Raw genomic sequence first — 103,055 nt, forward strand, 5'->3', positions numbered from 1 at the left:
ATGTCCGGCGGCGAGGCGGGCGGCGAGCGGCTCGATGGTCCAGCGCAGCTCGTTCAGCTCACGGCGCTGGTCGTCGCGCTGCGGCCCGAAGGCCCGCCACTCGATGATGTCCGGGTCCAGCAGGTTCCAGTCACTGACCGGGCGCACGCGGGTGCCGACGTTCGGGCGGGCACTGACGAGGCCCTTGGCCTCGAGGACGCGAAGCGACTCGCGCACGACGGTGCGGGAGACCTCGAAGCGCTGGCCGATCTCTTCGGGTACGAGCGGACGGTCGGCGCCGAGGTCGCCCGAGACGATCATCTGGCCCAGCTGCTGGACGAGTTGGCCGTGCAGCCCGCGGCCGCGGCTGCCCGCCGCGCGCCGGCCCACGCGGCCCAACTCCACGTCCGCGCCGTCCCAGTGGGGGGCAGCGACGCGATCAGGTCCGGGCGCCTCTGCGAAGGGGTAGCGGTCGAGATCGCCCGGGCCGGCGAGGCCAGCGTCGGCGTGGCGGGCGGCGGTCATCATGGTGTGCGCAAGGGTACTCACGCATCCTTTGTCGGCGTGGCTCAGGCGCCTCTTGAGGTCTTTGGTGAAAAGCACACGAAAGGGTGATCGCAGCCACCCCCACAATTGACGCCTTATCGGAAAGAACCGGGCGCCCTCCGGGAGGTTGTGGCCAGTTCGGCACGGCGTGACCCCAAGTCGGTCACCAACGGGCCCTGGTGCGAAGCCTTGTGAACAGATACGCGCAAAGCAGGCCGGCCAGCGACAGAGTGAGCGCCGCACCCACCGGTTGTCCCATGACCCGCAGTGCCGCCATCAGCCAACGGTCCATGGCGTGCGGCCACTCCACCCACGCCAGTTCCCGCAGGCGGGCCGGAAACCCGACCGCCGATGAAGCGGACGGAGGCACGATCACCTTCTGTACGAGCGGGACGATCACCACCGGCACCGCGAGCACCGCGGCCAGCCCGGCCGCGGTCGCCCGGAAGACGCCCGCCGCGAGCAGGCCGGCCCAGGCGCAGCCGATGGTGAGCCCCGCCCAACTCGAGGCGAGGGAGGCCCAGTCGGAGGGGAGCGGCGTGTCCCCCCCGTACACGAGTCGTACCGCTGCCATCGCGGCGGCGACCGAGAGGCTGGCGAGCAGCAACGCGACACCGGCGGAAACGGTGAGCTTGGCCGTGAGCAGGCCGAGGCGACGGGGGACGGTGCCGCGGTCGGCGGCGAGGGCGGGATAGCGGAACTCCTCACCGAAGGCCAGTGCGCCCAGGAGACCCGCGCCGAGGGCGGCGGGCGGCAGCGGGAAGAACTCGGGCCAGGCGGCGAAGACCTGGGGCAGCGGAGCGTGCCCGGTGCTGGCGAGGACAACGGCGATGACGACGGAGGAGACGAGGACAGTCGCCGCCACCAGGAGCGCCGTCCTGACCCCGGCGATACGGCGCAGCTCGTAACGGAACGGGCGCAGCGGGCTGCGGACGGGATGCGGCAGGGCCGGAGGCGCGAGCGACTCCTCGGGAGCGGAGGAGTCGGAGGTCCCGGACGGACCGGGCGGGCCGGGCTCGGCGGGGGCAGCGGCCGAAGCGGCGGCAGGGGTGGCGGCCGAAGCTGCGCCCGGGCCGGCGGTCGGGCTGGCGGTCGGCCCGGAATCGCCGATCTCGTCGGCGAGTTGGTGGACGAGGATGCCGTGCCGGAACGCGGTTTCGCCGATGACCGCGCAGTTGCTGCCGTACACCGAGAGGCGGTTGCCGTCCTCGGCGACCACCTCGACGGAGCGCTGGGCCGCGCGCGCCTCCCTGGCGACGAGGTCGCCGAGCCGGGCGGCGTGCGGCGACCTGACGACGACGCGGGGGCGCAGCCGCGTGCGGGCAAAGTCGACCGCCTCCTGGTCGGCGACGAGCCGGCCGTGGTCGATGGTGACGACGCGGTCGGCCGTCCGCGCCGCCTCCTTGGGGTCGGAGGTGGTGAACAGCACGGTGCCACCGTGTGCGGCGTGGCCGCGTAGCAGCCCGTGCAGCCAGCTCTGCTCACGCAGCGAGAGCCCGTCGGCGGGTTCGTCCAGAAGGAGCGTGCACGGATCGCCCAACAGCGCGGCGGCAAGACCGAGTCGACGGTCCATGCCGAGCGAGAGGGTGCCCAGCCGCTGGTCCCGCAGCCCGGAGATGCCCACGACGTCCAGCATGTCGTCGGCCCGGGACGCCGGAACTCCCGCGGCGGCGCACAGCATGCGCAGCTGGCTGCGGACGGTACGGGCGGGGTGTCCCGGTACATCGCCGAGCAGCACTCCCACCTCGCGGGCGGGGTGGGCGACGCGGTGCAGGGGACGCCCGCGGAAGTACGTGACACCGCGGCCCGGTTCGAGTTCCAGCATCAACCGCAGCGCGGTTGTCTTGCCCGAATCCGGGGCACCGAGGAGGGCCGTGACCCGGCCGGGCCGTGCCTCGAAGGTGAGGTCGTCCACGGCGGGCGGGAGATCGCGGCGGGGGGCACTGGTAAGTCCGATGGCCTGGAGCATCGCTTCTCTCGCGGGAGGTGAGACCGCTCGGCGGCAGAGTGGTTACCGCAGCAAGATAACGCGACATTTCCGACTTTTCGGTACAGCAAGCCGACGGCGGGCGTCAGACCTCCGGACGGAGCATCGGCGGATTGAGCAAGGTCGCTCCCCCGGCCCTGAACAACTGTGCGGGCCGGCCGCCCTGACGGGTCGTGGTGCCCCCCGCCGGCACCAGGAACCCGGGAGTCCCGGTCACCTTGCGGTGAAAGTTCCGGGGGTCGAGCGCGACACCCCAGACCGCCTCGTACACCCGGCGCAACTCTCCCACGGTGAACTCAGGAGGGCAGAAGGCGGTGGCGAGCGAGGAGTACTCGATCTTGGATCGCGCGCGCTCCACACCGTCCCCGAGGATCCGGGCGTGATCGAAGGCGAGCGGGGCAGGCTGCTCTCCCTCCCGGCCGAAGCCGCCTTCCTGGTCGAGCAGCTCTTCGACGGGAGCCCAGCGCGCGCTGTTGGCGTCCCCGCCGGCCCGGGGCGCCGGGAGGTCCGGAGCGAGCACCAGATGCGCCACGCTGACCACCCGCATCCGCGGGTCGCGCTTCGGGTCGCCGTACGTGGCGAGCTGTTCGAGGTGGGCGCCATTGCCGGACACCGGGTCGGCGGGGTCGTGGGCGCACAGGCCGGTCTCCTCGGCGAGCTCACGCGCGGCCGCCGCCGACAGATCCTCGTCGCCCCGGACAAAGCCGCCAGGCAGCGCCCAGCGGCCCTGGAAGGGCGGCTCACCGCGACGCACCACGAGCGCGCAGAGCGCGTGGCGCCGCACGGTGAGCACGACCAGGTCGACGGTGACGGCGAAGGGCGGAAAGGCCGACGGGTCGTAGGGGGACATGCCGTGATCATAGTCGTCTGCCTGACGATAAACAGTCGTTTGGCGATCAGCTTCACTCCCCGTCGCACCGCTTCACACACTGAGCTGAAGCCCATCGGCTGCCTCCTCGACCATCGCGAGCCCGAGCCTGCTGACGCGTACGCCGAAGGGTTCTCCCGCGACCCTCAGTCCGGAGAGCTGCAAAGCCCCGAGCGGGGCGCTTCGCACCGGGGTGAGCGCGACCGCTCCCGCCGGTGCGTCCGGGCGGATCCCGGCGAGGGTGGAGAGCAGATGGACCCCGGCGGCTGCGGAGACGGCAGCGGGGCGACAGGCCGCCGGGTGCGGCAGTGGGGCGCTGCCGGCCGTGCGCTGCTCGCCCGCGTACATCTCGGGCAGCCGGTGTCCAAAGGCTTCGGCGGCGTCCAGCACGCCGCGCAGCAGGGCGCATGCCACCTTCTCGTACCCCGCGGCCGCGAGTCCCGCAACGGCGACAGCCGTCTCGTGCACCCGCACGGCGCCGCCGCGGTGACCGAACGGGTTGAAGCCGGCCTCTTTGCTGCCCAGGCTGCGCAGGCCCCAGCCGGAATCCACCGCCGGGCTGCCGAACAGCCTGGCCAGTTGCTCGGTTCGTGCACGGTCCAGCAGGCCGGGGGAGTGCCGTCCGGATCCGAGGAGCCCTGTGTCCAGCAGGTGTACCGCTCCGCTGCCGAGGTATGGCACGGGCCGGCCGTCGGGAGTGAGCGCGGCGGCCGGACGGCCACCCGCCCGATCGTCAAGCCAGAACTCGTCCCGGAACCTGTGCCGCAGCGCCGCGGCCCATTCGCGCAAGCCGTCGGCGCCCGCCCGGCCACACTCCACCAGCAGCTCGGCGCCGAGCAGCGCGGCCCGGTGGGCATGGGCCTGTGTCTCGCACCGTCGGGGACCGGCCGGAAGCGGCTCGGGGAGAAGTCCACTTTCGCCGACGGCGGAGCGCAGCCAGCCCAGGCAGCGTTCCGCCGCCGGGAGCAGTTCCTCGACGTCCTTCTCCGGGAGCCCCCAGCGCCTGGCCTCGGCAAGCACCACAGGAAAGGCGAGAGTCGCCTCGATCCCCGTACAGCTCGGCGGAAGATGAGGTCCCGCCGCTCTCAGCGGCCCGGGAATGCGTCCGCAATCCGGTCCCGGCCCGGTCAGTTGGGTACGGGCCAGTGTACGCAGCGTGTCCGCGGCCAGCCGGGTGCCGAGCGGCAGTGCCATCCGCGCAGCCCACAGTGCTTCGGCGGGCGCGAGCCCGCAGCGCCACGGAGCTCCGGCTGCCAGATGAGCGTCGGACGGGTGGGCGGGGTCCCGCAGCAGCAGGGCGCGCAGGTCGTCGATGCTGGCGCGGAGGAGTGCCTCGGCACGAGCATCGTCCGCCTCCGCCCGGGCGGATGCCAGGACGGTCGCGGCATGGCACCCGCCCGGGAGTCTGACCGCGCGGCCCTGGCCGGTCCGCAGTTCGATGGTCCGGCTCGCGCCGGGGGCCAGCTCCAGTTCCCAGCGCAGCAGTCCGGCCGAGGCCAGGGCGTCTTCGGGGGGCGGCTCCGCGGTGATCACGGACTGCGCACCCGGGGACGTCCAGCGCAGCCCCGCGCTATGGACGGTGGCGGGCAGTTCGGGGCCCGGCCGGCCCGCAGCGACCGCGCTCAGCTCCGCGAGATCGGTGCCCAGCGAGAGCTCCACCGGCAGACGCAGCGGACGACCCGCAGCGCTGCGCACCGTGATCCGCTCCGTGCCGTCCGCGTGCCGGAGCCGCTCCACGCTGATGTCGGGGTCGGGGCTGCCGTCCGCCGACGTACGCACGGTGGAGACGAACCGGGCCTGGTCGGCGGAGACCTGGCTGCCCTGCACCGCGACCGGTTCGCGGCCCCCCACCAGCAGGCGGCAGCGGGAGAGCAGCCGGCGGCCCGACCGGTAGACGCCCTCCAGGCCCTCGCCCGTCAACTGGCCGTGCTCCGCGGAGATCGCGAGGCAGGGCACCGCGACACAGATCAGAGAGGCGTGCACGGGCGGCAGCTCCCCCGGCCGACGGACCCCGGACGGAGGCAGCTGCCGGGCAGGGGCGGGAGTCGGGCCCGTGCCCGGCCGGCGGGCGGAGGGAACGGGGAGGGCCATGGGTCGCCTTGTCTGCACTGCGGACGGTTTCACCGGTCGGCGGCGCGGGTCGCCCCCTTCCACCACACAGCTGAACGGCGGTGCCGGTGAGCTGGTCACGGTCACCACGGGTTCGCCTCGGCTGCCCCGCGCACACGACCTCACTGCTCGCTCCTGGCGCCGCGCTGCCCGGTCCGGCGGCGTGCACGGGCGTGCGGCGGCGCACCTGTGGGCCGGCTCCTGGGCCTGGGGACACTCTTCTTCGCAGGTGGCCGCCTGCGTACGGGCTCGGCGTGTGCCGGGGCCTCCCGCTGGTCCCGCTCCCTGCGCAGACAGCGGCGCAAGGCCTCCGGGTCCAGGCCTTCGTTGCAGGCGTGGTGCAACAGCTGGGCGAAGTGGTAGTCGGGGTCGACGCGCAGCGCCACGCCCAAGGTGACGCGGGCGCCGGGTTCGTCGCCGGTCGACCAGGCGACCCAGCCGGCCAGCGCGAGCGGCGCCGCGCCGTGCTCCGCGTACGGACCCACACAGCGGCGGGCCAGTGCTCGCCAGAGCCGCAGCGCGGGCTGCGCCTCGGAGCCCTCCATCCATTCCGCGGCGATGTCACGGGTCACCCGGTCCTGGAGGCCGAGGATGACCGTCGCGGCCTCGTCATGGGTGAGCAGCGCGTCGTCCCAGCGGTCCGCATCCAGCCCGGCCGCCGGGGCTGGTGCCCCTTGGAACCTCCTCATCAGCTCCCGGGCCAGCCCGAGCGTCTCGGAGCCGACCTGTGCGCGGTCCGCCCCGTCGAGGATTCTGGGCACCAGGGCGGCCCCCGCGGCGTCCAGCGCGCACTCCTGCTCCACGGCCCCGGGGCCGTCCCAGGGCGCCAGCCGCTCTTCCATCTCCTTCAGCGACCCGCGCACCTGCATTCCGGCGTATGTGGCCGCCGCGGCCATGACCGACGTACCGGGGAGGGCCAGCGGGTTCCCCTCCGGCGGGCAGCACCGGGTGTCCGGACAGCAGAAGGACCAGTAGCGGCCGGCGGAGATGCAGAGAGCCTCCAGCACCGGCACCTCCAGCGCCCCGCACGCGGTGCGCAACTGCTGGGCGAGCGGCCGCAGCCGCTCCACGACCTGCCGGCCGGTTTCGCCCTCGGCCGGGTCCTGGCAGAGGAAGACGATGATGCCCTCGGGGCGCGCGCCGCGGCGTTCACTGCCGGTCACCAGGCAGTCGGCGAGCTGTTCGGCGGTCTGCGTCCACTCCCCGGGAGCGGTGGGGATGCCGAGCCGCAATCGCCCGCCGAAGCGGCCTCGGCTCCCGTGCAACGCGACCATCACGATCGATTCGGTCGGGTGGAAGCCCATCAAGTACGGCAGGGCGTCTGCGAGTTCGGCCGGGCTGCGCAGGGTGATCTGCTGCTCAGGGGACGGCCCGATGGATTCTTGGTGCTTGGTCATGGCACGACGGTCCCGCGCCAACCCGCGTCTCGCGACCCCTGTGGATAAAGTTATCCACAGGCTGTCGCTCTCATTGGGCATTGTCGGAGCCATCAGGTTGCATGGGGACATGAGCAACGCAGACCTCAGGTCCTCGGCCGATTCCGTTCTCGCCCGCCTCGTCGGTGACCCCACCGGCGGCGCCCGGCTGCGCGAGGACCAGTGGCGGGCGATCGAGGCGCTCGTCGCAGACAAACGCCGGGCCCTCGTCGTCCAGCGCACCGGCTGGGGCAAATCCGCGGTGTACTTCGTCGCCACCTCGCTGCTGCGCGAGCGGGGAAGCGGCCCGACGGTGATCGTCTCTCCCCTGCTCGCGCTCATGCGCAACCAGGTCGACGCCGCGGCACGGGCCGGGATCCGGGCCCGGACCATCAACTCCTCCAACCCGGAGGAGTGGGAGACGATCCAGGCCGAGGTCGCTGCGAGCGACGTGGATGTTCTGCTGGTCAGCCCCGAGCGACTGAACAATCCCGAGTTCCGTGACCAGGTGCTGCCCAAGCTGGCCGCCGCCACCGGCCTGCTGGTGGTCGACGAGGCGCACTGCATCTCCGACTGGGGCCACGACTTCCGCCCCGACTACCGACGGCTGCGCACCATGCTCGCCGATCTTCCGCCCGGGGTCCCCGTGCTCGCCACGACAGCGACCGCGAACGCCCGCGTCACCGCCGATGTCGCGGAACAGCTCGGTACCGGGGCGGGCACCGACGCTTTGGTGCTGCGCGGTCCGCTGGACCGCGAGAGCCTGAGTCTGGCCGTCCTCCGCCTCCCGGACGCCGCCCACCGGCTGGCCTGGCTCGCCGACCATCTCGGCGAGCTGCCGGGGTCCGGGATCATCTACACCCTCACGGTGGCCGCGGCCGAGGAGGTCACCGCGTATCTGCGCCAGTGCGGGCACACAGTCGCCTCGTACACGGGCCGGACGGAGAACGCGGAGCGGCAGCAGGCGGAGGAGGATCTGCTGGCCAACCGGGTCAAGGCGCTGGTCGCCACCTCCGCGCTGGGCATGGGATTCGACAAACCCGATCTCGGGTTCGTGGTCCACCTCGGTTCTCCGTCCTCACCCATCGCCTACTACCAGCAGGTCGGCCGGGCCGGGCGCGGTGTGGAGCACGCGGAAGTCCTGCTGCTGCCCGGCCAGGAGGACGAGGCGATCTGGAAGTACTTCGCCTCGGTCGCCTTCCCGCCGGAGCAGCTGGTGCGTCGCACCCTCGACGTGCTCGCGCAGGCCGGCAAGCCGGTCTCGCTGCCTGCCCTGGAGCCGCTGGTGGATCTGCGGCGCACGCGGCTGGAGACGATGCTCAAGGTCCTCGACGTGGACGGCGCGGTGCAGCGGGTGAAGGGCGGCTGGACGTCCACGGGCGAGCCGTGGGTGTACGACGCGGAGCGCTATGCGTGGGTCGCGCGGCAGCGGTCGGCCGAACAGCAGGCGATGCGGGACTACGTGGCGGCGACGGGCTGCCGGATGGAGTTCCTGCGCCGTCAGCTCGACGACGAGGAAGCGGCACCCTGCGGGCGCTGTGACAACTGCGCGGGCGCCCGGTTCACGGACGCGGTGTCCACGGCTGCCCTGGACACCGCGCGCGGGGAGCTCGGCAGGCCGGGTGTGGAGCTGGAGCCCCGGCGGATGTGGCCGACCGGTCTCGCCGCGGTGGGGGTGGACCTCAAGGGTCGTATCTCCGCAGGTGAGTTGGCCTCTCCCGGGCGCGCCCTGGGCCGGCTCTCCGACATCGGCTGGGGGAACCGGCTGCGCCCGATGCTCGCTCCGCAGGCCCCGGACAGGCCGGTTCCGGACGATGTCGCGCAAGCCGTCGTGAGTGTGCTCGCCGACTGGGCGAAGGGGCCCGGGGGCTGGGCGTCGGGAGCGGAGGACGCCCCGGCCCGGCCCGTCGGTGTGGTCACCGTGGCATCGCGCACCAGGCCCGAGCTGATCGGTTCTCTGGGCGAGCGGATCGCCACCATCGGCCGGATGCCGCTGCTCGGTTCCGTGGAGTACGCCCCCGGGTCCCCGGAGGGCCGGGTTCCGGCGTCCAACAGCGCGCAGCGGGTGCGGGCGCTGCATCAGGCACTCATAGTGCCGCCCGCACTGACCGACGCACTCGCCGCGGCCGGTGGCCCGGTCCTGCTGGTCGACGACCTCTCGGAGAGCGGCTGGACCCTCGCGGTGGCGGCCCGGCTGCTGCGCAGGGCCGGTGCGGAGGAGGTGTTTCCGCTGGTCCTCGCCGTTCAGGGATAGGGTCTGTCCGGCCCTGATCCGCCGGACAGTCCCTAGGCGATGCGTCGACGGTGGCAGAGTGGGGCAGGGATATGAGAGGCATACCGACTGAATCCGGTCGGTCGTTCCAATTGCTCGTTGCCGCAGACTACCGGGCCCGCAAGAATTGGAAGCGCTCCCCGCACGGCCGGTTCCCGGTTCGCCAGGGCTGTGCCGCGGTGCGCCCCCTCACTCAACCCTGCCCGCATTGTGGGCGCGTAGCCGAAGGGAGGACCGTGACCTTCGGATTCGCTCCGTCCGCAGCAGCGTCGATGCCCGCGTCCGCCGATGCCGCCAACCGCCTCGGCCGGATGCTCGAGCCCGCCGAATGGGCCGGCGCAGGCATCCCGTTGCTGCGCAATCCGCGTGAAGTCGTCAGCGGCCTCCACGCTCGGCACCGTCCGACCCCGTCGACCGCGGTGATCGCCGTCCTCGGACCGGAGGAACGACTCGCGGCCAGCGCCTCGTTCACCCGGCGCGCGATCGCGGCCGACGGATGGGAGTACCGCAACGCACTGCTGGCGCAGCTCCGCCGGGTCATCCCGCACGACCTGCGCCGCCGCACGCCCGTACGGACGGCCGTGCTGCTCTACTGCCGCGACGGGGACGAGCGCTGGACCGAGGAGGACGGTGCGTGGATGTGGGGGCTGCGGGACGCCTGCACCCTGCACGGGCTGCGCTGCGGCGCGTACATCACGCTCACGCGCGGCGGCTGGCAGGTACTCGGCGAGGGCCGCGGCGGCCGCCATCCGAGCTCTGAATCGCGCCCCGGCCGACTGGCGGACACGGGTGGGGAAAGAGACCCCGCCCCGCTGCGTACGGGCGGAGGTTCGGCCGAGGCGCTGCGGCGTACCGCTGCCCGCTGACCGCGCGGCAGACCTACGCGTCGCCACCCGGCGAGCGCGCCGGCGGCGAGTACCGCACACGCACCACCGCCCGGCCGCCCTCACAGCGATGAAGGGCCACCGGGCGGCGCAGGCTCCGCCGGAAGGGGCAGGCGTCAGACGCCCGCGCCGAGCACCGCGTTGATCTGCTTCGGGTCACCGCAGACGACCAGCAGCGCGCCGGCGCGGCCCAGGGCGACGGGCAGCGCACGCGCGGCCTCCTCGTCGAGGCCGCCGTTGGCGGCGAAGACCACCACGGGACGGGCGGCGGCGCGGCCGGCGACGGCGGCATCGGCGTAGAAGACGTCGTCACGGGCGTCGTGCTGGGCCCAGTAGGAGGCCTCTCCGAAGGACAGCTCGTGCGCTGCCCACGGGTGCGGCTCGCCTGTGGTCAGCACCAGGATGTCGCCCGGCGCACGACCGGTGTCGAGCAGCAGGTCGACGGCTTCCTCGGCAGCGTCGAGAGCGCCGTCCGGGGAGGCCGGGATCAGTTGGATCTGCGGCACGGCGCGGGCGGCCGGCGCGGCGGCCGGACCAGGCCTCACCGGCTCGCGCGGCGTGCGCTGCGCGGGCGGTGCGGGCCTGGCGGGGCCGGGGCGTCCCTGGCGCGGTACTGCGGCCGGACGCGGACCAGGTACGGGACGAGGGGTCGGCGCGGTGCGGCTTGCGGCCGGCGTGGCGCGGGGACCCTGGGCACTCTCGTGAATCTGAGGCTCCTCGGGGATGGGAGGCATGGGTGGATGTCTATCAAACGCCGGTACGAGGCGTATCGGCGGGTGGGTACATAAGTGCGATCAGAAGTCGAAGCCGAGTTGGCCCCCGGTTTCCAGTTCGCATGCTTCCGTACCCATGCGGACCTTCTTGAGGTGCCGCCACCGGGGCAGCGCGTCGAGATAGGACCACGAGAGCCGGTGGTACGGGGTCGGCCCCCACTCCTCCAGCGCGGCCCGGTGGACCGGCGACGGATAGCCGGCGTTGGCCGCGAAGGCGAAGTCTGCATGTTTCTTGCCCAGTTCGGCCATCATTTTGTCGCGGCGGACCTTGGCGATCACGGACGCGGCGGCCACAGCCACGCACGACTGGTCGCCCTTGATGACCGTACGGACCCGCCACGGCCCGCCCAGGTAGTCGTGCTTGCCGTCGAGTATCACCGCGTCCGGCCGCACCGGCAGCGCCTCCAGCGCCCGCACCGCGGCGAGCCGCAGCGCCGCGGTCATCCCCAGCTCGTCGATCTCCTCGGGAGAGGCGTGGCCGAGCGCGTGCGCGGTGACCCACTGCTCCAGGTGCAGGGCCATCTCGCCGCGCCGCTTCGGGCTGATGAGCTTGGAATCGGTGAGCCCTTCGGGTGGCCGGCGCAGGCCTGTGATCGCCGCGCAGACGGTGACCGGACCGGCCCAGGCCCCTCGCCCGACCTCGTCGACCCCGGCAATGATCTTGGCTCCGGTGGTGGCGCGAAGGGAGCGCTCGACGGTGTGGGTGGGTGCTTCGTACGGCATGGCGCCAGCAAGGTTACGCCGCCCGGGGCGGGCCGCGACACCCCGGGCGTCAGTCGGCCCGCGAGCGGAGCAGCGGCACCATCACCTGATCGATCAATCCGGCGATGTCCGCGTCGCCCCATTCGCTGCCGCACACCTTGGAGCGGTACATCATCATCGCGGGAATGACGTCGAAGACCAGGTCACCGGTGGCATCGGGACGGACGTCACCCCGCTCAACCCCGCGTCGCACCACCTCACGGAAGAGGCCGTTGGACGGTTCGATCACACCTCTGACGATCAGCCCGTGGAAGCGCTCGGCGCTCGCGCTGTCGCACTCGTGAAGCACCGCGCGGAGCGCGAAGCCGGGTCGCGAGAACATCGCGTCGCGCACCTTCCGGCACAGCTGATAGAGGTCCTCGCGGACGGAGCCGCAGTCGGGCGCCTGGTCGAGTCTCGGCAGCCCGGCCTCCAGGGCGTCGGCGACGAGGTCCTCCTTCGAGGGCCAGCGGCGGTAGATCGCGGCCTTGCCGGTCTGCGCGCCGGCGGCGACACCTTCCATCGTCAGACCGTTCCAGCCGACCGTGCTCAGCTGCTCGAGCGCGGCCTCGAGAATCGCGCGCTCCAGTACCGGACCGCGACGGCGCATGGAGGCCGGCTGGGCATGAGCGGTTGTCCAGCGCGAAGCAACCATCTGTATCTCCATCGGGAGCTCTAGTGAACGCTTGCGTTCACTGACGGGGACTCACTACCGTAGTTGACAGTGAACGCCACCGTTCACTAACTCACTTGTGGGGGAACCATAGTGACAACTTCTCAACTAGCGACACCACACAAGCCGGGCGCGGCCCGGCGGGAGGGGCGTCCCGGAGTCGCGCTCACCGTCATCGCCGCCTGCCAGCTGATGGTGGTGCTCGACGCGACGATCGTGAACATCGCCCTGCCGCACATTCAGGACGCGCTCAGCTTCTCCACCACCGATCTCTCCTGGGTCCTCAGCGCCTACACCCTCACTTTCGGTGGGCTGTTGCTCCTCGGCGGCCGGGCCGGCGACATTCTGGGCCGCCGCCGCGTCTTCCTGGCCGGCATCCTGATCTTCACCCTGGCCTCGCTGCTCGGCGGATTCGCGCAGGAGCCCTGGCAGTTGCTCGCGGCCCGGGCGCTGCAGGGCGTCGGCGGCGCCATCGCCTCCCCGACCTCGCTGGCACTGATTACGACCACTTTCCCCGAAGGCCCGGAGCGGAACCGGGCGTTCGGCGTGTTCGCCGCTGTCTCGGCGGGCGGCGGCGCGATAGGACTGCTCGCGGGCGGGATGCTCACCGAGTGGCTCGACTGGCGCTGGGTGCTCTTCGTGAACGTACCGATAGGCATCCTGATAGCAGTCCTCACTCCGCTCTACATCAGCGAGTCGGAGCGCCACCCCGGCCGGTTCGACGTCGCGGGGGCGTTGACCTCCACGGGCGGTATGGCCTCGCTGGTGTACGGATTCATCCGCGCGTCGGAGGAAGGCTGGCGGGACACGGTCACCCTGGCGTCCTTCGGAGCGGCGGTCGTGCTGCTGGTGGCATTCGCTCTGATCGAGTCGCGGGCGCGGGAGCCGATCACCCCGCTGAGGATGTTCGCCGACCGCAATCGCTCGGGCACGTACGTGATCATGCTGAGCCTCGCGGCGGCGATGTTCGGGATGTTCTTCTTCATCGTGCTCTTCGTGCAGAACGTGCTGGGCTACACACCCATCCAGGCGGGTCTCGCCTTCCTGCCGGTGACCGTGGCAATCGTGGCGGGCGCGGGGCTGTCGCAGCGTTTCCTGCCGGTGCTCGGGCCGAAGCCGTTCATGGTGACCGGTTCGGCACTGACCGGTCTGGGGCTGGCCTGGCTGACGCTCATCGACGACGGCAGTTCGTACGCGGGCGGGGTGCTCGGCCCCATGGTGCTGTTCGGCTTCGGCATGGGCCTGAACTTCGTCACGCTCACCCTGACCGCCGTCTCGGGGGTGGCGCAGCACGAGGCGGGGGCGGCCTCGGGGCTGCTCAACGCGACCCAGCAGGTCGGTGGCTCGCTTGGGCTCTCGATCCTGGTCACTGTCTTCGGTACGGCAAGCAGGAACGAGGCGGAGCAGCAGATTCCGGGGTTCATGGCACAAGCGACCCCGGAGCAGAAGGCGGAGTTCGCCAAGTCCCACGAGCTGCCGCCGCCGTGGGGGCACGAGATGCTCACGCAAGGCATATCCACCGCGTTCATGGCGGGTGTGGGCATGGTGGCACTGGCCCTGCTGACCGCGGTGCTGGTGATCCGGGTGCGCAAGAGCGACCTGGCGGCGCTGAACGGTACGGCGGCCGAGGCCGGGCCCATGGCGTGACGCGGCGGCGGCCGGGGCGTCCACCCGGACGGCCCGGCCGTGAACACCGGTCCGGTATCAGCGCGCGCCGCCGTTTCGGTACGTCATCGGGTCGGTACGCGTTGCGTCGTTACGCGTCGGGTCAGTACCCGTACCCGTCGGTGGAATCCCGGAACGTGCCCAGCTCACGGCAGGTTTCCCAGTCCGCCTTCAGGGGCCGCTCGTTGAGGATGACCCGGGCCCGGTACTCGCCCAGGCTGGTCGCGTACCAAGGCTCGTCACCGCTGGCGGCCAGGGCGTCGTTGATCCCGCGCAGAGCGCAGGAGCGCAGGGGCTCGGGCAGCTTGTCGAGAGCAGGCGCGGCGTCCGCGGAGAGGCTCTGGAGGTAGGCCAGATCAACGAGTTCGCCGTCCTCGGTCGCCTCCCGGCCGTCCGCGGTGTCCGGCCGGGTGTCGGAAGTGCCCTGCGGCGTGCCCTCCTGGCCGCCCGCCCGGCCCGCCACGAGACGCTCGTAGCGTGCGACGTTCTGGTCGGCGACCAGGGCGTCCGGGGAGACCAGACCGAACGCGAGCACCGCGGCGGCGCCACTCGCCGCGACCGCCCGCGGCAGCCAACGCGCCCCGAGCGGGCGCCCGGCGGCTCCGCCGCGCGCCCCGGCCGCCATGATCAGGACGATGACGAGGCCCAGCCACATTTCCATGGCGGCGACCGACACCCGCAGCCGGGTCAGCCCGTACTCATCGACATACAGGTCCATGCGGCGCAGGGCGGAGACGACCACCACCAGGGTGAGCAGGCAGAGCACACCGAGGACCGACCGCACCAGCGTGCGGTCGCGCGGTCGGCCGCGCGGCGCCCAGCGCAGGGCCCCCGCGATGACGGCAAGGGTGAGCAGCGTCGCCCAGAGCAGCTGCCAGAAGCCCTGTCGCGCGTATTCGGCGTAGGTCAGGCCGGTCTGGCTGAGCACCTTGTCGTATCCGCCGAACAGGACCGTCAGCTGCACGGCGATGAAGGCCGCGAACAGCACGTTGAGCACGATCAGCGGAAGCGCCCACTCCATCCGCCCGCGCGCCCGCCCCGGCTTGACCTCGATCCGGTCCCAGCGCAGCGGCGCGGCAGCGGTGTGCGCCGCGGCGAGAGCGCCGAGCAGACCGAGGAGGAACAGGAAGAACCGCCACGGGCCGTCCGCCACCGAGACGTCCGGGACGAGTCCGCCGAGCAGGCCGGCGAAGGCGGCGTCGGCTCCCGCGAACAGGGCGCCAAAGACGACCAGCAGCACTGCGGCCACCAGGGTCGTACGGACGATGGGCCCCCAGCGGTCCTTCGAGCCGGCCGCGCGGTCGCGCAGGCCCTGCCAGGCCCAGCCCATTCCGGAACCCAACGATCCGAGGATGCCGAGCGGGCCAATCAGGACACCCAGCCAGCTGCGGCTGCCGTGCAGGGCCAGGGAGCCGAGTGCCAGCGCCGATACGACGGCGAGGAACACCGGCCAGCCCGCGTCACGCAGCGCGGGCACCCAGAGCAGGGCGAGCCCGCCGAACGCCCAGACCGCCGTCCACGGGCGCAGCCGGCGGCCCGCTGCCTGTGCCGCGAAGAAAGCGGCCAGCGCGGCGGGCACAGCGACCAACACGATGCTGAGCCCCAGGCCGTCGCCCAGCAGCAACGCGCTGAGCAGGGCGGTGGCCAGCACCGACCACAGGGTGGCCGGACGGATTGCCGCGGGGTCGGCGGCACTCACGGCGGCGAGCCACTCGGGCGACTCCGTCCGCGGAGGCTGCCAGACCGCTTGCTGGCGCGGCCGGTAGGGATCCGCAGCGGAGGCCGGCTGAGACGCGGGCCCCGCCGCAGGTTCCGGCCCCGGCCCCGCCGCAGGCCCTGGCCCCGGTCCCGGGCCCGGCGTGGATTCCGGCCTCGGCGTCGGCACCGCGTCCTGCGGCTCATCACCGGGCGCAGCCCCTGCGGGTGATGTGGACGATGATTCGGTCACGGGACCCCCTCCCGACCAGGTCCCGCACCTCGGCAAGGCAGGCGTACGACCCGGTGTCTCGTCGGCGACCGCCCCTCAAGATCACGAAGCGGCGTGGCCGACAGGCTAGACCGGACAGCGCGGAACCCCCGGCTCCGGGCCAGGGCTGTGGCAGGACCGTGACAGTCGAAGCCGACCGCCGGACAGGCGGCCCCAGCACCCCCCGCGGGTTCAGACCGCCCCGACGGGCGTCCAGTCCGGCAGGTCCTCGGTCTGTTCCAGCCACTTCGCCGGCGGCGGCGCGCTCCGACCCGCCGCGACCACCCCGCCGACGATGGCACAGGTGGTGTCCACATCTCCGCCCACCTGGGCCGTGGTCCAGAACGCCTGCTCGAAGTCGTCGAGACTCCTCGCCGCGGACCACAGCGCGAACGGAACGGTGTCGTGCGCGCTGGTGCGCCGTCCACAGCCGAGGACCGCGGCGACCGTACCGGCATCGTCGTAGTCGAGCATGTCCCGGGCCCGGCGCAGCCCCGCCCCGACGGCGCTCCGCGGTACGAGCGCGATCACGCCGTCCAGGAGGTCCGCCGCGGCGGGCGGACCGGCCGGGGACGCGGCGAACGCGGCAGCAGCGGCCACGGCCATCGATCCCACCACCGCCTCTCGGTGCTGGTGGGTGGTGTAGGCCGAGATCTCCGCCTGGTGCGTGGCCTGCTCGGGATCGTCCGCGTACCAGGCACCGAGCGGAGCGATGCGCATCGCGGCGCCATTGCCCCAGGAACCCTGGCCCTTGAAGAGCGCGGAGGCGAGCTCACGCCAGTCGCCACCCTCCCGGATCAGCCGCAGCATCCGGTTGACCGCGGGGCCATAGCCGCGGTCGAAGTCGTGATGGTCGGCGAACGAACGCGCGAGCGCGTCCTGGTCGATACGGCCGTGCGAGACGAGCACCGCCAGCACGGAGCAGGCCATCTCGGTGTCGTCCGTCCACTGCCAGGGCGCGGGCGGCACATCGCGTCGCTTGAGGAGCGGATAGTTCGCGGGGACGAAGAACTGGGAACCCAGGGCGTCCCCCACTGCCAGTCCACGCAGGCTGGCCAGGGCGCGTTCGAAGCGTCGGTCGGGAGAGGAGTCAGCGGTCATCGCACAGCCACTCTAACCGGTGACGTCATACGGCTCCGGGGTGCACCAGCGTTCGAACGGACGGTCAAGGTAGTAGCGACCCCGCTGGTCCAGCAGGAGCATCCGGGACTCCCCGTTGCCGGGGTTGGACAAGGACTCGAACTCGGCGACCGACCAGTGGAACCAGCGCATGCAGAACAGCCGCATGGTCAGCCCATGAGTGACCAGCAGCACGTTCGGCGGGTGGTCGGGCGCCTCGAAGCTGCGGAAGAGGCTCTCGAGGAAGGCGCCCACCCTGTCGTACACATCGGCCCCCGACTCACCCTGGGCGAAGCGGTAGAAGAAGTGCCCGTAGGAGTCCCGGTACGCCTTCTGTCGCCGTACGTCCTCATGGTCCTGCCAGTTCCCCCAGTCCTGTTCGCGCAGCCTCGGCTCCTCCCGGACCCGGACCAGGGCGGGGTTGAGCCCGAAGGCACCGAAGGTCTCCAGCGTCCGCCGGTACGGGGAGACATAGGCGCTGACACGCTCCTCCCCGAACAGCTCCCGCAGCCGCTCCCCCGCCTCCTGCGCCTGCCGCCGCCCGGTCGCGGTCAGCCGAAGCGCGTGGTCCGGCACCCGCTCGTACACGGAGTCGTCGGCATTGCCCACCGACTCTCCGTGTCTGACGAGAACGATCCGCCGCGGTCGTGCCATGTCTCGACCCTAGAACGGACCCGGCCCGGCCGAGCAGCCGCCGGGCCCCCATCCGGCGTAGGGCGGCCACAGGCCCCGGGTCAGGAGGACGGTCACACCGTCCAGGACGGTTCGAGCTCCACCACGTCTCCGGCCAGCGCCGCGACATCGGCATCCGTCTGCGCGCGCAGTGAGAGCCGCTCCACCCGCTCCGCACGGTACTTGCCGTGCTCGGCCGCCGCCTTCCACATCGACAGCACCAGGAACTCATGACCCGGCGCCTCGCCGAACACGCCGCGCAGCATGCCCGGGGATCCGGCCATCGCCGGGTTCCAGACCTTCTCCTGCATCAGCGCGAAGTGCTCGACACGATGGGCGTGGACCCGGCAGTGCGCGACCCGCACCACGTCGGCGTCCGTGAACCGCGGCTCGAAACCGGTCTTTACATCGAAGCGGTAGTCGAACAGCTTGACTTGTATGTCCTTGTACGTCCCACTCTGCGCGGCGGCGAGCCGGTCGTGCGAGCGCGCCATGAAGGAGTCGTAGAACGCCCGGCTCTCCCAGAAGGCGAACACATGGGCCACCCCCTGCCGCCCCCTGCTCCACCCTCCGCCCTGTCCCCGGAATCCCGGCTCACCCAGCAGCCCCGCCCATTTCCGCTGCCCCCGCTCGAAACCTCGACGGTCCACCACGGTGCAGCGAATCCACTTGACCAGCACCGCGCCATCGTACGGCGCAGGGCATGACGCCGGTCACACTCCGGCGGACTCCACTTCGGTCCCGACGGGCAGCGGCGGCAGTGGATGCCAGCTCACCGGTACGTCGCGCATCAGCAGCGCCGAGTCGGGGTGCGCGCTGCCGGGCGGGAAGCGGTCCGGGTCCTCGAAGAACGACGAGCGCACCGAGCGGAGGTCCGCCGCCTCAACCTGCCAGGCGTCCGTGCGGATCTCCATGCCGTGGAGACGGAGTCCCGCGCGGGTGGGCGAGAACCCCTTCGGCCCGCGCCGGAAGAACTCGGAGGCCTCTTCGAGACTGCAGAACAGCTCGCTGCCGCGCAGCTCGTCCACCACCCGCGCCTCGGCGGCCACCCGCATCGCGCCGTCGCGCGTCTCGTACGCGATCCGGACCTCGTCCGGTGTTTCCCGTACGCCGAACACCGCCGCGCCATGCTCCCCGGGGAACACCCGGCCACCCGCGAGGACGTTGATCCGCGAGCCGCTGTCCCGCCGCGGGATGTAGACGCCGGTTTCCACGCCGTGCGGTCCGTCCCACTCGACGGCGATGCGGTGCGCCGCGTTCTCGCTGCGCAGGCCGGTACCGCCGGGCGCCCAGCGCGGCCGGGTGTCCCCCAGCCGCAGCAGACAGATCCCGGCGACCGCCCAGCCCCGCACCAACTGCGGCCGCAGTGGCCCGGGCAGCAGCGCCGCGGCCATACCCGGCTCGACGCGGTAGTTCACCAGCAGGCGCCTCTCGATGACGCCCGACAGCTTCGGAGCGATCATGCCTTGCCCTCCCCTTCGCTTCCCCTGCGCCGGCTGTGACGGAGAACGATCTGCTCGGGGCAGACCGCGCTCAGGAACCTGCCGACCGACGCGGCGAGCCGTTCCTCGACGAGCGAGTACAGGATCCGGTTGCCGTCGCGGCGTTCTCGTACCAGACCGGCGGCCTTGAGGACCCCCAGATGCCGCGAAACGGACGGCGCGCTGATCGGAAACCGGCCGGCGATGTCTCCGGCGGCCAGCTCTCCGGCGCGCAGGTCTTCCAGGATCTGCCGTCTCGTGGGGTCGGCGAGCGCCCTGAAAACACCGACCTCGTCGTCCCTGTCCTGTGTCATATTCAGTTTTTAGCACAATAGCTAAGTAGCTCACAACCGTGCGGTCGCTCGGGGCTAGCCTGGCCCCAAGACATCGGCCAGGAGGGGAAGTTCGTGAGCAGCGTCAGCAAGGGGATCCGCAAAGTCCAGGTAATGCTCAGGTGGGACCCGAGCCCTGTCGGCGCACCCGCCCATGACCTGGACATCATCGCCGCCACCTACCTCGCGGACGACCCGCGCGGACCGGCGGCCTACCTCGTGCACTTCGACAGCCGGTCGCCGGACGGCACGATCACCCTCGACAGGGACAGCAGGACCGGCCAGGGCTTCGGATACGACGAGGTCATGACCCTGGAGCTCGACCGGCTGTCCTCCGCCTACGCGCGGGTCGTGGTCGGCGTCGCCATCCAGCAGTCCGGCGGGCCGAAGACGTTCGGCGACATAGTGAACACCGGCGTCCGGCTCGTGGAAGGCCATACCGCACTCTTCGAGGACACCTTCGCCGACGTCGAGGCCGCCACGGCCGCGACCGTCGCCGAGTTCACCCGGGACAGCACGGGCAGCTGGGGCGTGGTCGCCGAGGTAAGGGGCTTCGACGGCGACCCGGACACGTTCGCCGCGACGATGGGCGCCAGCTAGGCCCGACGGACCCCGCCCGGAAAAAGCGGCCCGGGAAACGACTGAGGGGCGGTGAGCCGGCCGGCTCACCGCCCCTCAGGGCCTGACGTCAGGAACTACCGCCCCCGGTCAGCTGCAGCCGCTCGTTGAGCCGCAGCCCTCGCAGATGTAGCAGGAGCCCGCGCGCTGCATCTTCGTACCGCAGGAGAAGCACAGCGGCGCGTCGGCGCTGATGCCGAGCTGCATCTCGACCAGCTCCGCCGAGGTGTGCGCCTGCTTCGGGGCCTCGTCGACCACGACGGCCTCGGTCCTCGGCGCGGCGACCGCCTTCAGGGGCTCGGACTGCCGCGGGGCGGACTGGGCCAGACTCTCGACGTCGACCTCGACCTCCTCGTCGGACCGCTCGTACGAACCGGTCTCCAGGTGACGCTGACGCTCCTCGGCCGAGTGGATGCCGAGCGCCGAGCGGGTCTCGAACGGCAGGAAGTCCAGCGCGAGGCGGCGGAAGATGTAGTCGACGATCGACTGCGCCATCCGCACGTCCGGGTCGTCCGTCATACCGGCCGGCTCGAAGCGCATGTTGGTGAACTTCGAGACGTACGTCTCCAGCGGAACGCCGTACTGCAGACCGACCGAGACGGCGATCGAGAAGGCGTCCATCATGCCCGCGAGGGTGGAGCCCTGCTTGGACATCTTCAGGAAGACCTCGCCCAGACCGTCGTCCGGGTAGGAGTTGGCGGTCATGTAGCCCTCGGCGCCGCCCACCGTGAAGGAGGTGGTGATGCCGGGACGGCCCTTCGGGAGGCGCTTGCGCACCGGGCGGTACTCGACGACCTTCTGGACCGCGGCCCGGATCGTCTCCTCGGCCTTCTCGGTGACCTCGGCCTTCTCCTGCTCCTTCTTCTTGGCGGAGAGGGGCTGGCCGACCTTGCAGTTGTCGCGGTAGATGGCGAGCGCCTTGACGCCCATCTTCCACGCCTCGAAGTAGACCTCTTCGACGTCCTCGACGGTGGCGGTCTCCGGGAGGTTGACCGTCTTGGAGAGCGCGCCCGAGATCCACGGCTGGATGGCCGCCATCATGCGGACGTGGCCCATCGCGGAGATGGAGCGCTCACCCATGGCGCAGTCGAAGACCTCGTAGTGCTCGGCCTTCAGGCCGGGCGCGTCGATCACATTGCCGTGATCGGCGATGTGGGCGACGATCGCCTCGATCTGCTCTTCCTGGTAGCCCAGGCGGCGCAGGGCCTGCGGGACGGTGCCGTTGACGATCTGCATCGAGCCGCCGCCGACCAGCTTCTTGAACTTGACCAGGGCGAGGTCGGGCTCGAGGCCGGTGGTGTCGCAGGACATCGCGAGGCCGATGGTGCCGGTGGGCGCGATGACCGAGGCCTGGGCGTTGCGGAAGCCGTTCTTCGCGCCGAGGCGGACGACGTCCTGCCACGCCTCCGTGGCGGCGGCCCAGACGGGGTTGTCCAGGTCGTCCACGTGGACGGCCTTCGCGTTGGCGTCGGCGTGCTGCTTCATGACGCGCTGGTGCGGCTCGGCGTTGCGGGCGTAGCCGTCGTACGGGCCGACGACCGCGGCGAGCTCGGCGGAGCGGCGGTACGAAGTGCCGGTCATCAGCGAGGTGATGGCCCCGGCGAGCGCGCGGCCGCCATCGCTGTCGTACGCGTGGCCGGTCGCCATCAGCAGGGCGCCGAGGTTCGCGTAACCGATGCCCAGCTGACGGAAGGCGCGGGTGTTCTCGCCGATCTTCTGGGTCGGGAAGTCCGCGAAGCAGATGGAGATGTCCATCGCGGTGATGACCAGCTCGACGACCTTGGCGAAGCGCTCGGACTCGAAGGACTGGTTGCCCTTGCCGTCGTCCTTGAGGAACTTCATCAGGTTCAGCGAGGCCAGGTTGCACGAGGTGTTGTCCAGGTGCATGTACTCGCTGCACGGGTTCGACGCGGTGATCCGGCCCGACTCGGGGCAGGTGTGCCAGTTGTTGATCGTGTCGTCGTACTGGATGCCGGGGTCGGCGCAGGCCCACGCGGCCTCGGCCATCTTGCGGAAGAGCGACTTGGCGTCGACCTCCTCGATGACCTCGCCGGTCATGCGGGCGCGCAGCCCGAACTTGCCGCCCTTCTCGACGGCCTTCATGAACTCGTCGTTCACCCGGACGGAGTTGTTGGCGTTCTGGTACTGGACGGACGTGATGTCGTCGCCGCCCAGGTCCATGTCGAAGCCGGCGTCCCGCAGGGCGCGGATCTTCTCCTCTTCCTTCACCTTGGTCTGGATGAAGTCCTCGATGTCGGGGTGGTCGACGTCGAGTACGACCATCTTGGCCGCCCGGCGGGTGGCGCCGCCGGACTTGATCGTTCCTGCGGAGGCGTCGGCACCGCGCATGAAGGAGACCGGGCCGGAGGCGTTTCCGCCCGAGGACAGCAGTTCCTTGGAGGAGCGGATCCGGGAGAGGTTCAGGCCGGCACCGGAGCCGCCCTTGAAGATCATGCCCTCTTCCTTGTACCAGTCGAGGATCGACTCCATGGAGTCGTCGACGGCCAGGATGAAGCAGGCCGACACCTGCTGCGGCTGGGGCGTTCCGACGTTGAACCACACCGGCGAGTTGAAGCTGAAGATCTGGTGCAGCAGGGCGTACGCCAGCTCGTGCTCGAAGATCTCGGCGTCGGCGGGCGAGGCGAAGTACTGGTACTCCTCACCGGCCTTCCGGTACGTCTTCACGATCCGGTCGATCAGCTGCTTCAGGCCGGTCTCGCGCTGCGGGGTGCCGACGGCCCCCCGGAAGTACTTGCTGGTGACGATGTTGACCGCGTTCACCGACCAGAAGTCGGGGAACTCGACGCCACGCTGCTCGAAGTTGACCGAGCCGTCGCGCCAGTTGGTCATGACGACGTCGCGACGCTCCCAGACCACCTCGTCGTACGGATGCACGCCGGGGGTGGTGTGGATGCGCTCGATGCGCAGCCCCTGTCGGGCCGCGGCAGCCTTGGATCCCTTGGCGCGGGATCCTCGTGCCGGACCGCTCGTCGTCTCTGTCATGCCGCCTCCCATATACGGACGAAAACGTCCTGAAGTGCCCACATCTTCCCGTGGCACGGTGTCTGTCTCTGGTGCCCGAGGCGCGCGGAGCGCCGCGGGCAGGTCTGGTGTGCCGCCGCCCGGCCGAGCAGTCTCGGCCGGTCAGTCGGCGGCGGTGGCGGGCACGGGGCCCTCACGGGTCACGCCGTGCTCGCCGGACTCGCCGGGCTCGCAGTCATGGAGCGAGGGCCGCTGCTCCCGCAGCTCCGTGATGGCGGCCTCGAAGTCTTCGAGCGAGTCGAACGCTCGGTACACGGACGCGAAACGCAGGTACGCGACGAGGTCGAGCTCCTGCAACGGGCCGAGTATGGCCAGCCCCACGTCGTGGGTGGTCAGTTCGGCACTCCCGGTGGCGCGCACCGCCTCCTCGACCCGCTGGCCGAGCTGGGCGAGGGCGTCCTCGGTCACCGGCCGTCCCTGGCACGCCTTGCGCACGCCTGAGATGACCTTGGTACGGCTGAAGGGTTCCGTCACGCCGCTGCGCTTGATCACCATGAGTGACGCGGTCTCCACCGTGGTGAACCGGCGGGAGCAGTCGGGGCACTGCCGGCGGCGGCGGATCGACGTGCCGTCGTCGGTGGTGCGGCTGTCGACGACGCGGCTGTCGGGGTGCCTGCAGAAGGGGCAGTGCATGGATCCCAACCCTCCTTCTCGGCACGACTGAACAGCCTCAACAGGCCGGTGAGGGCCCCCCGAAGCAGCCACCAGCATAGGCGATGTCCGGGGCCTCGGCGGCCGCAGAACACAACTTCTGGGCGGCTGAAATCATCCAACCACTACATCTGGTGTCAGACCGAAATTCTGTCCCCGAGCGTGTCGCGCGGATCCGGCCCGGCACGAGGTTACGGGAAGGCGTGCAGTGCCCGGCTCCGGGGTCCCCGGATGCCACACTGGAGAGACCACCCGGCGACACAGCCACCGACAGCGGGCGGTACGGTAACAACCGAATTGATGTTCGGTTCGTCGCTTCGCTATACACCCGGACTTGTGATCACGTCTGGTGATCTGCAATTTTTCACTCGAACGTGTGTTTGGCGCAACCTTTCGAAAGCAACTACCGTTGTCCGACTAGGGAGAACATCTCGAGAGGGGCCTACGACGTGACCACCACCGCAGACAGTGCCACCATCACTGCCCAGGACCGCTCCCAGAGCCGACTCGAGCCGGTGCATGCAATGAATGACGCAGCCATGAACCCGGAGGGGCCCAAGCCCGCGCGCTCGCTGCCAGGGCGGCCCCCAGGGATCCGGGCGGACAGCTCCGGTCTCACAGACCGGCAGCGGCGGGTGATCGAGGTCATCCGGGATTCGGTGCAGCGGCGGGGATACCCGCCGTCGATGCGTGAGATCGGCCAGGCGGTGGGGCTGTCCAGCACGTCGTCCGTCGCCCACCAGCTGATGGCCCTGGAGCGCAAGGGATTCCTGCGCCGTGACCCGCACCGGCCCCGCGCCTACGAGGTGCGCGGCTCCGACCAGGCGAGCCCGCAGCCCACGGACACGGCGGGCAAGCCGGCCGCCTCCTATGTACCGCTGGTCGGCCGGATCGCGGCCGGTGGCCCGATCCTCGCCGAGGAGTCGGTCGAGGACGTCTTCCCGCTCCCGCGCCAGCTGGTCGGGGACGGCGAGCTCTTCGTCCTCAAGGTCGTGGGCGACTCGATGATCGAGGCAGCCATCTGCGACGGGGACTGGGTGACGGTGCGGCGCCAGCCGGTCGCGGAGAACGGCGACATCGTGGCCGCGATGCTGGACGGCGAGGCGACGGTCAAGCGGTTCAAGCGCGAGGACGGCCATGTCTGGCTGCTCCCCCACAACGCCGCCTACCAGCCGATCCCCGGCGACGAGGCGACCATCCTCGGCAAGGTCGTGGCGGTCCTGCGGCGGGTGTGACCACCCCGCCGGCAATGACCGGGCCCCGGGACCCACTGCGCCGGTCCCGGGGCCCTGCTTTTGCGGCGCCGCCGCCGCTTTCGCGGAGGTGGTTGCTCGCCGTGGAGGTTGCTCAATTACTGGTTGCGGTTATTACGCCTCGGTCGCCTTTGCTGACGCGTCGATGGCGGCCAGGGAGCGGCGCGCCTGGTTGCGGTCCGTGGTGTACCAGAAGTCGGGCAGTGAAGCCCGCAGATAGCTGCCGTAGCGTGCCGTGGCCAGTCGCGGATCGAGCACGGCGACCACGCCCCGGTCGCCCGACGCCCGTACGAGCCGGCCCGCGCCCTGCGCCATCAGCAGGGCGGCGTGTGTGGCGGCGACGGCCATGAATCCGTTGCCCCCGCCCTCCTCGACCGCCTTCTGCCGGGCACTCATCAGCGGGTCGTCTGGCCGGGGGAAGGGGATCCGGTCCATGATCACCAGCTGGCAGCTGGTGCCCGGCACGTCCACGCCCTGCCAGAGCGAGAGCGTGCCGAACAGGCACGTCTTCGGATCAGCGGCGAATCTCTTGATCAACTCGCCCAGTGTCTCCTCGCCCTGCAGCAGGATCGGCGCGTCGAGCCGCCCGCGCAGCTCCTCCGCCGCGGCCTGGGCCGCCCGCATCGAGGAGAAGAGGCCGAGGGTGCGGCCACCGGCCGCCTCGACCAGTTCGGTGAGCTCGTCGAGCATGTCACCGCGTGAGCCCTCGCGGCCCGGCGCCGCCAGGTGCCTGGCGACGTACAGGATGCCCTGCTTCGGATAGTCGAAGGGCGACCCGACATCGAGTCCCTTCCAGACCGGGAGGTCTTCTCCCTCCGTGCCCTGCGTGCCCTCCGGCGCGAGCCCGAGCGAGGCGCCGACGCCGTTGAAGTCACCGCCGAGCTTGAGCGTGGCGGAGGTGAGGACGACGGACCGCTCGGCGAAGAGCTTCTCGCGGAGCAGTCCGGACACCGACAGCGGGGCGACGCGCAGGGAGGCGCCGAACCGGTCGTGGCGCTCGTACCAGACGACGTCGTACTCCGATCCGTTGGTGATCCGCTCGGCGACGTCGTGGATGCTCTCGACGGAGGCGAGGGCCTGCTTGCGGACCGCGTCCTCGTCCTGGACCGACTTGTCCCGCGTACTGCCCAGGGCGGAGATGACCGTGCGGGAGGCATCGCGCAGCGACATCAGGGCGTACCCGAGGTCCTCGGGGATCTCTTCGAGGCGGCCGGGAAGCGCGAGTTCCATCAGGCGCTCGAAGGTCTCAGCGGCCGGCTGGAGCGCATCGGCCGCCTTCTCGTTGACGAGCTTGGCAGCGCGGCGCACCGCCCGGTTGACCTGGCCGGGGGTGAGTTCGCCGGTGGCGACCCCGGTGACCCGGGAGACCAGCTCGTGCGCCTCGTCGACGATCAGCACCTCGTGCTGCGGGAGCACCGGGGCGCCCTCGATCGCGTCGATGGCCAGCAGGGCGTGATTGGTGACGACGACGTCGGCGAGCTTGGCACGCTCCCTCGCCGCCTCGGCGAAGCACTCCGCCCCGTACGCGCACTTGGTCGCGCCCAGGCACTCGCGCGAGGAGACCGAGACCTGGGACCAGGCGCGGTCCGAGACGCCGGGCGTCAGGTCGTCGCGGTCGCCCGTTTCGGTCTCGTCCGCCCAGTCGCGCATGCGCAGCAGGTCCTGGCCCAGCCTGCTGGTGGGCGCGGCCGCCTCGAACTGGTCGAACAGCCCGTCCTCTTCCTCCTGTGGCACGCCCTCGTGGAGGCGGTGCAGGCACAGATAGTTGGAACGGCCCTTGAGCATGGCGAACTCGGGGCGGCGGCGCAGCAGCGGATGCAGCGCCTCCACCGTCCGCGGAAGATCACGCTCGACCAGCTGGCGCTGGAGCGCGAGCGTGGCCGTCGCGACGACGACCCGCTCTCCGTGCGCGAGGGCGGGCACGAGATAGCCCAGGGACTTGCCGGTGCCGGTGCCGGCCTGGACCAGCAGATGGGAGTTGTCGTCGATGGCTTCGGCGACGGATTCGGCCATGGAGACCTGGCCGGGGCGCTCCGTACCACCGACGGCGGTGACGGCGGCGTGCAGCAGGTCGGGGAGGGAGGGCTTCGTCATAGCGGGTCCACCCTACGGGGCGGCACTGACAACAGAGCTGTCACGCCTGGTGGAGGGGGTTGGGGACGGTTCCGTGCACGGCGGCGTGCGGCCTGGTCGGGCGGTCACGGTAGCCGTCGAGGTGGAGGCGGTTCCGGTTCAGGCAGAGCCGGTCGATGCGGGGAGTGAGCAGGTCGAAGATCTCGAACCGCTCCTTGAGCTCCGGGAAACGTGCCTGGTAGCGGAGGATCTCCGCCCGGACCAGGGACCAGAAAGCGGATTCCGGGACACCCATCTGTGCCTCGCAGAGGGGCGCCAGGTAGCGGAAGACGCCGACGAAGAGTCCCGAGTGGATGAACTGGGTGAGGAAGGACGGCGGCTCGGTGAGCAGGACCTCCCGCACGTCCTCCGGCATGGAGTCGTGTTCCGGCAGCGGCTCCGCGCTGACGTTCACGTCGTCCACGAAGTCCTTGACGGCCAGGCGTACCGGCACGTCCTGCTCGTCGAAGACGACGATGGCGTTCTCGCCGTGCGGGGAGAAGACCGTGCCGTAGCGGTACAGGAAGTGGAGCAGCGGGGGCAGCAGCGCGCCGAAGAGGTGGCGCAGCCAGACCTCGGGGGCGAGTCCCGAGCGGCCCACGAGCTCGGCGGTGAGAGCCCGGCCCCGGGGATCGCTGTGCAGCAGCGAGGCCAGCGTGCGGGCGCGCTCGCCGGCCGCCAGGCGTGCGGGGAGGGGTTCGCGCCAGATGGCGCCGAGGAGTTCCCTGTACTGGTACGGGACCTCGGGCAGCGCGTCGTAGACGGGGTGGGTGACGGTGACCGAGGCGATCTCGCCGAGCAGGATCACACCGCACCCGTCGCGGAGGTACGGATCGGCGTCGCGCAGCGCGTGCACCCAGGCGGTGACCGCGGGCGCGGCGACGGTGCGCTCGGTGGGCAGCCCACGCCATACGAGGGTGTTCAGTACCGAGAGCGGCAGCTTGACGGTGTGCCGGTCGGGCCGGCTGGTGTTGAGGAAGGTCCGGATCGACTGCTGGGGCAGCCGGAGATCGCCGTCGGCCGGCAGCGGGACGACGGCGTCGGAGGCCAGGGCCTCGGCGAACAGCGGCAGCACGATCTCGTCCCACTGCCAGGGATGCACGGGCAGGTAGAGGTACTCGCGAGGTTCCAGGCCGCGCGCCCGCAGGGTCTGGTCGAAGGCGGCGCGGACAGCAGGGTCGAGCTCCCGGGAGTAGAGCTGTTCCGCTTCGGCGAGGGCTCCGGTGCCACGGTAGGCGGCGATCGAGGTGTGGGCCGCGAGCCAGGGGAGGCGCTGGGGACTGCGGGCCTCGGGCGCCCAGCGGGCCGTGTCGGCGCCGGAGAAGCCGAGGCGGCCCTTGTTGAAGATCAGCCAGGGGTGGCCGGTCTGGTGGCCTTCGAGTTCCGCGTAGTCGAGGTCGGCCAGCCGCTCGGCGGTCAGGGCGGTGTGGTCGAGCCGGGTATCGGCGCTGAGGGTGACGGTCAGTTCGCGGATCAGGTGGCCGAGGGTGGCTCCGTCCAGGCCGAGCAGCCGGCGGGCGAGGACGAGGAACCGGAGCGGGTCGCCGAACTGTTGGACGTCGCTGCCGGAGTCCTGCTGCAGGGTGATGCTCCGCGCGTCGGCGAGCCAGCTGCCGTAGGCACCCCGGCGGGCCTGGAAGCCCAGGGTCCCGCCGTCGTCGAGGGTGAGGTTCCACCGGTCACCTCCGGATGACCGGACCGGCTCGATGATCTCCTCGTACGCGAACTCCCCCAGCATCTTGGCGAGCAGCCGCCGTGACGCCCGGTCCCAGGCGGCCCGGTTGAACTCGGGCGGTGACTGGGGCGCGATGGGGTCTTCGGAGTCGGGGGTGGCAAGTGGATTCGGCACGGGGACTCCTCGGGTGAAACCGATCGGGCGCGAGCGGTGTATCTCAGGCAGCAAGCAGCTGTGCGTACAGCGACAGGTCAGAGCAGATTGCGCAGGGCGCGGTCGCGGACCATGAGTGCGGCCCGCTTGTCGGGAAGGTCCACTTCGGCGGAGAAGCGGAAGCCGGAGCCCAGGAAGGCGGAGATGGAGGGGGTGTTGCGGAGGTCCGGTTCGGCGACGACGCGCGCGCAGCGGGGGCGGTTGGCCAGGACGAGGTCGGCGACGGCGCGCAGCAGGGTCGTCCCGAGACCGCGCCCGCGGTCGGCGACATTGCCGATGAGGAGGTGGAGTCCGGTGTCGTGAGGACGGGCGGGGTAGTGGCGGGCGAGGGGGTCGAGATCCGCTCGGTAGATCTCCCAGTAGCTCATGGGAGTGCCGCCGAGCACGCCGAGGCAGGGAATGCTGCGGCCGTCACCGTCGAGTTGGGCGCGCAGGTGCGCGGCGGTGACGGAGTCCGGGCCCGACAGTTCCCAGAAGGCGGCGACCGCGGGGTCGTTCATCCAGCGGCAGATGATCGGCAGATCGCGGTCGACGCGCACCGGGACGAGCTGGAAGACACCGGCCGGGGTGGCTGTGGGACCCCAGTCGGCCGGCGAGTCGAGCAGGTCGGCCTCGGCGAGGTGGGGCAGGCCGGCCCGGCCGCCGAGGGAGCCGGAGCCGGGGGCGGCGCGCTTCGGCAGGCTGGGCCCGGGCTCGTCGAAAGGGGGCAGGCCGGGCAGGAGGTCATCGGTGAGGACGGTGCCCTCGGGCAGCCGGAAGTCCAGGGTGTCCTCGGCGCCGGAGTCCCTGTCGGGGCCGGTGCCGGTGCCGGTGCCGGTGCCGGTGCCGGTGTCGGGGCCGGTGCCGGCGGCTGTGCTCGCGTCGGAGGGAGGCACGGAGAGGCTCTCCTGTCTGCAGAGGGGACGGGTCGTGCGCCGTCAGACGTGAAGGGGGTTGGTGATGGTGACGTAGACGGACTGGGTGTCGACCGGGCCGACGAGTTCGTCGAGGCCGTGCAGCCGGGTCATCAGGTTGGCCTTGCAGCGCAGGTGTGGACTCTCCAGGAGCTGTGCGGGCAGCGGTGAGCCCAGCGCGGCGGTCTTGCCGAGGAACCGGCGGAAGGCCGCGATCAGGACGCGTTCGTCGGCCAGGCGCTGCGCGCCGAACGCTCCGATCAGGCCGAGGACGTTGTTGATGCCGAGGTAGTAGGCGAAGCGTTCGTCGGTGACGGCGTCGGAGACGAAGGTGTCGCTCGCCGAGCCGATGCCGGGCAGCCGGCGGTCGAGGCCGCTCCGGTGGGACTCGCGGAAGTAGTAGCCCTGGTTGTCCCGGTAGCGGCCGCCGACGGGCCAGCCGTCGGGGTCGAGGAGTACGAGGGTGTTCTGCTGGTGCGCCTCGAGGGCGATGCCCGCGGTGCCGTCCAGCCAGAGCACCGGCCGTACGACGTGGTCGAGGTAGCGCATGAACCACTCGGCGGCCACGGCGGCGGTGGGGCGGCCGGTACGCGCGGCGAGCCGGCCCATGAGGTCGGCGAGCCGTGAGTGCATGCCGGGGCGGCCGGGCCAGGGGCGCGGGGCGCCGAGGCCGGCGACGCAGACCGCGTCGTCCTCCGGACGGAACGGGTTGTGGCGCACCAGGACGTCGAGCCCGGGGATCGGCTCGCCGTCCGGGGTGTCCACGGCGAGCCAGGCGGGATCGCGGACGATGTCGAAGCCGGGGTGCGCCGCCCGCCACTCCTCGGCGAGGCCGCCGCGGAGCAGCCGGTGGACCTCGACACCGCGGTGGAGTTCCTTGCGGAGGTTCTCTCTGCGGGAGTTGGTGATGCGTACGCCGAGGGAGAGCTTGAGCATCGCGGCGGCATCCGGCCGGTGCACGGTGCGTACGGAGGAGGTGGGGTACCAGGGGGCGCCGTGCGGGCCGAGGTCGTGGAGGAGGCCGGCGTCGAACAGCGCGGCGACGGCAGGCCGGTGCTTCAGCTCCCGCGCCTGCCACGGGTGCAGCGGCAGCAGCACGGTGTCCTCGGGGAGCGTGAGGTCCCCGGCCGGCCGGGCGAGGAGCTGCTCCGCGGGGACGGTCCGGCCGCGCTCGGTCCAGGCCGAGTCGGTGGCGAGTACGGAGCGGTCGACGGCCATCCAGTGCAGCGGGAAGGAGCCGTACAACTCGGGGGAGTACAGACGCGTCTCGGCCTCGGACAGGCCTTCGCGGCTCTTGGGGGTCGGATGCAGGGGGTGGCCGAGCAGGAGGGACTGCTCCGCGGTGAGGAAGAGATCCGACGTGCCGGGAGCTTCGGGACGGGCACGCCGGTCGGCGATGAACTCCGCGGTGCGGCGTACCGAGTCGGAGACGCGGCCGACGAGGTCGGCGCCGCCGTGCCCGCCGGCTTCGCGTACGAGCAGCGCGGCGACGGTGACGGCGTCGGCAGCCGGGGCGCCCTGCGGGCCGCCCGCCAGGGTGGGCGGGCCGAACCGGTGCCAGCCGGTGTCCGACCAGTACCGGACGGGCACGAGGAGCGCGGTGCCGCTGGCGTCGAGCGGGATCCGCAGGGTGGGGCCGCTCGGCCGGGGAAGGTCGTTCTCCCGCGTCCAGCAGCGCAGCAGGTTCTCCAGGGCGGCCGCCTCGGCCGCGGACAGCGGTTCGGGGTCGTCGAGGGGGTCCGGGCCGGTGGGCGGGTCCGTCGGGCGGGCCTCGCCCGAGCCGGCTGCGATCGGCTCGCCGTCCCGGCCCGACTTCTGCCGGGGCACCGTCGCCGGACCGGCCGTCTCGGTTCGCGGGCCGCCCGGACCGTGCGGGGAGGCGGTGGGGTGGCCGTCGGCCGGAGTCTGCTCGGGTGCGGGGCTGGAGTTCACGGCGGTCTTCCTTGTGAGGGTGCCCGGGTTCAGTGCGAGAGCCCGGGCTGTTCGAGGCGGTACGGAGTACCTGCGGCGGCGGCGAGAGCGTCGGCGAGCCGGTCGAGGACCGCCGTGGCCTGCTCGTCGGTGAGGGTGAGGGGAGGCAGCAGACGCACCACGCTGGAGTGCCGGCCGCCGAGTTCGACGATGAGCCCGCGCCGCAGGCACTCCTGCTGGACCGCGGCGGCGAGAGCCGGCGAGGCCGGTGCCGAGCCCGTGCCCGTGAGCTCCTGCGCCTCCGGGTCGACGAGTTCCACGCCGATCATGAGGCCGCGGCCGCGGACGTCCCCGATGCACTGGTACTCCGCGGCCAGCCCCTGGAGCCGGCCGAGCATCCGGGCCCCGAGGGTGGCCGCGCGGTCCGCGAGGCGGTTCTCCCGTACGTACCTGAGGGTCGCCGCTCCCGCCGCCATGGCGAGCTGGTTTCCCCGGAAGGTGCCCGCGTGGGCTCCGGGTTCCCAGGCGTCCAGATCGGACCGGTAGACCACGACGGCCAGCGGGAGGCTGCCGCCGATGGCCTTGGACAGGACCATCACATCGGGGACGATCCCGCTGTGCTCGACCGCCCAGAAGGTGCCGGTCCTGCCGACGCCCGTCTGCACCTCGTCGGCGATGAGCGGAATGGAGCGGTCGGCGGTGATCTCGCGCATCCGGCGCAGCCAGCCGTCGGGTGCGGGGATCACGCCGCCCTCGCCCTGGACCGGTTCGAGGATCATGCCGGCCGGGGCGGGGACGCCGCCCTTGGGGTCGTCGAGGAGGTTCTCGGTCCAGCGGGCGGAGAGTTCGGCACCGCGCTCACCGCCCACGCCGAACGGGCAGCGGTAGTCCTGCGGATAGGGCAGGCGGGTGACCCGCACGTCCTGGGCGCCGCCGGAGGCGGCGAGGGCTCCCGCCGTCATGCCGTGGTACGCACCGGTGAAGGCGAGGATCCCCTGGCGCCCGGTGGCGGTGCGGACCAGCTTGAGGGCCGCCTCGACGGCATCGGTGCCGGCCGGTCCGCAAAACTGCACCCGTGCGTGGTCGGCGAGTTGACGGGGGAGGGTGGAGAACAGCTCGGTGGTGAAGTCGTCCTTGACCGGGGTGGCGAGATCCAGGACGTGCAGCGGAGCACCGGAGTCGATGACCTTCCTGATCGCCTCCAGGACCACGGGATGGTTGTGCCCGAGAGCAAGGGTTCCGGCGCCGGAGAGGCAGTCCAGATAGCGGCGCCCGTCCGCCCCTTCGATCGTCAGGCCGCGCGCGCGTACCGGCACGATGGGCAGTGACCGCGCATAGGTCCGGGCTGCCGATTCGCGCAGGGACTGCCGCCGCAGGATGCCCTCGTGCGCGGTGGTCGGCGCCGCCGGAGCGGCAGTCTCGGTCACGGCCACGGCTGTTGGTCCTCCCGCAGTGATGGCTGTTCGAACATGAACGCTGCCCGCGCGTCCCCCGTACGTACCAACGACGCCGACCGCGGCGGATCACGGGTGATCCGGAAGATCCTTGCGGGAGCGGAACCGCGGCCCTGCCCGTCGCCGTCCCCATCGGCACCGGCATAGTGGGGGGTTGCACTCCGGGGCCCACCGCTCGGACGCCGGCGTGAGCAACGAGTTCGCTTCAGCTTTCGAAGTCCCAGGGGGATCACGACATGCGACCCATACGCCCGGCTTTCGCTGCCCTACGCGGAAGGAGCGCGCGTCGCACACGCCCGGTGCAGGCGGCCGTCGGCCTGTGCGCGGTGCTCGCCCTGACCGCCACCGCCTGCGGTCCGAGTGAGGACAACGCCGCCGACCCGCCGGCCGCGTCCGCGGGCCAGTCCGCCGACGGCAAGATCACGATTCCGGACGATCTGAAGGACCGGCTCAAGGAGCGCGGTATCGACCTGGACAAGTGGAAGAACGGCGCCTGGAAGAACTGGGACAGGGACGACTGGCTGCGCGAGGCCGAGGACTACATCAATCCGATCATCGAGGACCTCTGGGACCCGGAGCGGATGCGTGACGCCGAGCAGCCCGACAAGCCGGTCGAGGAGGAGGACCTCTCCGGCGACCAGGGCAAGACCGACCCGACGCCGGCACCGGTGAAGGCCGAGGCCGTCAGTCCGCCGTACCACGGCAGTGTTCCCGAGGCCGGGAAGGTCTTCTTCGACGGTCCCGAGGGGTCCATGGTCTGCTCCGCCACCGTCGTCAAGGACCCGAAGAACCCGGGCAGGTCCAACATGGTGTGGACCGCCGGCCACTGCGTGCACGCCGGCAAGAACGGCGGCTGGTACCGCAACATCGCCTTCGTGCCCTCTTACAACGACGCCGGCAGGTCCGCGGCGGAACTGCAGGGCGCGAAGCCCGAGCAGGTGGCCCCGTACGGCGTGTGGTGGGGCGACTGGGCACAGACCTCGGAGCAGTGGATCTCCCAGGGCGGCCCGACCGGGGGCCAGGGCGCGCCGTACGACTTCGCCGTGATCCACGTCACTCCGGAGAAGGGAAGTGGCGGCAAGTCGCTGGAGGAGACGGTCGGTTCCGCCGTACCGGTGGAGTTCGACGCCCCGGCCGCGCAGCAGGTCAGCACCATCACCGCCACCGGGTACCCGGCCGCGCCGCCCTTCGACGGGCAGCAGCAGTTCCAGTGCGCCGACCGGCCGGGCCGACTGTCGCTGAACACCACGGACCCGACGATGTACCGCATCGGCTGCACCATGACCGGCGGTTCCTCCGGCGGAGGCTGGGTGGCGGCCGGCCGGGACGGCAAGCCGGCCCTGGTGTCCAACACCTCCATCGGCCCGGTGACGGCCGGCTGGCTCGCGGGCCCGCGGCTGGGCCAGGAGGCCAAGGGGATCTACGACGCGGTCAGCGAGAAGTTCGCCGGCCGGTAGCCGCTGACGGCTCGTCAACCTGACGCATACGCAACATAGATGAACAGACAAGAACATATCGGGGGTTTTGGTTTCATGCGATCCATACGTCCGCTGCTGGCCGCCACCGGCCTCGCCGCGGCACTGGCGCTCACTGCGACCGCCTGTGGTCCCACCGAGGACAAGGTGGACAACAAGCCCGGCGACGCCGCTTCGCAGCCGGCCGGCAACCAGGGCGGCGGCGCCGATGTCGCCGACCTCGCCGACCAGCTGAAGCAGCACGGCATCGATCCGGAGAAGTGGAAGAACGGCGCCTGGAAGAACTGGGACAAGGACGACTGGCTGCGTGAGGCCAAGGACTTCGTCAACCCGGTCATCGAGAACCTGTGGAAGCCCGAGCGGATGACGGCGGCCAAGTCGCCGACGAAGACGCTCGCCGCCGGTGACATCCCCGGCGACCAGGGTGTCACCGACCCGGAGCCCGCTCCGGTCCCGGCCAAGGCCGAGGAGAAGCCGTACCACAAGAACGCCGCACCGGTCGGAAAGGTCTTCTTCGACGCCCCCGAGGGCTCGATGGTGTGCTCCGCCACCGTCGTCAAGGACCCGAAGAACCCGGGGAAGTCGAACCTGGTGTGGACCGCCGGCCACTGCGTGCACGCCGGGCAGGCGGGCGGCTGGTACCGCAACATCGCCTTCGTCCCCGCCTACAACGACCTGGGCAAGTCCCCGGCCGAGCTGGAGAACGCCCAGCCGCGGGAAGTGGCGCCGTACGGCGTCTACTGGGCCGACTGGGTCTCGACCTCCGGTGAGTGGATCTCCCAGGGCGGCCCGACCGGCGGCCAGGGCGCACCGTACGACTACGCCGTGATGCACGTGAAGCCCGAGAAGGGCACCAAGTCGCTGGAGGAGACGGTCGGCGTCGCGCTGGACGTCGACTTCGCCGCTCCCGAGGCGCAGGGCATCTCCGCGATGGGTGCCTGGGGCTACCCGGCCGCCCCGCCGTTCGACGGCGCGATCATGCACAAGTGCGTCGACCGTCCGGGCCGGCTCTCCCTCAGCCCGGCCACGCCGACCATGTGGCGCATCGGCTGCACGATGACCGGTGGTTCCTCCGGTGGCGGCTGGTTCGCCGAGCAGCCGAACGGCAAGCTCGCGCTGGTCTCCAACACCTCCATCGGCCCGGTGACGGCCGGCTGGCTCGCGGGCCCGCGGCTGGGTGAGGGCGCCCAGGAGATCTACACCACGATGAGCGACAAGTTCGCCGGCCAGTAAGGATCCGGCCCGCAGCACAGCCCCGCTGTCCGCCGGCAAGGCCGAAGGCCGGTCCTCTCAGGTGAGAGGACCGGCCTTCGGCCTGTGCTGTTCGGTTGTCCCGCGAGCGGTCAGTGCGCCGCCGGCAGGTACGGTGCCAGGTCCGCGGCCAGCTCCTCGTGCACCCGCGCCTTGAGCAGCGTGCCCTCCGGGGTGTGCTCCTCGGAGATCACCTCGCCGTCGGCATGGGCCCGCGCGACGAGTCCGCCCTGCGTGTACGGCACGAGAGCCTCGATCTGGACCTGCGGGCGCGGCAGTTCGGAGTCGATCAGCGCCAGCAGCTCGTCGATGCCCTGACCGGTCCGGGCCGACACGGCGATCGCGTGCCGCTCGATGCGCAGCAGCCGCTGCAGTACGAGCGGATCGGCGGCGTCCGCCTTGTTGATCACCACGATCTCGGGCACATCGGTCGCACCCACGTCGCGGATCACCTCGCGCACGGCGGCCAGCTGCTCCTCCGGAACCGGATGCGAGCCGTCCACCACGTGCAGGATCAGGTCGGACTCGCCGACCTCCTCCATCGTGGAGCGGAACGCCTCGACCAGGTGGTGCGGCAGATGCCGGACGAACCCGACCGTGTCGGCCAGGGTGTAGCCCCGGCCGCTCGGCGTCTCGGCCCGGCGCACGGTCGGGTCGAGGGTCGCGAACAGGACGTTGTCCACCAGCACGCCCGCGCCCGTGAGCCGGTTGAGCAGGGAGGACTTGCCCGCGTTGGTGTACCCGGCGATCGCGACCGAGGGCACCTTGTTGCGCTTGCGCTCCTGCCGCTTGATCTCGCGGCCGGTCTTCATCTCCGCGATCTCCCGGCGCATCTTCGCCATCTTCTCGCGGATCCGGCGCCGGTCCGTCTCGATCTTGGTCTCACCGGGACCACGGGTGGCCATACCGCCGCCCGAGGAACCGGAGCCGCCGCCACCCATCTGACGGGAGAGCGACTGACCCCAGCCCCGGAGCCTCGGCAGCATGTACTGCATCTGCGCGAGGGCGACCTGCGCCTTGCCCTCGCGGGACTTGGCGTGCTGGGCGAAGATGTCGAGGATCAGGGCGGTCCGGTCGACCACCTTGACCTTGACGACGTCTTCGAGATGAATCAGCTGCCCGGGACTCAGCTCACCGTCACACACCACGGTGTCCGCCCCGGATTCGAGGACGATGTCGCGCAGTTCCTGCGCCTTGCCGGATCCGATGTACGTGGCCGGGTCCGGCTTGTCGCGCCGCTGGATGACACCGTCGAGCACCAGCGCGCCCGCCGTCTCGGCCAGCGCCGCCAGCTCCGCCAGAGAGTTCTCCGCGTCCTGCACGGTCCCCGAGGTCCACACACCCACCAGCACGACGCGCTCCAGGCGCAGCTGCCGGTACTCGACTTCGGTGACGTCCTCGAGCTCGGTGGAGAGTCCGGCCACACGGCGCAGCGCGGCCCGCTCCGAGCGGTCGAACTGATCACCGTCCCGGTCTCCGTCGATCTCGCGGCTCCAGGCGACGTCCTCTTCCATCAGGGCATCGGCCCGAAGGCTCTCGGTGAAGCTCTGCGCATCCTGCGCTTCCTGGGAAGGGGAAGAAGAGGAGGTCATTGGTTCCTAACGTCGATTCTGGGTGGGGCATCTCGTTCGACAGTCACAACGCGTGACGGACCCGGAAGATTCCCGCAGGTCCCTGCGGACTCGTTCGCCCTGCGGCCCGGCAGCGTCGCCGACCGTTCGATAGTGACACGCTGCAGCGACGGCCGTCATACGGTTATTCCCGCCCGGCCGCCGGAGTGCTCTTCCAGCCGGGGTGCCCGGGCATGGCCGGCGTCTTCTGCCCGTACAGCCAGCCCCGGAAGAACCTGGTGAGGTCCCGCCCCGCGATCTCCGAGGACAGCCGTACGAAGTCGGCGGTGCCGGCGGTCCCGTACCGGTGCTCGCGCACCCAGCGCCGCTGCAGCTGCTCGAAGGCCGGCTTCCCGATCTCCTGGCGCAGCGCGTAGAGGACCAGCGCGCTGCCGTCGTACACCACCGGCCTGAAGAGGCTGATCTTCTGTCCCGGTGCGGGCGCCTTGGGCGCGGCGGGCGGGCCGCCCGCAGCGCGCCATCCGTCCGAGCTCTCGTAGGCCTTCCGCATGCGCGCCTGCAGCGTCCGCTCCTTCGCGTCCTTCTTGTCCTTTGTGCGCGTGCGCTCCTCCGCGTAGAGGGCCTCGTACCAGGTGGCGTGTCCTTCGCTCAGCCACAGGTCGGACCAGACCCGGGGTGTGACGCTGTTGCCGAACCAGTGGTGGGCCAGCTCGTGGACCATGACCGAGTCGACGTACCACTCCGGGTACTCGGACCGGGTGAACAGCTGCCGTTCGAACAGGGACAGCGTCTGCGTCTCCAGCGCGAAACCGGTGTCCGCCCTGGCGATCAGCAGGCCGTACGTCTCGAAGGGGTAGCGGCCGACTTTCGCCTCCATCCACGCCAGCTGGGCCGGCGTCTTCTTCAGCCAGGGCTCCAGGACGGCCTTGTCCTCGGCCGGCACCACATCGCGGATCGGCAGGCCGTGCGGTCCGGTCCGCCGCACCACGGCCGAGCGGCCGATGGACACCTGCGCCAGCTCGGTCGCCATGGGGAGGGCGGTCCGGTACGTCCAGGTGGTGGCCGCCGCGCCGCGGTGCCGCGCCACGGGCAGACCGTTGGCCACCGCCGTCAGCCCCTCCGGCACGGTGATCCGGAAGGTGAAATAGGCCTTGTCGGAGGGGTGGTCGTTGCCCGGGAAGACCCGGTGCCCGGCGTCGGCCTGGTTCGCCATCACCAGCCCGTCCTCGGTCCGCACCCAGCCACCGTCCTCAGCCTTCGGATCGCTGGTGTGCCGGACCGTGACCGAGAACCGGGCGCGGTCGGCCAGCGCGCGGTCGGGCGTGACGACCACGTCCTCACCCGCTCCGGCGAACTGTGCGGCGCGGCCGTTGACCATGACCTCGCGGACCGTGCCCTGCGCGAAGTCGAGATTGATCCGTTCGAGCCGGTCGGTGGACACCGCGTTGATCTTCGTGACCGAGTCCAGCGGCTTGCTGTTGCTGCCGCGGTAGGTGAAGGCGATGTCGTACGAGACGACGTCGTAGCCGGGGTTGCCCAGGTGCGGGAAGAGGGGGTCGCCGATACCGAGCGGCGCGGGCGGAGGAAGGGCCGCACCGAGGAGGGCGGCCGAGGCGGCCGCCAGCAGGGCGGCGCGTGCACGACGGGAAGTGAGCTGCATGCACCACCGCTACCAGCGCCCGCGCCGTACGCGGCGACGACGCGCGTTCCGCCCACCCGAACGAGGTCAGACGCCCTGCGAGGTGGCCGGATGCTGGGCGCGGGTCACGTCGTACACGCCCGGGACGTCGCGCATCGCGCGCATCAGCGCGGGCAGCCCCGCGGCGTCGGGGAGTTGCAGGGTGTAGGTGTGCCGGACGCGCTGCTCGCTGGGCGGTTCGACGGTCGCGGAGACGATGGCCGCGCCCTCCTTGGCGATGGCCTCGGTCAGGTCGGCGAGCAGGTGGGCGCGGCCGAACGATTCGGCGACCAGGGTCACGCGGCAGTCCGCGGTCGCCCGCCAGCGGACCCCGACCGGCGCCCGCCCGGCCGCTTCCATCCGGGCCACGGCGGCGCATTCGACCCGGTGCACGGTGACCGCTCCGCCGCGTACCGCGAAGCCGGTGACCGGGTCGGGCGGTACCGGCGTACAGCAGCCGGCGAGGCGTACGGCCGCGTCCGGCAGGTCCGCGACGGCGTTCGGCGCGGACCGGCGGACGGCGCTCACCGCTGCGGCGGCCGGGCGGGGCGCGGCGGCCGGCACCTTCACCCCCTCGGGGTGGGTCGCGAGCCAGCCGGTGATGGCGATCCGGGCGGCGGGTGTGCGGGCGTGGTCGAGCCACTCCGGTGAGGGGCCGGAGGCCGCGTCGTGCGTGAGCAGCAGCTGGACGGTGTCGCCGTCGCTCAGACCGGTGCCCAGGGAGGCCAGCCGTCCGTTGACGCGCGCACCGATGCACGCGTGGGCCGCTTCGCCGTGCTGGGCGTATGCCGCGTCCACGCAGCTCGCACCCGCGGGCAGGCCGAGCGTTCCGCCGTCGGCGCGGAAGACGGTGATCTCCCGGTCCTCGGCCAGGTCCTGGCGCAGGGAACTCCAGAACGTGTCGGCGTCGGGAGCGGACTGCTGCCAGGCGAGCAGCCGGGAGAGCCAGCCCGGCCGGGTGGGGTCCGCGCGCTCTCCTTCCACGCGCTCGCCTTCCACGCGCTCGCCCTCGGCACGCTCACCCTCGACCCCCTCCCCCGCGACGCCCGGCTCGCCGCCCGCCTGCCCGTCGGCGCAGCCGTCCGCGGCCGCGTACGGATTGCCGAGCGCGATCACACCGGCCTCGGCGACCTTGTGCATCTGATGGGTACGGATGAGGACTTCGGCCACCGCGCCGTCCGGCCCGGCGACCGCCGTGTGCAGCGACTGGTACAGGTTGAACTTGGGGACGGCGATGAAGTCCTTGAACTCCGAGATCACCGGGGTGAAGCAGGTGTGCAGTTCACCGAGGACCCCGTAACAGTCGGCGTCCTCCCCGACCAGGACGAGCAGCCGCCCGAAGTCGGAACCGCGCAGCTCGCCGCGCCGCAGCCGCACCCGGTGCAGCGAGACGAAGTGCCGGGCGCGGATGTGCACTTCGGCCGGAATGCCGGCTTCCTTGAGCACCGCCCTCAGCTCCTCCGCGATGGCGGGGAGCGGGTCCTCGTCTCCGGCGTGGGTGGCGATGAGGGCGCGGGTGTGCTCGTACTCCTCGGGATGCAGGATCGCGAAGACGAGATCCTCCAGCTCGGTCTTCAGGGCCTGTACACCGAGCCGTTCGGCCAGCGGGATCAGCACGTCCCGGGTGACCCTGGCGATCCTCGCCTGTTTCTCGGGGCGCATCACCCCGAGCGTGCGCATGTTGTGCAGCCGGTCCGCGAGCTTGATCGACATGACCCGGACGTCGTTGCCGGTGGCGACGAGCATCTTGCGGAAGGTCTCCGGCTCGGCGGCCGCTCCGTAGTCGACCTTCTCCAGCTTCGTCACGCCGTCGACCAGGTAGCAGACCTCTGCACCGAACTCGGCGCGCACCTGGTCGAGCGTCACCTCGGTGTCCTCGACCGTGTCGTGCAGCAAGGACGCGGTCAAGGTCGTGGTCTCCGCGCCGAGTTCGGCGAGGATCAGCGTCACGGCGAGCGGATGGGTGATGTACGGCTCGCCGCTCTTGCGCATCTGCCCGCGGTGCGAGGACTCGGCCAGTACGTACGCCCGGTGCAGTACGGCGAGATCCGCGTCGGGATGGTGGGCGCGGTGGGCGTCCGCGACATGGCCGATCGCGTCCGGGAGCCGGTCCCGCCCGGCGGTCCCCAGGAGCGCGGCGCGGCCCAGCCTGCGGAGGTCGATCCGGGGACGGGCGCGTCTGCGACTGTGCGCGTCGGGGTTCGTGGCCTCTGCACTCATGGCACCTCCGGCAGCATCGACCGGCGGTGGGCGGGCGGTGATGTGCCCTCCGGACCGGTGCTTGATGCTACCGACCCCACCACGTGGCGCAGTCCGGCTCTCGCTCAGCGTGAACCGGATCACCCATTCGAGCGAAGGCCTAGGCCCTCTCTTTCGGATCTTGCCGGGCTCGCGTGCTCTGGCACCGCGCCTCGCTGCGTTGTCGTCAGTCGTCGACGCTCCGCGTGGACTCCTTCCTCCGCCTTGCGATGCACGGCACCAGACCCCGCTCCCTGGTCCGGCCTGATCCAAAAGAGAGGGCCTAGGCGGTGTCGGTCGCTGCGCACCAGGCCGCATCGATCGTGCCCTCGGCGACGATCACGGCGGGGCCAGTCATCTCGACCGTGCCGTCCGGCAGCTCGGTGATGACCAGGGTGCCGCCGGGCACGTCCACGGTGTACGTGACGGGGGCACCGGTCTGCGCGGGGTCGGCGCCGTCCCGGCGGGCCGCGGCGACGGCGACGGCGCAGGCGCCAGTACCGCAGGAGCGGGTCTCGCCCGATCCGCGTTCGTGCACCCGCATGGCGACGTGGCGGGGGCCGCGGTCCACGACGAACTCGATGTTCACACCGTCCGGGTAGACGGCGGCGGGGCTGAAGGGCGGTACGGAGAGCAGGTCGCCGGCGTGCTCCAGGTCCTCGACGAAGGCGACGGCGTGCGGGTTGCCCATGTTGACGTTGAGGGCGGGCCAGCTGCGGCCGCCGACGGTCACGGTGACGCCGGCGCCGGGGAGCGATGCCCGGCCCATCGCGACGGTGACATCGCCCTCCTTGGCGATGTGCACCTGCTTGACGCCGGACCGGGTGGCGATGGCGACGTCTCCCGCGCCGGCCAGGCCCGCGTACTGGAGGTAGCGCGCGAACACCCGGACGCCGTTGCCGCACATCTCGGCGATGGAGCCGTCGCCGTTGCGGTAGTCCATGAACCACTCGGCCTCGTCGGCCATCGCCTTCGCCTCGGGGTGGGCGGCGGATCGCACGACGTGCAGCAGCCCGTCGCCGCCGATGCCGGCCCGGCGGTCACAGACCCGGGCGACCAGCGCGGCGGGCAGGTCGACGGTGTTGTCCGGGTCGGGGACGATCACGAAGTCGTTCTCGGTGCCGTGGCCCTTGAGGAAGGCGATCTGCGAGGTGGTCACGCGCCCATCGTACAAAGCGTCGGCAGAGGCCAGCGGCTGCGGGCGGCCAGGTGCAGCGGTTCAGCAGTGGTCAGCAGCGCTCAGCGCAGCCGGGCCACGCGCCAGACGGAGAGCACGGCCACGGCGAGGACCACCGCGGCGTACAGCGCGATCACCCGCCAGTCGCGGCGCTCGCCGGAGCCCCGGGCGGGCAGTCCGGGCCAGGTGTGGCCGACCTTTCGGGCGGCCATCATGCCCCAGCCGGCCGCGCAGCAGCTGATCAGCAGCCCCAGCATGGCCACCACGGCTCCGCCGTCGCCGAACTCGAAGGCGAGGGGGAAGGCGAACATCAGCGACCCCACCGCGGCCAGCATCACGATCGGCGCGAGCTGCCAGATCCGCAGGCGCCGCTGGGGGCGCAGCTCGACCTCGAACTCGGGCGCCGGCTCGTCGTGCTCCGGTCCGTCCGGGCTCAGTCGAGCCGCCTCTTCAGGGGTTCCCTGATCTGTGTCGCGAGGGCCGGCCTCCATCGCCACGCGCCCTCCCAACTCGGACTTCACTGGTCGATCGAAGCTCGATGATGGCACGCTCGCGGGCGCCTGATTGACGACCGGAGCGTCCCGATGCCATCACGTGATCAGGCTGTGACCGCTCGTTCGACCAACGTCTGCGCGAGCTCCGGGAGTTCCCCCCGGTCTGCGGCCGCTCCGCTGAGCCAGTGCACCCGTGGGTCGCGCCGGAACCACGAGTCCTGGCGGCGCGCGAAGCGTTTGGTGGCGCGTACGGTCTCGGCGCGCGCCTCTTCTTCCGTGCACTCCCCCGCGAGCGCCGCCAGTACCTGCTGGTAACCGAGGGCGCGCGAGGCCGTGCGCCCCTCGCGCAGTCCGCGCGCCTCCAGGGCGCGCACCTCGTCCACGAGCCCCGCCTCCCACATGCGGTCGACCCGGAGGGCGATCCGTTCATCGAGTTCGGGGCGGCTGACGTCGACGCCGATCTGGACGGTGTCGTACACGGCGTCGTGGCCCGGCAGGTTGGCGGTGAAGGGGCGGCCGGTGATCTCGATCACCTCCAGCGCGCGGACGATACGGCGGCCGTTGCTCGGCAGGATGGCCTGCCCTGCCGCCGGGTCGGCGGCGGCCAGCCGGGCGTGCAGCGCGCCGGGGCCGCGCAGCGTCAGCTCCTCCTCCAGACGCGCGCGTACGGCCGGGTCGGTGCCGGGGAATTCGAGGGCGTCGATGGCCCCGCGGACGTACAGTCCGGAGCCGCCGACCAGGACGGGCGTACGGCCGGCGGCAAGCAGCCGGTCGATCTCGGCCCTGGCGAGCCGCTGGTACTCGGCGACGCTCGCCGCCTCGGTGACGTCCCAGATGTCGAGGAGGTGGTGCGGGATGCCGCCGCGCTCCTCGGGTGTCAGCTTGGCGGTGCCGATGTCCATCCCCCGGTAGAGCTGCATGGAGTCGGCGTTGACGACCTCGCCGCCGAGGTGCTGGGCCAGGGCGACACCGAGGTCCGACTTTCCGGCCGCGGTCGGACCGACGACGGCGATGACCCGCGGTGCGGGAGCTGCGCTTTTCACCGCCCCAGTCTCGCAAACCCGCCCGACGTCCCCGAACGAGTGAGGTGACGGCACGTGGCCGGGGTCGTTGCCTGTTGCGAGGTTCCGGCCGCCGGTTTACGGACCGGCTGCCTCCGGGCGACGCAATGAGGCGCTCCGGGCGGCGCGGGATTTCGCTCACACGAGTAAGGTATGGAGAAGATATGGGCGTTTTTGCACGGTTTCGTCGGAAGTCCCAGGCGTCAACCGAGGAGGCAGTGACGGCCACTCCTACGACGGACTCGGCGGACACGGCGGCCGCGGCGGCGTCGTCGTCGTCCGGGACTCAAGCACCGGACTCGGGGAAGGCCGACGGGGCCGATGGGGTCGAGATCCCCAAGCAGCAGTCGGCGGACGAAGCCGCTGACAGCGAGGCCGGCGAGGGCGCCCGCAAGTAACCGCGTCAGGAGAAGGTGACCCATGGGCCTGCTGGACACCATGAAGCACAAGGTCGGCGACCTCGCGCAGCAGCACGGGGGCAAGATCGAGCACGGACTGGACAAGGCCGCCAGAACGGTCGACTCCAAGACCAAGGGCAAGTACAGCAGCCGGATCGCGACCGGTACGGACAAGGCGAAGCACGCCCTGGACCGGCTCGCGCACAAGGAGGGCGAAGAGGGCGCCGGACCGCCGCCTCCTCCGCCCGGGGCGTTCTGAGTCCACGGGCGAAGTCCACGGGCGAACGACGACGGCCGCGGGAAGCCCCGCGGCCGTCCCGCGCGTCCGCGCACGTGGTGGCCGAGGCCGGGTGGCGGTTATGACCAGGCCGCCACGAAGTAGGCGACGCCGTAGGGCGCTTCCTCGTACAGCAGTTGGCCGCCCAGGGCCGTGCCCTCGGCGGCTCCCGCGAGGACCTGCCAGGGCGCGCGCCCGGCCGCCTTCAGCTCGTACGCGAGATGCGCGTCGATCGACGCCAGCGCGGCCACGTCCGCGTCGGCCAGCGCTCGGGCCGCCTCCGCGTCGAAGCCGACGGCCCGCTCGTCGAGATAGCCGGGCGCCTTCACGGTCCGGCAGGCACTGCCGTCGCCCATGACCAGCAGAGCGACCCGTTGCGCCTGGGCGGCCAGGTCCCGGCCGACCTGCAGACAGCGCTCGGTGGTCAGCGGCTCGCCCACCCCGAGGCCCTCGACCGGCGAGGCCGACCAGTGGGCGTGCTCCAGCAGCCACGCGGCCACCGCGAGGGACGGCGGAAGCGGCCGTTCCGGCGTCCCTGCCGCCGCCGTGCCGAGACGTGCCCGCACCTCCACGCCGAAGCCGTGGAACGAGCCGGTCGCCCCCTGTGAATACGGGCCCCGGCCCTCCTGCTCGGCGGGCCCGACGACGATCAGCCGGTCGGGCCGGGATGCGGCCAGCACCCCGAGGGCGTCCGAGCACGCGGCCCGGGCGGCGTCGAGTTCGGGAGCAGCCCCGGCGGCGACCTCGGGCACGAGGAGCGGCGGGCAGGGACAGACGGCTGCGGCTACGAGCATGATCCGCAGCCTAGTGCGGCGCGGCGGCGAACGGCGGCCGGGCCGGTGGCGGACCAGCGCCCGCGCCCCGGTGACCGTCCCGTCAGGCCGGCGCGTTGCAGCCGGTGCTCGCGGGGGGCAGCGGGGCCGGGGCGCCGATGGTCGGCAGGCCGAGCATCACGCCCGCCGGCTCCGGCGGGGCCGCGGTCCGCTTCTCCCACGCGTCGCCCGCACGCGTGCGCCGTACGCCCGTGGTGGGGCCTTCCGCGAGCAGGTGGTGCGGGGCCGCGTACGTGATGTCCACCGTCACCACGTCGCCCGGGCGCACCGGCTCCCCGGGCTTGGTGAAGTGGACCAGCCGGTTGTCGGGGGCGCGGCCGGACAGCCGGTGCGTGGCACCGTCCTTGCGGCCCTCACCCTCCGCGACCATGACCTCCAGGGTCCGGCCCACCTGCTTCTTGTTCTCGTCCCAGGAGATCTCCTCCTGAAGGGCGACCAGCCGCTCGTACCGCGCCTGCACGACCGCCTTCGGGATCTGGTTCTCCATCTCGGCCGCCGGCGTACCGGGCCGCTTGGAGTACTGGAAGGTGAAGGCCTGCGCGAAGCGTGCCTCGCGCACCACGTGCAGGGTTTCCTCGAAGTCCGCCTCGGTCTCGCCCGGGAAGCCCACGATGATGTCCGTCGAGATCGCGGCGTGCGGAATGGCCGCGCGTACGTTCTCGATGATCCCGAGGTAACGGTCCTGCCGGTACGAGCGGCGCATCGCCTTCAGCACCGTGTCCGAGCCGGACTGCAGCGGCATGTGCAGCTGCGGCATGACGTTGGGCGTCTCGGCCATCGCCGCGATCACGTCGTCCGTGAAGTCGCGCGGGTGGGGCGAGGTGAAGCGGACCCGCTCCAGGCCGTCGATCGTCCCGCAGGCCCGCAGCAGCTTGGAGAACGCCTCGCGGTCACCGATGTCCGCGCCGTACGCGTTGACGTTCTGGCCGAGCAGCGTGATCTCGGAGACCCCCTCGCCGACCAGCGCCTCGATCTCGGCGAGGATGTCGCCGGTGCGGCGGTCCTTCTCCTTGCCGCGCAGCGCCGGGACGATACAGAAGGTGCAGGTGTTGTTGCACCCCACGGAGATGGAGACCCAGGCGGCGTAGGCGGACTCGCGGCGCGTGGGCAGCGTCGAGGGGAACGCCTCCAGCGACTCGGCGATCTCGACCTGCGCCTCCTCCTGGATACGGGCGCGCTCCAGGAGCACCGGCAGCTTGCCGATGTTGTGCGTACCGAAGACGACATCGACCCAGGGGGCCCGCCGCACGATGGTGTCGCGGTCCTTCTGCGCGAGGCAGCCGCCGACGGCGATCTGCATCCCGGGCCGCTTCGACTTCATCGGGGCGAGCCGGCCGAGGTTGCCGTACAGCCGGTTGTCGGCGTTCTCCCGCACCGCGCAGGTGTTGAAGACGACGACGTCGGCGTCGCCCTCGGCGGTGCCCTCGGGCGCCCGCACATAGCCGGCGTCCTCCAGCAGGCCCGACAGCCGCTCGGAGTCGTGGACGTTCATCTGGCACCCGTAGGTGCGTACCTCGTACGTTTTCAAACCGTCCACTACTCCGCCAGCCACGTCGTTACCGCTCACCCGTCCAGGGTAAGGGCTCCGCCCGGGGTCCCTGCGGCCGATAGGGCCCGGTTATCGGCCGCATTCGCGAATCGTGCCTTGTGACGGCCCTGCGCCTGCGCGAGCCTGGCCGGATCCGGCGGCGTCGCCGGCGGGTCCAGCGAAGGGGAGGGCATGGCACGCGTTACGGAGCGTAATCCGGTGGCACAGCACCTTCGGCGCAACTTCATCGACGGACGGTGGGTCCCGGCGGAATCGGGACAGACCCGGGAGAACGTCAACCCGGCCGACGTCTCCGACGTGATCGGCGAATTCACCGAATCCGGCGGCGTCGACGTGGACCACGCGGTCGACGCAGCGGCCGGCGTCCTGCCAGCCTGGCGTGGGCTCGGGCCGGTCAAGCGGGCGGCGTATCTGGTGGAAGCCAGTCGCATACTCGGCGCGCGGGCCGAGGAGATCGCCGCCGTCATCACCCGCGAGCAGGGCAAGCTGCTGAGCGAGGCACGCGGCGAGGTGGGCCGGGCACGGGCCGTGCTGGACTTCACCGCGGGGCAGGCGCGGCTGCTCGGCGGGGTGACCGCGCCGGCCGAGGAGGAGCGCACCTTCGCGTACACCTTCCGCAGGCCCATCGGGGTGGTCGGTCTGGTGTCCCCGTGGAACTTCCCGCTCGCGATCCCGCTGTGGAAGGTCGCGCCCGCGCTGCTGGCGGGCTGCACGGCCGTACTGAAGCCGTCCCCGCTGACGCCGCTCACCTCGGCGCTGCTGGTCGAAATCTTCCAGCAGGCGGCGGTCCCCGACGGGGTGCTGAATCTCGTGCAGGGCGATGTGGCGGCGGGCGAGGCGCTGGTCGCCCATCCGGCCGTCGCGGGCATCAGTTTCACCGGCTCGCTGCCCGTCGGTACGGCCATCCACACCGCCGGGGCGCACCGGCTCCTGCGTACCCAGCTCGAACTGGGCGGCAAGAACGCGCTGATCGTGTGTGACGACGCCGATCTCGGCAAAGCCGTGGACGCCGTGGTGCACGGCGCTTTCGGACAGGCCGGGCAGCGGTGCTCCGCGACGAGCAGGGCCGTGGTCGACGTCCGGGTGCGGGACGAGTTCCTGGACCGGCTGGTGCCGCGGGTCGCGGATCTGCGGGTGGGGCCCGGTGACGACCCGGCGTCGCGGATCGGCCCGGTCGTCAACGCCGCCCGGCTGGAGGCCGCGCTCGCCGCGGTCGACGGCGCCCAGCGCGACGGCGGCAAGGTGCTGTGCGGAGGCGGGCGGGAGCGGCGGGCGGATCTGCCCGAGGGGTACTACGTACGGCCGACCGTGATCCGCGATGTGCCGTGGGACGGCGAGCTGGCGCAGGAGGAGGTGTTCGGTCCGGTGCTGGCCGTGGTCGACGCGGACGGCTTCGACGAGGCGATGTCGATAGCCAACTCCGTGAAGTACGGGATGTCGGGCACGGTCTTCACCGCGTCCCAGTCGCGGGCGTTCGAGGCCGTCGAGCGTTTCGAGGCCGGGATGTTGCATGTGAACCGGCCCGGGGTCGGGGCGTACGCGCACCTTCCGCATGTCGGGTCGAAGGCCTCGCAGTACGGGCCGCCGGAGTGCTCGCCGCAGGTGTGGGACTTCTACACCGAGTGGCGTTCGGCCTGCATCGCCTACTGACGCACGGCCTACCGGACGTCCTACGGGACCGTCGTACGGGACCGTTGTACAGGCGATGCCCCTCACCGGAACCGGTGAGGGGCATCGGCATGTCCGCGTGGCGTCAGCCGCCGACTACCTCCTCCGCCAGCCCGAAGGAGAGCGTCATGCCGGCCCCGCCCACGCCGTTGACGACCGTGACGCCCGGCTCGGGTTCGACGACCAGGTCGGTACGGCCGTCGCGCAACGACGGGTAGTAGCCGCTCCAGCGCTCGGTGATCTCCGGATTCGGCAACTCGGCGAACGTACCGAGGTAGTCGAGGACCGCCTGGTTGATCTCCTCGCTCTCGAAGGGGTCGAGGGTCTTGGCGTACGTATGGCTGTCACCAATGGTCAGTCGCCCGTCGGCGGTCTGGGACAGCAGGACGTGAATGCCGTTCGCCCGGTGGAAGGGCAGCTCCTCGCCCAGCCGGGCGGCCAGCGCGGCCTTCGAGGTGCAGTCGTCGAAGGCCGCGTAGTGCAGGAGGGTCAGTCCGCCGCACAGCATCGGGCCGAGCTGCCAGCCGGCGGGCTGGGGACCGGTGCGCATCATCTGGAGCTTGCAGCGCACCAGACCGCTCGCGCTGAAGACCTCGGGGTACAGCGTCTCGAAGTCGTTTCCGCTGCACACATACACCCGGTCGACCGCCCAGTCCCCGACGGTGGTCGACACGGTGGGCAGGTCGATGCCGCGCACGGTCGCGCCGAAGCGGATGTCGACGCCGTACGCGGCGGCGAGGTGCTCCGCGACCGCCGGGATGGCCCGCCGCGGGTCGACGTTCAGTTCGGTCGGGCTCCACATCGCGGCGAGCAGCCCGTCGGCGCGCGCCGTGCCGCTGCGCTCCAGCGTCTCCCGGGCGGTGATCATCCGGGCGCCCTGCTCGCGGGCCCGCGGCGCGCTCGCGAGGAACTCCTCCAGCACCGCCAGCTCGTCGGGGTGGTGGGCGAGGTGCAGCGAGCCGGTCTCCGCGGCCCACAGGCCGGACTTGGCGGCCACCTCCAGCCAGATCTCGCGGCTGCGCAGGGCGCGCTCGTAGATCGCGCCGCGCTGCTGGCCGATCGACCAGATCATGCCGAAGTTGCGGATGGAGGCGCCGACGGCGAAGTCGTCGCGCTCGAACAGGACGACACGGTCTCCTCGGCGGGCGGCGGCGAGTGCGTGGGCGAGGCCGACGATGCCTCCGCCGACGACGGCGGTGTCAGCACGGTTGACGGTCAAGGGGTCCCCTTTCCATGGGGTTCGACGCGTACGGGCTTGCGGGGCGTACGGGCTTGCGGGGCCAACGGGAAGCTCAGGACGTGGTGCGGGGCAGCCGGTTCCAGTGCGGCAGCATCAGCAGCCCGGCCAGCAGCGCGGCTCCGGCGAAGCCGGTGAAGAGCACATCGCCCGAGAGGAATCCGGGCAGCAGCCCACCGAGAATCGCGCCCACCGAGCCGCAGCCGTTGACGAGCCCGGCGGCGGTGCCCGCGCCCTTCGCGCTCCCGAAGTCGACGGCGGCGACACAGGAGATCATCGCGTCGGCCGCGTACACGGACAGGCCGATCACCGCCAGCACCGCGATCATCACCATGGCGCTGCCGGCCGCGGTGAGCGGCATGAACAGCGCGAGCGCCGTCGTCAGCACCCCGAGCGCGAGGACGCAGGCGGGCACGCGGCGGGACTGGAAGCACCGGTCGGAGATCCAGCCGACGAGGATCGGGGCGAGTACGCCGGCCACGCCGAAGGCGACGGGGATGAGCGTGGCGCCGACCTTGTCGACCTCGGGAAGGCGGCGGCTGACGATCACCGGGCCCCAGAGCAGGATCGCGTAGCGGGCGGGCTTCAGCAGGAAGTACGCGAGGCCCAGCGTGAGCACCATGCGGTCGCGCAGCGTCTCGCGGTAGAGCGCGAGGCCGCCGGGGGACGGGCTCTCCGCGGACGCGCCGGAATCGGAAGCCGTCGCCTCGGCGGGCTCCTCCAGCCCCACGTCCCGCGGCGAGTTGCGCTGGAAGACGAGGAAGAGCGCCAGGACGACGGCGAGGGCCGCCGCGCCGGCCAGGAACGCCACCTGCCAGCTGTCGAACACCGAGTACGCGATCCAGCCCAGGAAGGGCGGGGCCGCGAGGCCGCCGAACGCGTAGTTGGTGCTCCACAGGCCCAGGACGCGGCCGCGCTCCCGCACCGTGAAGAAGTTGCCCATGTTCTTGCACAGCGGCGCCCAGCCCGCCGACTGCGAAAGGCCCTGGAGCACCATCGCGCCGCCGAACACCAGCAGGGCGCTGCTGACGCCCATCACACAGGCCGCGGCGATGGCCCCGATCATGCCGCCGACGACCACGACACGCGGCCCGAACCGGTCGGCCCACATGCCCCAGAGGAACTGACCGGCGGCGTACGCCGCGAGATAGACCGCGTCGATGACGCCCAGCGCGCGCTCGGTGAGCACGGTGTTCACCGCGGGGTCGTCCAGAATGCCGAGCTTGGCGACGGAGAAGGCCTGTCGTACGAAGTAGAAGCCCGCGTACGCGAGCCAGGTGATCGCGAAGATCCGCAGTCGCCAGCGAGCGGCGCGGGCCGAGCGCAGGACCGGTGAGACCTGGTCCAGCGCTTCGCGCGTGGTGACGGCCGCTGTGCGGCGTCTGCCGGCGTCGGCTGGTTCTTGCTGTGGTGCGAGGTCGGCCATGGCGGAGGTCCTGTCCTCGACGTGCACGGTGGTTGGGGAGTTGAGCGGTGAGCGTTGTACGTGGGCATGGCTCGGCCCCGGCGCACGCCTCGGCAGCGCGCCGGGGCCGGGTCATGGGGGACGTGGGGGGCTTGTCGGGTGGTCAGGTGCCAGGTGTCAGGGGGTCAGCGGCTGTCCCGCGGCAAGGGCGTTGCCCACCCAGTAGGCGTCGAAGTTGCGCAGCCGGTGCCCGTGCGGCAGCGGTCCGACCGGTGCGTTCACCAGGAACGGGACCCGCTGCTCGGTGAGGCCGCCGTGCGAACGCAGCGGCTCCTTGAAGCCGGAGATGTCGTGCCGGGCGGGGGTGGTGCCCAGCGCCGTGTTGCGTTCGGAGATGACGACGATGTCGCCGATCCGGTCCCCGGGCAGCTCGAAGCGCTCGCATGCCTGCGCACGGGTGAGGACGGTGTCCACCCCCTCCAGGGCGGCGACTTCGCCGGCCAGCGCGGCGATGTCGGTGTCCGCCGGCAGGTGCACCGTCGCGTACGAGCCGAGCGCCCCGTGGTGCACGGTGTACGGGTCGGTGATGGGGAGGACGACCCGGGCCGCCCCTTCCCCCAGGCGTGCGTCGAGGACGTCCTGGAGGAACACGACCTGCGCCTCGCCGTCGGCGTCGCTCTTGGCGTTCATGCCGTGGTCGGCGGTGACGACCAGGACCGCGCCGAGGGCGTCGATCCGCTCGAAGTACCCGTCGAGCATCGCGTAGAAGTCGTTGGCGACGGGCGAACCGGGGGCGTGCTTGTGCTGGATGTAGTCGGTCAGCGACAGGTACATCAGGTCCGGCCGGTCCTTCTCCAGTACGTCCGTACCGGCCGCCATCACCAGCTCGCTGAGCTCGGCGCTGTACACCGAGGGCAGTTCCCGGTCGACGCGCTCCAGCACCTTGCTGATGCCGTTCTCCTCCTCGGTGACCTGGTCGGCCTTCTCCGCGGAGAAGCACATTCCGTCGACCAGGTCGCGGCCGAGCAGCCGGCGCAGCTTGTCCTTGGCCGTGATGACGGCGACCTTGGCGCCGGCCGCGGAGAACGCCGCGAAGAGGGTGGGCACCCGCAGCAGCGCCGGTTCGTTCATCATGACCTCGGTGCCCGAGACCGTGTCGTAGAAGTAGTTGCCGCAGATGCCGTGCACGGCGGGCGGCGTGCCCGTCGCGATGGACAGGTTGTTGGGGTTGGTGAAGGACGGCATGGTGCAGTCCGCCCGCAGATCGCTGCCGTGGTGCAGCATCCGCTCCAGGAAGGGCATCCGGCCGTCCGCGATCGCCCGCTCGTGGTAGGCGTCCTCGCTGCCGTCGATACAGACCACGACGACCGGCCGGCGGGGCCACGCGTAGCGGCGCCCGTTCACCTCCAGCTGCTCTGCAACAGGTTCCTTCATGACGGATCCACCCCTGAGGTCGAAGGCGCGGAGCGGTGAATCCCGCTCCGTGTTTCATGGGTAGCACCCGCTGCCGCCGGCGGAGAACCACCGGAATCGCTATGGCGGCCATAGCCGATTGCGGACCGATGAGACCCCTCCCCACCAGGCGCGTTCACGGCTAGGCTCACCGCGCGGGCGCTCGACGATCAACGTCAGGAGGCGTATGGAACTCAACCTCCACCGGTTGTGGATCTTTATGCAGGTGGTCGAGCACCACGGCTTCTCGGCGGCCGCGCAGAAGCTGTACATGAGCCAGCCGTCCGTCTCCAACCAGGTGCGCCGGCTGGAGCAGTCCCTGCGGGTCACCCTGATCGACCGCTCCGGCGCCCGGACCCGGCCCACGGCCGAGGGGGAGGTGCTGGCCGCGTACGGGAAGCGGGTGTTCCTGCTGGCCGACGAGGCCGTCGCCGCGGTCCAGCAGGTCAGCGGACTGGCCTCCGGGCGGCTGCTGGTAGGCGGCACGACCACGGTCGGCACGTATCTGCTGCCGCCGCTCCTCGCCCGGTACCAGCAGGAACACCCTGGAATCGAGTGCGACATCTTCGTGGGCAACAACGAGGCCGTGGTGGAGCGGCTGCTCGGCGGCGGGATCGGGGTCGCGGTGGTGGCCGGAGCACCGGCGGCCGCGCAGCTCGTCACCGAGGCGGTTCTCGACGAGCGGCTGGTCCTGATCGCGGCGCCGTCGCACCCGCTGGCCGGTTCGGGGTCGGGTGCCGCGGCCGGGTCCGGTGCCGCGGCCGGGAGCCGTGACGTACGGCCGGCGGATCTGGCCGGGTCCCGCTTCCTGTTGCGCGAGCCCGGTTCGCAGACCCGGGAGCTCCAGGAACAGGTCCTCACGGAATGGGAGCTGACGGAGGTGTCGCGCGGCGACGTCTGGGGCCCCGAGGCCGTCAAGCAGTGCGTCGCGGCCGGTCTCGGAGTCGCGTTGATCTCCGAGCACGCAGTGGTCGACGACGTACGGGCCGGGTCGCTCAGCGTGGTCCCGGTCAGTCCGCGGCCGCGCTCCCGCCCGATCAGCCTGGTACGCCGCCGCGACCGGCTGCTCTCCCCCGCCGAGCGTGCGTTCATCGGTCTGCTGCGGACGATCGGCCGCTGGCCACGGGAACTGCCGGCCTCCTGACGCTCAGCCGGGCTCAGCCCTGGCCATTACGGTGAGTGAGTGGCAGGATCGCGCGCATGCCGTCCGTAATCCCCCGGCTCCCCCGGCTCCACAAGCGCCGCGCCCTGCAGGGCTCCGTCGCGGGGCTGGTCGTACTCGGTCTGCTGCTGTGGTGGCTGCTGCCGCTGGGCACGTCGTCGCCGAGCGGGACGCTCACGTTCAGTACGGGCGTACGCACCGGCGTGTACCAGCGCTACGGAGAACTGCTGGAACAGGCCCTGGCCCGCGACCTGCCCGACGTGAAGGTCCGGCTGAGGACGAGCGAGGGCTCGCAGCAGAACCTCCAGCGGGTGGCCACCGGGGAGGCCGATTTCACCATCGCCACGGCGGACGCTGTGGCGAAGTACCAGCGCGACAACAAACCGGGGGCCGCACGGCTGCGCGGCTGTGCCCGGCTGTACGACGACTACGTGCAGCTGGTCGTGCCCAAGGCGTCGGACGTACGGACGGCCCGCGACCTGCGCGGCAAGCGGGTCGCCGTGGGCCAGCAGGGGTCGGGCGTACGGCTCGTCGCGGAGCGGCTGCTGACGGCCGCGAAGCTGGACCCGCAGCGGGACATCACACCGGTGTCGATCGGCATCGACACCATGCCGTCGCAGCTGGAACGCGGCGACATCGACGCGTTCTTCTGGTCCGGCGGCCTGCCGACGACCGCCGTGAAGGAGCTGTCCGAGCGGACCGAGATCCGCCTGGTCCCGCTCGGCGACCTGGTGGAGGCGCTGCACGGGGGCGGCACGCCCACGCGCTACTACCGGGCCGCCGTGATGCCGGCCGACGCCTACACCCGCGCGCAGGACGGGGCCGCCGTGTCCACCGTGGCGGTGCCGAACCTGCTGGTCACCACCGACCGGATGGACCCGGCGCTGACCGAGGGATTCACCCGCACGGTGATAGACCGCCGGGACCGCATCGGGAGCGAGGTGCACGCGGCCCAGCTGGTCGATCTCCGCACGGCCATCTACACGGATCCGCTCCCGCTGCACGAGGGCGCGGCGCGCTACTACAGCTCGGTCAAACCGTGAGCTCGGTCAAGCCGTGAGCAGCTGAGCCGCTGCGGCCGCCGCGCCGACCAGGCCCGCGTCGGTACCGAGCCGGGCCGGGACGACGTCCAGGTTCCGTACGAAGGAAAGCGCGGCGTAGCGGTCGAGGTGACGGCGGAGCGGGCCGAAGAGCACCTCGCCGGCCGCCGCGACGCCGCCGCCGATCACGGCGAGGTCGGTCTCCACGAGGGTCGCGGTGGCGGCCACGGCGGCGGCCAGCGCCTGACCGGCGCGGTCGTACGCGGCCAGCGCGGCCGGGTCGCCGGCGCGGGCCGACGCCGCTACGGCGGCGGCGCTGCGGTCCGTACCCGTCGGGCGCCAGCCCATGGCGGCGGCGCGGCGGGCGATCGCGGGCCCGGAGGCGAGCGCCTCGACGCAGCCGCGGCTGCCGCAGGCGCACCGCGGACCGTCGAGGTCGACGCTGATGTGGCCGATGTGGCCCGCGTTGCCGGTCGGGCCCGGGTGGAGCCTGCCGCCGAGCACCAGCCCGCCGCCGACGCCGGTGGAGACCACCATGCACAGGACGTCGGCCCGGCCGCGGGCGGCACCGAGCCAGTGTTCGGCCGCGGCCATCGCCACGCCGTCGCCGACGAGGACGGCGGGGACGGCGCAGCCGTGGCGGGCCAGCGCGTCTTCGGTCCGGGCGTGGACGGGGAAGTCACGCCAGGCGGCGATGTTGACGGGGCTGACGGTGCCCCGGAAGGTGTCCACCGGCCCCGCGCTGCCGATGCCGCAGCGGCGCACGGCCGGCCAGTCGGGGTGGCCAGCCAGTTCGGCCAGCACGGCCTCGACGGCGGCCATCACCACGTCCGCGTCGGTGGAGACCGGGGTCGGGCGGCGCGCGGTGGCGGTCAGCGCCCCGTCCTCGCGGACGAGGGCACCGGCGATCTTCGTACCGCCGATGTCGAGGGCGACGGTGCTCCCGCCACCGCCGGCGCCGCGCGGCTGGGGCACGGTGATACGGGCCGGTCGGGCTTCGGCGGTGGTCACAGAGGCGCTCCTCGGTGTCGGGCGGGTCGGGGGGCGTGCGGTGCGACATATACGGCAATGGCGGGACCGTACGCGATGAGCCCCCACAACACACCCGGACCGCGGCCTTCCGCCCCACGGCCGACGGGCGCGGCGGACAGTGTCGTCGGCGCCCCGCGGGCGAGGATCAGGTGTTCGGGGCCGTGCGGGGGACCGAGACCGTCACCCGCAGACCGTGCGGCGGGTTCGTCTCGTATGCGAGGGATCCGCCGCCCGCCGCGAGCAGTGCCCGCGAGATCGACAGGCCCAGCCCCGAGCCCTTGATGTTCTGGTGGCGGTTGCTGCGCCAGAAGCGGTCGCCGACCCGGGCGAGCTCGTCCTCGGTCAGACCGGGCCCCCGGTCGGCCACGGTGACCGTGGCGAACGCGCCGCCTGAGCCGGCCGACACCCGGACCTCCTCACCCTCCGGGGTGAACTTCACGGCGTTGTCGATGACGGCGTCGAGTGCGCTGGAGAGCGCGACCGGGTCCGCCCAGCCGGTGACGGCCACGATGCCGTCCCCCGTCAGCCGTACCCCCTTCTCCTCGGCCAGCGGGCGCCAGGCCGCGACCCGCTCCGCCGCCAGCGCCCCGATGTCGGTGAGCCGTACGTCCGCCGCGGTGTGCTCGGCCAGGGCCAGGTCGAGGAGGTCGTCGAGCACCTGGGCCAGCCGCTTGCCCTCGGTCCTGACCGAGGCGATCTCCTCGTTGCCCTCAGGCAGTTCGAACGCGAGCAGCTCGATCCGCAGCAGCAGTGCGGCGAGCGGGTTGCGCAACTGGTGGGAGGCGTCGGCGACGAACGCGCGCTGCTGCTCCAGCACGTCTTCGACGTTGTCGGCCATCTCGTTGAACGACCGGGCCAGGCGCCTGAGTTCCGGCGGGCCCCCGGACGCCACCACCCGCGACTTCAGCCGCCCGGTGGCGATGTCGTGCGTCGCCGCGTCCAGGATGCGTACGGGCCGCAGTACCCAGCCGGTGAGCCGGATGGCAGCCCCCACGGCGAGCAGCATGGCCGCCGCCTCGCCGGCCGCGATGACGAGCCAGCCACGAAGGATCTTGGACCGCATCTGGCCGGTGGGCGAGTCGGTGACCACGACGGCGACCACATCGCCGTCGAGGACGACCGGCGACGCCACCACGATCCGGCCGTCCTCCTGCCACGGCCAGACCTGCGGCGGGTCGTGGCTGCCGCGGCTGGCGAGTGCCTCCTGGAACGCCTCCCGTTCCTCGCCGGCCGGGGCCACGGTCCAGTCGCCGGGAGCCTTGGCCATGGCGCTGTCGTCGCGGTAGAAGACGCCGGCCCTGATCCCGTACAGCTGGTGGTACCGGGTGAGGTCCTTCTGCAGGGTGTCCTGGCGCTGCCCGACGCCCGGCGGGCCGGTCGTCGCGGTGTCGCTGACGAACTGCGCCAGCGCGGCGAAGCGCGCGGTGTCGTCGATCCGGTCGATGACCACGCGCTGCTGCTGCGCGGCGGCCACGGACACGGCGAGCGGAAAGCCGAGCGCGAGGAGCACGCCCGCCATGAGGACGATGAGGAGCGGGAGCAGACGGGTGCGCACGAGGCGTTGACTCTACGGGGCGGGTACGACGAGCCGGTAACCGACGCCGCGCACCGTCTCGATGAGGGCGGGCATCCGCAACTTCGAGCGCAGTGAGGCGACATGCACCTCCAGGGTGCGGCCGGTGCCTTCCCAACTGGTGCGCCACACCTCGCTGATGATCTGCTCGCGGCGGAAGACCACGCCGGGCCGCTGGGCGAGCAGCGCGAGCAGGTCGAACTCCTTACGGGTGAGCTGAATGGGCGCGCCGTCCACGCTCACCCGCCGGGTGGGCAGTTCGATGCTGACCGGGCCGAGCCGGACCGTACTGTCGGCGGCGGTGGCGGCTTCCTCGCCGGGCACGGTGCGCCGGCTGACGGCATGGATGCGGGCGAGCAGTTCCCCGGTGTCGTACGGCTTGACCACGTAGTCGTCGGCGCCGAGGTTGAGCCCGTGGATCCGGGAGCGTACGTCGGCTCGCGCGGTCACCATGATGACCGGGGTCGAGGTGCGCTTGCGGATCTTGCCGCACACCTCGTAGCCGTCCTGGTCGGGCAGGCCGAGGTCGAGGAGCACGACTCCGAACGGGGGCGCCCCGGCGGGCAGCAGCGCCTGGAGGGCCTCCTCGCCGTTGCGGGCGTGCACGACCTTGAAGCCGTGCCGGGCGAGGACGGCGGACAGGGCCGCGGCGACATGGTTGTCGTCCTCGACGAGCAGCAGTCTCATCCGGTGGCCCCCTTCCGTTGGCTCCGCGTTTCCTCTTTCATGGTCCCCTGGCATCCACGCGGATCAAGCGGCCTTCGTCAAGGGACTTCCCGGCCCGGGGAACGTACCGTTACCCAGCCGGTACGGGCGCGAGCCGGGCCCGGACACACAGCGTGTCCGGGCGCGACCGGATCGTTATGCTCAATTTCCCCTCAGATGTAATGACGCAGGTCCGGCCAGCTCACTAGGGTCCTCCCAACCGAGGAGGACGGAGCAAGAGGCCGATGAGCGGAGTATCAGTGACCAAGGATGCCGTGCCCGCCACGGATGACCTGGTTGTGCTGAGCAACGTCAACAAGCACTTCGGCGCGCTGCATGTGCTCCAGGACATCGATCTGACCATCGCCCGGGGCGAGGTCGTGGTCGTGATCGGGCCGTCCGGGTCCGGGAAGTCCACACTGTGCCGCACCATCAACCGGCTGGAGACGATCGACTCGGGCGAGATCACCATCGACGGCAAGACGCTGCCCCAGGAGGGGCGCGAACTGGCCCGGCTGCGGGCCGACGTCGGGATGGTCTTCCAGTCCTTCAACCTGTTCGCGCACAAGACCGTGCTCGAGAACGTCATGTTGGGCCAGATCAAGGTCCGCAGGACGGACAAGAAGGCGGCCGAGGAGACGGCACGCAACCTGCTCGACCGGGTGGGTGTCGGCACGCAGGCGGACAAGTACCCGGCGCAGCTCTCCGGTGGCCAGCAGCAGCGCGTCGCGATCGCGCGGGCGCTGGCGATGAACCCGAAGGTCATGCTCTTCGACGAGCCGACCTCGGCGCTCGACCCGGAGATGATCAACGAGGTGCTGGAGGTCATGCAGCAGCTCGCCCGGGACGGCATGACCATGGTCGTGGTCACCCACGAGATGGGCTTCGCGCGCTCCGCCGCCAACAGGGTTGTCTTCATGGCCGACGGGAAGATCGTCGAAGAGGCGACCCCCGACCAGTTCTTCAGCAACCCGCGCAGCGACCGTGCCAAGGACTTCCTGTCGAAGATCCTGCACCACTGAACCGCACTGAACCCGCCTCATACGGAAGCATGTTCAGTCGATCACACAGATCCCGTTACTCACTCAGGGAAGTTCACCATGAAGCTCCGTAAGGCCTCTGCTGCCGCCGCAGCCGCAGTCGTACTCGCCCTGACCGCCACCGCGTGTGGTGGCGACAGCGACAAGGGCAGCGAGGGCGGCTCCGGTGGTGGCGACAAGATCACCATCGGCATCAAGTACGACCAGCCCGGCCTCGGCCTGAAGACGCCGGACGGCAAGTTCACCGGCTTCGACGTCGACGTCGCCACGTACGTGGCCAAGGAGCTCGGCTACGACGCCAAGGACATCACGTTCAAGCAGGCGCCCAGCGCCGAGCGCGAGAACCTGATCGCCAACGGTGACGTGAAGTTCGTCGTCGGCACCTACACGATCAACGACAAGCGCAAGGAGCGGGTCGACTTCGCCGGCCCGTACTTCCTGGCCCACCAGGACCTGCTGGTCCGTGCCGACGACAACTCGATCACGAAGGCCGAGGACCTCAACAGCAAGAAGCTGTGCTCGGTCACCGGCTCGACCTCGGCGCAGAACGTCAAGGACAAGCTCGCCCCCAAGGCGGACCTGCAGGAGTTCGGCGGCTACTCGGAGTGCATCACCGGCCTGGAGAACGAGGCCGTCGACGCCCTGACGACCGACAACTCCATCCTGGCCGGCTTCGCCGCGCAGAAGGAGCACCAGGGCAAGTTCAAGCTGGTGGGCCTCAACCTGAGCGACGAGCCGTACGGCATCGGTCTGAAGAAGGGTGACAAGGAGCTTCAGACCAAGATCAACGCCGCCCTCGAGAAGATGAAGACGGACGGCTCCTGGGACAAGTTCGTGAAGGCGAACTTCGGCCCGGCCAACTACAAGAACGAGCCTGCCCCGGAGATCACTGAAGGCAGCTGAGTCCGCGGTGGCGCGCCATCGGCCCGAGCCGGCGGCGCGCCCCACCAGCCAACCTGGGGAGAGCGCGGGGCAACGTGTTCGACTTTCTTGATTCCGGGCAGTACGACCTGCTCGGCGCCTTCTGGGTGACGGTTCAGCTCACCCTCTACTCGGCCGTCGGCTCCCTGATATGGGGGACGATCCTGGTCGGCATGCGGGTCAGTCCAGTCCCGCTGATGCGGGCCTTCGGCACCGCGTACGTCAATCTCGTCCGCAACACCCCGCTGACGTTGATCATCATCTCCTGCTCGCTGGTCCTGAACCAGACGCTGGGCTTCGCACTGGGCGGCGAAAACTTCAAGGACATCGGCTTCCGGCTGGCCGTCCTCGGTTTCGTCGCCTACACCGGCACCTTCGTCTGCGAGGCGCTCCGGTCCGGCATCAACACCGTGCCCGTCGGGCAGGCGGAGGCCGCCCGCGCGCTGGGGCTCAGCTTCACCCAGGTGCTGACGCGGATCGTCCTCCCGCAGGCGTTCCGCTCGGTGGTCGCGCCGCTGGCGAACGTACTGATCGCCCTGACGAAGAACACCACGGTGGCCGCGGCGATCGGTGTGGCCGAGGCCGCGCTGCTGATGAAGGAAATGATCGAGAACGAGGCCGACGCGCTCTTCGCCGTCTTCGCGGTCTTCGCCTTCGGGTTCATGGTCCTGACCCTCCCGACCGGCCTGATTCTCGGCTGGGTGGCCAAGCGTGTGGCGGTGAAGCGATGACTTCTGTTCTCTACGACGCCCCTGGCCCCCGCGCCAAACGGCGGAACGTCCTCTACACGATCGTGTTCCTGGCCGCGCTCGGCCTCGTCATCTGGTGGGCGCTGTCGGTCATGGCCGACAAGGGCCAGCTGGCGGCGGACAAGTGGAGTCCGTTCGTCACGGACTCCCAGATGTGGACGACCTACCTGCTGCCCGGTCTCGGGCTGACCCTGCAAACAGCGGCGTTCTCCATCGTGATCGCGCTGCCGCTCGGCGCGCTGCTCGGCATCGGACGGCTGTCCGACCACCGGTGGATCCGCGTTCCGGTGGGCGCCGTGGTCGAGTTCTTCCGCGCCATCCCGGTGCTGATCCTGATGTTCTTCGCCCAGGCGCTGTTCGTGCAGTTCACGGACATCGAGTCGGAGATCCGGCCGATGTACGCGGTGGTGACCGGCCTGGTGCTCTACAACGCCTCGGTCATCGCCGAGATCGTCCGGGCCGGCATCCTCTCGCTGCCCTCGGGCCAGACCGACGCCGCGAAGGCGATCGGTATGCGCAAGGGCCAGACCATGTCGTACGTGCTGCTGCCGCAGGCGGTCACCGCGATGCTGCCGGCCCTGGTCAGCCAGGTCGTAGTGATCGTCAAGGACACCGCCCTGGGCGGCGCCCTGCTCGGCCTCGCCGAACTGATGTCGCAGTACCGCACGATCCCGGCGAACTACGGCGCGAACACCATCGCCGCGCTCACCGTGATCGCGCTCATCTTCGTCGCGCTCAACTTCCTGCTCACCAGCGTGGCGTCGTGGCTGGAGGGCAGGGCCCGCCGGTCCAAGAAGGGCACCGGCGCGGTACTGGCGGCCGACGAGGTGGACGAGCTCAACGCACCGGGTCACGTGACGGACCACGTCCACGGCGACACCGGCACCTGACGCCCGGGCCACCACCCGGCAACCCGGCCACCGGATCACGAGGGGGCAGCGGCCACGGCCGCTGCCCCCTCGCCGCATACGCCCGTCGCTTGACGCAAGCACTCGCAATCTGTTGCATACGTTGTGTGATCGTGCGCCGGGCTCCACTTGCCATCTTTCGTTCCGTCAGCAGGACTGAGGGAGCCGTGCCGTGGACCCGGTGATCGTCGTCGGCGCCGGGCCGGTCGGCCTCGCGCTGGCCCTGGCGCTCGCCCAGCAGGGCGTCCCGTCGGTGGTGCTCGACGAGACTCCGGGCAAGGACCTGCCGCGTCCGGCGCGTACGGTCGTCCTGCATCCCGACACCGCCGCGATGGTCGAACGGCTCGGCTGCGCCACCACCAGGGACGAAGGCGCGCGCTGGACCGGATGGCGGACGCTGCGCCGCAGGCAGGAACTGCGCCGGCTCTCCTTCGGTGACGGTCCGGAGGACGACGGGTCCGCGCCGCTGCACGTGCCGCAGCACGCGCTCAGCCGCGGGCTGCGGCTGGCCGCCGCCGCGCACGGCCTGGTGCAGATCGTCACCGACACCAAGCTCGACTCCCTCGAACAGGACGCGAGCGGCATCACCGCGCACACCCGTGGCTCCGAGACCACCTGGTGGCGCGGGAGTTACCTGGTCGGCTGCGACGGGGCGCGCTCCACCGTGCGCAAGCTGCTCGACATCCGCTTCTCGGGCCGTACGGCGGTGGAGCGGCAGGCGGTCGCCGCACTGCGCACCGAACTCCCCTGGCCCGACGAGGCGTTGCTGCACCGGCTGCCGCCGTGGCGCGGCTCCGGCGAGGAGGTGACGGCCCGCCCGCTGCCGGACGACGTGTGGCGGATCGACTGGCTGCTGCCGCCCCGCGGCGACCTGGTCACGCCGGACGTACTGGTGGCGCGGGTACGGGACACGCTGGCCGGGTGGTGCGGCGAGACTCCTCCGTACGAGCTGATCGACACCGGGGTGTACACCCTGCACCACCGCCTCGCGCGCCGCTGGCGTACCGGCCGGGCCTTCCTCGCCGGGGACGCGGCGCACCTGCTCGGCGCGATCGGCACCCAGAACCTGGAAGAAGGACTGCGGGACGCCGAGAACCTGGCCTGGAAGCTGGCCCTGGCGTGGCATCACGGAGCGTCCAGGACGCTGCTGGACAGCTACCAGGCGGAGCGGCGCACCGCCGTCGCCGCCCGGCTGCGGGCCGCCGACCAGTCGCTGCCGATACTGCGGGGCGGCGGGGGTCTGCGGACCCGCCTGCCGGGCGCCGCGCGCGGCTACGACGCGCTGCTGGCCGACGGGCATGTGGGGCGCGGCCCGCTGGGTGCGCCCCCCGGCTACGCGCGCTCCCCCCTCGCGCCTCCGAGCATCACGTCCGGGACCCCGACCGGCACCGAGCCGGGCACTCCCGCCGCCGACGTCCGGGTCACGGCTCCCGACGGGACGACCGCGCGGCTGCGCGACCGGCTGGGGCGGGGACAGCTCCTGGTGGTGCTGGTCGCGCCGGGGACCGGTGTGTGGGACCGGCGGCACTGGCTGAAGGCCGGGGTCATGCCGCGGCTGGCGGCGGCGGTTTCCGCACTGCCGGTGCGGGCGGAACTGCTGGTCACCGAGGGCTATCCGGGCGCGTCCGCGCACACCGTGCTGCTCGTGCGGCCGGACGGGCATCTGGTGACCGCGTTCACCGGGGTACGGCCCGCGGAGCTGTACGCGTGCGCCGATGCCGCGCGCGGTGGTGCGCCGGCCTCGGCGGAGGCCGCGGGTGAGACCGCCGGGGAGGGCGCCGGGGAAGGCACGGGTGGAACCGCCGGGGAGGTACCGGCCGCGCGGGAGCGTGTGGAGGACCGTACAGCGGACATCAATTGACCGTCGCGGTCACGCGTGGTGTACTCCGGAGCGTGACCGACACCGATGTGCGCCTGTGGCGGAGGGTCCATGTGGACCTCGTCCGCCATGCGGGCTGCGTGTGTCGCCCGTCCTGCTGATTCGCCCTCACCTCGCGCGCCCCGTGATTCCGGGCTGCCGCGCACGCACCCACGCGAACCTCAGGACGGCTCTTCATGTCACTCTCCGTTTCCTCGCCCGCCGGCGTCCAGGCGTCCTCCCCCGACTCCGGGCCCACCGCCTTCGAGCTGCTCGACTTCGTCCGCCGTACCGCGGCGGACGAGGAACTCATCTCCTCGCTCCCGCTCGACCCCGAGGGACGTACCTGGGTACGCCTCGACGGGCCTGGCGGCAGTGAGGCCTGGCTGATCGGCTGGCCGCCCGGCACGGGCACCGGCTGGCACGACCACGCGGAATCCCGTGGCGCGTTCGCCACGGCGCGGGGCGAGTTGAAGGAACACTCGCTCGTGGTCCGGCTGCCCAGTGCGGGGTGGAAGACCCTGGAACTGGCCGAAGGGGTGGACCGCGCACGGACGTTGCCCGCCGGCAAGGGCAAGGCGTTCGGGGAGCACCATGTGCACGAGGTGCTGAACGAGTCCGCCACCGAGCACGCGGTCTCCGTGCACGCCTACTTCCCGCCGCTACCGCTGCTCCGGCGGTTCAGCCGCAGCGGCGCGGTGCTGCGGCTGGAGCAGGTCGAGCGTCCGGGGGACTGGCAGTGAGCGGGCCGGTGGGCATCGATGAGCTGCTGGAGCGGGTCCGCGAGGACCTCGACCGGATCGGCCCCCGGGAGGCGTTCGAGGCGGCGGCCTCGGGTGCGCTGCTGGTGGACATCCGGTATCAGGCGCTGCGCGAGCGCGACGGGCTGATTCCCGGCGCGCTCGTCGTCGAACGCAACGAGCTGGAGTGGCGGCTCGATCCGCGGGGCAGTCACCGGGCGGTGGAGGCGACGAGTCACGACCTGCGGATCGTGGTGATCTGCAACGAGGGGTACGCGTCCAGCCTGGCGGCGGCATCACTCCAGCAACTGGGACTGCACCGGGCAACCGACCTCGACGGTGGCTTCCAGGCATGGCGCTCCGCAGGCCTGCCGGTCACCCCCTGAACCACCAGGCCCAAGGCCCCGGGCGGCCGTGCCGCCGCGCCCCCCCACGGCCTCGGCACGCCGCGCCGTCCGTGCCGACCCACAGCCGGCGCCCTGCCGTCCTCGCCCCCTGCGCTCACACGTTCCCGGCGAGCGGTCTTGGCCGCCTGGGCGCCCGGATTGCGCCGCCTGCGGCCCTCGGCGCCCCGCCCCTCCACCTCACACCGGCCAAGCGAGCAGCCCCGGCCGCCTGGGCGGCCGATCCGTACGCCTGCGCCCCAGCGCACCGCCGCTCGCCCATACCCGGCCGACGCCTCCAGGGGCCGCTCCCCGGACCCGGCCCTCGGCGCCCGCGCCGTGCCGGCTCTGGGTGCCCAAGGCCGCCCGCCCCGGCCACCGCCCCCACGGTCAGAACGGGTCGTACTCCAGGCCCTCCGTGTCCTCGCCCTCCTCCTCCAGCGCGCGGCGGACCACGCGGAGGGCCATGCCCTCCGGGTATCCCTTGCGGGCCAGCATTCCCGCCAGCCGGCGCAGGCGTCTGTCGCGGTCCAGGCCGCGGGTGGCGCGTAGTTTGCGGGCGACGAGTTCGCGCGCCGTCGCCTCCTCCTGCTCGGAGTCGAGTTGGCCGACGGCCTCCTCGATCAGCGTGGTATCCACACCCTTGGTCCGCAGCTCGCGCGCGAGCGCCCGGCGGGCCAGCCCCCGGCCGTGGTGCCGGGACTCCACCCAGGCGCCCGCGAAAGCCGCGTCGTCGATCAGGCCGACGTCCTCGAACCGGGACAGCACATCGTCGGCCACCTCCTCGGGGATGCCCCGCTTGCGCAGGGCGTCCCCGAGCTGCTTTCGCGTACGGGGGCTCCCGGTGAGCAGGCGCAGACAGATCGCCCGCGCCCGCTCCTCCGGGCTCTGCGACGGCTGCGGCGGCTGGGACGGCTGAGCCGTCCGCCCCTCACCGCCGCCCCCGGCCCTCACCCCGTCGGGGCTGCCGCCGTACTCGGAGTCCGCGCGGCCCGCCCACTCGGTACGCCGTCCCACGGTCAGCTCTTGGCTGTGGCGGCCTTGGTCGCCTTGGCCTTCGTCGCCGGTGCGGGCACCGACTTCGCGGCGTCGGAGGCCGACGCCGGCGCGGGAGCGGCACCGGCGGCGTCCGCACCCGGCTCTGCGGCCGGGACCTCGGGCCGGACACCCACGCCCAGCTTCTCCTTGATCTTCTTCTCGATCTCGTTGGCGAGATCGGGGTTGTCCTTCAGGAAGTTGCGGGCGTTCTCCTTGCCCTGGCCGAGCTGGTCGCCCTCGTACGTGTACCAGGCGCCGGCCTTGCGCACGAAGCCGTGCTCCACACCCATGTCGATCAGGCCGCCCTCGCGGCTGATGCCCTGGCCGTAGAGGATGTCGAACTCGGCCTGCTTGAAGGGCGGCGCGACCTTGTTCTTGACGACCTTGACGCGGGTGCGGTTGCCCACCGCGTCCGTACCGTCCTTGAGGGTCTCGATACGGCGGATGTCGAGCCGCACCGAGGCGTAGAACTTCAGCGCCCGGCCACCGGTCGTCGTCTCCGGGGAGCCGAACATGACACCGATCTTCTCGCGGAGCTGGTTGATGAAGATCGCGGTGGTCTTGGACTGGTTGAGCGCGCTCGTGATCTTCCGGAGGGCCTGGCTCATCAGCCGGGCCTGGAGACCGACATGCGAGTCGCCCATTTCGCCCTCGATCTCCGCACGCGGCACCAGGGCCGCGACGGAGTCGATGACGATGAGGTCGAGGGCACCGGAGCGGACCAGCATGTCCACGATCTCGAGCGCCTGCTCGCCGGTGTCCGGCTGGGAGAGGATCAGGTTGTCCGTGTCGACGCCGAGCGCCTTGGCGTACTCGGGGTCGAGGGCGTGCTCCGCGTCCACGAAGGCGACGGTGCCGCCCGCCTTCTGCGCGTTGGCCACGGCGTGCAGGGTCAGCGTCGTCTTACCGGAGGACTCCGGTCCGTACACCTCCACCACTCGCCCGCGCGGCAGTCCGCCGACGCCGAGGGCCACGTCCAGAGCGGTCGACCCGGTGGGGATGACTTCGATGGGGTCGTTCGGCCGGTCGCCGAGGCGCATCACGGCGCCCTTGCCGAATTGCCGTTCAATCTGTGCGAGCGCGGCGTCGAGCGCCTTCTCGCGGTCGGTGCCTGCTGCCATGGGTTCCACCCGATTTGCTTGTGTCGATCGCTTCACGTCAAAGACGCTAACGCCTGCCACTGACAATGCGCCCCCACGCCCTCCCAGCCTGTGGACAACTCCACCGATCCCGGAGAGCCACCGGCCGGAATCCCATAAGAATGGATGTTCGATTTTGGTGTCAAGCGCACCACACGGCATCCGCCGCGGCGTTGTCTGTCCTGTTCCGGATCAGCAGCGGACCGCTGGTTTCCCTCGTTGGAACGACTCCTGCGGTGTTTTGCTCTGCGGTGGCGCGCTTGTCCCGCTATCAAGATCGAGCCCTGTACGGACGATGAAAGGACCCTCCATGATCTTCACCGCTCTGCGCGGGGCGGCCGGCTCTGCGCTCGTTGCTGGCCTCGTCGCCGTGACTCCGGGGGCACACTCGACGTCCGGCTTCAGTGCCGCGGCCGCCTCTGCGCACCCCGCGGCAACCCCCTCGCCCACCGCCAAGCCCGGGGAGTGCCTGTTCTCGCCCAACAGGGAGCAGGGAGCGAAGAACGTGGGAACACCACCCGTGAGGCCCCCATACACGAGCACCGTGAAGGCCAGCCTCAAGACCAACCTGGGCGACATCGGGCTCTCGCTGGACGGGAAGAAGGCCCCTTGCACCGTCGACTCCTTCACCTACCTGGCAGCGAAGAACTTCTTCGACGGGACGAACTGTCACCGTCTGACCACCGGGGCGCTGAAGGTTCTCCAGTGCGGAGACCCGACCGGCACAGGCTCCGGCGGGCCGGCCTACAAGTACGGGGAGGAGAACCTGCCGAAGCCCGCATCCGGCAGGCAGACGGCGGAGTACGCCAAGGGCATCCTCGCCATGGCCAACGCAGGCCCAGGCACCAATGGGAGCCAGTTCTTCATGGTCTACGGCGACTCCGAGCTGCCTCCGAACTACACCGTCTTCGGCAAGGTCACCAGCGGCATGGACCTTCTGGAACAGGTCGCGCAGGCCGGATCAGACAACGCGAACGGTGAAGGCGACGGCGCCCCCCGCAAGAAGCTCACCCTCCAGGACGTGACGATCGCCCAGAAGTAGGCCCACCTCTTCAGCCCGGCGGTCGCCGGTACCGGCCGATGACCAGCTTGATACCCGCATCCGACATCACAACGAGGGCAGCGACCGTGACGACCGAGGCCACCGCCAACAAGGCACTCATCCGGCGGATTTTCGAGGAAGTGATCCCGGGCGGCGACGCCGCCACCATGCGCGGGCTGTTCGCCCCGGAGTGGGTGGACCACGATCCGTTGCCCGGGCAGCCCGCCGGGCGCGACGGCGCCGCGTTCGTGGTGTCGACGATGCACACAGCCCACCCCGACCTGCGCTTCACCATCGATGACCTGGTCGCCGAGTCAGACCGCGTCGTGATCCGGTGGACACTGCGCGGCACCAACACCGGGCCGATGCTCGGACGGCCGGCCACCGGCCAGCCCGTCGAACTCGCCGCAATCGTGATCTTCCGAATCGCCGACGGCCTGATCGCGGAGCGCTGGGCCGGCTGGAAGCCCGGCCGCTCACCGCAGACCCACCCGGCCCTGACGGCGCCAGTCACCCCGAGCGCGTAACGCGCGGGCTGAGCGGTCTGCAAACTGCGGGCTGCCGGCAACTGAGTTCCTTCTCCATCCTGGCCCCCCTGACCCAAGCCGCGCACCGACGCGCAGCTGCTCAGCGGCCAGTTCGCGGTCGTCGTGCCACTCGCGCACTGTTCGCGGCGCACGGGCTGGCGTTCGCCGGTCTCCGGCTGACCGGCCGCCCGTACGAGCGCGCCCGGCGGCCCGCGGGGCGGACCGGCTCCCGGCAGTCCTTCGCGCTCACCGCGGTGCTGATGGCGGCGCTGCCGTTGCTCGCCGGGCCGGCCCTGCCGCTGGGCCGAGTCGGCCGCGGACGGCGCGACGCTCGCACTCCTCGTCCCCGCGCTGCTGCTGGTCACCCTGCTGATCGCCGCCCAGGTGCTGGTCTGGCGCACGTTCGGACACCGGGTGACCCGCGCTTCGTACCTCTGAACCCCCGCAGCGCGTGCCTCCTGCTACGACAGCGTGTCGGCGACCACGGATGCCGCTTCCGCGATCAGTTTGTCGTCGTGGTCGGCGTCCTTTTCGCTGCGGTGCGACATGATCGCCATGACTATGGGGGCGGCGTCGGGGGGCCACACCACGGCGATGTCGTTGCGGGCACCGTAAAAGCTGCCGGTTCCGGTCTTGTCGCCGACCACCCAGCCCTTGGGCACCCCGGCCCTGATGAGGTCGTCTCCGGTGGTGTTGGTCCGCAGCCATTGCGTGAGCTGTGCACGTTCGGGCTTGCCGAGGACGTCTCCGAGAACGTACGCGCGCAGATCCTTGGCCAACGCCCGCGGGGTGGTCGTGTCCCGTGTCTCGCCCGGGGTCCATCGGCTCAGCTCGGGCTCGCGGCGCTCCATCCGGGTGACGTCGTCGCCGATCTTCTCGAGCGCGGCGTCGAGGCCCTGGGGCCCGCCCAGTGCGTCGAACAGCAGGTTGGCCGCGGCGTTGTCGCCGTAGCGGACGGCGGCGTCACACAGCTCGCGCAGGGTCATCCCGGTCTCGACGTGCTTTTCGCTCACGGGAGAGTTGGCGGTCAGATCGTCCCTGGAGTACTTGATCACCTTGTCCATCCCGCTCAGGGAGTACTGGCGCAGCACGGCACCGGCGGCCAGCGCCTTGAACGTGGAGGCGTAGGCGAACCGCTCGCCGTCGTTGTAGGCCACCTCGCGCCCGCTGCCGGTGTCGACGGCGTAGACACCCAGCCGCGCGTCGAACTTGCGCTCAAGCTCCTTCAAGTCGCCGGCGAACGGCTTCGCAGCCGTACTCGGCCTCGTCGTCGCGGCGGACGGAGACGACGAGGCCGGGGAGCCGTCTTGGCCGCAGGCCGCCAGCGGGACGAGGGCGAGCGAGGCAAGCGCACCGAGAGCGGCGCGCCGGGCACGGGTGAGCTGCATGGTCCAAAACCTCCGGGCGCCCCACACGCAGGGCGCATAAGGGGATGGAGCGACACGGCTCCATCCCGGTGCGTGGTCATGAGTGCCAGGACCCACCCTCACCTTCGGCCGCCCATGCGGTCCAATACGGTCGCGCGCTGTTCCATGCCGATCTGGCATGGAGTGCGGGCTGCGGATCTGGTGGGAGCAGCGTGTCGCGCGTACGGGTACTCAGAGGCCCGGCTTGCTCGCGCGGGCAGCCGGTCGGCACGGCGTCGGCTTGACTCAGTCGTACACCACTGACCACGGGCGGGGCGGCCCTTCCGGCGGGCGCGGGCTGTCGCCGCGGCGCAGGGCCGCCGTACGGTCGCGGGCGAGCACGTCGGCTGCGAGCTCCGCGAAGTGGGGAGCGGCCGGGTGGGCAGACCGGCCTGCGGGCCAGGCGCCAGTGATCCGCTGAGTGAGGGGGCGGCCTGCCAGGGGCCGCCAGACGACGCGGGGTTCCTTGCGGGCCACCGGCCCCTGGTCGAAGGCGATTCCGTGGCCCGCAGTGACCAGGGCCAGCAGGAACTCGGGATGGGAGGCGTGCCGGAGGCGGCCGGGCACGAAGCCCTCGGCGCGGCAGGTGTCGAGGATCCGGTCGTACCAGCCGGGGGCATGGGCACGCGGGAAGAGCACCAGGTCGTGGCCGGACAGTTCGCCGAGCGCGACCTCGGGGAGCCGGGCCAGCGGTGAGGTGCGGGGCAGGACGACTCCGAGTTCCACGGAGACCTCCGGGCCGAGGCGAAGTTCGGTGGCGTCCACGGGCTGGTGGACGAGGCCGACGTCGAGTCCGCCGGAGGCAAGCAGTCGCAGTTGTTCCTCGGTGGTGACCTCCTGCAGATCGACGGACAGGCCCGGGGAATGCTCCGCGCAGGCGGCGAGCAGCGCGGACAGCATCGCGGCCGTGGTGTCGGGAGGTACGCCTGCGCGCAGGGTGCCCAGGCCGCCGTCCCCGGCGCGCCGGGCCAGCGTCCGCAACCGGTCCTCGCGGGCGAGGAGTTCGCGGGCCTCGTCCAGCAGCACCATCCCGGCGGCGGTCAGCCGGATCTGGCGGTGTGATCGGTCGAACAGTTCGGCGCCGAGATCCTTCTCCAGTCTGCGTACCGCCTGGCTGAGCGGCGGCTGAGCCATGCCCAGCTGGTCGGCGGCCCGGCTGAAGTGCAGCTCGTCGGCGACGGTGACGAAAATACGCAGGTGGCGCAAGAGATCCACACTCAGGGACCTTACGTGAGGGAGTGAACCGGTGGTCGAGGAACGGATCCGCGAGGTCTTCGCGGGGGCGGGCGCCGAGGGACTGCTGCATGCGATCCCCGTCGGCAGGGAGCCGGGCGCCGAGGAGGTGGCGGTCGGCGCGGACGAGCTCGTCGTGATCGCCTCGGTCTTCAAGGTGCTGCTGGTTCTGGAGTTCGCCCGGCAGGCCGCAGCCGGCCAGCTCGACACCCGCGAGCGGATACGGGTGACCGCGGCCGACCGGCTCGGCGGCTGGGGCACGGCCGGCTGTATGGACGACGTCGAGCTGTCGCTGCGCGATCTGGCGTTCTTCGCGATGTCGGTCAGCGACAACTCGGCGGCGGATCTGCTGCTGGCGCGGGTGGGCCTGGACACGGTACGGCTGCTCGCCGGGGAACTCGGGCTCGGCAGGACGCGTATCGTGGGCGGCCCTCGTGACGTACTGGAGTCGATGCTCGCCGAGGTCGGGGCACGCGACGAGGCGGAGTTCGCCGTCCGTTACCCGGCTCTGCCGGATGACCGCAAGAGACGGCTGAGCGTGTTGGATCCCCGGCGGACCAACGCCAGCACGCCCCGCGAGATCACCCGGCTGCTGCGTCTCATCTGGCGTGACGAAGCGGGCCCGCCGGACGCATGCGCCCAGGTACGCGATCTGATGAGCCGCCAGGTCTTCCGGCATCGGCTGGTGTCGGGGTTTCCCGACGAGGTGACGGTCGCGGCGAAGACCGGCACCCTGCCGGGGCTCCACATGGAGGCGGGGGTCGTTCAGTATCCCGACGGCAGCCGCTACGCGGTCTCCGTCTTCGCCCGGACGCGGGAGCTGAACGCCTCGCGGCCGGCGGTGGATGCCGCGATCGGCGCCGCGGCCAGGATCGCCGTCGACTTCCTGCGGAGCACAGGCGTGTGACGTGGTCTCATATGCGTCTGCATATAGGGACGGCAGGATTTTGATCTTGGACTCGGGGGGTTGGGTCCTGATCTCCTGACGCCATGAGCGACGACACCGACACACAGCGCATCAAGAGGTTCGGCCGACGCACGGTCCTGCGTGGCGCCGCGCTCGGCGCGGCCGCCCCGCTGCTCACCTCCACGGCCGCCGCTTCCGAGGCGGCCACCCGCCGGGCGCCGGCGGCCGGTTCGGCGTCCTTCCGCTGGCTGGGCACCTCCGGCTGGCGCATCGACGTCGACGGACGGACCGTGCTCTTCGACCCGTACCTCACCCGGTTCAAGACCGGCCTGTTCGACGGGGCCTTCAACCCGGATACAGAGCTGAGGGTCGATCCCGGGTTGGTACGGGAGCACGTCGGCCGCCCCGAAATCGTCCTGGTCAGCCACTCCCACTGGGACCACCTTGCCGATGTGCCCTACATCGCCGAGTCCACCGGCGCCCGGGTCGTCGGCACCGAGACCACATTCCGTCTGCTGGTCGCGTTCGGTGTCGACCCGGGACAGATCTCGGTGGTGAAGGGCGGCGAGGTGCTGGACTTCGGCGGGCTCACCGTCGAGGTCGTGGCGAGCCTGCACAGCCGCAACAAGCGGCACTCCTACTTCGCCCCGGGCACGCTGAACGCGCCGCCCGCGGCAGTCCCGAAGACCATCTCCGACCTGCCGGAGGGCGACACACTCGCCTTCCAGGTGACGGCCGGGAACGGCGGCCCGTCGGCGTTCCTGATGGGCGCCAGCGACTTCTCCGAGCGGGTCGCGAAGGGACTCCGCCCTGATCTCGCGATGGTCGCGGTGCCGTCCAGCGCATCCACGTACCGCTATGTGCCTCGGCTGCTGCGGGCACTGGGCGAACCCGGCGTCGTCGTGCCCGTCCACTGGGACAACTTCGAGGAGCCGCTGAGCAAGCCCCCGCGCCGCGACACGTCGATGGACCTGGACGCATTCATCGCCCAGGTCCACCGGGAGTCTCCGGCGAGCCGGATCGTCGTCCCTGATTACCGCACCACGTACGACGGCGACATGCGGCCGATCCATTGAGCCTTGTCGCCGGGCCCCCCTAGTCGTTGCCCCGGCGCAGCGCGCGCCGGACGCGCGCGAGCACCGGTCCGCCGTGGCCCCGCCGGTGGCCGTGCACGCGCGGGTCGTCCGTCACCGCGTACCGCTTCACATACGCGCCGAGGAAGGCCTGCAGGGTGGCCACCGCCGGAATGGCGATCAGCGCGCCCACCGCACCGAGCAGCGCGGTGCCTGCGACGACCGACCCGAAGGCGACGGCGGGGTGGATGTCGACGGTCTTCGAGGTGAGCTTGGGCTGCAGGACGTAGTTCTCGAACTGCTGGTAGACCACGACGAACGCGAGCACGTACAGCGCGTACAGCGGGTTGACGGTGAACGCGATCAGCATCGGCAGCGCGCCCGCGAGATAGGTGCCGATGGTGGGGATGAACTGCGAGACGATGCCCACCCACACGGCGAGCGCCGGCGCGTAGGGCACTCCGAGGATCTCCAGCAGTACGAAGTGCGCCGCGCCGGAGATGAGCGCCATCAGGCCGCGGGAGTAGAGGTAGCCGCCGGTCTTGTTGACCGCGATCTCCCAGGCCCGCAGCACCTCGGTCTGCTTGGCGGGCGGGAGTACGGAACACAGGGCGCGGCGCAGCCGGGGGCCGTCGGCCGCGAAGTAGAAGGAGAACAGGCCGATCGTCAGCAGTTTGAACAGCCCGCCGAGCACGGTGGCGGAGACGTCGAGCACTCCCCCGGCGCTGCTCTGCACGTACTTCCGCAGCCAGTCGGAGCGCAGCAGGCTGTCCTGGATCTCCACGCGGGAGAGGTCGGTGTGGAAGGTCTGGTTGATCCACTTGATCACCGAGTCGATGTACTGGGGGAAGTCCTCGATCATCTGGATGATCTGGCCGGCCAGCATCGAGCCGAGCAGGACGACGAACCCCGCGCCCGCGACGAACACCACGAGGAAGACCAGGAAGGTGGCCAGCCCCCGCCGCATGCCACGGGCCGCCATCCGGCTCACGGCCGGCTCCACCGCGAGCGCCAGGAAGAACGCGATCAGGATGTTGACCAGCAGGCCGATGAGCTGGTGGAACGCCCAGCTGCCGAGCTGGAAGCAGGCGTAGAGGGCGAGCGCGAGCAGCAGCGCGCGCGGGAGCCAGGCCGGCATCCGGGCGGGCCCCGCGGGCGGTGTCGGGCCAGGCGCCGCCGGGGGCGGCGGGACCGGCGGGACCGGCGGCTCGGCCTGGGATTCTGCCTGGCCGGTCGGGGCCTGGGCGGTCTCGTCTGTCGCTGGCACGCAGCCAGTGTGGCGTACGGGCGTCAGCGCTTATCGGCGGGTACGTCCATCGCGGAACAGACCACGCGCCACACGTCCTTGGCGTTCCAGCCTGCGTCGAGCGCCTGGTGGACCGTACGGCCGCCGAGCTCGGACAGCACATGGTCGCGCGCGAAGGAATCGGCGTAACCGGCCCCGAAGTGGTCGGCCATCCGCTGCCAGAAAATCGTCAACCGCATGACTCCAGTATCACGCCCCTGGGAGTGCAGAGATGCACGACCGGCTTGCCGCGAGCGCTTTCCGCCCTACCTTCGGAACATGGCTGGATCCGATGCATCACCCCGTTCCCCGCTGGCCCGCGCCGAGCAGTTCATCTGGCTGACGGCCCGGGTGCTCGAGCAGCGGCGGTTCGCGTACCACTTCCTCGGCGGCGGCGCGGACGCGGTCGAGACGGCCCTCGACGCGTATCTGGTCGACGACGGCGGCTACGGCCACGGGCTGGAGCCCGATCTGCGCGGCCCGGTGAGCCAGCCGCTGCACACCGCGCACGCCCTCCGCGTCCTTGACTCCATCGGGCGCTGCGGCGGTCAGCGCGTCGAGAGGGTGTGCCGCTATCTGACGAGCGTCTCGACACCGGACGGCGCCCTGCCCGCACTCCACCCCTCGCTGCGCGGCTACCCGTCCGCGCCGTTCATCCCGGTCGTCGATGATCCGCCGAGCGAGCTGCTGGCCACCGGCCCGGTGGTGGGGCTGCTGCACCGCAACCAGGTCTGGCACGCCTGGCTCTTCCGGGCCACCGACTTCTGCTGGGCGGCCGTCGAATCCCTGGAGAAGTCGCATCCGTACGAGATCCAGGCGGCCGTCGCCTTCCTGGACGGCGTGCCCGACCGGTCCCGCGCCCGGGCCGCGGCGGACCGGCTGGGCCGGCTGGTACGGGAGCAGGGGCTCGCGGTGCTGGATCCCGGGCGGCGGGCGGAGTACCCGGTGCCGCCCGGTTACGCGCCGGGCGAGCACCACTTTCCGTACGACTTCGCGCGGCGGCCCGAGTCGCTGGCGCGCGGCTGGTTCACGGATGAGGAGATGGCCCGCTCGCTGGACTTCCTGGCGAGCGGGCAGCGGGAGGACGGCGGCTGGCCGATCTCCTGGCGCGAGTGGGCCGCGGGCCCCGCGCTGGAGGCGCGGCCGATGGTGACGATCGAGGCTCTGCTGACGCTGCGCGCCCACGGCCGCGGCGTCGGCTGACCCACGGCCGCGGCGCAGGCCCTTGGAGCCGGTCAGCCGCCCAGGGCGCGTACGCCCGCGGTGACGGCCACCGCGGCCCCGACCACCACCAGGAAGGGGGCGCGCAGCAGCAAGGCGAGCGCCGCGGCCGCGACTCCGGCGGCGCGGGCGTCGAGGACCAGTTCGCTGCCGGTGCTGAACGTCTGCTGGGCGGTGAGCGCGGCGAGCAGGGCGACGGGCAGCAAGGCGGCCAGCCGTCGTACAAGCGGGCGCTCCAGCGCGCCCGCGGGCACGAGCAGGCCGATCAGCTTCACGAGGTAGCAGCCGACGACGGTCGCTCCGATGGCGATCCAGATATTCATCGGCCGTCCTCTTGACCGGTCGGAGTGGTGGCACCGCCGCTGTCGCCGGGGCGGGCCCGGCGGCCCTGGAAGAACAGCACGGCGGGCGCGGCGAGCGCGGCGACAAGCACCGGCACCCCGGCCGGCAGGACGGGCAGGAAGGCCAGCCCCAGCACGAGTGCGAGTCCGGCCACCGCACGCTCGGTGGCCGTCTTCAGCATGGGCGCCAGCAAGGCGAGGAACACGGCGGGGCCGGCGGCGTCCAGGCCCCAGGCGTTGGGGTCACCGAGGGCTTCGGCTCCCAGGGCGCCGAGGAGGGTGGTGAGGTTCCACAGCACGTACAGCGTCAGGCCCGTGACGGTGAAGCCGATACGGACGCTGCGCCGGGTCGGCTGCGCGAGCGCGACGGCTGCCGTCTCGTCGATGACCCAGTGCGCGGCGAACGGGCGTACCCAGCGCGGCAGCGCGAGCAGCTGGGAGAGGCGCAGGCCGTAGAAGGCGTTGCGTACCCCGAGGAAGAAGGCGCCCGCGGCGGCCGTGAGCGGGTTGCCGCCGGCGGCGAGGGCTCCGACGAGCGCGAACTGCGAGGCGCCGGTGAAGACCAGCAGGCTCAGCGCGCAGGTCTGCAGGAGGGTGAGGCCGGAGCCGGCCGAGGTGACGCCGAAAGCGAAGCCGGAGAGGCCGACGGCGATGCCGACGCCCAGTGCGTCCCTGACGACGGCCGCGTCGGGCTTGGCGGCGGGCCTGCGCTCCGCCGCCTCCGCCGCCTGCCCCGCCTTGTCGCGTATCTCTGGTGATGCTGTCTGTTCTGGCACGTCAGCGACGTTACGTGGGCCGGCGGCCGCCCGTCTTGTACGTTCTTGCGGGCTCGTGCGCGGTCGCGGACTCGGCTGTTCCCGCGCGCTCGTACGTGCCCGCGCGCTCCCGCCGGTAGGCGCCGGGCGGCACCCCGACGATCCGGGTGAAGTGCCGGTTCAGATGCGGCTGGTCGGTGAAGCCGACGGCCACGGCCGCCTCGGCCGGCGCGGTCCCTTGGTCCAGGAGGTGTCGGGCGGTACGCACCCGGGCGTCGGTGAGCCAGGTGTGCGGCGGCATTCCGTACGCGGTTCTGAAGGCGCGCAGCAGCGCGAAAGGACTGGTCCCCAGCTCCCGCGCCAGCTGCTCCAGGGACGGCGGCTCCGTCATCCGTTCCTCCAGGAGCACCTTGGCGCGTGCGGCGGTGCGCGCGCCGGCCGCCAGGGGCGTACGTGCGGGAAGTGCGCGCCCGTGCCGGTGCAGCAGCCGGGCGACGACGATGCGCAGCAGACTGTCGGCTGCCAGGGCGTTGCCTTCCTCCGCCGCGCGGTGCACCTCGTGGATGAGCCGGGAGCCGTACGGGTCGTCGACGATGGTCTCGCCGAATCCGGCGGTGCCGCGGATCGTGGTGGCCTCCGCGGCGATCTCGGAGACCAGCTGGGTCGTCGGGTAGAGCGTGGCGTACTGCCAGCCCTCGGGCACGCCGGCCCTCGCGGAGTGCGGCACCTCGGGGTTGAGCATGACGACGCTGCCGTTACCGGCCCGGATGACGCCGTCGGGCAGGTGCACCTCCTCGATCCCGCCGACGACCGCGCCGAAGACATAGCCGTCGTGGCTGTGGCGGGGAAAAGCGTGGCGCACATAGCGTGCACGGAGCAGGTCGAGGCCTGGAAGATCGGCGTGCTGCCACAGCCTCGCCCACTCGCCCTTCCGGCCCGCATCCGTGTCCATGCCTATGCCCATAGAGCCATTCTGCTGCAGCACGGACCGTGCTGACCTGCGCATCCAGGTCGTGGACCCTGGTTGTGAGTGGCGTTGCAGGTGGCCTTGTCGGTGGCGTTGTCAGTGCCGGGGTGCACGATGGGGGGCATGGCCGGCTCCGCGCTCGATTCGTTCTCCCCCGCGACCCGCTCCTGGTTCTCGGGGGCATTCAGCGCGCCCACCGCCGCGCAGGACGGCGCGTGGCGGGCGATCCGTGAGGGCTCGGACGTGCTGGTCGTGGCCCCGACCGGCTCCGGCAAGACGCTGGCCGCGTTCCTCGCCGCGCTGGACCAGCTGGCGAGCACCCCGCCGCCGGCGGATGCCCGCAAGCGCTGCCGCGTGCTGTACGTGTCTCCGCTCAAGGCCCTCGCGGTCGACGTGGAGCGCAATCTGCGCAGCCCGCTGACCGGCATCCGCCAGGAGTCCGTGCGGCTCGGGCTGCCCGAGCCGGAGGTGCGGGTCGGTATCCGCTCCGGGGACACCCCGCCCGCCGAGCGGCGCGCCCTGGCGACCCGGCCGCCGGACATCCTGATCACCACCCCCGAGTCGCTGTTCCTGATGCTCACCTCCGCGACGCGTGACGCGCTGTCCGGCATCGAGACGGTGATCGTGGACGAGGTGCACGCCGTCGCGGGTACGAAGCGGGGAGCGCATCTGGCCGTGTCGCTGGAGCGGCTCGACGAGCTGCTGCCGCGGCCGGCCCGCCGGATCGGACTGTCGGCGACGGTCCGGCCGGTGGACGAGGTCGCCCGCTATCTGTCGCCGCAGCGCAAGGTGGAGATCGTCCAGCCGCGCTCGGGCAAGGAGTTCGACCTCTCGGTGGTCGTCCCGGTGGAGGACATGGGCGAGCTGGGCGGCTCTCCCGCGACCGAGTCGGACACGGGCGAGAAGCCGTCGATCTGGCCGCAGGTCGAGGAGCGGATCGCCGACCTCGTCCAGGCCCATCGCTCGACCATCGTCTTCGCCAACTCGCGCCGCCTGGCTGAGCGCCTGTGCAACCGGCTCAATGAAATCGCGTACGAGCGGGCCACCGGGGCGGCCCTGCCCGAAGGGGCACCGCCCGCCGAGATCATGGCGCAGGCCGGCGCGGCCCAGGGCGCTCCGGCGCTGCTCGCCCGGGCCCACCACGGCTCGGTGTCCAAGGAGCAGCGGGCGCTGGTCGAGGAGGATCTCAAGGCAGGGCGGCTGCCGGCCGTCGTGGCCACGTCCAGTCTGGAGCTGGGCATCGACATGGGTGCGGTGGACCTGGTGGTCCAGGTCGAGTCACCGCCGTCGGTCGCCTCCGGGCTCCAGCGGGTCGGCCGGGCCGGGCACCAGGTCGGGGCCGTCTCCACCGGTGTGGTCTTCCCGAAGTACCGGGGCGATCTGGTGCAGGCCGCGGTGGTCACCGAGCGGATGCGCACGGGCTCGATCGAGTCCCTGCGGGTCCCGTCCAATCCGCTGGACGTACTGGCGCAGCAACTGGTCGCGATGGTGGCCCTGGACGTGTGGCAGGTCGACGACCTGCTGACCGTCGTCCGCCGCGCCGCCCCCTTCGCGTCCCTGCCCGAGTCGGCGTTCACGGCCGTGCTCGACATGCTCGCCGGGCGCTATCCGTCCGACGCCTTCGCGGAGTTGCGCCCGCGTGTGGTGTGGGACCGCGTGGCCGGTACGGTCACGGGCCGGCCGGGCGCGCAGCGGCTCGCGGTCACCTCCGGCGGCACGATCCCGGACCGCGGCCTGTTCGGCGTCTTCCTCGCCGGAGCCGACCCCAAGAAGGGCGGCGGCCGGGTCGGTGAGCTGGACGAGGAGATGGTGTACGAGTCGCGGGTGGGCGATGTGTTCACGCTCGGCACGACCTCGTGGCGGATCGAGGACATCACCCGTGACCGGGTCCTGGTCTCCCCGGCCCCCGGAGTCCCGGGCAGGCTGCCGTTCTGGAAGGGCGACCAGCTGGGCCGCCCGCTGGAACTGGGCCGGGCGGTGGGCGCGTTCCTGCGGGAGGTCGGCGGCCTGCCGGAGGAGGACGCCCGGCTGCGGCTGCTGGCCGCGGGCCTCGACGCGTGGGCGGCGGACAACGTCCTGTCGTACCTCGACGAGCAGCGGCGCGCGTGCGGTCACGTCCCGGACGACCGCACGATCGTGGTCGAGCGGTTCCGGGACGAGCTCGGCGACTGGCGGGTCGTGGTCCACTCCCCCTTCGGGGCCCAGGTGCACGCGCCATGGGCGCTGGCGCTCGGCGCGCGGCTCTCGGAGCGGTACGGCATGGACGCCCAGGTGATGCACGCCGACGACGGCATCGTGCTGCGGCTGCCCGACGCGGACCTGCTCGGACTCGACCTGCTCGACCAGGACCCCGTACAGCAGGGCCTGGAGTACGACACGGAGCAGGCGCCCCTCGGGGCGGCCGACGTCGCCTTCGACAAGGGCGAGGTCAACCAGATCGTCACCGACCAGGTCGGCGGTTCGGCACTGTTCGCCGCCCGGTTCCGTGAGTGCGCCGCGCGTGCGCTGCTGCTGCCCCGCCGCAGCCCCGGCAAGCGCACGCCGCTCTGGCAGCAGCGGCAGCGTGCTGCCCAACTGCTCCAGGTGGCCTCGGAGTTCGGCTCGTTCCCGATCGTCCTGGAGGCGGTCCGCGAATGCCTCCAGGACGTGTTCGACGTTCCCGGCCTCACCGAGCTGATGGGCGACATCGAGTCCCGCCGGGTCCGGCTCGTCGAGGTGACCACCCCCGAGCCGTCGCCCTTCGCCCGTTCCCTGCTCTTCGGCTATGTGGCGCAGTTCCTGTACGAGGGGGACTCGCCGCTGGCCGAGCGGCGCGCTGCGGCGCTCTCCCTGGATTCCCGGCTGCTCGCGGAGCTGCTGGGCCAGGCGGAGCTGCGCGAACTGCTCGACGCCGAGGTCCTGACCGAGCTGGAGCAGGAACTCCAGTGGCTGACCGAGGACCGACGGATCAAGGACGTCGAGGGCGTCGCCGACCTCCTGCGCGTCCTGGGCCCGCTCACCGAAGCCGAACTGTCCGCCCGCGGCGGCGAGCCGGACTGGCCCCGGGAGCTGGCCGGCTCCCGCCGCGCCATCCGGGTCCGTATCGCGGGCGAGGACCACTGGGCGGCCGTGGAAGACGCCGGGCGGCTGCGCGACGCGCTGGGCACCGCGCTTCCGGTGGGCGTGCCGGAGGCCTTCACCGAACCGGTCAAGGACCCGCTCGGCGATCTGCTCGCCCGCTACGCCCGTACGCACGGGCCGTTCACCTCGGCCACGGCGGCGGCCAGGTTCGGCCTCGGCGCGGCGGTCACGGACGGTGCGCTGCAGCGCCTCGCCGCGTCGGGGCGGGTCGTCCAGGGCGAGTTCCACCCTGCCGGCATCGGCCAGGAGTGGTGCGACGCGACGGTTCTGCGCCGGCTGCGCCGCCGCTCGCTGGCGGCGCTCCGCCAGGAGTTGGAGCCGGTGCCGCCCGCCGCGCTCGCCGGCTTCCTCCCGCAGTGGCAGCATCTGGGCAGCAACAGCCTCCGGGGCATCGACGGCCTGGTCCGGGCCGTCGAACAACTGCAGGGTGCCCCGGTTCCCGCCTCCGCCCTCGAAAAGCTGGTCCTGCCCTCCCGCGTCACCGGCTACACCCCCACCCTGCTCGACGAACTGACCACCACGGGCGAGGTCCTGTGGGCCGGCGCGGGCGCCCTTCCGGGCAAGGACGGCTGGATCTCCCTCTACCTCGCCGACGCCGCTCCTCTGCTCCTCCCCCAGCCCCACCCGCTGGAACCGACCGCGCTGCACGAATCCGTGCTCACCGCCCTGTCCGGCGGCTACGGGCTGTTCTTCCGCCAGATCGCGGACCAGGTCCGGGCGACGACCCACCCGGAGGCGACCGATCCCCAACTGGCTGACGCGGTCTGGGAGCTGGCCTGGTCGGGCCGCCTGACCAACGACACACTGGCCCCGCTCCGCTCGCTGCTGGGCTCGGGCCGCACGGCGGGGTCCACCGCCCACCGGGCCAAGCGCCCGGTCCCCCGTGGGCGGTACGGCACGCTCACGGCGGCGGCCCGTACGGCGTCCCGTACAGGTCCGCCCACCGTGGCGGGCCGGTGGTCCCTGCTCCCCGCCGCCGAGCCGGACCCGACGCACCGCGCCCACGCGCTGGCCCGCACCCTGCTGGACCGGCATGGCGTGGTCACGCGGGGGGCGGTCGCCGCCGAAGGCGTCGAGGGCGGCTTCTCGGCCACGTACCGCATCCTCTCCGCCTTCGAGGACCGCGGGCAGGCGCGCCGCGGCTATGTCGTCGAGGGGCTGGGGGCCGCGCAGTTCGCGATGGACGGCGCGGTCGACCGTCTGCGGGCGGCGGCGACGGCCCGCGACCGCGCGGGCGAGGACACACCTCAGCGCGCCCTGGTCCTGGCGGCGGCCGACCCGGCCAACGCGTACGGGGCGGCGCTGCCCTGGCCGGAACCGCCGACCGGGGCGGGTCACAAGCCGGGCCGCAAGGCGGGCTCTCTGGTGGTGCTGGTGGACGGCGAGCTGGCCCTGTACATGGAGCGCGGCGGCAAGACGCTGCTCGCCTGGCCCACGGACCCGGACGACCCGACAGCCCCAGACGCCCGCCTCCACGCGGCGGCCGAGGCCCTGGCCGCGGCGGCCCGCGCGGGCATCCTGGGCACGATCACGGTGGAACGCACCAACGGCACCCCGGCCCTGACCTCCCCCCTGGGCCGAACCCTGGAAGCCGCAGGCTTCCACCCCACCCCCCGAGGCCTCCGCCTCCGCGCGTAGCCCTGGCGGGCGGGCCCCAGAGGCTCGCCGACAGACGCCCACGCAAGGCCGTGGGCCGTCGGCGGCCAACGGCATCGGGCGCCCCCGTGAGGGCCTGGGTGCATCTGCGGCGCACTCGCCCGCCCCACCCCACCGCCCGCCCGCAGCCGCCAGCGGCGAGCGCGCCCCGCGAGTAGGCCCGCACCCCTCCCCCCACCCGCACGGGTGGGGGGAGGGGAGACGCAGCCCGCCGCAGGCGGGCGCACCCCCACCGGGCCGCGCCCGGAAGCGCACCCCGAGCCAATGCGCGCATCACCCGGCGAGCCACCGCACCCGCACCGCGACACGCGTGCCGGGCCGGCCCGGCAGAATGGGGTCATGCCCGAAGGAGACACCGTCTGGCAGACCGCCCGGCGCCTGCACACCGCCCTCGCCGGGCACACCCTCATCCGCTCCGACCTCCGCGTCCCCCGCCTCGCCACCGCCGACCTCACCGGCCGGACCGTCCTGGACGTCACCCCGCGCGGCAAGCACCTCCTCACCCGCATCGAAGGCGGCCTCACCCTCCACAGCCACCTCCGCATGGACGGCGCCTGGAAGGTCTACGCCTCGGGCGAGCGCTGGCTCGGCGGCCCCGCGCACCAGATCCGGGCCATCCTCGGCACCGAGGACCACACCGCCGTCGGCTACCGTCTGCCCGTACTCGAACTGCTCCGCACCGCCGACGAGCAGCAGGCCGTCGGCCACCTCGGCCCCGACCTCCTCGGCCCGGACTGGGACCCGGAGCGGGCCCTGCGCAATCTCCTGTCGGACCCCGCCCGCCCACTCGGTGAGGCCCTCCTCGACCAACGCAACCTCGCCGGAATCGGCAACGTCTACAAGTCCGAGCTGTGCTTCCTCGCCCGCGTCACCCCCTGGCTTCCCGTCGGCGAACTCCCGTCCCCCGAGCGGCTGATCACCGCGGCCAAGAAGCTCCTGGACGCCAATCGCGACCGGCCCGGCCGCCGCACCACACCGGCACGGATCCCGGGCCAGAACCTGTACGTGTACGGCCGTGCCCCCCGCCCCTGCCTGCGCTGCGCCACCCCCATCCGCAGCGCCGATCAGGACGGGCGCCCCACCTACTGGTGCCCCCACTGCCAAGCAGGCCCGACCAGCCAGGCACTACCGCCCAGTTGACGGTCCGTCAGACATCGCCGTACGGTCCGGCCATGCCCCTCAACGCGTACGACCTCACCGGCCGCACCGCGCTCGTCACGGGCGCGGCGAGCGGCATAGGACGGGCCTGCGCGGCGCTCCTCGCCGAGGCCGGCGCCGCCGTTCACTGCGCGGATCTCGACGAAACGGGCCTCCACGAGACCGCGGCCCGGATCGCGAAAGCGGGCGGCACGGCCCACGCCCACTCCCTCGACGTCACCGACCGGGCGCAGCTGAAGGCAGCCGTCGCCCACGTCATCCACACCGCCGGCCGGCTCGACATCACGGCCGCCGTCGCCGGAATCATGCACACCAGCACCGTCCTGGAGACCCGGGACGAGGACCTCGACCGCGTCCTCTCGGTCAACTTCAAAGGGGTGCTGTACGCCTGCCAGGAGTCGGCGCGAGCGATGATCGCCACCCGCAAACCCGGCAGCATCATCACCATGGCCTCCGGCGCGGTCGACACGGCAGGCGCCGGCCTCCTCTGCTACAGCGCCGCCAAGGCCGCGGTGGTCCAGCTGACCAAGACCCTCGCCGCCGAGGTGGGCCCCGACGGAATCCGCGTCAACTCCGTTGCTCCGGGCTGGATCCGTACCCCGATGACGGACCGGCACGACCCCTCGGCCCAGCAGCAGGCCGAAGCGGCGATGGTCCGCCTGTCACCGCTGCGCAGGGTCGGCGAGCCGGAGGACATCGCGCAGGCCGTGCTGTACCTCGCCTCGGACGCGTCGTCCTTCATGACGGGCCAGATCCTGCGCCCGAACGGAGGCGTCGCGATGCCCTGGTAGCCCGCCCCGTACGCGTACGCACACTCACCCGCCCCCGCGGCCGCGGCACACAGTGCACCGGCAGCAGACTCAGCCCCCACCCGCCCGCCGCCACCGCACCCTCGACCACCCCGGCCCGGCCCGGCACGAACGCCAGCCGGAGTACGGCCCACCACCACAGCCCGCCGAGGACGAGCACCAGCGGCCACTTCACCGCGGGGCGCCCCCAGAAGTCACGCCATGCCATGGCTGCCTCCTCCGGCCCGATCGACCGGACAGACTAGACGGGGGCGTTCGCCCACGGGAGGGCGCACCGGGTGCACACCCGGCGCGCCTCGTCCCGCGTGAGCTACCCGTTCTCGGCCTGGAACATCCAGTGGTGCTTCTCGAGGTCGGCGGTCAGACCGATGAGAATGTCCTGGCTGACCGGGTCCGGCTCATCGGTCGCGACGATCCGCTCCCGCATCCGGCTGATCACCGAACCGAGCGCGGCGACCAGCGTGCTGATCGCGTCCGTGTCCTTGATCCAGCCTTCGTGCGTCTTGGCGATCCCACTGGTCTGGGCGACCGTCGCGGCCCGCCCGTCCGGCGACACCCCGAGCGCGGAGGCGCGCTCCGCCACCGTGTCGGTGTACTGCCGCGCGACGGCGACGACCTCGTCGAGCTGGAGATGTACAGAGCGGAAGCGCGGCCCCACCACGTTCCAGTGGACCTGCTTGGCCACCAGGGAGAGGTCCACCAGGTCCACCAGCGCGCCTTGCAGCGCTTCGGCGACCACCTTGAGGTCGGCATCCGGCAGCGGGCTCTTCACCACAGACATCCGTGTCCTCCGATTCATGTCCGATCCCCTCAACCATGGCACGAATGCCGCAATTCGGTCACCTGAAGGGCTCTGAGGGGGCTCTGAGAGCTCTGAAAGCTCTCAGGCTCTGGGAACCGGGGACGACAGAAGCCCCGGCCGGCACACGAGTACCGACCGGGGCTCCGGCGTAAACGCGTTCGTACGGATTCGTACGAACCGGATCAGGCGGCGACGACGTCCACCGCTTCCGCGGGGGCCTTGATCGTCACCCGCTCCGGCGGGCCGCCTGTAACGGACGTCACAGAGACCGAATTGAGCATCGGGCGTACTGGCGCAGGCACCGTTTCACTCGCCGCTGCCGACTGGGCCAGCTCGGCGAGGGACAGCTCGTCACTCACTTCGCGCATGAGCTCGGACATCCGTACGTCAAGCGCGTCGCAGATCGCGGAGAGCAGCTCGGAGGAAGCCTCCTTCTGCCCCCGCTCCACCTCGGAGAGATAGCCGAGCGATACCCGGGCGGACGAGGAGACTTCGCGCAGAGTACGGCCCTGGCGCTGGCGCTGCCGACGCAGCACGTCACCAAGCAGGCGACGGAGCAGAATCATCGGTGGCTCCCTCCTCGGACCGCGTAGCCGCATCCTTCACGCCCCACCGTACCGCCTCGCGCTGCGGCCGTGCGGGGAGCGATGTCGTGTTCACTCTGAGCTGCAAACATCAAGTCCCCCCGATCTGTTCCGTATCCTGTGCCCGCCCATTCTCGCCGAGTTCGCCGGAGAGCAGCTCGAGCACCCTCCGTACACTCTCCATACGGATGTCCGCCCGGCTCCCGTTCAACCGCAACGAGGCGACTTTCCCGCCTGCCGGGCCCGCCACCGCGAGATGGACGGTGCCGACGGGCTGCCCGTCCTGCGGCTCCGGACCGGCGACGCCCGTGGTCGCGATCCCCCAGCCGGCACCGAGCGCCCGGCGCACTCCGGCGGCCATCTGCCGCGCGACCTCGGGGTCCACCGCGCCACGCGCCGCCAGCAGCTCACCGTCGACGCCGAGCACCTCGCGCTTGAGCTCGGTCGCGTACGCGGTGACGGAGCCCCGGAAGACCCGGGAGGCCCCGGGTACGGCCGTCAGCTCGGCGGCCACCAGGCCGCCGGTCAGGGACTCCGCGACGGCCAGCGTCTCACCACGCTCCGCGAGCACCCGCAGCACGCGGGCCGCGACGGTGTCACCCTCGGTCACCGCGCGGACTTCCGCGCCGACTCCAGAGCGGCCCGCGCCGCGGCGAGCCCCCTGCGCCGCAGTACGACGGCCTGGCGCACGTAGTCCAGTCCGGTGACGACCGTCAGCACCACGGCCAGCGCCATCACCCAGAAGCGCAGGGTGGCCAGCGGGCCGGTCAGCGCCAGGACGTACATCCCGACGGCCGCCCCCTGCGTCAGGGTCTTCAGCTTGCCGCCCCGGCTGGCCGGAATCACTCCGTGCCTGATCACCCAGAAGCGCATCAGCGTGATACCGAGCTCGCGGAAGAGGATCACGCCCGTCACCCACCAGGGCAGGTCTCCGAGCACCGACAGGCAGACGAGCGCCGCCCCCATGATCGCCTTGTCGGCGATCGGGTCGGCGATCTTCCCGAAGTCGGTGACCAGGTTGTACGTGCGTGCGAGATGCCCGTCGAAGATGTCGGTGATCATGGCCACGGCGAACGCCGCCCACGCCCACGCCCGCCAGGCGGGGTCGTAGCCGCCGTCCTGCAGCATCAGCAGCACGAAGGCGGGCACCAGCACCAGACGCATCATGGTCAGGATGTTGGCGATGTTCCACAGGCTGGCCTGATTGACCGCCGCAGCCCCCAGCTTCCCGCCGGGCGCCGGCTTCATGCCGGATCCGCCCGCGGCGGAGGCCGGGACTCCGCTCATCTGCCCGCCTCCTCACCGGGGATCCGGGGGTCGTCCCCCAGAGCGTGCAGGTGCTCGGCCACCAGGTCGACGCCCTCGGTGCCGACCACCTTCGCCACGACCATACGACCGGGAACCAGCCCCTGGCTTGTTGTGAACGCAACCTGCCCATCGGTCTCGGGCGCCTGGTGCGCGGCGCGGCCCACCGCACCGTCCTCACTGTCGACCGACTCCACGAGCACCTCGACCGTCTCGCCGATCCGCTCCTCGGCCCGCTGCGAGGTCAGCTCCTCCGCGAGCCGGGAGATGTGCGCCAGTCGCTCGGCGACGACGTCGGTGTCCAGCTTGTTGTCGTACGTGACCGCCTCGGTGCCCTCCTCGTCGGAGTACCCGAAGACCCCGATGGCGTCCAGGCGCGCACCGGTGAGGAAACGCTCCAGCTCGGCCAGATCGTCCTCGGTCTCGCCCGGAAAGCCCACGATGAAGTTCGAGCGGACACCGGCCTGCGGCGCCTTGGCGCGGATGGTGTCGAGCAGCTCCAGGAAGCGGTCGGTGTCCCCGAAGCGCCGCATCGCCCGCAACACACCGGGCGCGGAGTGCTGGAAGGAGAGATCGAAGTACGGCGCGACCTTCGGGGTGGAGGTGAGTACGTCGATCAGGCCGGGGCGCATCTCGGCGGGCTGCAGGTAGCTCACCCGGACCCGCTCGATGCCGTCGACGTCCGCCAGCTCCGGCAGCAGCGTCTCCAGCAGCCGGATGTCGCCGAGGTCCTTGCCGTACGAGGTGTTGTTCTCGGAGACCAGCATGACCTCCTTGACGCCCTGCTCCGCCAGCCAGCGGGTCTCCCCCAGCACGTCCGAGGGGCGCCGCGAGATGAACGAGCCGCGGAAGGACGGGATGGCACAGAAGGTGCAGCGGCGGTCGCAGCCCGACGCGAGCTTCACGGACGCGACGGGGCTGCTGCCGAGCCGGCGGCGCAGCGGCGCGCGGGGACCGGAGACCGGGGCAACACCCTCGGGCAGATCCTCGGGAGCCGGGGCCACATCCTGCGTCTGCGCGTGGCCGGGCAGCGCCACACCACCGGCTCCCTGCCGCTGCGCGGGGGTGATCGGCAGCAGCTTGCGCCGGTCCCGGGGGGTGTGGGAGGCGTGGATGCCGCCGTTCAGGATGGTCTGCAGGCGGTCGGAGATGTCGGCGTAGTCGTCGAAGCCGAGCACGCCGTCGGCTTCCGGGAGGGCTTCGGCCAGCTCCTTGCCGTACCGCTCGGCCATGCAGCCGACGGCCACGACGGCCTGCGTCTTGCCGTGATCCTTGAGATCGTTGGCTTCGAGCAGGGCGTCTACGGAGTCCTTCTTGGCGGCTTCGACGAAGCCGCAGGTGTTGACGACGGCGACATCCGCGTCGGAGGCGTCCTGGACGAGTTCCCAGCCGTCCGCTGCCAAGCGGCCTGCCAACTCCTCCGAGTCCACCTCGTTACGGGCGCAGCCAAGAGTGACAAGGGCGACGGTACGGCGTTCGGGCATGGACTCAAGACTACTTTGTCCTGGCACAGACCCCAGCCGCGAGGCCCGGGCCGTGGATCACGGCCCGGGTTCTGACGGGCGCCGTCAGCCGGCCTGCGGGTCGTCCTCGTCCTGCTGGGGGTCGTCCTTGGTGTACGTGAGGCGCTCGACCTGGCCCGGCTGGAACTTGTCCTTGATCTCCTGGCCGTTCACGAACAGCTCGATGGCCCCGGCGTCACCGAGCACGAGGTCGACCGAGTCCTTGTCGGTGAACGTCTTGGAGTCGCCCTCCTCCAGCAGACCGTCGAACAGCAGTCGGCCGTTGTGGTCCTTCGCCGAGATCCAGCTCTCGCCGTCCACGGCCGTCATCTTGACGGTCACCATGTCCTTCGGCGCAGCGGCGATGGCACTGTCCGAAGGCTCGGGCGTCGGGTCCGGAGTGGTCTTGCCGGCCGGGGGCTTGGGCGCCGGCTGCGGCGGCGCGGAGCCTTCCGCCACCGGGCTGCCCTTCTTGCCGTCGTCCCCGCCGCTGAACATCGTGAAGCCGACGAAGCCGATGATCGCGACGATCGCCGCCACCATGGCCGCGGTCCAGTTGGGCCGCTGGCGCTCCGGCCGGATCCGCTCGGCCTCGAACATCGGAGCGGCGGGCGTCGGCGCGGGCCGGCCGCCGTGCTCCGCGTCGAACTGCTCGATCAGACCGGCCGGATCCATGCCCACGGCGCGCGCGAGGGTACGGATGTGACCGCGCGCGTAGACGTCGCCGCCGCAGCGCGTGAAGTCGTCCTGTTCGATCGCGTGCACGATGGGGATGCGCACCCGGGTGACGGTACTGACCTCGTCGACCGTGAGTCCGGCGTCGACGCGGGCTTGCTGGAGGGCACGACCGATCGAGGGCCTGTCGTCGTCACGGATCAAAGGCTGGTCGTCTTCGGGGGAGTTGCCGATGGACACGAGGGTGCCTTTCGAGCGTGTAACCACCTGCTGGACGTTCAGTCTAGGGGTGGTACGAAAGGATGGAGCAACCGGGAGGGTGGTCTTTGTAGGCCATCAGAATGGCTTGAGGACCTGATGACGGGACATCACCGTCCCTCCCCTCAACTTGACGTACGGCCGGGGGAAACGGTTGCCTGCCGATCCGGTCCCCTTACGGGCTACGGGTTAGCCTCCCCGCGGATCACGGCGAGCACTCCATCCAGTTCGTCGGGTTTCACCAGCACATCACGCGCCTTCGAACCTTCGCTCGGTCCGACGACGCCTCTCGACTCCATCAGATCCATCAGACGCCCGGCTTTCGCGAAGCCGACCCGCAGCTTGCGCTGAAGCATCGAGGTGGAGCCGAACTGCGTGGAGACGACCAGCTCCGCCGCCTGGCAGAGCAGGTCGAGATCGTCGCCGATGTCCTCGTCGATCTCCTTCTTCCTGGCCTGGCCGACCACGACGTCCTCGCGGAAGACCGGCGTCATCTGGTCCTTGCAGTGCTGGACGACGGCCGCGACCTCGGCCTCGGTGACGAACGCGCCCTGCATCCGGGTGGGCTTGTTGGCGCCCATCGGAAGGAAGAGCCCGTCGCCCTTGCCGATCAGCTTCTCGGCACCCGGCTGGTCCAGGATCACCCGGCTGTCGGCGAGCGAGGAGGTGGCGAAGGCGAGCCGCGAGGGCACGTTCGCCTTGATCAGACCGGTCACGACGTCGACCGAGGGCCGCTGGGTGGCGAGCACCAGATGGATGCCGGCTGCGCGGGCGAGCTGGGTGATCCGGACGATGGCGTCCTCGACGTCGCGTGGCGCGACCATCATCAGGTCGGCCAGCTCGTCGACGATCACCAGCAGATACGGATACGGCGACAACTCCCGCTCGCTGCCCTCCGGCAGGCTGACCTTTCCGCTGCGCACGGCCCGGTTGAAGTCGTCGATGTGCCGGAAGCCGAACGCCGCGAGGTCGTCGTAGCGCAGGTCCATCTCGCGTACGACCCACTGGAGGGCCTCCGCGGCCCGCTTCGGGTTGGTGATGATCGGCGTGATCAGGTGCGGGATGCCCTCGTACGCGGTGAGCTCGACCCGCTTGGGGTCGACCAGGACCATCCGGACGTCCTCGGGGGTCGCCCGGACCATCACCGAGGTGATCAGGCAGTTGATGCAGGAGGACTTTCCGGAGCCGGTCGCTCCGGCGACCAGGATGTGCGGCATCTGCGCGAGGTTGGCCATCTCGTAGCCGCCCTCGACGTTCTTGCCGAGGGCCACCAGCATCGGATGATCGTCCTCGGAGGCTGCCGCAAGGCGCAGCACATCACCCAGTTTGACCATCTCGCGGTCGGTGTTGGGGATCTCGATGCCGACGGCCGACTTGCCCGGGATCGGGCTGATGATCCGTACATCGGGACTGGCCACGGCGTAGGCGATGTTCTTGGCCAGCGTGGTGATCCGCTCGACCTTCACCGCGGGGCCGAGCTCCACCTCGTACCGGGTGACCGTCGGGCCGCGGGTGAAGCCGGTGACGGCCGCGTCGACCTTGAACTCGGTGAAGACGTTCGTCAGCGAGGCCACGACCGCGTCGTTGGCGGCGCTGCGGGTCTTGCCGGGGCCGCCGCGCTCCAGCAGGTCGAGCGAGGGCAGCGCGTAGGTGATGTCGCCGGAGAGCTGGAGCTGCTCCGCCCGGGGTGGCAGGGGCTGCGACGCCTGGGGCGCGGCTTTCGTCAGGTCGGGTACGGCAACGGTGGGCTCGGCGGCGGGCCCGGCGGGGACGGTCCCGGCCGGCGCCGCGTCGGGCTTCGCGGCCTCGCGGGCGCCCGGTACGGGAGCCACGGGGGCGGTCCGGTCGGCGGAGACGCCCTGGGTGAGATCCGCGACCAGCGGAGAGGGCGGCATTCCGTTCAGTACGGCGCCGTCCAGGGCGGCGGCCGCGGCCGCCGCCACGTCCACGGCGTCCATCGGACGGTCCAGGGCGCGCGGTACGGACGGTCGGCGCGGCCGGCGGCGGGAGGAGAGCGCCTCTTCCTCGGCCTGACCGGGGTCGTGGCCAGCCGGTACCCCGGCGGCTCTGCGCGCCGACGAGCGTCGCGGGCGGGCGGGCGGCGACTCCCGCCACTGCTCGTCGTACCGCTCGTCCTCCGCCTCCTCGTCGCCCGGGCCGTACCCGCGCTCCGGTGAGACGAGTCCGAGCCGGGAGCCCAGCAGCCGCAGCCGCTGCGGGATGGCGTTGACCGGTGTGGCGGTGACCACAAGCAGTCCGAAGACGGTGAGCAGCACGAGCAGCGGGACGGCGAGGACCGAGCCCGTGGTGAAGATCAGCGGCTTGGACGCGGCCCAGCCGATGAGCCCGCCCGCGTCCTGCATCGCCTCGGTGCCCTCGCCGCGGCCCGGCGAGCCGCAGGCAATGTGCACCTGGCCGAGGACGCCGATGACGAGGGCGGACAGTCCGATGACGATCCGCCCGTTGGCCTCCGGCTTCTCCGGGTGCCGGATGAGACGTACCGCGACGGCGCCCAGAAGGACCGGCACCAGCAGGTCGAGCCGGCCGAACGCGCCGGTCACCAGCATCCTGACGAGGTCGCCGACCGGACCGCGCAGGTTCGACCAGGTACCGGCGGCGACCACGAGCGCGAGGCCGAGGAGCAGCAGCGCGACGCCGTCCTTGCGGTGGGCGGGGTCGAGGCCCTTGGCGCCCCGCCCTATGCCGCGGAACGTCGCGCCCACCGCGTGGGCGAGCCCGAGCCAGAGGGCGCGCGCGAGCCGGTACACGCCCCCCGTGGGGGACGGCGCCGGCGCGGGCGCCGCCTTCTTGGCGGGCGCGCGCCGCGCGGGCACGGCCTTCTTCGCCGCGGCTTTCTTCGCGGGCGCCGCCTTCTTCACCGCTCCCGTCGTACGGCCGGCGCGCGGCTTTGCGGGGCCCGCCGTGCCCTGGGAGCCCTTTCCGGACGTGCGTGAGGCCATGAAGGGGAGGTTACCGGTGTCGACGGCAGTGAACACGTGCGCCCACTGCTTCACCCGTTCGTGTCGCCGCCAGGACGCCGCGAAGCTGACGCGGCATCAAGCGGTCGGAGAGAGGGTCAGTTCTGCCTCAGGCCCGCGTCAGGTCTGCGCGGGCACCGACGGGGGCCCGCCGTTCGTACCCGGCTCCAGTGCGTCCAGCGCCCGGCGCAGGCCGGTGAGTTTGCGCTCCAGATGCGCCGCGGTGGCGACCGCCGCGGCATCCGCCGAGTCGTCGTCGAGCTGCTTGGACAGCGCCTCCGCCTGCTCCTCAACGGCCGCGAGGCGCGCGGAGAGTTCGGCCAGCAGTCCGGCGGGCTCCTTGGCCTCTCCCGCGCCGGGCCGGCCGCCGCCCTCCAGCTGGAGCCGCAGCAGCGCCGCCTGCTCCCGCAGTTGGCAGTTCTTCATGTAGAGCTCGACGAAGACCGAGACCTTGGCCCGCAGCACCCACGGGTCGAAGGGCTTGGAGATGTAGTCCACCGCCCCCGCCGCGTAGCCCCGGAAGGTGTGGTGGGGCCCGTGGTTGATCGCGGTGAGGAAGATGATCGGGATGTCCCGCGTCCGCTCCCGCCGCTTGATGTGCGCCGCGGTCTCGAAACCGTCCATGCCCGGCATCTGGACATCCAGCAGGATGACCGCGAAATCGTCTGTGAGCAGTGCTTTGAGCGCTTCCTCCCCTGACGATGCCCGCACCAGTGTCTGATCGAGCGCAGAGAGGATGGCCTCCAGCGCCAGCAGATTCTCCGGCCGGTCATCGACCAGGAGGATCTTGGCCTTCTGCACCATGGCCCGTCCTCCTCGCCCCGGCAGTGCACCGGGCGCCGCCCCAGGGGACGACGACTCCCTTGCGCCGCCCGTCCTTGTGCCGGTCATGGTAGCCGCACCCCACCTGTCGCCACACCCTGTCACCGCGATGTCACTGTGCACGTAGCAAAAACGTGGGGGGAGACCAGAAGGTTCCCCGGTTTCCGCCCTCCCACACCCGATCGGCCACAGTCAGTCAGTGATCGCTCGTGATTCGCTCAGCAGTCGGTCACTTGCCACGCATCCACTGCTCCATCACCGACAGCAGGTGGTCCGGATCGACCGGCTTGGTGACGTAGTCGGAAGCACCGGACTCGATCGCCTTCTCCCGGTCGCCCTTCATGGCCTTGGCCGTCAGCGCGATGATGGGCAGCCCGGCGAACTGCGGCATCCTGCGGATCGCCGTGGTCGTGGCGTAGCCGTCCATCTCCGGCATCATGATGTCCATCAGTACGACCGTCACATCGTCGTGCTGTTCCAGGACTTCGATGCCCTCCCGGCCGTTCTCCGCGTACAGCACCGAGAGGCCGTGCTGCTCCAGCACGCTCGTGAGCGCGAAGACGTTCCGGATGTCGTCGTCGACGATCAGCACCTTCTCGCCGTGGAAGTCGAAGGTCCGCGGCACCGCCGCCTCCTCCTGCTGCTCGGCCGCCCAGGACTCCTGCACCGCGGGCCTCGCGCCCGCCGGCCGGCCCGGCAGGGCAGGCGTCTGCCGGTGGGTGCTGCCCACGGCCTTCCGCCGCCTCCGGAACAGCGCCGCCGGCCCGCTGTGGGGCTCGGCCTGCACCGGCACCTCCGGCTGCCGCGCGGCCGTGTCCCCGGCCGCGTCACCGGCAACCGCGCCGCCGGCCGCGCCCCGGCCCAGGTCGATACCGCCCGGGGCGAGCTGCGGATAGCCCTGCGGCGGCAGTTCGCTCGGGTGCAGGGGCAGGTACAGCGTGAAGGTGGAGCCGCGGCCGGGCTCGCTGGCCGCGTGGATCTCGCCGCCCAGCAGCCGGGCGATCTCCCGGCTGATCGACAGGCCCAGCCCCGTACCGCCGTACTTCCGGCTCGTCGTCCCGTCCGCCTGCTTGAAGGCCTCGAAGATCACCCGCATCTTGCTCGCCGCGATCCCGATACCGGTGTCCGTGACCGAGAAGGCGATCAGGTCGGCGTCCGCGTCCTGCAGCGAACCGGCTTCGAGCAGCTGCTCGCGGATCGCGTGCGGCACATCGGAACTGGCGGGCCGGATGACCAGCTCCACAGCCCCGGTGTCGGTGAACTTCACCGCGTTCGACAGCAGATTGCGCAGCACCTGCAACAGCCGCTGCTCGTCGGTGTGCAGGGTCGCCGGCAGCTCCGGCGACACCCGTACGGAGAAGTCCAGCCCCTTCTCCGCGGTGAGCGGGCGGAAGGTCGCCTCCACATAGTCGACGAGCTGCACCAGCGCGATCCGGGTCGGGCTGACGTCCATCTTGCCCGCCTCGACCTTCGACAGGTCGAGGATGTCGTTGATCAGCTGGAGCAGGTCGGAGCCGGCTCCGTGGATCGTCTCGGCGAACTCCACCTGCTTCGGCGACAGGTTGCCCTCGGCGTTGTCGGCGAGCAGTTTCGCCAGGATCAGCAGCGAGTTGAGCGGCGTGCGCAGCTCGTGCGACATGTTCGCCAGGAACTCGCTCTTGTACCGCATCGAGACGGCCAGCTGCTCGGCACGCTCCTCCAGGACCTGCCGCGCCTCTTCGATCTCGGTGTTCTTCACCTCGATGTCGCGGTTCTGCTGGGCCAGCAGCTCGGCCTTCTCCTCCAGTTCGGCGTTGGAGGCCTGAAGGGCCTTCTGCCGGTTCTCCAGCTCCTCCGAGCGCTCACGCAGCTGCTCGGTCAGTTCCTGCGACTGCTTCAGCAGCACCTCGGTCTTGGTGTTGACGCTGATCGTGTTGACGCTCGTCGCGATCATCTCGGCGATCTGGCTGAGGAAGTCCTTCTGGATCTGCGTGAAGGGCTGGAAGGAGGCCAGCTCGATCACGCCGAGGATCTTCCCCTCGAACAGCACCGGCAGGACGATCACATGCGCCGGCGGCGCCTCGCCCAGCCCCGAGGAGATCTTCAGATAGCCGGGTGGGGTGTTCTCCACCAGGATCGTGCGCTTCTCCTCCGCGACCATGCCGATCAGGCCCTCGCCGGGCCGGAAGGAGGTCGGCATCGCCCCGCCCGCGTACGCGTAACTGCCCCGCATCCGCAGCTCGTACGAGCCCTCCCTGGCGCCCTCCGCCCCGATCTCCTGGCTGGTGCCGGTCGGCATCGCGAGGAAGAACGCGCCGTGCTGCGCCGAGACGACCGGGGTCAGCTCGCTCATGATCAGCGACGCCACGTCGTCCAGGTCGCGGCGGCCCTGCATCAGCCCCGAGATACGGGCCAGGTTGCCCTTGAGCCAGTCCTGCTCCTTGTTCGCCAGGGTGGTGTCACGCAGGTTGGCGATCATCGTGTTGATGTTGTCCTGGAGCACCTGGATCTCGCCGGACGCATCCACGTCGATCTTGAGGTTGAGATCGCCGCGGGTCACCGCGGTGGCGACCGCCGCGATCGCCCGCACCTGACGGGTCAGGTTCCCGGCCATCTCGTTCACCGACTCGGTCAGGTCGCGCCAGGTGCCGTCCACGTCCCGCACCCGGGCCTGGCCGCCGAGAATGCCCTCGGTACCCACCTCACGGGCGACCCGGGTCACCTGGTCGGCGAAGCTGGAGAGCTGGTCGACCATCGTGTTGATGGTGGTCTTCAGCTCCAGGATCTCGCCGCGGGCGTCGATGTCGATCTTCTTGGTGAGATCGCCCTTGGCGATGGCGGTGGTGACCATGGCGATCTGCCGCACCTGGCCGGTCAGGTTGGACGCCATCGAGTTCACGGACTCGGTGAGGTCCTTCCACGTACCGGAGACGCCGGGCACATGCGCCTGGCCGCCGAGTTCGCCCTCCGTGCCCACCTCGCGGGCGACCCGCGTCACCTCGTCCGCGAACGACGACAGCGTCGTCACCATGGTGTTGACGGTATCGGCGAGCTGCGCGACCTCGCCGCGCGCCTCGACGGTCACCTTCTTGGTCAGGTCGCCGTTGGCGACCGCGGCCGAGACCTGCGAGATGTTCCGCACCTGGGACGTCAGGTTGTTGGCCATCAGGTTGACGTTGTCGCTCAGGTCCTTCCAGATGCCGGTGACACCGCGCACCCGCGCCTGGCCGCCGAGGATGCCCTCGGTACCCACCTCACGGGCGACCCGCGTCACCTGCTCCGCGAACGACGACAGCTGGTCGACCATCGTGTTGACGGTAGTGACGAGTTCGAGGATCTCGCCCTTGGCGTCGACGGTGATCTTCTTCGACAGGTCGCCCTTCGCCACCGCAGTGGTGACCTCGGCGATGTTGCGGACCTGCGAAGTAAGGTTGTTCGCCATGAAGTTGACGGACTGGGTGAGGTCCTTCCAGGTACCGGAGACACCCTGCACCTCGGCCTGCCCGCCGAGGATGCCCTCCGTACCCACCTCGCGGGCCACCCGGGTCACCTGCTCCGCGAAGTTCGACAGCTGGTCGACCATCGTGTTGAGGGTGTTCTTCAGCTCCAGGATCTCGCCGCGGGCGTCCACGTCGATCTTCTGCGACAGGTCACCGCGAGCCACGGCCGTCGCGACCTGGGCGATGTTGCGGACCTGCGCGGTGAGGTTGCCGGCCATGCCGTTCACCGAGTCGGTCAGATCGCGCCACACCCCGGCGACGCCGGGCACCTGCGCCTGGCCGCCGAGCCGCCCGTCCGTACCCACCTCGCGGGCCACCCGGGTCACCTGCTCCGCGAAGGCGGAGAGCTGGTCGACCATGGTGTTGATGGTGTTCTTCAGCTCCAGGATCTCGCCGCGGGCATCCACGTCGATCTTCTGCGACAGGTCACCGCGGGCCACCGCGGTGGTCACCTGAGCGATCTGGCGCACCTGCGAAGTCAGGTTCCCCGCCATGAAGTTGACGGAGTCGGTGAGTTCCTTCCAGGTACCGGAGACGCCGTCCACCCGGGCCTGGCCGCCGAGCCGGCCCTCGGTACCCACGTCCCGTGCCATCCGCGTGACCTGGTCGGCGAACGACGACAGCTGGTCCACCATCGTGTTCACGGTGTTCTTCAGCTGGAGCATCTCGCCGGAGACGTCGACGGTGACCTTCTGCGACAGATCGCCGTTCGCGACCGCCGTCGTCACCTGCGCGATGTTGCGCACCTGTCCGGTGAGGTTGCGGAAGGCGGTGTTCACCGAATCGGTGAGGTCCTTCCACGTCCCCGCCGCACCCGGCACCTGCGCCTGCCCGCCGAGTTCGCCCTCGACGCCCACCTCACGCGCCACGCGCGTGACCTCCGAGCCGAACGACTGCAGCTGGTCGACCATCGTGTTGACGGTGTTCTTCAGCTCCAGCATCTCGCCCGCGACATCGACGGTGACCTTCTGCGACAGATCGCCGTTCGCGACCGCCGTCGTCACCTGCGCGATGTCCCGCACCTGCGTGGTGAGGTTGCGGAAGACCGTGTTCACCGAATCGGTGAGGTCCTTCCACGTTCCCGCCGCACCCGGCACCTGCGCCTGCCCGCCGAGCAGCCCCTCGGCACCGACCTCGCTCGCGACCCGGGTCACCTCGTCCGCGAAGGTCCGCAGGGTCTCGGTCATCTGGTTGATCGTCTCGGCGAGTTGGGCGACCTCGCCGCGTGCGCTCACCGTGACCTTCTGTGACAGATCGCCGTTCGCCACAGCCGTGGTGACCTGCGCGATCCCGCGCACCTGCGCGGTCAGGTTGCCCGCCATGAGGTTGACGGAGTCCGTGAGGTCCTTCCATACGCCGGCGACCCCGGGCACCTGCGCCTGTCCGCCGAGTTCGCCCTCCGTACCCACCTCGCGCGCGACCCGGGTCACCTCGGAGGAGAAGGAAGACAGCTGGTCCACCATCGTGTTGACGGTGTTCTTCAGCTGAAGCATCTCCCCGGCCACGTGAACCGTGACCTTCCGTGACAGATCACCCTTGGCGACCGCCGTCGTCACGAGAGCAATGTCACGTACCTGAGCGGTGAGCCGGTGGGCCATGGTGTTGACGGAATCTGTCAGATCCTTCCAGGAACCGGACATTCCGCGCACCTGCGCCTGGCCGCCCAGTTTGCCCTCGGTGCCCACCTCGAGAGCGACCCGCGTCACCTCGTCGGTGAACGCCGACAGCTGGTCCACCAGGTTGTTGACCGTACGTCCGACCCGGAGGAACTCCCCGCGCAACGGGGGCCCCGCGCCGTCCGGCCCCTGCGTCCGCAGATCCATCCGCTGGTCGAGATCACCCTCCGCGACCGCGGACAGCACCCGGCCGACCTCGGACACCGGCCTGGCCAGATCGTCCACCAGGGCGTTGGAAGCGTCGATCGCGGCCGCCCAGGAGCCCTCGCAGGCGCCCGTCTCCAGCCGCTCGCTGAGCTTGCCCTCCCGCCCGACCATGCGCCGGACCCGGGCGATCTCACCGGTCAGATGCAGATTGCGGTCGGCGACCTCGTTGAAGACGGCGGCGACCTCCGACATCACACCGTCGCCCGAGACGGTCAGCCGCTTGCGGAAGTTCCCGTCTCGCATGGACACCAGGGCAGCCAGCAGCCGGTTCAGGGCCGCCGTATCCACTTCCGTCGTCCCATTGCTCCGGGACCGTCCGCCTTTCGCGCGCGTGTTCGTCCCTCGCGCCGTCACGCCAGACTCCACCGTGTCCCTCCCGCAGGGATCGACCGTTCTACCGTTCTTCCCGGGCTGTCTCCGCAAGCCTGCCCAGTCTTCCACTTTGGCTCACGGTCCCGGCCAACAGTTGGCACGTGACCACGCGAGCGTCAAATCGTTGGAACCTACAAGGGCGCCGCCCCGGCCGACCGGCCGCACGGCCCGCGAAGAGCCCGGCGGACGCCCTCACCGGACGCACTCGTCGCCGGCCTCGTGCCGGCGGTCGCGTGCGTCTCACGCCGGGGTGGGCATGACCGCCGACCGTACCAGTCCCGCGAGTCAGGACTCCGTGCCACGGTGGCGGGCCCGACCGTCTAGCCTGACAAGGGCATCGAGCCGCGAGAAACGGGCACAGAACTCGGGGGAGCGACGAGACACCAATGGGGAGTGCTGTGATCACCGCGAGGGCGGCCGCCAACTTCGAACCGGTCGGCCGTTCCGTCGCGACCGCCCGCGCCTTCGTCCGGGACACCCTCCAGGGGTGGGGGTTCACCGACATCATCGACGATGCCGTCGTCCTCACCAGCGAGCTCGTCACCAACGCCGTGGTGCACGCCGGTACCCACGCGGACGTGCTCTGCCTGCGGACGGAGGACGGAGTACGCGTCGAAGTCGCCGACCGGTACCCCGAACGCGAGATCCCGCTCCACAACCCGGCCCACCCGTTCGGCAGCCCCGACCAGGAGGGCGGCCGCGGACTGCTCCTGTGCGCCGCGATGGCCACCCGCTGGGGCGTGGAGTACGCCCCCACGCAGAAGCAGGTCTGGTTCCAACTCGACCTCCCCGACCGCCCGGTGGGCGCCCGCTCGGCAGGCCCCGCGCTTCCCGTGGGCATGCTGCCCGTCGCCGAGGCCCGCGTCCGCGTCGCCGTGGTCCAGATCGACCGCGCCGGAGCCATCGCCGTATGGAACGAGGACGCGGAGCACCTCTTCGGTCACGCCGCCGAACAGGTCAGCGGCAAGCAGCTCACCGACTTCGCTGCCTGGCCGCACACCCCGGGCACCGGCACCGGCATCGCCGACGCGCTCCAACTCTCCCGCTGGGAAGGCAGTTACGGAATCCGCGGTGCCGACGGCCGCGTCGTCCCGGTGTACGCCTCCCACCTCCGCGTCCGCGACACCGACGGCGAACCGTCCACCGTCTGTCTTCTCGTACGCGACGACGAGCGCGCCGTCCTCCAGACGCCGCCCCGCGCCCCCTCCACCGACGGCGGACCCGAGGGCCGCGCCGCCGACCCGTTCGAAGTCTTCATCGGCTCCCCCGCACCGGACGACCTCGACGGCCTGCTCCAGCGCACCGTCGAACGCGCCCGCGACATGCTCGACGCCGACGCCGCCTTCCTCCTGCTGGCCACGGACGACGAGACGGAACTCGAAGTACGGGCAACCACCGGCCTCCCCTCCGCCCGCCAGCGCTTCGCCCGCGTCCCCGTCGAAGCCGGCACCGGACGCTACGGCTCGGCCCGCATGCCCGCGGTCCACGAGGACCTGGCCGCGGTGCCCGGCGCCGTACCGCTGCTGAACGGCACCGGCATGCGCTCGGTCGTCACCGTTCCCCTCAAGGTCGAGGGCCGGCTCACCGGCTCCCTCGGCGTCGCCGCCGAATCCGCCGGCCGGTACTCCAACGAAGAGGCGCTGCGCCTGCAGTTCGCCGCCGACCGCATCGCCCTCGCGGTCGAGTCCGCGCGCCTCGGCGAGCTCGAACGCCTCCGCAGAGGCTCGCTCTCCTTCCTCGTCGAGGCGTCCGACCTGCTGGCCGGAACCCTGGACCGGGACCAGACGCTCGCGCTCATGGCCCAGATGACGGTGCCGACGCTCGCCACCTGGTGCGGCGTCTACACGATCGCCGACCAGTCGTCCGATCCGTACCTCTCCTACGTCCTGCACGAGGACGAGGAACGCATCGACGGCCTGAAGGCATTGCTCTCCAAGATCAACCCACCGGACCCGGTCCCGGCCCCGGGCGCGCGGCTCTGGACCGCCCCTGCCGAGGCCGCACACCAGGCGGCACTGCGTACGTCCATGCGCAGCCTGGGCCTCGGCAACGCCCCGCACCTCGGCTCGGGCATCGGCACCACACTCGCCACCGCCGGCGCGGTGGGCGGCGAGACGGTGGTACTGCCGCTGGTCGCCCGCAACCGCGTCATCGGCATGCTGGTCCTCGGAAAGCCCTCGGACGAACACTTCCGCCAGGAGATCCTGGAACTCGCCGAGGACCTGTCCCGCCGGGCGGCCCTCGCTCTCGACAACGCCCGCCTCTACTCCGAGCGCACGGCCATCAGCCAGGCCCTGCAGCGCAGCCTGCTGCCGCCGGGCCTGCCGGACGTCCCCGGAGTCGAGGTCGACGTCATCTACCGCGCGGCCGGCGAGGGCAACGAGGTCGGCGGCGACTTCTACGACCTCTTCCCGATCCGCGACGGCGCGTACGGCTTCGCCATCGGCGACGTGTGCGGCACGGGCCCCGAGGCCGCCGCGGTCACGGGCCTCGCCCGGCACGCGCTCCGCCTCCTCGCCCGCGAGGGTTTCGGCGGTCCCGCCGTCCTGGAGCGCCTGAACGCGGCGATCCTGGACGAGGGAGCCCGCAGCCGCTTCCTGACGCTGCTGTACGGGGAGTTGTGGCCGCAGCAGGACGGCAGCGCCCTCCTCAAGGTCGTCTGCGCGGGCCACCCGCTCCCGCTCCGCCTCCGGCAGGACGGCACGGTGGAAGCGGCCGCGGAGCCACAGCCGCTGCTGGGTGTGATGGAGGACCTCGAGCTGTACGAGCAGACGGTCACCCTCGACCCGGGCGACGTCCTGCTCTGCGTGACCGACGGCGTCACCGAACGCCGGGAGGGCACCCGCATGTTGGGCGACGACGGCCTGGCCGACGTGCTGACCACCTGCACCGGACTCACGGCGGGAGCGGTCGCCGCGCGCGTCCTGCGAGCAGTGGAACGCTTCGCCGCGGAGCCGGCCTCGGACGACATGGCGATCCTGGCGATGCGCGTCCCGGAGCCGCACAATCCGTGAAGGTCTCTGAACATGACGAAGGCCCCCGCCTGTTGAGGCGGGGGCCTTCGTCATGTGTGGAGCCCCAATACGGAATCGAACCGTAGACCTTCTCCTTACCATGGAGACGCTCTACCGACTGAGCTATTGGGGCGCAGCAACGAGAGAAGCATACCTCAAGGTGCGGGCGTTGCCGCAACAACCAAGGCTGCCCGGTGCGGCACAGGACGGCGACGGCTCCCTGAACGCAGAAAAGCCTCAATCCCCGAGCAATGGCTCGGGGATTGAGGCTAATGATTGTTCGGCGGCGTCCTACTCTCCCACAGGGTCCCCCCTGCAGTACCATCGGCGCTGAAAGGCTTAGCTTCCGGGTTCGGAATGTAACCGGGCGTTTCCCTAACGCAATGACCACCGAAACACTATGAAGTTGACCAACCCGGCATGGACACAGGTCGTTACTTCAGAACCTACACAGTGGACGCGAGCAACTGAGGACAAGCCCTCGGCCTATTAGTACCAGTCAGCTCCACCCGTTACCGGGCTTCC

The 103,055-nt window shown here is 71.4% G+C and carries 82 protein-coding genes, 1 tRNA gene, 1 rRNA gene and 1 pseudogene (1 of these 85 only partly in view); 29 read left to right on the forward strand and 56 right to left on the reverse strand.

Annotated features, from left to right (window positions below; translation table 11 throughout):
* The 5 genes from ACWV17_RS06520 to ACWV17_RS06540 form a co-directional block, all read right to left on the reverse strand.
* Positions 1-582 carry the 5' portion of a FadR/GntR family transcriptional regulator gene (locus ACWV17_RS06520; RefSeq protein WP_455358845.1) on the reverse strand. The gene continues 360 nt to the left of window position 1, outside the view, so only the first 582 of its 942 coding nucleotides appear in the window; it begins with the start codon at positions 580-582; its stop codon lies off the left edge, out of view.
* A 106-nt stretch (positions 583-688) separates the two neighbouring features.
* Positions 689-2,494: an ABC transporter ATP-binding protein gene (locus tag ACWV17_RS06525; RefSeq protein WP_455358846.1), complete on the reverse strand. Its 1,806-nt coding sequence runs from the start codon at positions 2,492-2,494 to the stop codon at positions 689-691.
* Positions 2,495-2,597: 103 nt separating this feature from the next.
* Positions 2,598-3,362, reverse strand: coding sequence for an NUDIX hydrolase (locus ACWV17_RS06530; RefSeq protein WP_455358847.1), 765 nt, complete (start codon positions 3,360-3,362; stop codon positions 2,598-2,600).
* A gap of 72 nt (positions 3,363-3,434) precedes the next feature.
* Positions 3,435-5,471, reverse strand: coding sequence for a glycogen debranching N-terminal domain-containing protein (locus ACWV17_RS06535; protein ID WP_455358848.1), 2,037 nt, complete (start codon positions 5,469-5,471; stop codon positions 3,435-3,437).
* Positions 5,472-5,611: 140 nt separating this feature from the next.
* Entirely contained in the window at positions 5,612-6,886 is a 1,275-nt protein-coding gene (locus tag ACWV17_RS06540) for a DUF4192 domain-containing protein (RefSeq protein WP_455358849.1), read from the reverse strand.
* A 109-nt stretch (positions 6,887-6,995) separates the two neighbouring features.
* On the opposite strand from ACWV17_RS06540, the gene ACWV17_RS06545 reads away from it, so the two are divergent.
* Entirely contained in the window at positions 6,996-9,158 is a 2,163-nt protein-coding gene (locus tag ACWV17_RS06545) for a RecQ family ATP-dependent DNA helicase (protein WP_455358850.1), read from the forward strand.
* 254 nt (positions 9,159-9,412) lie between these two features.
* Positions 9,413-10,042, forward strand: a complete 630-nt coding sequence (locus tag ACWV17_RS06550) for a hypothetical protein (RefSeq protein WP_455356627.1) — start codon at positions 9,413-9,415, stop codon at positions 10,040-10,042.
* Between the two features lie 134 nt (positions 10,043-10,176).
* Here ACWV17_RS06550 and ACWV17_RS06555 read toward each other — a convergent pair whose 3' ends face one another.
* From ACWV17_RS06555 to ACWV17_RS06565, 3 genes are read right to left on the reverse strand one after another with little or no spacing between them, the layout of a single operon-like run.
* Complete coding sequence (locus tag ACWV17_RS06555) at positions 10,177-10,794, reverse strand: hypothetical protein (protein ID WP_455358851.1); 618 nt, start codon at positions 10,792-10,794, stop codon at positions 10,177-10,179.
* 60 nt (positions 10,795-10,854) lie between these two features.
* Positions 10,855-11,556, reverse strand: coding sequence for a ribonuclease HII (locus tag ACWV17_RS06560; protein ID WP_455358852.1), 702 nt, complete (start codon positions 11,554-11,556; stop codon positions 10,855-10,857).
* A 49-nt stretch (positions 11,557-11,605) separates the two neighbouring features.
* Positions 11,606-12,229, reverse strand: coding sequence for a TetR/AcrR family transcriptional regulator (locus tag ACWV17_RS06565; RefSeq protein WP_455358853.1), 624 nt, complete (start codon positions 12,227-12,229; stop codon positions 11,606-11,608).
* 111 nt (positions 12,230-12,340) lie between these two features.
* Between ACWV17_RS06565 and ACWV17_RS06570 the strand changes: the two genes are divergently transcribed.
* On the forward strand, positions 12,341-13,894 hold the full coding sequence (locus ACWV17_RS06570; RefSeq protein ID WP_455358854.1) for an MFS transporter: 1,554 nt from the start codon (positions 12,341-12,343) through the stop codon (positions 13,892-13,894).
* A 121-nt stretch (positions 13,895-14,015) separates the two neighbouring features.
* On the opposite strand, the gene ACWV17_RS06575 is transcribed toward ACWV17_RS06570, so the two are convergent.
* From ACWV17_RS06575 to ACWV17_RS06600, 6 genes are all read right to left on the reverse strand, one after another.
* Positions 14,016-15,896, reverse strand: a complete 1,881-nt coding sequence (locus tag ACWV17_RS06575) for a DUF4153 domain-containing protein (RefSeq protein WP_455358855.1) — start codon at positions 15,894-15,896, stop codon at positions 14,016-14,018.
* A 174-nt stretch (positions 15,897-16,070) separates the two neighbouring features.
* On the reverse strand, positions 16,071-16,979 hold the full coding sequence (locus ACWV17_RS06580) for an ADP-ribosylglycohydrolase family protein (protein WP_455358856.1): 909 nt from the start codon (positions 16,977-16,979) through the stop codon (positions 16,071-16,073).
* Positions 16,980-16,991: 12 nt separating this feature from the next.
* Positions 16,992-17,651: a histidine phosphatase family protein gene (locus tag ACWV17_RS06585; protein WP_455356620.1), complete on the reverse strand. Its 660-nt coding sequence runs from the start codon at positions 17,649-17,651 to the stop codon at positions 16,992-16,994.
* Between the two features lie 92 nt (positions 17,652-17,743).
* Positions 17,744-18,349, reverse strand: a complete 606-nt coding sequence (locus tag ACWV17_RS06590) for a YdbC family protein (RefSeq protein ID WP_455358857.1) — start codon at positions 18,347-18,349, stop codon at positions 17,744-17,746.
* Between the two features lie 33 nt (positions 18,350-18,382).
* Positions 18,383-19,132, reverse strand: a complete 750-nt coding sequence (locus tag ACWV17_RS06595) for a DUF2071 domain-containing protein (protein ID WP_455358858.1) — start codon at positions 19,130-19,132, stop codon at positions 18,383-18,385.
* Positions 19,129-19,464, reverse strand: a complete 336-nt coding sequence (locus ACWV17_RS06600; RefSeq protein WP_455358859.1) for a metalloregulator ArsR/SmtB family transcription factor — start codon at positions 19,462-19,464, stop codon at positions 19,129-19,131. The genes ACWV17_RS06595 and ACWV17_RS06600 overlap by 4 nt, the downstream gene beginning before the upstream one ends.
* A 93-nt stretch (positions 19,465-19,557) precedes the next feature.
* Between ACWV17_RS06600 and ACWV17_RS06605 the strand changes: the two genes are divergently transcribed.
* Entirely contained in the window at positions 19,558-20,082 is a 525-nt protein-coding gene (locus ACWV17_RS06605; protein ID WP_455358860.1) for a TerD family protein, read from the forward strand.
* A gap of 108 nt (positions 20,083-20,190) precedes the next feature.
* On the opposite strand, the gene ACWV17_RS06610 is transcribed toward ACWV17_RS06605, so the two are convergent.
* Both ACWV17_RS06610 and nrdR read right to left on the reverse strand, forming a co-directional pair.
* Positions 20,191-23,103: a vitamin B12-dependent ribonucleotide reductase gene (locus ACWV17_RS06610; RefSeq protein ID WP_455358861.1), complete on the reverse strand. Its 2,913-nt coding sequence runs from the start codon at positions 23,101-23,103 to the stop codon at positions 20,191-20,193.
* Between the two features lie 141 nt (positions 23,104-23,244).
* On the reverse strand, positions 23,245-23,775 hold the full coding sequence (nrdR, locus tag ACWV17_RS06615) for a transcriptional regulator NrdR (RefSeq protein ID WP_455358862.1): 531 nt from the start codon (positions 23,773-23,775) through the stop codon (positions 23,245-23,247).
* A gap of 467 nt (positions 23,776-24,242) precedes the next feature.
* Here nrdR and lexA point away from each other — a divergent pair, with 467 nt between their 5' ends.
* On the forward strand, positions 24,243-25,028 hold the full coding sequence (gene lexA, locus ACWV17_RS06620) for a transcriptional repressor LexA (RefSeq protein WP_254371406.1): 786 nt from the start codon (positions 24,243-24,245) through the stop codon (positions 25,026-25,028).
* Between the two features lie 132 nt (positions 25,029-25,160).
* Here lexA and ACWV17_RS06625 read toward each other — a convergent pair whose 3' ends face one another.
* The 5 genes from ACWV17_RS06625 to ACWV17_RS06645 all read right to left on the reverse strand — a co-directional run bounded on the left by ACWV17_RS06625 (position 25,161) and on the right by ACWV17_RS06645 (position 33,283).
* Entirely contained in the window at positions 25,161-27,140 is a 1,980-nt protein-coding gene (locus ACWV17_RS06625) for an ATP-dependent DNA helicase (protein ID WP_455358863.1), read from the reverse strand.
* Between the two features lie 40 nt (positions 27,141-27,180).
* Entirely contained in the window at positions 27,181-29,007 is a 1,827-nt protein-coding gene (locus ACWV17_RS06630) for an IucA/IucC family protein (RefSeq protein ID WP_455358864.1), read from the reverse strand.
* 77 nt (positions 29,008-29,084) lie between these two features.
* Complete coding sequence (locus tag ACWV17_RS06635) at positions 29,085-29,921, reverse strand: GNAT family N-acetyltransferase (RefSeq protein ID WP_455358865.1); 837 nt, start codon at positions 29,919-29,921, stop codon at positions 29,085-29,087.
* Positions 29,922-29,963: 42 nt separating this feature from the next.
* A complete protein-coding gene (locus ACWV17_RS06640) occupies positions 29,964-31,871 on the reverse strand; it encodes an IucA/IucC family protein (RefSeq protein ID WP_455358866.1) in 1,908 nt (635 codons plus the stop codon).
* Between the two features lie 29 nt (positions 31,872-31,900).
* Positions 31,901-33,283, reverse strand: a complete 1,383-nt coding sequence (locus ACWV17_RS06645; protein ID WP_455358867.1) for a diaminobutyrate--2-oxoglutarate transaminase — start codon at positions 33,281-33,283, stop codon at positions 31,901-31,903.
* A gap of 257 nt (positions 33,284-33,540) precedes the next feature.
* Here ACWV17_RS06645 and ACWV17_RS06650 point away from each other — a divergent pair, with 257 nt between their 5' ends.
* Positions 33,541-34,761, forward strand: a complete 1,221-nt coding sequence (locus ACWV17_RS06650; protein ID WP_455358868.1) for a trypsin-like serine peptidase — start codon at positions 33,541-33,543, stop codon at positions 34,759-34,761.
* A 75-nt stretch (positions 34,762-34,836) separates the two neighbouring features.
* Positions 34,837-36,012: a trypsin-like serine peptidase gene (locus ACWV17_RS06655; protein ID WP_455358869.1), complete on the forward strand. Its 1,176-nt coding sequence runs from the start codon at positions 34,837-34,839 to the stop codon at positions 36,010-36,012.
* A gap of 110 nt (positions 36,013-36,122) precedes the next feature.
* Here the strand turns inward: ACWV17_RS06655 and hflX are convergent, their stop codons facing one another.
* The 6 genes from hflX to miaA form a co-directional block, all read right to left on the reverse strand.
* Positions 36,123-37,622, reverse strand: coding sequence for a GTPase HflX (gene hflX / locus ACWV17_RS06660; RefSeq protein ID WP_455356606.1), 1,500 nt, complete (start codon positions 37,620-37,622; stop codon positions 36,123-36,125).
* Between the two features lie 163 nt (positions 37,623-37,785).
* Positions 37,786-39,261 (reverse strand): M1 family metallopeptidase, encoded by a 1,476-nt coding sequence (locus tag ACWV17_RS06665; RefSeq protein ID WP_455358870.1) that lies wholly within the window; start codon positions 39,259-39,261, stop codon positions 37,786-37,788.
* A 66-nt stretch (positions 39,262-39,327) separates the two neighbouring features.
* The gene (locus ACWV17_RS06670) at positions 39,328-41,499 is read right to left on the reverse strand and encodes a RelA/SpoT family protein (RefSeq protein WP_455358871.1); all 2,172 of its coding nucleotides are present in this window, start codon (positions 41,497-41,499) and stop codon (positions 39,328-39,330) included.
* Positions 41,500-41,800: 301 nt separating this feature from the next.
* A complete protein-coding gene (dapF, locus tag ACWV17_RS06675; protein ID WP_455358872.1) occupies positions 41,801-42,676 on the reverse strand; it encodes a diaminopimelate epimerase in 876 nt (291 codons plus the stop codon).
* Between the two features lie 80 nt (positions 42,677-42,756).
* Positions 42,757-43,185, reverse strand: a complete 429-nt coding sequence (locus ACWV17_RS06680; RefSeq protein ID WP_455356635.1) for a hypothetical protein — start codon at positions 43,183-43,185, stop codon at positions 42,757-42,759.
* A gap of 107 nt (positions 43,186-43,292) precedes the next feature.
* A complete protein-coding gene (gene miaA / locus ACWV17_RS06685) occupies positions 43,293-44,231 on the reverse strand; it encodes a tRNA (adenosine(37)-N6)-dimethylallyltransferase MiaA (protein ID WP_455358873.1) in 939 nt (312 codons plus the stop codon).
* Positions 44,232-44,467: 236 nt separating this feature from the next.
* Between miaA and ACWV17_RS06690 the strand changes: the two genes are divergently transcribed.
* Both ACWV17_RS06690 and ACWV17_RS06695 read left to right on the forward strand, forming a co-directional pair.
* Positions 44,468-44,647, forward strand: coding sequence for a gliding motility protein (locus ACWV17_RS06690; RefSeq protein ID WP_455358874.1), 180 nt, complete (start codon positions 44,468-44,470; stop codon positions 44,645-44,647).
* A 22-nt stretch (positions 44,648-44,669) separates the two neighbouring features.
* Positions 44,670-44,906, forward strand: coding sequence for an antitoxin (locus tag ACWV17_RS06695; protein ID WP_455356600.1), 237 nt, complete (start codon positions 44,670-44,672; stop codon positions 44,904-44,906).
* Between the two features lie 98 nt (positions 44,907-45,004).
* On the opposite strand, the gene ACWV17_RS06700 is transcribed toward ACWV17_RS06695, so the two are convergent.
* Both ACWV17_RS06700 and miaB read right to left on the reverse strand, forming a co-directional pair.
* Positions 45,005-45,718 (reverse strand): class III extradiol dioxygenase subunit B-like domain-containing protein, encoded by a 714-nt coding sequence (locus ACWV17_RS06700; protein ID WP_455358875.1) that lies wholly within the window; start codon positions 45,716-45,718, stop codon positions 45,005-45,007.
* An 82-nt stretch (positions 45,719-45,800) separates the two neighbouring features.
* Positions 45,801-47,324, reverse strand: coding sequence for a tRNA (N6-isopentenyl adenosine(37)-C2)-methylthiotransferase MiaB (gene miaB, locus ACWV17_RS06705; RefSeq protein ID WP_455358876.1), 1,524 nt, complete (start codon positions 47,322-47,324; stop codon positions 45,801-45,803).
* Between the two features lie 180 nt (positions 47,325-47,504).
* Between miaB and ACWV17_RS06710 the strand changes: the two genes are divergently transcribed.
* Entirely contained in the window at positions 47,505-48,956 is a 1,452-nt protein-coding gene (locus tag ACWV17_RS06710) for an aldehyde dehydrogenase family protein (protein WP_455358877.1), read from the forward strand.
* Positions 48,957-49,059: 103 nt separating this feature from the next.
* Here the strand turns inward: ACWV17_RS06710 and ACWV17_RS06715 are convergent, their stop codons facing one another.
* The 3 genes from ACWV17_RS06715 to phnA all read right to left on the reverse strand — a co-directional run bounded on the left by ACWV17_RS06715 (position 49,060) and on the right by phnA (position 53,050).
* A complete protein-coding gene (locus ACWV17_RS06715; RefSeq protein ID WP_455358878.1) occupies positions 49,060-50,193 on the reverse strand; it encodes a TIGR03364 family FAD-dependent oxidoreductase in 1,134 nt (377 codons plus the stop codon).
* Between the two features lie 73 nt (positions 50,194-50,266).
* Positions 50,267-51,637 (reverse strand): MFS transporter, encoded by a 1,371-nt coding sequence (locus ACWV17_RS06720; protein ID WP_455358879.1) that lies wholly within the window; start codon positions 51,635-51,637, stop codon positions 50,267-50,269.
* A 156-nt stretch (positions 51,638-51,793) separates the two neighbouring features.
* A complete protein-coding gene (gene phnA, locus ACWV17_RS06725) occupies positions 51,794-53,050 on the reverse strand; it encodes a phosphonoacetate hydrolase (protein ID WP_455358880.1) in 1,257 nt (418 codons plus the stop codon).
* 205 nt (positions 53,051-53,255) lie between these two features.
* Here phnA and ACWV17_RS06730 point away from each other — a divergent pair, with 205 nt between their 5' ends.
* Positions 53,256-54,212 carry a LysR family transcriptional regulator gene (locus ACWV17_RS06730; RefSeq protein ID WP_455358881.1) on the forward strand — a complete coding sequence of 319 codons (957 nt, stop codon included), beginning with the start codon at positions 53,256-53,258 and terminating at the stop codon, positions 54,210-54,212.
* 56 nt (positions 54,213-54,268) lie between these two features.
* On the forward strand, positions 54,269-55,273 hold the full coding sequence (locus tag ACWV17_RS06735) for a TAXI family TRAP transporter solute-binding subunit (protein ID WP_455358882.1): 1,005 nt from the start codon (positions 54,269-54,271) through the stop codon (positions 55,271-55,273).
* Between the two features lie 6 nt (positions 55,274-55,279).
* Here the strand turns inward: ACWV17_RS06735 and ACWV17_RS06740 are convergent, their stop codons facing one another.
* The 3 genes from ACWV17_RS06740 to ACWV17_RS06750 form a co-directional block, all read right to left on the reverse strand.
* Positions 55,280-56,245 carry an ROK family protein gene (locus ACWV17_RS06740; protein WP_455358914.1) on the reverse strand — a complete coding sequence of 322 codons (966 nt, stop codon included), beginning with the start codon at positions 56,243-56,245 and terminating at the stop codon, positions 55,280-55,282.
* A gap of 202 nt (positions 56,246-56,447) precedes the next feature.
* Positions 56,448-57,857 (reverse strand): ATP-binding protein, encoded by a 1,410-nt coding sequence (locus ACWV17_RS06745; RefSeq protein ID WP_455358883.1) that lies wholly within the window; start codon positions 57,855-57,857, stop codon positions 56,448-56,450.
* 12 nt (positions 57,858-57,869) lie between these two features.
* Positions 57,870-58,562, reverse strand: a complete 693-nt coding sequence (locus tag ACWV17_RS06750) for a response regulator transcription factor (protein ID WP_455358884.1) — start codon at positions 58,560-58,562, stop codon at positions 57,870-57,872.
* Between the two features lie 263 nt (positions 58,563-58,825).
* Here ACWV17_RS06750 and ACWV17_RS06755 point away from each other — a divergent pair, with 263 nt between their 5' ends.
* The 8 genes from ACWV17_RS06755 (at position 58,826) to ACWV17_RS06790 (ending at position 65,182) form a co-directional block, all read left to right on the forward strand.
* On the forward strand, positions 58,826-59,602 hold the full coding sequence (locus tag ACWV17_RS06755) for an amino acid ABC transporter ATP-binding protein (RefSeq protein ID WP_455356589.1): 777 nt from the start codon (positions 58,826-58,828) through the stop codon (positions 59,600-59,602).
* Positions 59,603-59,680: 78 nt separating this feature from the next.
* Positions 59,681-60,523: a glutamate ABC transporter substrate-binding protein gene (locus tag ACWV17_RS06760; protein ID WP_455358885.1), complete on the forward strand. Its 843-nt coding sequence runs from the start codon at positions 59,681-59,683 to the stop codon at positions 60,521-60,523.
* A gap of 74 nt (positions 60,524-60,597) precedes the next feature.
* Positions 60,598-61,272: an amino acid ABC transporter permease gene (locus tag ACWV17_RS06765; RefSeq protein ID WP_455358886.1), complete on the forward strand. Its 675-nt coding sequence runs from the start codon at positions 60,598-60,600 to the stop codon at positions 61,270-61,272.
* Positions 61,269-62,180: an amino acid ABC transporter permease gene (locus ACWV17_RS06770; protein ID WP_455356987.1), complete on the forward strand. Its 912-nt coding sequence runs from the start codon at positions 61,269-61,271 to the stop codon at positions 62,178-62,180. Before ACWV17_RS06765 ends, ACWV17_RS06770 begins: the two co-directional genes overlap by 4 nt.
* A 190-nt stretch (positions 62,181-62,370) precedes the next feature.
* The gene (locus ACWV17_RS06775) at positions 62,371-64,059 is read left to right on the forward strand and encodes an FAD-dependent monooxygenase (RefSeq protein ID WP_455358887.1); all 1,689 of its coding nucleotides are present in this window, start codon (positions 62,371-62,373) and stop codon (positions 64,057-64,059) included.
* A 47-nt stretch (positions 64,060-64,106) separates the two neighbouring features.
* Positions 64,107-64,178: a putative leader peptide gene (locus ACWV17_RS06780; protein ID WP_455358915.1), complete on the forward strand. Its 72-nt coding sequence runs from the start codon at positions 64,107-64,109 to the stop codon at positions 64,176-64,178.
* Between the two features lie 75 nt (positions 64,179-64,253).
* The gene (locus ACWV17_RS06785; protein ID WP_455358888.1) at positions 64,254-64,799 is read left to right on the forward strand and encodes a cysteine dioxygenase; all 546 of its coding nucleotides are present in this window, start codon (positions 64,254-64,256) and stop codon (positions 64,797-64,799) included.
* Complete coding sequence (locus ACWV17_RS06790; protein ID WP_455358889.1) at positions 64,796-65,182, forward strand: rhodanese-like domain-containing protein; 387 nt, start codon at positions 64,796-64,798, stop codon at positions 65,180-65,182. Before ACWV17_RS06785 ends, ACWV17_RS06790 begins: the two co-directional genes overlap by 4 nt.
* A 387-nt stretch (positions 65,183-65,569) precedes the next feature.
* Here ACWV17_RS06790 and recX read toward each other — a convergent pair.
* Both recX and recA read right to left on the reverse strand, forming a co-directional pair.
* A pseudogene (recX, locus tag ACWV17_RS06795) lies at positions 65,570-66,211 on the reverse strand (recombination regulator RecX); the annotation flags it as partial.
* Positions 66,199-67,338 (reverse strand): recombinase RecA, encoded by a 1,140-nt coding sequence (recA, locus tag ACWV17_RS06800; protein ID WP_455358890.1) that lies wholly within the window; start codon positions 67,336-67,338, stop codon positions 66,199-66,201. The pseudogene recX and the gene recA, both read right to left, overlap by 13 nt.
* Positions 67,339-67,900: 562 nt before the next feature.
* Here recA and ACWV17_RS06805 point away from each other — a divergent pair.
* A complete protein-coding gene (locus ACWV17_RS06805) occupies positions 67,901-68,398 on the forward strand; it encodes a peptidylprolyl isomerase (RefSeq protein ID WP_455358891.1) in 498 nt (165 codons plus the stop codon).
* Positions 68,399-68,484: 86 nt separating this feature from the next.
* Positions 68,485-68,925, forward strand: coding sequence for an ester cyclase (locus ACWV17_RS06810; protein ID WP_455358892.1), 441 nt, complete (start codon positions 68,485-68,487; stop codon positions 68,923-68,925).
* A 461-nt stretch (positions 68,926-69,386) separates the two neighbouring features.
* Here ACWV17_RS06810 and bla read toward each other — a convergent pair whose 3' ends face one another.
* Together bla and ACWV17_RS06820 are read right to left on the reverse strand one after the other, a co-directional pair.
* The gene (gene bla, locus ACWV17_RS06815) at positions 69,387-70,313 is read right to left on the reverse strand and encodes a class A beta-lactamase (protein ID WP_455358893.1); all 927 of its coding nucleotides are present in this window, start codon (positions 70,311-70,313) and stop codon (positions 69,387-69,389) included.
* Positions 70,314-70,577: 264 nt separating this feature from the next.
* A complete protein-coding gene (locus ACWV17_RS06820) occupies positions 70,578-71,537 on the reverse strand; it encodes a LysR family transcriptional regulator (RefSeq protein ID WP_455358916.1) in 960 nt (319 codons plus the stop codon).
* Between the two features lie 40 nt (positions 71,538-71,577).
* Here ACWV17_RS06820 and ACWV17_RS06825 point away from each other — a divergent pair, with 40 nt between their 5' ends.
* Both ACWV17_RS06825 and ACWV17_RS06830 read left to right on the forward strand, forming a co-directional pair.
* Positions 71,578-72,471 carry a serine hydrolase gene (locus ACWV17_RS06825; RefSeq protein ID WP_455358894.1) on the forward strand — a complete coding sequence of 298 codons (894 nt, stop codon included), beginning with the start codon at positions 71,578-71,580 and terminating at the stop codon, positions 72,469-72,471.
* 83 nt (positions 72,472-72,554) lie between these two features.
* Positions 72,555-73,547, forward strand: a complete 993-nt coding sequence (locus ACWV17_RS06830) for an MBL fold metallo-hydrolase (RefSeq protein ID WP_455358895.1) — start codon at positions 72,555-72,557, stop codon at positions 73,545-73,547.
* 19 nt (positions 73,548-73,566) lie between these two features.
* On the opposite strand, the gene ACWV17_RS06835 is transcribed toward ACWV17_RS06830, so the two are convergent.
* Together ACWV17_RS06835 and ACWV17_RS06840 are read right to left on the reverse strand one after the other, a co-directional pair.
* Positions 73,567-74,682, reverse strand: coding sequence for an AI-2E family transporter (locus ACWV17_RS06835; protein ID WP_455358917.1), 1,116 nt, complete (start codon positions 74,680-74,682; stop codon positions 73,567-73,569).
* A gap of 152 nt (positions 74,683-74,834) precedes the next feature.
* On the reverse strand, positions 74,835-75,029 hold the full coding sequence (locus ACWV17_RS06840; RefSeq protein ID WP_455356975.1) for a DUF3046 domain-containing protein: 195 nt from the start codon (positions 75,027-75,029) through the stop codon (positions 74,835-74,837).
* A 79-nt stretch (positions 75,030-75,108) separates the two neighbouring features.
* Here ACWV17_RS06840 and ACWV17_RS06845 point away from each other — a divergent pair, with 79 nt between their 5' ends.
* A complete protein-coding gene (locus tag ACWV17_RS06845) occupies positions 75,109-76,032 on the forward strand; it encodes a hypothetical protein (protein WP_455358896.1) in 924 nt (307 codons plus the stop codon).
* A gap of 32 nt (positions 76,033-76,064) precedes the next feature.
* On the opposite strand, the gene ACWV17_RS06850 is transcribed toward ACWV17_RS06845, so the two are convergent.
* From ACWV17_RS06850 to ACWV17_RS06860, 3 genes are read right to left on the reverse strand one after another with little or no spacing between them, the layout of a single operon-like run.
* Positions 76,065-76,373, reverse strand: a complete 309-nt coding sequence (locus ACWV17_RS06850) for an AzlD domain-containing protein (RefSeq protein WP_455358897.1) — start codon at positions 76,371-76,373, stop codon at positions 76,065-76,067.
* Positions 76,370-77,167 (reverse strand): AzlC family ABC transporter permease, encoded by a 798-nt coding sequence (locus ACWV17_RS06855; RefSeq protein ID WP_455358898.1) that lies wholly within the window; start codon positions 77,165-77,167, stop codon positions 76,370-76,372. The genes ACWV17_RS06850 and ACWV17_RS06855 overlap by 4 nt, the downstream gene beginning before the upstream one ends.
* A gap of 10 nt (positions 77,168-77,177) precedes the next feature.
* Positions 77,178-78,098 carry an AraC family ligand binding domain-containing protein gene (locus ACWV17_RS06860; protein WP_455358899.1) on the reverse strand — a complete coding sequence of 307 codons (921 nt, stop codon included), beginning with the start codon at positions 78,096-78,098 and terminating at the stop codon, positions 77,178-77,180.
* Between the two features lie 138 nt (positions 78,099-78,236).
* On the opposite strand from ACWV17_RS06860, the gene ACWV17_RS06865 reads away from it, so the two are divergent.
* The 3 genes from ACWV17_RS06865 (at position 78,237) to ACWV17_RS06875 (ending at position 84,838) form a co-directional block, all read left to right on the forward strand.
* Positions 78,237-82,871 (forward strand): ATP-dependent helicase, encoded by a 4,635-nt coding sequence (locus ACWV17_RS06865; protein ID WP_455358900.1) that lies wholly within the window; start codon positions 78,237-78,239, stop codon positions 82,869-82,871.
* Positions 82,872-83,228: 357 nt separating this feature from the next.
* Positions 83,229-84,029 carry an Fpg/Nei family DNA glycosylase gene (locus ACWV17_RS06870; RefSeq protein ID WP_455358901.1) on the forward strand — a complete coding sequence of 267 codons (801 nt, stop codon included), beginning with the start codon at positions 83,229-83,231 and terminating at the stop codon, positions 84,027-84,029.
* A gap of 32 nt (positions 84,030-84,061) precedes the next feature.
* Positions 84,062-84,838, forward strand: coding sequence for an SDR family NAD(P)-dependent oxidoreductase (locus ACWV17_RS06875; RefSeq protein WP_455358902.1), 777 nt, complete (start codon positions 84,062-84,064; stop codon positions 84,836-84,838).
* Here ACWV17_RS06875 and ACWV17_RS06880 read toward each other — a convergent pair.
* From ACWV17_RS06880 to ACWV17_RS06925, 10 genes are all read right to left on the reverse strand, one after another.
* Complete coding sequence (locus tag ACWV17_RS06880) at positions 84,786-85,064, reverse strand: hypothetical protein (RefSeq protein ID WP_455358903.1); 279 nt, start codon at positions 85,062-85,064, stop codon at positions 84,786-84,788. The genes ACWV17_RS06875 and ACWV17_RS06880 overlap by 53 nt on opposite strands.
* Positions 85,065-85,166: 102 nt before the next feature.
* A complete protein-coding gene (locus ACWV17_RS06885; RefSeq protein ID WP_455356966.1) occupies positions 85,167-85,637 on the reverse strand; it encodes a Dps family protein in 471 nt (156 codons plus the stop codon).
* A gap of 203 nt (positions 85,638-85,840) precedes the next feature.
* On the reverse strand, positions 85,841-86,224 hold the full coding sequence (locus tag ACWV17_RS06890; RefSeq protein ID WP_366074397.1) for a helix-turn-helix domain-containing protein: 384 nt from the start codon (positions 86,222-86,224) through the stop codon (positions 85,841-85,843).
* A gap of 109 nt (positions 86,225-86,333) precedes the next feature.
* On the reverse strand, positions 86,334-86,852 hold the full coding sequence (locus ACWV17_RS06895; protein ID WP_455356965.1) for a CinA family protein: 519 nt from the start codon (positions 86,850-86,852) through the stop codon (positions 86,334-86,336).
* Positions 86,849-87,529: a CDP-diacylglycerol--glycerol-3-phosphate 3-phosphatidyltransferase gene (gene pgsA, locus ACWV17_RS06900; RefSeq protein WP_455358904.1), complete on the reverse strand. Its 681-nt coding sequence runs from the start codon at positions 87,527-87,529 to the stop codon at positions 86,849-86,851. The genes ACWV17_RS06895 and pgsA overlap by 4 nt, the downstream gene beginning before the upstream one ends.
* On the reverse strand, positions 87,526-89,031 hold the full coding sequence (gene rimO / locus ACWV17_RS06905; RefSeq protein WP_455358905.1) for a 30S ribosomal protein S12 methylthiotransferase RimO: 1,506 nt from the start codon (positions 89,029-89,031) through the stop codon (positions 87,526-87,528). Before rimO ends, pgsA begins: the two co-directional genes overlap by 4 nt.
* Before the next feature lie 84 nt (positions 89,032-89,115).
* Complete coding sequence (locus tag ACWV17_RS06910) at positions 89,116-89,964, reverse strand: helix-turn-helix domain-containing protein (RefSeq protein WP_455356962.1); 849 nt, start codon at positions 89,962-89,964, stop codon at positions 89,116-89,118.
* Between the two features lie 200 nt (positions 89,965-90,164).
* Positions 90,165-92,942 carry a DNA translocase FtsK gene (locus tag ACWV17_RS06915; protein ID WP_455358906.1) on the reverse strand — a complete coding sequence of 926 codons (2,778 nt, stop codon included), beginning with the start codon at positions 92,940-92,942 and terminating at the stop codon, positions 90,165-90,167.
* 138 nt (positions 92,943-93,080) lie between these two features.
* Entirely contained in the window at positions 93,081-93,764 is a 684-nt protein-coding gene (locus ACWV17_RS06920) for a response regulator (RefSeq protein WP_455356960.1), read from the reverse strand.
* 247 nt (positions 93,765-94,011) lie between these two features.
* A complete protein-coding gene (locus ACWV17_RS06925) occupies positions 94,012-99,510 on the reverse strand; it encodes a HAMP domain-containing protein (protein ID WP_455358907.1) in 5,499 nt (1,832 codons plus the stop codon).
* Between the two features lie 392 nt (positions 99,511-99,902).
* Between ACWV17_RS06925 and ACWV17_RS06930 the strand changes: the two genes are divergently transcribed.
* Positions 99,903-102,530: a SpoIIE family protein phosphatase gene (locus ACWV17_RS06930; RefSeq protein WP_455356958.1), complete on the forward strand. Its 2,628-nt coding sequence runs from the start codon at positions 99,903-99,905 to the stop codon at positions 102,528-102,530.
* 57 nt (positions 102,531-102,587) lie between these two features.
* On the opposite strand, the gene ACWV17_RS06935 is transcribed toward ACWV17_RS06930, so the two are convergent.
* Both ACWV17_RS06935 and rrf read right to left on the reverse strand, forming a co-directional pair.
* Positions 102,588-102,663: transfer RNA gene (locus tag ACWV17_RS06935), tRNA-Thr, on the reverse strand.
* Between the two features lie 145 nt (positions 102,664-102,808).
* Positions 102,809-102,925 (reverse strand): 5S ribosomal RNA (gene rrf, locus ACWV17_RS06940).
* Between the last annotated feature and the right edge of the window lie 130 nt (positions 102,926-103,055).

The organism is Streptomyces mabaensis (assembly GCF_053763515.1).

Excerpts from the sequence above, each read along its gene's own strand:
- ACWV17_RS06600 (WP_455358859.1), bottom strand. The coding sequence starts at position 19,464 with ATGACACAGGACAGGGACGACGAGGTCGGTGTTTTCAGGGCGCTCGCC.
- bla (WP_455358893.1), bottom strand. The coding sequence starts at position 70,313 with ATGCAGCTCACCCGTGCCCGGCGCGCCGCTCTCGGTGCGCTTGCCTCG.
- ACWV17_RS06525 (WP_455358846.1), bottom strand. The coding sequence starts at position 2,494 with ATGCTCCAGGCCATCGGACTTACCAGTGCCCCCCGCCGCGATCTCCCG.
- pgsA (WP_455358904.1), bottom strand. The coding sequence starts at position 87,529 with ATGAGCGGAGTCCCGGCCTCCGCCGCGGGCGGATCCGGCATGAAGCCG.
- ACWV17_RS06560 (WP_455358852.1), bottom strand. The coding sequence starts at position 11,556 with ATGCCGTACGAAGCACCCACCCACACCGTCGAGCGCTCCCTTCGCGCC.
- ACWV17_RS06875 (WP_455358902.1), top strand. The coding sequence starts at position 84,062 with ATGCCCCTCAACGCGTACGACCTCACCGGCCGCACCGCGCTCGTCACG.
- ACWV17_RS06920 (WP_455356960.1), bottom strand. The coding sequence starts at position 93,764 with ATGGTGCAGAAGGCCAAGATCCTCCTGGTCGATGACCGGCCGGAGAAT.
- ACWV17_RS06700 (WP_455358875.1), bottom strand. The coding sequence starts at position 45,718 with ATGCTCGTAGCCGCAGCCGTCTGTCCCTGCCCGCCGCTCCTCGTGCCC.
- ACWV17_RS06720 (WP_455358879.1), bottom strand. The coding sequence starts at position 51,637 with ATGGCCGACCTCGCACCACAGCAAGAACCAGCCGACGCCGGCAGACGC.
- ACWV17_RS06695 (WP_455356600.1), top strand. The coding sequence starts at position 44,670 with ATGGGCCTGCTGGACACCATGAAGCACAAGGTCGGCGACCTCGCGCAG.
- ACWV17_RS06625 (WP_455358863.1), bottom strand. The coding sequence starts at position 27,140 with ATGACGAAGCCCTCCCTCCCCGACCTGCTGCACGCCGCCGTCACCGCC.
- ACWV17_RS06665 (WP_455358870.1), bottom strand. The coding sequence starts at position 39,261 with ATGCAGCTCACTTCCCGTCGTGCACGCGCCGCCCTGCTGGCGGCCGCC.
- ACWV17_RS06915 (WP_455358906.1), bottom strand. The coding sequence starts at position 92,942 with ATGGCCTCACGCACGTCCGGAAAGGGCTCCCAGGGCACGGCGGGCCCC.
- ACWV17_RS06610 (WP_455358861.1), bottom strand. The coding sequence starts at position 23,103 with ATGACAGAGACGACGAGCGGTCCGGCACGAGGATCCCGCGCCAAGGGA.
- ACWV17_RS06760 (WP_455358885.1), top strand. The coding sequence starts at position 59,681 with ATGAAGCTCCGTAAGGCCTCTGCTGCCGCCGCAGCCGCAGTCGTACTC.
- recA (WP_455358890.1), bottom strand. The coding sequence starts at position 67,338 with ATGGCAGCAGGCACCGACCGCGAGAAGGCGCTCGACGCCGCGCTCGCA.
- ACWV17_RS06730 (WP_455358881.1), top strand. The coding sequence starts at position 53,256 with ATGGAACTCAACCTCCACCGGTTGTGGATCTTTATGCAGGTGGTCGAG.
- ACWV17_RS06930 (WP_455356958.1), top strand. The coding sequence starts at position 99,903 with ATGGGGAGTGCTGTGATCACCGCGAGGGCGGCCGCCAACTTCGAACCG.
- ACWV17_RS06655 (WP_455358869.1), top strand. The coding sequence starts at position 34,837 with ATGCGATCCATACGTCCGCTGCTGGCCGCCACCGGCCTCGCCGCGGCA.
- ACWV17_RS06565 (WP_455358853.1), bottom strand. The coding sequence starts at position 12,229 with ATGGTTGCTTCGCGCTGGACAACCGCTCATGCCCAGCCGGCCTCCATG.
- ACWV17_RS06650 (WP_455358868.1), top strand. The coding sequence starts at position 33,541 with ATGCGACCCATACGCCCGGCTTTCGCTGCCCTACGCGGAAGGAGCGCG.
- nrdR (WP_455358862.1), bottom strand. The coding sequence starts at position 23,775 with ATGCACTGCCCCTTCTGCAGGCACCCCGACAGCCGCGTCGTCGACAGC.
- ACWV17_RS06545 (WP_455358850.1), top strand. The coding sequence starts at position 6,996 with ATGAGCAACGCAGACCTCAGGTCCTCGGCCGATTCCGTTCTCGCCCGC.
- ACWV17_RS06595 (WP_455358858.1), bottom strand. The coding sequence starts at position 19,132 with ATGATCGCTCCGAAGCTGTCGGGCGTCATCGAGAGGCGCCTGCTGGTG.
- ACWV17_RS06580 (WP_455358856.1), bottom strand. The coding sequence starts at position 16,979 with ATGACCGCTGACTCCTCTCCCGACCGACGCTTCGAACGCGCCCTGGCC.
- ACWV17_RS06870 (WP_455358901.1), top strand. The coding sequence starts at position 83,229 with ATGCCCGAAGGAGACACCGTCTGGCAGACCGCCCGGCGCCTGCACACC.
- ACWV17_RS06735 (WP_455358882.1), top strand. The coding sequence starts at position 54,269 with ATGCCGTCCGTAATCCCCCGGCTCCCCCGGCTCCACAAGCGCCGCGCC.
- rimO (WP_455358905.1), bottom strand. The coding sequence starts at position 89,031 with ATGCCCGAACGCCGTACCGTCGCCCTTGTCACTCTTGGCTGCGCCCGT.
- ACWV17_RS06755 (WP_455356589.1), top strand. The coding sequence starts at position 58,826 with ATGAGCGGAGTATCAGTGACCAAGGATGCCGTGCCCGCCACGGATGAC.
- ACWV17_RS06850 (WP_455358897.1), bottom strand. The coding sequence starts at position 76,373 with ATGAATATCTGGATCGCCATCGGAGCGACCGTCGTCGGCTGCTACCTC.
- ACWV17_RS06840 (WP_455356975.1), bottom strand. The coding sequence starts at position 75,029 with ATGCGGTTGACGATTTTCTGGCAGCGGATGGCCGACCACTTCGGGGCC.
- ACWV17_RS06865 (WP_455358900.1), top strand. The coding sequence starts at position 78,237 with ATGGCCGGCTCCGCGCTCGATTCGTTCTCCCCCGCGACCCGCTCCTGG.
- ACWV17_RS06555 (WP_455358851.1), bottom strand. The coding sequence starts at position 10,794 with ATGCCTCCCATCCCCGAGGAGCCTCAGATTCACGAGAGTGCCCAGGGT.
- ACWV17_RS06535 (WP_455358848.1), bottom strand. The coding sequence starts at position 5,471 with ATGGCCCTCCCCGTTCCCTCCGCCCGCCGGCCGGGCACGGGCCCGACT.
- ACWV17_RS06890 (WP_366074397.1), bottom strand. The coding sequence starts at position 86,224 with ATGATTCTGCTCCGTCGCCTGCTTGGTGACGTGCTGCGTCGGCAGCGC.
- ACWV17_RS06860 (WP_455358899.1), bottom strand. The coding sequence starts at position 78,098 with ATGGACACGGATGCGGGCCGGAAGGGCGAGTGGGCGAGGCTGTGGCAG.
- ACWV17_RS06530 (WP_455358847.1), bottom strand. The coding sequence starts at position 3,362 with ATGTCCCCCTACGACCCGTCGGCCTTTCCGCCCTTCGCCGTCACCGTC.
- ACWV17_RS06670 (WP_455358871.1), bottom strand. The coding sequence starts at position 41,499 with ATGAGTGCAGAGGCCACGAACCCCGACGCGCACAGTCGCAGACGCGCC.
- ACWV17_RS06540 (WP_455358849.1), bottom strand. The coding sequence starts at position 6,886 with ATGACCAAGCACCAAGAATCCATCGGGCCGTCCCCTGAGCAGCAGATC.
- ACWV17_RS06830 (WP_455358895.1), top strand. The coding sequence starts at position 72,555 with ATGAGCGACGACACCGACACACAGCGCATCAAGAGGTTCGGCCGACGC.
- ACWV17_RS06770 (WP_455356987.1), top strand. The coding sequence starts at position 61,269 with ATGACTTCTGTTCTCTACGACGCCCCTGGCCCCCGCGCCAAACGGCGG.
- ACWV17_RS06680 (WP_455356635.1), bottom strand. The coding sequence starts at position 43,185 with ATGGAGGCCGGCCCTCGCGACACAGATCAGGGAACCCCTGAAGAGGCG.
- ACWV17_RS06885 (WP_455356966.1), bottom strand. The coding sequence starts at position 85,637 with ATGTCTGTGGTGAAGAGCCCGCTGCCGGATGCCGACCTCAAGGTGGTC.
- ACWV17_RS06585 (WP_455356620.1), bottom strand. The coding sequence starts at position 17,651 with ATGGCACGACCGCGGCGGATCGTTCTCGTCAGACACGGAGAGTCGGTG.
- ACWV17_RS06785 (WP_455358888.1), top strand. The coding sequence starts at position 64,254 with ATGTCACTCTCCGTTTCCTCGCCCGCCGGCGTCCAGGCGTCCTCCCCC.
- hflX (WP_455356606.1), bottom strand. The coding sequence starts at position 37,622 with ATGACCTCCTCTTCTTCCCCTTCCCAGGAAGCGCAGGATGCGCAGAGC.
- phnA (WP_455358880.1), bottom strand. The coding sequence starts at position 53,050 with ATGAAGGAACCTGTTGCAGAGCAGCTGGAGGTGAACGGGCGCCGCTAC.
- ACWV17_RS06845 (WP_455358896.1), top strand. The coding sequence starts at position 75,109 with ATGGCTGGATCCGATGCATCACCCCGTTCCCCGCTGGCCCGCGCCGAG.
- ACWV17_RS06835 (WP_455358917.1), bottom strand. The coding sequence starts at position 74,682 with ATGCCGGCCTGGCTCCCGCGCGCGCTGCTGCTCGCGCTCGCCCTCTAC.
- ACWV17_RS06750 (WP_455358884.1), bottom strand. The coding sequence starts at position 58,562 with ATGAGACTGCTGCTCGTCGAGGACGACAACCATGTCGCCGCGGCCCTG.
- ACWV17_RS06880 (WP_455358903.1), bottom strand. The coding sequence starts at position 85,064 with ATGGCATGGCGTGACTTCTGGGGGCGCCCCGCGGTGAAGTGGCCGCTG.